Raw genomic sequence first — 115,343 nt, 5'->3', positions numbered from 1 at the left:
TCGGAGATCACAGGGGCGTCATTGGTTCCCATAATGGTTAAGGTTACTGTTGCAGGCGTACTGATAGAGCTTGCATTCACCCCATCGGTTCCATCAAAACCTTGTCCGTCGTTAGCCACATATTGGAATATAACCGTAGCAGTTTGCCCGACAGCAAGCACATTAAAGTCACCTGTAACCGTATAGGTTCCATCTGGGTTTACGATTACCGTCACAGGAGTGGTAATTATTTCGTTATTGACACTAACACTATCAGCAACGATTGTGTAGGTAAGAGGATTGCCATCAGCATCCGTTCCCGTTGCGAGGCTTCCATTAAATGTGTTTAGCCCATCCAGTGCTTCGAGTTGAGACGCCGTAACATCCGAAATAAGTGGGGAATCATTTGGATCAATGGGGGTACCGCCTGCATCAAATGCCAAGGCACCACCAGCGCCACCACCCAATGTACGATAATCTGCCGTTACGGTACTTTCGCTACCACCGGTCATATATTGTGCTGTTGCAAAACCTGACACGAGATTAGCACCGCCAGCCCCAGCTGCCGTATCACCTGCAGCCGTTGCTTCTAATTGGTTAATATCTTTACCGGCAAGTAAGGCGGCTTGAATATCGGCTACGCTTTGGTTGGAGTTTACCGCATCCATTGTATGCCCAGATACAACGGCATCTTGCCCGAATCCTTCTCCGGCGGCATAGACACTCTGGTCAAGGAGCACACCATCATTACCATTAAGGGCAATTTCACGACCATCGGCTAAAGCTAAAACGACATGAGAACCAGCACCTATAGTGCTTATAGTATCTTCAAAATTGATCGTATCGCCAACATGTAAAACTCTTTCTTCGCCCGATGCGCTTCGCGCAATAACAATCCCGCTTATTTCTTTGATTGTTCCGATAGAATGTGCCATCTGATCCCCCTTGATAAAGTTTAGATAAGGGATATTAACAAAGATGCAAAAGAATTACTATTGTACTTTGGTACAATAGGTAACACTTCTCTATCATGCAAAAATGAAGATGGATTTAAAGAGAGACACAAACACAAGTGTATTGATTGAATATATTTAACCCACGTTAGTGATGTATTGTAAGGATCAAACGCTATCCTTAAATAAGCAAGGCTAGAGCAAGACGGTCTTTAATACCCATCTTCTCATAAATAGAGCTAAGATGCGCTTTTACCGTGCGTTCAGTCGTTCCTTCTCTTAACGCTATTTCTTTATTGCTCAATCCTTCTTTGATTAAAAGCGCTACTTCTTTCTCTTTTAATGAGAGTTTATTCAAAAGTTCATGATTCGTATGTAACGCTTTTTTTTGAGAAGAAAGCGTTAAAATCATTGTCTGTATAAAATCAGGATACAACCAAACGTTACCATTTTGCACAACACTAATCGCCTCTTTGAGATAGACGGGTGACATATGCACATTGCCATATGCCTTAATGCCATATTTTAACAATGCAGAACCTTGCGCATACGTTGGTTTGGAACTAAGGACCACTGTTCTTAGGAGTGGGTATTTATCACGTATCAGTTCTAAAAAACCTTCAATGCCTTCTTCATTGTATTGCTTATCTTCAACCAATAAAATCACATTTACATGTAAAGAATCCAGCAAGGAGAGCAATGCTTTTTCATAATGACATACACATGTCTTTTCAGAGGGTAAAATCTTTTGCCACGCTTGAGTAATCTCAGGATTGGAAGAGTATAAAATAATCATTTTAGCGCTCCCTTAATGCATTTTGTTTTGCTTTTAAAATGGGCTTCAACAAATAATCAAGAACTGTTTTTTTGCCCGTTAAGATATCTACTGTTGTTGTCATTCCCACCATAAGCTCTAAAGGTTTTTCAGCGGTTCCTAAATGGTTTTTATCGGTTTTAATATGCACCAAATAGTAACTCTCCCCTTTTTCATTGGTAATGGTATCGGCACTAATGAAAACAAGCTTGCCTTTTAAGCCGCCATAAATGGAAAAATCATACGCTGTGAATTTCACCATTGCATCCAACCCTAACCGTAAAAAGGCAACATCGGAGGGTTTTATTTTCGCTTCGATAAGCAACGTATCTTCTGTTGGAACAATCTCTAGGATATCCATACCCGGTTTGACAACCCCTGAGACCGTATTGACAAGAAGCTGTTTAATCGTACCATCCACAGGGGCTCGAACCAATGTTCTTTGCACTCTATCTTCAAGGCTCGTTTGTACTTCTTGAAGTCGCGACATCTCCGCTACGGCTTCATTGAGGTCTTTTTTCGCTTTATTTTGAAAATCAAGCTCCGCGCCTGCTAATTTATTTTTAGCCTCCTGAATGGCAGATTGCACGCGAGGGATAGAGAGTTTAGCAGCATCTAAATCACCTTGAATAGAGCTACTTTGGCGCTTAAGTTGGAGTAGTTCCATCTCAGAAACCAACCCTTTCTGTGTCAAAGGTGCCATAATACCTAGCTCTTTTCTCACAAGGTCATAACTGTTTTGCAGTTGCGCAACTTTTGAGGTTAATTCTTTGAGTTCATTGCTTTTTTGATTTTGCTGTTCTTGCAACACCTGCAATGTCTTTTGAAGCTGCTCTTGGTTCGAATCATATAAGCTTTTTTCATACGCTATCTGACGTTTCATATCTTCATTAGTAGTTTCAATGCCATCAAAGGGTTGCCCACTTGCTTCTGCTGTGAGTCTGAGTGATTTTGCTTTAAGCTCAATATAGCGAAGCCTGCTTTCTCCATACGAGCTCGCAAATCCTTTGTCGTCAATTTTAAGGAGCACTTGTCCTTTTTTAACATGATCCCCCTCTTTGACCATAATTTCAGAAACAATGCCGCCTTCTAAGTTTTGAATGACTTGAAGTTGTTGTGAAGGAATGACTTTGCCCTCTCCGCGCGTCAGCTCATCAATTTCAGCAATACTTGCCCACGCGATTAACCAAAAAATAGCTATCACAATGACCCAAAGCATTCTACGTGAGGAGTTCGGAACTTTTTGTAAAACGGCCTCGCTGAGGCTGGACATAAATGCTAAATCATTTTCATTATAATTGTGTTTCATAGGGATCACACACCTTGTAATTTCGCAATAACGTCTGCTTTTTTGCCATCTAAAAGCACTCGCCCATTATCGATCACGATTAAGCGCTCAACCATATCTAAGAGTGTCATTTTATGCGTCACTAAAAGCGTTGTACGCCCTTGAATACTTGCTTCTAAAAGCTTTTTAATATGATTTTCCGAGGTATTGTCCAAAGAATTGGTTGGTTCATCTAAAAGCATAATAGGCGCATCGACTAAAAAGGCTCTCGAAATAGCGATACTTTGCCTTTGTCCACCTGAAACGCCATCGCCTCGTTCCAAAACGGGCATATCATAGCCTAAAGGATGGCCATTAACAAATTCATCCACGCCGCCCATTTTGGCCGCTTTCAAAATCGTTTCATCATCGACATACGGTGCTTTATAGACGATATTATCACGCACACTGCCTTGAAAAAGTACAACATCTTGAGGCACATATCCAACATTTTTACGTATATCTACAGGATCAATTTGGTTGATATCAATACCATCAATGAGCACAGAACCATCATCGGGAGCATAAAGCCCTAAGATCAGTTTTTCAAGAGTGGTTTTGCCCGAACCGTTCCGTCCTAAAATGCCCACATGTTCACCTGCTTTAATCACAAAAGAGACATTATCCAACGCTTTTTTATTGCTATCAGGATAGGAAAATGTGACATTTTTAAATTCTATTTTTCCCAAAAAGTGCTCGCGTCTAACAAATTTTTTACCATCTGGACGCTCACTGGGAAGTTTCATAATATCATCAATGGCCTTGTACGCGGTACGTGTCTGCTCGAAACTCGCAATCAGTGCAGCCACTTGCCCCATTGGCGCAATCGCACGCGAAGAGAGAATGACCGCGGCGATGAGTCCACCCATCGTCAGTTCCATCTCTTTGATCATATAGACACCCAAAACAACGACAACAATGGTATTGAGTTGAACGAGAAAAGAGGTAATGGTCGTAATAGAGTTGGATAAAATTTTTGATTTTAAGCTTCGTTGCGCAATTTCTCCACTTGCTTCTTCCCATTTCCACTGCGCATGCCCACCTGCGGAGAGCGTTTTGATCGTCTCCATCGCATTGAGGCTTTCAATCAAAATACCATTTTTCACCGCAGACGCCTGATACGTACTTTCAATACTTTCTTGCAACGATTTTTTAATACTCAATGTATAGATCAAAATAGCAATCATCAAGATTAAAGGAACGAAAACCAAATTCCCTGCAATGAAATGTATGGTAATTAAGAAAATAAACGCAAACGGCAAATCAATCAGTGCGGCTAAGGTTGAAGAAGTTAAGAAATTGCGAATAGAATCAAAATCACGCAAATTGCTCGCAAATGAGCCTACGGATTTAGGACGCACTGCCATTTTAAGATCCATCACTTTTTCAAAAATGATTGATGACATAATGACATCACTCTTTTTACCCGCAATTTCAAGAAAATAGGAGCGTAAAAACTTCAACACAATATCTAAGACATACACAACAAAGAGTCCTAATGCTAAAACCCATAACGTTTCAACGGCATTATTAGGAATGACTCTATCATAAACATTCATGGTAAAAAGAGGACTTGCCAAGACAAAAACATTGACCACCAAAGAGGCTAAAATGACATCAAGGTAAATCGATTTGGAACGTTTAAGTGTTCCCCAAAACCAACTTGCGCCATTGTTTTCAAGGATTTGGTTTCGATTGGTATCTGCCACAAACTCTTTTTTGAGTAAAAAGCAGTATCCGATGTACTCTTTTTCAAGCTCTTCGAGCGTCATGATATGCTCGCCCTCAGGAACGTCAGGATGAATCACTTTGACCTGATGTTTTCCCTCATCCACAAAACTCTCTAAAATACACGCGGAGTGATCTTTGAGCATAATAATACAAGGCAAAACTAAAGGAGAGAGATCATGCAAAGGTTTATGTGCAAGTTTGCTGATAAAGCCTGCTCGTTTTGCGGCACGTGAAAAAAGTGATTTGGACCCACCTTTGATGGAGAAGAGTTCAACCGAACCCAGTCCTTTTTCAATCGGCAATCCTGCTACAAGAGCTTCTGCGCTGTAAGGGACGTTATACAGTTTAGTAAAAAGTACCAAACATGACAATAAAGGGTCTTCGGTGTAATAATGAAGCGTTTCTGTCTGCATAGTTATCCTATCAACTTAGGTTCAGCGATGAAACTGCCTTGAATATATTTAACGCCCATTTGTGCCAATTTCTCTTTTTGCTCAGCACTCTCAACATTGGTTGCAATCACTTTAATATCCATACTATCGGTGATAATGCCAAGGGAGCGATTGGCTGAATCAATACCATTTTCACCCAAAAGGTCAATCATATATGACGCTTGCATTTTGATATACGCTGGATTAATCTGCTGAATCGTCTCTAAACTCTCACTATTAATCGCAAAATTATCAATGCCAAATCCATAGCCAAAACTGCGCACATACTTTGAAAATTTCACTAAAATTTCAATAGGCATATCCACAGAGCTTGGCATTTCAAAAAAGAGTTGTTCAATGCCCGTTTTTTTAAATCCTTCGACACTGTCTTCTAGCCATGCCCAATCGTTACTTTGCATAAAAATGTCCTTACCTAGGTTGATACAGACTGCTTTACATGTAAAAAGTTTTTGTGCTAAAACTTCGCGTGCGCGCTGAATGACATAATGGTCTAACTGTGCGCCTAGTTTCAGTTCCATAATCATTGGCATAAAATAACCTGCATTGTGTAGGTGGTTGTTATAATCTTGCAATCGCAAAAAAAGTTCGCTGTGAAAGACATCTGTTGGGGTTTGAATATTCACAACGTTTTGATAGGCTAATTTAAATCGTTTTTGATCCATCGCACTTTTAAGCTCTTGTGTCCAAGCTTCTTTACCCAAAACAAGTTGTTGATCGCCTGCTTGTTCAACAAAAGCATTAATGCTAAATGCCCCTTTTGCTTTTGAGGAAGTTAAGGCAAAATCGGCTTTAGAGAAAAGCTCTTTTGAATCGGATTGTGCAAAATATTTAGCGTAACCGATGTTAATAAAATGCTCTTTGGCATTCAGTTCAAACGTCTGGGTTAAATTTTTAATCATCTCATTGATTTCTTGGCAAAGCAGTTCAAACGCTTCTTGCGATGATGATGGAGCCAACACAGCAAAATCTGTTTCATTCAATTTAGCGCACACATACTCTTTTTGACTCTGTATCGCAGTTTTAATACACGTTGCCATCTCTTTAATAAACTGCTCACTCTTTTGGTACCCTAAAGTATGTTTGAGGCGTTCATAATCATTGAGTGAAATTAAAATCAACGCACCCTGTGCATTTTTAGCTTCGCTTGAGAGGTATTCTTGGAGTTTAATATTAAAATACCGACGGTTAAACATTTTAGTCACGGTATCTTGATAAAGGAGTTCATGGTATTTTTTGACAGCATCGGCCTCTTTTTCAAAAATTTCTTTGACTTTTTTGACCATGCTGTTCATCGCAAACACTACATTTTTAAGCTCTTTGGTGAACGGGATATCGTTTTGAAAGATAAAATCACTCTCCAAAATAGCTTCAGCTTGTTCTTTAACGCGTTTTAGTGGTTGCAAGATAAGTGACAAAATGAGTTGTAGTGCAAAGAAACCGATAATTGAAACACCCGTAAAAATGACCACGACATCTTTAAAAATAGTCCACAATTGACGATACGCATGACCGCTATTGAGTTGAACGGATAAAATACCAAAAGGCGTCCATCCAAGCATGATCTGAGACGTAGCCACAGGAGGAACCACTTTGATGTGTTTCACAAACCACGCAGGAACATCCGCAACAACAACATCTTGCGTTTTTTCTACTAAAATCTTTTTATTCATATCTTCAAGTGTAATTTTTTCATAATATCCGCTGTCAAAAACGGAGTTTATCATTGTTTCAGCCATAGAAGTATCTTCAGGTGATGCAATTGAACTAATCGATAAGCCCAATGAATTTGCTGTATGCAAAGCATCGGTATAGGCTTGTTCTCTGACGTATTCATTTGAACTTTGAAAATTAAACCACATGACACCTGCAAAAATCAGTGTTTGAAATATAGACAAAACAATAATAATCTGTTTAAAAAGCGTCATAATCCTTCTCTCCTAATCTTATCTACCAACTCAAACCATTTTTTGTTTTTTGCCATACCCGAAGGTACAACTTGCCCTAAGCCTTGTTGTTTTGCCAAATAAAGAGCATCACCGTTAAAACTATAAACAGGCGCCAAATCGTTTCTTTGAGTTGCTGGTAAGATTTTAAAATTAATATTATCAAGAACCAGCGGAACCGATGTCGGTGTCTCAAAATACGTTAAAACCATATGCGCTTGTTGATACTTCAGCGCTTTAACATACGTAAAAAAGAGCTTGCTAGTAGGAACTCCTAGCTGTTTTAGCGTAAAATACTTGGCAATAACAAAATCTTCGCAGTCACCTGCCCCTTTGCCGATAAACTCCATGCGTGTCGCCCAATAATCCTTTTGATGCCAAATCTCCTCATCGGAGGCAAAGCGCATTTGATTAAAAAAGGCATTCACTTTGTCGAGTTTTTCAGATTCGGTGGCAGCATGAAGCGAAACCATGAGCGTGTTAAGAGATTCAACCCTTCGCTTCGCTGCGCCACCGTATCTCTTTTCAACTTTAACAAGAACTTCTTGCGTGAAAAATTCTTGTCCCGCATAAAGAGCTAAAGCGATTAATGTTATGACAATAACTATTTTTTTGCGCATTCTTTTTAGCTCTATTCCTCGTTATATAAAATGACTAACTAAAATTCAACACTTTTGCTTGAGCATGTTTGAACATGATACGTTTGCGCGAAATCAGGCTCAAAATAATCTGTCAAGACACCCATATTATCTAATAAACGATATTTAGCATATAAAAGTGTCGCTTCAGCTGTTGCTAGAGCTTGTCTGGCTGAGTAGTACTCACCCTCGGCATCCAGCAAGTTAATCAAATCACGTTTTCCAATTGAAAACTCTTGTTGGTACGCATCCAAGGTTTTTTTACTGTAATCGGTATGTTCTTTTAGAAGTTCAATACGTTTTTGTGTTGATTCATAGCTTTCCCATGAAAATTTAACACTTTCAGTCAATTCGCGCTCAATGTTTCCAAGCGTTTCATTTTCTTTCAGTTTTAAAACACTGTATTTTTCTTTAGTTAAAAGGTCAGAACCCTTATTATATAGGTTGTAACGAAGTTTCAAGAGCGCTGAATATTTTTCCGTTCTACCATTAACGCCATCAAGGTCGTCGCCTCTTGTACCTGCAAGTTCAGCATCAATTTTAGGATAAAATGCTGCTTTGCTTCCTTCAAAGAGAGCATCGGCTAAGAGAACATTGGATTGTTGGACTCTGACAGAAGGATTACATACAAGACTTTTTTCCTTAATTTTGTCAAAGTTGGTGGGGATGGTTGATGCAAAAACAGGTTTGACTAAATCATCGGCATCCAATTTTTGGCCGTATAGTTTTTCAAACGTTGTTACCGCATCTTTATAGTCGTTTTCTTGCGCAATGAGATTGGATTGTGCAAGGGTATATCTGCTGCCTGCTTGTTGTGTCTCAGAAAGTCGTCCAAAACCCGAGTCTGAACGCTCTTTAATTTGTTTAAAAATAGCCTCATGTGTTTTGACATTTTCTTGTGACAACACAAGAAGCTCTTTTTGTTTTAGAAGCATTATGTAAGCATTAACATATTTTAAAATGGTTCTATCTGCCCGTTCAGCCACACCAAATGCAGCGGCATCAAGTCTGTTCTTTTGCTGTTTGATGGTGTTTTCAGTTAAAAAGCCGTTGAAGATATTTTCGGTTAAAACCAAAGATGTTTCATTCATTGAACCATCGACTCTGTCTTGGTTGGTTGATGGACTCTTAACATTTTGGTACCCGTAAGAGCTGACCAAATCAAGTGTTGGGAGATAACCATTTTCCGCAATGTCGTACTCTTTTAATACTCCATTATAAGTTTCTACACTTTCTTTAAATGTTGGATTTGAAGAAAGAATAGATTTAGCCCCTTCCTCTAATGTTAAAGAGAAAGCAACAACTGGAAGGCCGATGACCATTAAAGACAGAACTTTTGCGAGATTCATAATCTCCTCCTTCAAGATAAGCTTGATTAAAGTTGGTGAATACTTAATACCTTCATAATAGCACTTTACTTTTTGTTATTCAAGATAAAGTGAGGATTATAAGTATTATTCCAAAGGCATGTTACAAAACCATTACATGTAGCTTGTATAAAAACAAAAATTAGTTAATAGTTTTTAACTTTACAACAAGAAAGGATAAGTAAATGGCCGTTTCTCATGCCAAAAGACAACAGACTCAAAAATCTTTTATTAACAATGACATGCTATGATTTCATCTCAAAAAAACAGGGAGAAAAGCATGAAATGGTGGCTAATTGGGCTGATGAGTATCACTCTTTTTGCAGCAGACAAATATTATCAATACGGTGATTTAAATGAAAGGTATGATGGCGCTCTTGTTGAAGTCAAAACACAAGCACTCGCAAATGGTATCGGACAGTTTTATTATGATTCAGGAAAATTAAAAGGCGAAACCCCTTTTAAAAATGGTATCAGAGAAGGTATTGGCAAAACGTATTACGATTCAGGAAGGCTCAAAGGAGAGACACCTTTTCATAATGACAAAATTGAAGGCATGAAAAAAGAGTACTATGAATCAGGCACTCTACTCAGTGAAACTCCTTTTGTAAACGACAATGCCGAAGGTCTTGCAAAATTTTACTATACAACAGGAACCTTACAAGGCGAGAGCTTTTTTAAACACAATAGAGCAGACGGCATGACAAAGCTCTACACTAAATCAGGCAAGCTTATTCGAACCATTGAGTTTAAAGAAGGTATTGTCATAAAAGCCTTTGACTATAATGCCTTAGGTGAAGCAAAAGCGATTGATCCAAAACTCGTGAAAGTGGAAGCAGACGAGAATACCACAGCAGAATAATCCTTCGGGATTTTCTGCGTTAATGCGTTTAAATTTTATTCTCGAGCAATAGTGCGTTTATCATAGGATGGAGCATCGTTTCACCGCGAATGGCAAAAAGCCTAATCTCATCAAAATAATAATCCGCCTTACCGTAAAGTCGAATCTCATACGCCCCAAAACCATACCCAATCGGTGATGCAGTAGTTCTAGAGTACCACGCATTTTTAGCCAAAATATAACGCTCTGTATCTTCCGTATAGACCCAAACAGTGATGGAATCTTTCTCTTTTTGGCGGTTCAACCATAAACATAAACATCCAAGGTCATCGAAAAAATAGGTCGTGCCGTCTTCCATAATCGCTTGCGCGGAATTAAATAAAGAGCGAATAGGCGTGCCACACTCACTGCACGCGTACTTTTCAAGGTCTATTTCCAAAGGTTTCTTTTCAGGATTGTAATGACTAAGGACAATTAAGTCCTCTTTAACATCAATGCTCAAGAGCAAAATAACCAAAATTGAGCCTAAAAGGGCAAATGCGAAAACAGACTTCATCATAAAAAGACTCCATTTTGCCAATAGTATTTCAATACATAAAGGCTACAAATGACAACCGTTACACTAAGAAAGAATGAGGAATATTTGAACATGTTGTCATATTTTTTATGGGTGATGACTTCAATAAGAAAAGGACTAATGCCAAAAAAGATTCCTAAAAACAAAGAACCCCAAATGATGTACCCTATATAAAAATACTCTCGTTGGAGCATGCAATAAGGACATTTGTGATTAGGCAGTTCGTAAATGTATGTCCCAAAAAAATAGGTAATGGCATAGTAAGCGACAAACAAAAATAACACATTACATGTAAAACTAATGGAAGCATGTTTGAGATAATTTAGCATCAAAATGACGCCAAAAAGTGCGTAAAAAAGGACTAATAACATCGTTTGCGTATAGCCAAAAGGAAGGCTTGGCGCTTGAAACACTGTGGAACAACAAAAGACGGGAACGGTTAGAGGAATATTGGAAAAATACAAGACCTCTATGACGCCCTCTAAAAGAACACTCGCAAATAAAAGCGTGAAAAGATAGTATTTGTATTTTAAATAGGGAAACGTGATTGACTTTAAATCGAGTTTATTAATAATCAGCCAAATACCAAAGCCGAAAATAATCAGTATTTTAAGCAATAATAGAGGATTGCCATAATGATTAGACCCAACCACACCCGCTGAACACATCGCTCCTGGGACAATGCCTGAGAGCGCATTGAGTGATTGTACAAAGAAGATAAATAAAATTACTTTACACACAACGGCAAAATACAAAATGGTATTAATGAGATAATTTTTTTTCTCTAGGGTATATTGCAATGCAGTGGTTGCATTAAAATCCCAATAGCGTAAAATCTTGACAATATGCACTTGGCTGATTGCCATTAAAACGGCTAAAATCAACTCAATAAAAAGAAAAACTAAAATTTCATTCGATAAAAAGATAGACATTACTGTATCGCCCCATCTTGAATGTGTACATACCTATCGACACAAGCAAGATTATCAAATAACACATCATGGGTTGCGATAATTACGGTTTTATGAAGCGCTTTAAATTTTTGCAATATCTCAATAAATATCAAAGAATTCTCTTTATCCAAATTGGCGGTAGGCTCATCCGCTAAAATGATATTGGGCTCCATAACCATCGCTCGTGCAATAGCACAACGTTGTTTTTCACCACCGCTTAGATTGAGCACTTTTTGCTCTCTTTTATGCTCAATGTTAGCAATACTGAGTGCTTTTTCTATTTTTTGAGCCATTACAACTTCGTTTTCTTGCAGCAAAGCAAGAGGTGCTTTGATGTTTTGGTAAACACTTAACCCACTTAACAGATTAAACGATTGAAAGATAAATCCAATCTCTTGATGTCTGTAGTGTGATGCCATAATATCGGGCAATTTAGCAATGCTCTGCCCATCAACGATAATATCGCCATCACTGGGTTTACTAAGTGCGCCAAGGAGTGAAAGCAAAGTACTCTTACCACTGCCACTGACCCCTTTTAAAATGATAATTTCACCATCGTCTATCTCTAAATTAATATTTTTAAGCGCATAGAATTCATTGGGTTGGTTTTGATTATAGACCTTATTGAGGTTTTGAATGACTATTTTTTTCATTATTTAATGGCCTCACTCATATCGCTGATGGCTATTTTCCAAGACGGGATGATGACAAATGCTAAAAAGGGGATGACCCCAAAAATGAAAATCAAAAATAACACATTAACATCCACAACAGGTGTCAAAGAGATGGTATTGGTAAACATACTACCTAAAAATATCTCCCGCAATAAAGGCGCATTGAAGAAGAACACATAGACATACGCACACGCGATTCCGAGTAAATACGCACTCAGTGCTACGACAAAATTTTGAATGAACTTCAAAGCGATAATATCTTTAATACAAAAACCTATGCTTCGTAAAATGGCTATCTCTTTTTTCTTTTCACCATACACAAGGCTAATTTGGTTTTTGAGCAAAATGAAGAAAGAGACCATAGAAACCACATACATCACCATAAAAATACCGCCTTTATAGTAAAAAATATGCTGATACTCTGCTCGTATATCTTCTTTTGTCGTGGCTTTCATGCTCGGATACAGCTCAACGATTTTAAGAGCAATTTGCCCTACTTCATTGTTGTTAGGAACAGTAACATACATTTTGGAGTATTCATTATTTTTAAGCCCTAACACTCTTCGTGCCGTTAAATGATGCAGATATATGACATCGTTTGAAATGATAGTGGACGTTTTGGGGGCGACCTGTGTGATATGCATCTTAATGATGCCATTTTCTGTAATAAAATGAAATTGGTCTTCATAATACAGCTCGCTCATCGCCTTTTTCACACCTTGTCCTACCATCATTTCGTTTCGTTTCAGTGTGTCATTGGTTAAAACGTGAAAATAAAGACGTTGTTGCGCAAAATAGTAGTATCCATCAATCGCACCTTCTACTTTGCTCACACCCGCGATTCTGGAGATTTCATCCATTTGGTCTTCATCCACTAAAAACGCTTTGCCCGCTCTGGTATCTTCTACGACAATATCAGGCTGAGAAGCGATGCTTTGCAGGATGTCAAATTCCAAAGAGTGTGAGATAAACAAAACGGAACTTAAAATAAAAACGATAAACGAAAAAATCAAAAAACTAAAGAAGTGGTCTGCACGGTCTTTTAGCAGTAAAATAATGGCGTAATCAATAAAATTTTTAGTGAACATAAACAAACCTTTTATATTCAACCATGCGAAAAGCAAGTGATGGTTCGTTCACTTTGACTTCGGCGGAAAGTGAACGAATCTCTTGCACCTTTTGCGCTTGGTCGTAGTGGGCATGATGCAATGCCAAAACACTATAAATGAAGGCAAAAAAAGCAATGAGCGAATAGATGAGTCTCATAAGTTTTGCACAAGCGCTGTGTCGATTTCATCAAAGGCAACCACTTTTTGACCATTGTGGTCGCGTGCGAAGGTTAAGGCATCTTGTTCTGTCGAAAAAGGAATCAATTCATTCCCCATCGGACCATAAACGTTAGAGCCCATCACATAAAAAGCTTTTTGCGCTTCCAGCTTTTGGATTTTGTAATAATCGGTGACATAGACTTTGTCAAAATGATTTCGCTCGACAATAATGTACTTCATCAAATCTTTGACGCCATCAAAATAGAAATTTTTACCATTGATTTCAATCATGGCCGCCCACTGAGGATTTTTAGCGACAAACATACCGCAAACAGGGCATTTAGCGTCTTTTGGAACGTCTATTTTTGAAGCCATTTTTAACGGAGTGTTCGTTCTTCCTTTATCCCACAGATAGATGGCAACGGCTTGGTACTGGCCTTCGGTATCTAATTGGCAGGATTCTTTTAAAGATGCTTTCAAATCGGCAATGGTTTGAAAGGAGGCAACGTTGATTTTATCGCAAGCCTCTTCGTACATTTTTTGACCCATTTTATACATGCCCTTCTCTTTTTTAGCTTGTATCATGGCAACATCATTTTTAAAGTCTTCACCCGCCATCGCATACGCTTCTTCAAAAGAGACAACCTTACCTCCGTTTTGAACCGCAAAATCATTGGCATCTTCCTTGTTTGCAAAGGCATATTTACTTTTCATACTCATGGTTCCAGGTTGGTTACTGCCTACGACATAAAAGGCTGTTTTGGCATCAACGAATAAAAGCGTTTTGGTATCAACCACTTTGGCATCATCTGGCACAACACCTTTGGTGGATTCAAACAAACAATGCAACGAACAATACTGATGGTTCGCATGCGTATGATTGGTCTTGTAAAATTTTGCTAAATCCATCCCGCAGTTAGGACAATACGCTTTGGCATCTCCTTTTTGAATCAAAATCGCTTTCTCTTTTGGGACACTTTGAAACATCTCTGCATTTAAAATACTGAGCATACTCAGTGCTATCAAAATCAATCGTACTATCATGGTTTCTCCTTTTACATGTAAATCTATTTTTGTGTGATCGTATCAAGCAATTTAACGTTATCACAACTAATGCTCAAGCCCTTATCACAGCTTTTTTGAAAGAGGTCATGTGCTTTTTGATTATCCGCATTGACGCCTTTGCCTTCCGCATATAAAATGGCAAGATTGTTGCACCCTTTTGCGTATCCAACATCACAAGCGATTTCATAAAATGAGCTTGCTTTTTTATAGTCTTGTTTAACGCCTTTACCTTCAGCATATAAAAAGCCTAAATTGTCGCATCCCGTACCATCTTTTCCATCGCACGCTTTTTGATACAGTTCGCTGGCTTTTTTATAATCTTTTGCAACGCCTTTGCCTTCAACATATAAAAAACCAAGATTGCTACAACCGACTAAATCATCACTCTTACAGGCTTTTTGGTATAGCTCACTGGCTTTCTTATAATCTTGAACAAACCCTTTGCCATCAGCGTATAGCAACCCTAAATTATTGCATCCTGTGCCATCATCATCGTCACACGCTTTTTGATACAATGCTCCCGCTTTGGTATAATCTTGCGTTACCCCTTTCCCTTCGGCATACAAAAGTCCTAAGTTATAACAGGCCGATGAAAAATTGTTGTCGCACGCTTTTTGATAAAGCTGAATTGCTTTTTCATAGTTTTTTTCCACTCTACCCGTGCCTTCTGCGTATAAGACACCTAAGTTATAACAACCAGAGGCTTTGCCATCATTGCACGCTTTATCGTAAATTTCGACCAATTTTTTGTGATCACCTTTTTCTTGTGCATCGATGCCTTCTTTAATGAACCCCGCATGCGCTAAACCCACACACACCATGAGCATCAAAAGTTCTTTTTTCATATCTGTCCTTTATTCTGTTGTATCGCTTTGCAAGGTTGTTTTTGGAGTGTTGCGATTTTGTAGATAATCACGCCAAAAAAGATGATCGTGCATAATGAAAAGAGTAACACTGTCTCTTTGGTAATCACAAAAGCAACAATTAAAACCGATAGCAACGTGGGAACCTCATTGTACGCTCTAAAAAACTGACCATTGTGGAAACACTCATTCTTTTCAAGCTTCACTCTGTAATATTCCATACTAAAGCTATACAATGTTAAAAAGACCAAAACATAAAGCTTGGTATGCATCCAAGGCTGTGTGAGAAGATAGGAGTTGATAGACAATAAAAGCGCGCCACTGATAATCGTCGCCCAAAACGAAGGCAAACCAATGTATTTATAAAGCTTATATTCTTGCACTTTCACCACTTCCACAAATCCCGCATTATCCATATGTTCGACGTGGTAGACAAACAATCTGGGCAAATAAAACATCACTGCCATCCATGACATAAACGCCATCACATGGAATCCTAGGATGTAGCTATAATATTCCATTCATTATCCTTCTATCATTTTAAATAGGTTTAACATCTCTGCCGCGATACGCAAAAGCGCATAAGGCAACAATGAATGCAACCGCATAGTAAACAAAAACCGGCAAACTAGGATGCTCACCCGAAGCGGCGTAAGAGTGCATTCCCGTGAGGTAAAAATTCACGCCAAAATAGGTCATTAAGATGGATGAAAACCCTATCAGCGAGGCAACGCTAAAGGCATAAATCGTATTGAGTTTTGGAATAAATCTTACATGTAAAACCAATGCATACACGATGATAGAAACAAAAGACCATGTCTCTTTTGGGTCCCATCCCCAATACCTTCCCCACGATTCATTCGCCCAAATACCGCCAAAAAAGTTCCCCACAGTAAGCATCGCCAAACCGATAATCAGGCTCATCTCATTGATGGCGGTTAATTGTCTGATTTGCACATTGATACGTTCACGATTACTTCTATTTTTAACGAGCATCAAGGACAACGTGATGAAGCCTAAGAGAGCACCTAAGCCTAAAAATCCATAACTTGCGGTAATCACAGAGACATGAATCGTCAGCCAATACGATTTTAATACGGGCACAAGATTGGTAATTTGAGGATTGATGAAACTCAGATGAGCCACAAGCATCACAATACCCGCTAAAATAGAGGCAGCCGAAAGCGCTAAGGTTGATTTTCTAAACACCACAATGCCAGCAAGTCCTGCTGACCAACCAATGTAAATGAGCGACTCATACGAATCACTCCAAGGTGCGTGCCCTGAGATATACCACCTAAGCGCCAAACCAAACGTATGCGCACTAAAACAGACAACAAACGCATAGAAGATGATGCGTTGTATCAAAGGATTATTTTGGTTTAAAAAGATGAATAGCATCGCAACACAAAGCGCGATAAGACCTAAAATAAGATAACCTGAAATCAACTTTTGAAACACGCCAAGATGATTGTAAAGGACTTCAGCCTTAATGCGAGCTTCACTTGGCAAAATCTCTTTGCTATAACGGCGCTGATTTTCTTTGAGTTGTTCAAGAGCTGTGGTGGCATTGCTCCATTGATTATTGGCGATGCCTTCTTGCAATCCTACAAGGTATTGATTCACCAGTCGTTTCGTTTCATTCACGACAAACGGATTATTAAATGCTTCATTCGGATCAACCCATTTTTTATCGGGGTCTTCTGGAATGGGAATAAATTTAAAAAAGACACCTTTAAATGTTAGATAAGCGATATTGAGTTTCTCATCAAACTTAATAATGTCATTATCGAACGTATCGCGTTTTGACTGGGCTTTTTGGTTTGCGGCATTGACCTGTTTTGCCAATTTATAATATCCTGCTTCATCAAATATCTCCGCAAACGAGACATACTCTGTTTGTGCATTTACATGTAAAACTTTTTTAATCTCAGCGTTACCAAGCTTGATGATTTTCATTTGCTCCCAAAGAGAAGGGTTGGTAACCATACCCAAAATTATTTGTTCGGGAGTTAAGCCATACAAAGAGCTTTTTCCGGAGAGTTTATTGACGATATCAATAGCTTCGGTGCTAATGGGTTTCACTCGCCCCATATAATCTTGCACCAAAAGCGCACTAAAAGCGTGATTGGCATGTTCGGATGAATTGAGTTTAAACGTTTTTAAGTAACTTTCATTATCGGCTTTTAACAATGAGGTACTTAAAAAAAGTACTGGCAAAAGAAGCATCATGCTATTCTTTTGCAAAAATGATTTTAAGCGTAAAAAGCGACTTCCTTTGGTAAAGAAATTAAGCAAGAATCCAACGCATAGTAAAAAATAACCAAGATACGTAGGCCATTTACCAGGGTCTTTATTCACTTCCAAAATTGTTCCTTTTTCATCGGTGTCATAAGAGGATTGAAAAAATTTGTACCCTTTATAATTCAAAGGATGGTTCATAAAAATACGATACGGAAGTTTAGTAGCTGCAGTATTATCCAGTACTTCAATATCGCTCGCATACGAAGAGGGGCTCATAGAACCTGCGTATCGTTCCAATTGAAAATCAATGAGTTTCAGTGAAAAAGGCAGTTCAATAACTTTAGAACCCCATGAAAGCGCAACCATAAGATTATCAAACTGCACTTCGGTGGGAGCGTTTATCCACCCTGAACCGCCTTCTATCATCACACGCTTAGTTATATTATCGTACGTTACATTGGCATACACGGTACTGGCATTTCCTTTGGGACTTGCACGGTAACCTTGATATTCAACGACAAGGCTTTTACCTTTGAGAGTTTCTCGATATTTAAAATGGTTATTGCCAATTTGTCCCAATGAAAGCGGATATTCAAAGACTTGGCTGTCTGTTTTGATTTGAAAATAAGGTTTAACCCCTATCATCTCGTTTTCACTCATACCTTCCCTGATATGAATGACCCCTTCGTATCCAAAATAGCGTGTCATACCAGCACCAATCAAAATAACCACAAAAGCAAGATGCACGATAAAAGCACCTTTTTTATACCACATCTTGCTTTTATACATCACCCCTATCATAGAAAGAGTGAGAGCAACCATAACCACTTCATACCAAAAGGCATCATATATGAGCACTCGCGCGGTTTGCACATCATAGGTGCTCTCCACAAACGTAGCAACCCCAGCTGCCGCGCCCAAAATAAAAAGCATCACAATAATAAACGGATACGAAAAGAAACCTTTTGCCAAAAGAGATATCAACTTCACACTAAAGCCTTTTTAATAAGATTTGGCACTCTTACACACTAAATGTTTGTCCTGCATAGATAATAAACATCCTTAAACATAAAACGCCTACAATACTTGCTACACCAGAGAGATAAAACGCCATTTTTGATGATGCGATTTGTTTTCCCAAAAGAAAATTCAACACCAAAGGGATACCAAAACCAACTCCCATAACGCCCATCCAAAACAAGGACGAAAATGCACCACTTTGAAAAGCCACCACGGTTGATTTTTGGAATTCATTACCGACTAAAAGTGAAACGAACAACATAAAAATAAACAGTATTTCAGTTGCCATAATAGGCCATTCAATCGTATGCAATGTTTTCATATCTGAAGAGTGGGTATCTTCTTTGAAAAACAACGAAGCGACAACACTGGCACTCGCGGTTCCTGCTGAAAGTCCCGAAGCAACAAACAACGCAGGTAAAATGGCTGTATTTAAAATAGGAAAGCGAACCAATACTGAAATCAAAAATCCTGTATAGGCACAGACAACAACCGCAAATAAAACACACAAGACTTCAATCAACGGTCTGATTTTTTTCAAAATACCCATAATGGCAACAAAATAATCACGCAATTTTTGTTGAGGAAGATAGCGTAGAATTTCATTTTCAAACAGATAAAGACATAAAACCAATGTCAAAGGGATATAAATAGAAAGTGCTAAAACACCAATGGACATGACCGATGTGAAATTATAATGAATGAGAATTTTCCAAAAATATAAAGGCTTATCCAGATCCCCAACCAAGAACACCATTCCAAAAACAATTGTGATAAAAGCAACTAATGAAGCCGCTTTAAGTAAAGGCGTGTCTTCTTTTTGTTTTTTATAATAACGAATAAATAATGCTACGATAATAGCACCACCTGAAATACCCGCAAGCAATAAATAGACTGCAATCGGCCATCCCCACTCAACGCCATGAGAAAATCCAATGGTAAATGTAATTTCATTATTCATCATCATACTCCTAACTTAACAATCGGTATGTAACGTAGACTTGGCTTCGTTCCATACGTTGGTTTCATACGTACCGCATCTTTTACATGTAAAAGTTGATTGATGTACGAATTCTCATCATTCAAGTCGCCAAAAACAAGCGCTTTGTATTTACACGCTTCCACACAAGCGGGTTCGTGCCCTTTGGCTAAATTGGTATTAAGACAGAAATTGCAATTTTCTGCCGACTTTGTTTCATGGTTGATAAAACGCACATCATATGGACACGCGACGATACAATATTTACAGGCGATACAATCATCCGCATTCATCGTGACGATATTGGTAAGGCTATCGCGATGACAGGCTTGTGTAGGACAAACATTCACACAAGGTGCATCTTCGCACTGTTGGCATGACACACGTACATATCGCTTTTCCAATGGTGTATTTGGATCCGTTTTATTTTGAACAAACAATCGTGCCTGCCCTTGTGGCACAGAGTTTGTCTTACGGCATGCAATCTCACAATCGGTACAGCCTACACACTTATTTTGGTCAAAAATCATCCCATAGTGTGGTTTTTGCTTTGGTTGCTCTTTTGCCACTTCCAAACTATACCCGACGGTTGTCAGTGTAAAAGAGCTTAACCCCAAGTACTTTAGAAAATCTCTTCTTTTACTATCATTCTCCATAATCTCCTCCAATTTGATTCATTAACACGACCTAACCTAGACTACCTACAACTTCTTCTTTTCAACGTTCATCATCTCTTTTTTATCTTCTTCGCTAAGCGGTTTTGCGCTGTTAGCAAGTTCCCCTGGTTTCATTACTTTTTGCAATTCAATTTCAAAAACCACCGTTGAGCCCGCTGGAATTTCGTTCATATCCATATTTCCATAGGCAAGTTCACTTGGAATCACTAATTTAAATTTTGAGCCTTCATTCATCAGCATTAATCCCTCTTGTAAACCATCAATAATGTTTATCATCGAAAGATGTGCGGGTGATTTTCTAGCATACGTATCATCAAACACTTTGCCATCAATTAAATAGGCTTTGTAATTCATGACAACAATGCTCTCTTTCTTAGGTTTTTCACCTTTGCCTGCACTGATGATTTCATACTGTAAGCCCGACTTTGTTGTCACAACATTCTTATTTTTTGCATTATTTAACATATATTTTTTGCCCGCATCAAGATTTTGATTTAAAGATTTTTGAAATTTATCTTGAGAGACTTTATTTAAAACTTCTGCTCGATTATTTAAATTTGTGATGACCTCTTCATCACTGAGTTTTTTCTGTTTTTTTAATGCGTCGATAAACCCATCAATGACAGCATCAACATCCACTTTGGCGCCCATTTGTGTTTGTTCAAAGAGTTGATTAGAGATATAACTTCCTGTTGATGCACCTATACTGTATGACTCTTTTTGTACTTGTGTTTTTAGCTCACCAGCAAATCCTTGAGAGACCAAACAAATAAATACAAATAATCCTGCTGATATTTTTCCACTTCTCATCTTCATACCCTTTTCTTGATATAAACGGGCTATGAAACCATAGCCCGCTTTAAAGTCACACTCTAAAAAGTGCGACACCGTTATTTCACATTTTTACCAACAATACGTTGTGCTTCATTGATATACTCAACTGCCGCATCAATTCTTTGTTTGGTGTATTTAAATCCGTGCATACCCCATGAACCATCTTTTTCAAGAAGATCCACTGTCTCTTGTGCTTTTTCAATCAACTCATAGACTCTTGTTTTGTCTGATGGAGAGAGTTTTTTGACTTCAAGCATTGCGTAAAGACCTTGGATACCCACTTTAACCTGTGTATATTTCTCTTTGACAGGTGTTTGCCATCCCATAACCTCATCGTAAACTTGTTTTTGGTCTTTGAAGTGTAGGGTCTCTTTAAGTTCAGATTGAACAATACTATGACAGCCTTTGGTATCAATTTGATCTTTATCCGCCCAGCTTGTACGTCCACATGACCACATTAAGTCTACAAAGTTATGACCTTTATCGTCACGCTCAAAATGCCAATCTTTCGCATCTCTTGGGTCTTTTGAGGTTGAACCAGCTACCAAGGTTTTGCGTTTTGGATCCACAAGAATTTTCCAAATATGAGATCTTCTTTGTGTATCAAAACCTGCATGGTCTTGGAATTGTGTTGCGTAGAAGTTTTCACAGCTCATCATGTATGGCATGTGACAGCTTGCACAACTGTTTTTACTGTGAGTGTCTGCTTTAGAAGCGATGTATGCAGCCTCTTTATGGCAATCTCCACAGTTCTTTTTGAGTTTTGGTTTCGTATAGAGTGAACTTAAATAGCCTTGGTCAGGATTGTAATTGACGGTACCTTTAAGGTCTTTTTCACCTGTAACTGGCCCTGTAACATCATGAGGGTCATGACAGGTTGTACAACGCATACCTTTGTCATAGTGTGCTGTAAAGTAACTTTGCGCACCTTCAGTACCACAACCAGGTCCCATGGATTTGAATTTTGAACTCAAAGCAAGGTCAGGTTTACCAGGGATGTTTTTAGCAAGGTCTGGACTATAAGAGAAACGTTGGTGACAACGTTCACAGTTAGAGATAAGGAGTCCTGAACCACCTTCTAAGTGACCACCAGCGCCATGACACTCTTCACATGAAACACCTTTTGAAATGGTGTGTTTTTGAAGCTCTTTAGCATTACCAAGCGCTTTGTAAAATTCGTCTTTAGATTTAAAGTCAAATTTCCAAGGATGGCAGACTTCACAATACGATGTTGAAGCTTGAAAAGACATCGCTTTTTTGTAGGTTGCCGCATAGGAAGCAAGACCTCTTACATAACCGCCATTGGCACCGTAATCTTCCAATGTAACAGGGAATTCTGGTACATATTGTTTGATTTTTTTAGCTACTTCTGGTGTTAAGTTAAGTGCCCACGTGCGTTGGAATTGGTTTGCACCTGCTGTAATTTTGCCTGTTCCATTTTTAAGAAGACCACCTTCAACATGGTAGGTTCCACGAAGTAACCATGCATCAAAGAAACCCATTTTTGTTCTTAAATGCCCAATCGTACAATAAATGACGTCAGGAGTGATTCCTTGTGGTAAAATAGATGCTGTATCGCTTGAGAATACCGGTTCAGTCAATTTATTATTGACTTCTGGATGTTCACCTGGGAAGCGTACTGTTGTTGAGTGTCGTGACCTGCTCCAAGTCTCATATTGTGCAACATGGCACTCACCGCATTTTTCTGGTCCAATAAATTTGTTAGGATAGCTTAGAGTTGATCCTCTTGCGACCCTATACATCATTGAGCTTACACCGTCTCCACCACTGCGTTTTGTGGCTTTTGAAAAATCTTTACCGTGTCCTTCTTCAATCCATTCATGTCCACGATCTCCGACGACGAGTTTGCCAACGGTTTGCCCACCATATTTTGTAAAAATAGGATGGTTTTTAAAGAGCCAGTCATACATCTCCTGCTCTTCAACGACATAGTCTTGCAACGAGGTAACGCCCCTGCTCTCCTTCGTTCCCTTAGGATGAGCAATAATCTCTCGTGCTTCATTACTCATTTGCATACCGCCCATTCCCTCAGCACTAGCGCCGATAGAAAAAAGGCTTATACCCATGAATAAACCAAGTAACAACTTGTCCCAATTTTTCATGTATCCTCCTTTGAAAAATTGAAACTTAAATCAACTAATCTTTTTTTAACACGCTCAACGAGATGTATTAAAAAAACGATTAAGCCATTCAAGCCTCAAAAGCCATTCTAGCCTCAAAGAGAATGCTAACAAGAAAAAAGGGGGGAAAAGGGGGAAGTATTAAATATGTATTAAATGAAATAACTAAAATATAATTGTAAACATAACGCCATCGGGTATATTTTCAACATAAATTTTGCCATCGTTCTTTTCTACAATCATTTGGCTCATGTACAATCCTAGCCCACTACTGGACTCTTTGGTTGTAAAATACGGGTCAAACACTTTCTCAATAATGGCTTCTTCCATACAGCCGGCATTATTTTCAATCGTAATCACAGGAACATCATTTTGTAATAAGGCTGTAATCGTAATGTTTCTATTGGAAACATGATTGACGATAAAAGCTTCTTTCGCATTGTTGATAATATTGATGAGCACTTGGATAATTTCATTCGGAAATCCCACGCGGGTAAAGTCGTTAAGGATATTTACATGTAACGCTATCGTGTATTTTTCCAAAGAAGCACTGAGCAATTTTTTTGCTTGGTGAATTACTTCATGTGCCGTAAACTCTTTTTTGTGTTTATTGGGTATAAAAAAGTTTTTAAAGTCATCAATCGTGCTTGACATAAACTGAATTTGCTCATTCGCCTCTTGAATTTTACGGTTCAATTTTTCTTTGGTGAGCATATCCCGTTCATTGTGTAACTCTAAATTAATTAAGATAGTCGATACCTGCGCCAAAGGTTGCCGCCATTGGTGCGATATATTGCCAATCATCTCACCCATAGACGCCAAACGATTTTGACTCATCATCAGCATATCGTTCTTTTCTTTAAGGCGCATATCTTTTTTGTAAATTTTATAGATCAAAATAATGAAGACAATGAACACAACCAACATCGCAAGTCCGCCCACGACAAACTCTTCAACATGGTATTTAATAATGCTCATGACAGGAATTTTAAGGGTCAGCATTCCCATAATATCGCCGACATGGTTTTTAAAGTCACTCATGTTTTTGTATTTATCCATCATTTTCGGCGGTGCTTTGGAAGGCTCCGTATGGCACTCTAAACACGAAGGGTTATTTTGACTAATGGGAAGTCCTACAAAAAAATAGGCTTTATTGCGCTCAGAAATAATGGAAGCATACTCTTTGCGTTCACCATTACGAAATTGATCTAAAATACCTAATTCAAACTCATTTCCAAGATGCTCAGGATTTAAAGGACTGAGTGCCACCAGTTTATAATGGTAGTTAATATTTTTTTTTGCCAATTGAATCTTATAGACTTGCTCGGTGATAAAAGACGATGAAAGTAATTTTGAGTCAAAAAAATCGTTATCGAGTTTATTTTCTTCTTTGAGTTTTTTAATGAGAGGACGTTGAACACTGTCAATATAATCGCGCATTGCATTCATCGTATCTAGAATAAAAACAGCCTCTTGACGAGCATCTTTGAGGGCTAACTCACGGTAAAAATAGAAAAAAAGTACGGTTAAAATCGTATACAAAACGACAAAAAGTGAGATAATCACTCTAAGGCTATATTTCACAGATATACCCTACCCCATACAAATTTTTGATGCATTGGTTGTCTATTTTTTTCCGCAAGTCTTTAATGATTGATTTTAAAGCCTCTTTGCTAGGTTGCTCAAACTCCCACATGTAATCGAAAAGTTGCTCGTACGTTATGGTTTGATTGCATCGCTTTAAAAAATACTCTAAAAGCCTGCTTTCACTTTTAGACAGATGCACAATAGTATCGTGTGCCGAAATGGTTTTTCGACAAAAATCATAGGAGAATTCAGGGGTTAATTGATACGTCGGGTTATGGTCCACTAACTCCAGCGCAACATCTTCTAAGGCTTTGGTCAGTGTATTTTTGTCATATGGTTTTGTCAAATAACGGGTGATTTTAAGCTCAATGGCACGCCATAAGTACTCTTGTTCGGTATGCGCTGAGAGAATAATAATCGGAATTTTTTTATTGGTCTGACGAATTTTTTTGACCACTTCTAAGCCATCTAAATGCGGAATGGAAATATCAAGCATCAGAACATCGTACACATTGCATAAGGCTTCATCGAGTGCTTCTAATCCATCTTGGACACCAACGACTTTGCCAAAAAACAGCTCCAATGACTCAACAATATTCGATAAAATACCCTCTTCATCTTCAACACATAACACTTTTTTATCGGATAAAATATTTAAAAGATTGCATTCGCTCATTTGAGATTCTTTTCCATACATTATAAATTTTACTGATACTTCATTGGGGTTCTACTCAACCATAAAACCTCATCCATTGGCGGAAAATCCTAGCGCATAAAAGCTTATAAAAATATTTCTCTTAATTTTGTTAATTAATTTTACAAGTTTAAGTTCGTCTCTTATTTTGGAATCGTAATGGTAAAACAAGCGCCATTTTGTCTGTTTTCAACACTAAGTGTTCCTTTAAATCGGTTGGTAATGATATCTTGACAAATAAACAACCCAACCCCAGCACTTTCCTGTTTTGTGGTGATATTAAATTCAAAAATTCGCTCAACAGGCGTAATTTTTATACCGCCTGCATTATCTTGAATCGTAATAATGCACGTTTGGTCGTTCTCGTAAACGCCAATATCAATAGAAGGATGCGAATGGTTCATAGCATCAAATTGGTCTTTCGCATTGAGTAAGATATTGAGTAAAACTTGTATAAATTCATTGGGGTTACCCAGCAACAAAGATTGTGCTGTGCCATGAAAATTGAGTTGTATTGAAGAATTTTGAAACGAATACGCCAACATTTTTTGAATAGCCTCCAACTCTTCGCTCACATAAAATTGCCTTTTCGTCGCATACGATTTGAGTAAAAAGTTATAGAACGTATCTATCGTTTCGGAGAGATGCTTTAACACTTCAAAGCTGGTATCCAATGACGTGATAAGACTTTTTCTTTTGATTCTTCGCTCAAGTATAAGGCTGCCCTTCATATTGGTCAAAATAGCACCTAATGCATTTAAGGGTTGCTTCCATTGATGGGCAATATTACCAATTGTCCGCCCAATCGAGATGTAGCGTGATTGATAAATACGCTCTTTTTCTGTCTCTAAAATATGCGTTTTCATCAATTTATATTCTGATTTAATAAGCTTTATTTTTAAGATTAGCATACATGTAAAAATCAGCATTTGCCACAAACTACCCCATAAGAGAACATTTGTGCCCATACTTGGAACTTCAATGACGCCTAATTGCATCAACCAAAAAAGAAGTGTCCCGCAATAAAAACCTAAAACCCCAATGAGATACCATTTGACAAAATTCACCTTTTTAAACAGTGCAAAAAATCCTAAAAAAAGAGTGTACGCAAGTATCGTCATCCCTGTAAAGCATGCAATCATTTGCAATGGACTTTGAACGGCAAGAAAAAAAAATGTAAACATCGCGATAAAACATAAAATATAAGTAACCCTCGTCAAAAATGTGCATAAAAGATGTATATCTAAAAAATAAAGAGTGAACAGTAAAAAAGCAATATGCACCCCTTGCGTACTTAGAATTTTAATCACGCCATTGAGCCATAAAAACTCCTGCACAAGCCAAAATGTATAATGATGAATATACATAATAAACATCCATAAAGAGACTAAATAGAGCGTATAAAATAGATATTCTTTGGCTTTTAAAACAAGGTAAAGCATGAAATTGAAACACAATAAAATAAATAAACATCCTGTAAAAAATGCGATAAAAACGATGGAGGGAAGTTTGCGATAATCCAACTCCGATTCTGTTGCTATTTTCATGGCAAGCATCACGGGTCTATCGGAAGTAATTTTAAATAAATACAGCAAGGGCTCATCTGCTTTTATCAGCGCAAAGCGTACAAATAAATGCTTGACTTCTCTTTCGTTTATTCTGATAGAACTACCATTTTGCGAGCTGTGTATCAGACTATTCTTTTTAAAAACGAAACAATCCACATGGCTTAATTGATTATATTGAAATTCAATAAAGGATTGGACTTCCTCTTGATTTTTGATGGTTAATGCAACCCAGTATGTGGCATGACTTACGCCAAAACTTTTTACATGTAAAGGTAGCGTCTCGAATTTATTTTGATTTAACAAAGCGTAGGCTTCATTATAATCAAGGTGCTGTGTATCTTTGAAGACTTTAGGAACTCCGATCAGTTCCAATGCATCAAGTGATTTTGAAATATGGAGGGATTCGGTGCAGAACAATAAATTGTGAAAAAGAATTAGGAAAAAAACAAAATACCTCATTTGATTTTATCCTGAAATTAATAGTGACGGAATATCCCTACCTCCTTTGTGTTTTTTGATAAATGCATCATCAAGATTTATGCGGTATCCAACGCCTCGTATCGACACAATAATAGTATTGCCAAGTTTGCGACGTATCCTTAAGACAAGATTTTTGACAGCAGACCTGCATTGTAGTTCATAGTTCCATAGCTTCGCTTCAATCGCTTCGGTTGAAAGTGTTTTTTGATGATTTTCCAAAAGAAATTCAATGAGTTCCAGCTCTTTACTTCCCAAGGTTTGTAGTATCTCGTCACGATAAAACTCTTTGGTATCACGATTAAAGACTAAATGAGAATTAAAAATAATTAAGTTAGGTGTTGTTTGTGTTCTTTTAATCGCTTGCGATAATTTATTGACCAACAATGTAAACTCAATGGGTTTAATCAAATACCCATCTATCGCTAAATTTGCCGCGCTTAAAAGCATGTTTTTATCATCGAAACTTGTAAGAATAATAATAGGTATGGTGTAATCTATTTGGCGGATTTGGCGTGTTAGTTTGATGCCATCTTTTTTAGGCATTTTTATATCAGTTAAAATAATATCAGGATGTTCATCTTCATATATATTATAAGCTTCTTCTCCATCTTTAGCACAATATACTTTATCAAACAGCATTTTAAGCGTATTGGTAATTTGTACTCTCGTCATTGAATCATCTTCAACAAATAAAATGCGTTTACTTTTCAAAACCAAAAGGCTACTACTGTTCAAATTAGGTCCTTAAAGCAAAATTAAGAGGTAATTATAGGAGGAAGGAATTAAATTATACCATACGTAGGTCACGTTAAAGTCATATTATAAGCCTCTATTTGTGACTTAGAACATCTAATTTTACATGTAAAATTCTCATAACCCAAATTGCTCATCAAAATATCGTTAAATAGATGTTTTACTCTCTTCTTTTATTTCAAAACATTTTACAAACGATTTGAGTGATAGATCAACAACATATGGAGGGATAACATGACAATTGGGAAGCAACTTACTGTAATGCTAGCAATCGCAATAGGCGGAGCATTAACTATTTTTGGTATCAGTTTAACCAAACTTGATAAAGTCTATGAAGAAACAAATTATGTTACGATTAACTCCTTACCCAGTGTATTATCGCTCAATCACGCTATGCTTTATGGTTTGCGCTTACGTTTAATCATGTGGGAGCATATCACGCAAGAAGATAAAGCAACCAATGATAAATCGAAAGAAGGCATTTTAAAAACATTACAAGACCTTGAAAACGAACTAAAGCACTATGGAACAATGGTTTCGGATGAGGAAGATAAGGCATTACTCTTAAAAGATACCGAAGCTTTGGGGAAATTTAAGACTTTAGCCATAAATACGCTAAATCAATCAGAAAATGGACAGAAAAAAGAAGCATCCATCGCTTTTAATCAAGCACGCTCCACCATGAAAATCTTAACTTCTGCACTTGATACACACATGCAATATAATCTGCAAATTGCAGAAAAAATGGCAGCAAAAGCGGAGCAAGAGAAAAAATCAGCCAATACCCAAATTATTTTAGTCGTTCTTTTAGTCATTGGCGCAACACTCATACTGAGTTTTCTGATTCGCCGAAATATCATGCAAGGTGTCCATCTTATTCGTGATAGTATTACCCAATTTGTTAAAGATAAAGAGCTAAAATTTCGCATTGGCTATACAAAAAGAAATGAAATCCAAGAGATTGTCAATAGTTTTAATGATTTAGTCAATACTTTAGAGCAGACCATTATGGATGCAAAAAACTCTTCCAATGAAAATGCTTCTGTCTCACACGAGCTTAGTACAACCAGTATGCAAATTGGACGTAATGCCGAAGAGAGTTCAACCATTGTTGAAAACACTATCCAAGAAATTCAGTCGATAAAAACATTTGTCCAAACAACCGCACAGCTCTCAGAAAGTATGAAAGAAGACATTATCTCTGCCAATGGTAAATTAAACAGTGCAAAAGACGAGATTATGTCACTCCGCAATGAAATTGATCAAGCCAGTCAATCTGAAACAGCTTTAGCGAGAAAATTGGAACAAATGAGCCAAGATGCCGAACAAGTCAAACAAATTCTTACAGTGATTTCCGATATTGCCGATCAAACCAATCTTTTGGCACTCAATGCCGCCATTGAAGCTGCAAGAGCGGGTGATCATGGACGAGGATTTGCTGTTGTTGCTGATGAAGTTAGGAAATTGGCGGAGCGAACACAAACCTCTTTAACAGAGATTAATGCGACTATTAACATTATTGTTCAATCGGTAACAGATTCGTCCGATCAAATGAATAAAAATGCAAACAACATTCAACAGTTATCGCATGTATCAAGCGGCGTGGAAAAAACGATTTTAGAGACAACGAAAGTGATGCATAAAACCGTAGACACCGTTGCTGACAACACAAAAAACTCACAGAAGATTGTTCAAGATACCGACCAAATTGTTGAAATGGTGTCAAATATCAATACCTTGACAAGCCACAATGCAAGAAGCGTTGAAGAGATTGCTTCGGCTGCAGACCATCTGTCGAAACTTGCCGAAACACTCAATCAAAAACTCAATCAATTTAATTGAGGACAACACTTTCGACATGTAAAACAGTTTAAGCGATAACGCATATCTCCTAGAGATATGCGTTATTATCATATTAATGGCGCAAAGAAGGTTGGAATTATGTCAATTTTAGATCAATCACTTAAAGATACTATCGATTCCATTATCGCTACATGTAATTTATTGCCGGAAGTTTTTCGTGATGGTGTTATTTTATGCGATTCGTCAAAAGAGACCATTAATGTCAGTGAAAAAGTATGCCTTTTTACAGGATACTCTAAAGAAGAGTTTATCCAACGAAATCCTTTTTCACTGATCCGAAATCCTATGCCTATTTTTCAAAAAGACACGGTTCAATATACCACATCGATTCAAGATAAAATGGGGCAAATGCTTCCTATTATTATCTATCCAAAGATGATTCAAATCAATCATCACACATTATTTCTTTTTATCCTACAAAAGCAAATGGAATTACACCTTCCTTTGAAAAGTTATTTTTTAGCACAATTCCCTAATCGTTTTTTATTTTTACATGAAATGCTAAGAGAAGCCATTTTTTACAGTAATAAAACATCGACATATGGGGCACTTTTACTACTCGATATCGATAATTTTAAAATCGTAAACCACATTAAAGGTTACACTTTAGGAGATTTTGTTTTAACAAAAATTGCACAACGAATATCGTCTGTTGTGAATACGCTTTGTGTTGAACATCTTAATGGCGATGAATTTGCGATTGTCGCCAAAACTAAGTCAGCTGTTTATGATAAAGCAGAAAGCGAAATTAAAATCCTCTCACAAGCGATTTTAAGTGCTATAAAAAAGCCTATTGTTGTTGAAAACCAATCTTTTCTTTTAACAGCAAGTATTGGAGTCGTTCCTTTTTTCAAAGAAAAATATGAGCCTGAGAAGATCATCCAATATGCCGATAGCGCACTCTTTGAAGCCAAAAAACAAGGGCGTAGTGCAACGCATTTTTTTAACGCAACGATTCAGCAAAAACGAGAAGAGCAAGCCTTATTATTGGAACGTCTGCAATATGCAATTGCACACCAGCAAATGGTTCTTTTTTATCAAAAACAGTGGGCTTACCATACAGATACATCTGAGATTACGGTTACTGGAGTAGAAGCACTGATTCGATGGATTGACCCAATTCATGGGTTTATTACCCCAGATCAATTTATACCGCTTGCAGAAGAGAGCGGCTGTATCATTCCACTTGGAACATGGATACTTTATGAAACATGTAAACAACTGAAATTATGGGAAAGGGATTCTAGTAAATGTCATTGGCAACTCTCTATTAACATCAGTATTAAACAATTTGAAAAAGATGATTTTATTGCAATGGTTCAAGAGTGTATTGCAAAAACTACGTGTAACCCTCATAAACTTCGTTTTGAATTAACAGAAAGCCTTTTGATACACGATTTAAAAAGTTCATTGCAAAAAATCGAAGCACTCACACACCTAGGCATTTCTCTCTCTATTGATGATTTTGGTACAGGCTATTCCTCTTTATCGTATTTGAAAAAATTGCCTATTCAAGAATTAAAAATCGATAAAACCTTCATCCATGATTTAACAAGAGACAATGCCGATGCGATTTTAGTCCAAACCATGCTTAGCATTGGAAGACGTTTTGGGCTCGATGTCGTGGCAGAAGGTGTTGAAACAAAAGAGCAGTATGAAATGCTACGCGACATGGGATGTACCGCATTTCAAGGATATTTTTTCAGCAAACCCATGGAAGTATCAATGCTTTAAGTAAAATTGAAGTAGCATAATCTTACGACTGCTTTCGTAGGAGGGTTGAATGAAAAACGAACCACTTTTGGCATCCGAATTAAAGTCTCTTAACGCTTATTGGCGCGCAGCGAATTATCTTTCCGTTGGACAGATTTATCTTTTAGATAACCCTTTGCTGAAACTACCTTTGAGTATCAAACATGTCAAACCTCGTCTTCTTGGGCATTGGGGAACAACACCGGGGCTGAATTTCATCTATGCACATATGAACCGCGTTATCAATAAAGACGACCTTAACATGTTTTTTGTCGCAGGTCCAGGGCATGGAGGTCCTGCGGTAGTTGCAAACACCTACTTAGAAGGCACATACAGCGAAGTCTACCCCGATGTTTCTCAAGATGAAAAAGGGCTTCAAAAACTCTTCAAGCAATTCTCTTTTCCAGGCGGTATTCCAAGCCATGCCGCACCTCAAACACCCGGTTCCATTCATGAAGGAGGTGAGCTAGGGTATGCCCTTTCTCACGCATATGGAGCCGTTTTTGACAATCCTGATTTAATTGCATGTTGTGTTGTGGGCGATGGAGAAGCGGAAACGGGGCCACTAGCGACAGCATGGCACTCTAACAAATTTCTAGACCCAAAACATGATGGCGCAGTACTTCCCATCTTGCACCTTAATGGCTATAAAATCGCCAATCCCACAGTGCTTGCACGTATTTCCCACGAAGAGCTTAAAAATCTTTTTATCGGTTATGGGTACGAGCCTTATTTTGTCGAAGGCGATGAGCCTTTAAAGATGCACCAAAAAATGGCTCAAACGATGGATGTTATTATCGCTCGCATTAAAACCATTTGGGAAGAAGCGCGTGTGAAAGAAAGCTCCAAACGCCCTGCTTGGCCAATGCTTATTCTTAGAAGTCCAAAAGGATGGAGCGGTCCTAAAGAGGTCGATGGGCTCAAAACAGAAGACTTTTGGCGTTCGCACCAAGTCCCACTCTCAAAATTTGAGAACAATCCTGAACATATTGCATTGCTTGAAACATGGATGAAAAGCTATAAACCCGAAGAGCTTTTTGATGAAAATGGCAAACTTGTGCCTGAATTAGCCTCGCTTGCACCCAAGGGGAAAAAACGTATGGGCGCAAATCCACACACGAATGGCGGTGTTTTACTTAAAGATTTGCATTTGCCTGATTTTAAAAATTATAGCATTGAGGTCATCAATCGAGGTCAAGACACGGCAGAATCTACACGTATTTTAGGTGTTTTTCTTCGTGATGTCATGCGCCACAACATGCAGAATTTTCGTGTTTTTGGTCCGGATGAAACAGCGTCCAATCGCCTAAGTCCTCTTTTTGAGGTGACCAATCGCGCTTGGATGGCAGAACGTTACACTTTTGATGACCATTTAGCCCACGATGGACGCGTAATGGAAATTCTCTCAGAACATACCTGTCAAGGCTGGCTTGAGGGTTATTTACTCACAGGAAGGCATGGCTTTTTCTCATGTTATGAAGCATTTATCCACATTATCGACTCCATGTTTAACCAACACGCCAAATGGCTGAAAGTGACTAGTCGTGAGATACCATGGCGCAAACCCATCGCTTCGTTGAATTATCTTTTAACCTCGCACGTTTGGAGGCAAGACCATAACGGTTTTTCGCACCAAGACCCTGGGTTTATTGACGTTGTGGTAAACAAAAAAGCGTACATTATCAATGTCTATTTTCCGCCCGATGCCAACACGCTTTTATGGATTGGCGAACACTGCCTCAAAAGTCGTGATTCCATCAATGTCATCGTTGCGGGCAAACAACCTGAATTGCAATGGCTCAATAGAGATGAAGCCATAGCGCATTGTGAAAAAGGCATCGGTATTTGGAGCTGGGCAAGCAATGATGAAGGAAGTGAGCCTGATGTCGTCATGGCATGTTGTGGTGATGTACCGACACTAGAAACACTCGCGGCGGTAACGATTTTACGAGAGCTTGTGCCTGAGCTTAAAGTACGCGTTGTCAATGTCATTGATTTGATGTGTTTAGAACCCAAGGAAGAGCATCCACACGGGCTCTCTCATGATGCCTATAATGCACTCTTTCCCAAAGATACACCAACGATTTTTGCCTACCACGGCTATCCGTGGCTGATTCACCGTTTAGCATACAAAAGAGCACATCATGAACATTTACATGTAAGAGGATATAAAGAAGAAGGAACGACGACCACGCCGTTTGATATGGTCGTACTTAATGATATGGATAGGTTTCACTTAGTCATGGATGTAATGGATCGTGTACCCAAAATGCACGCGCGTGCAGAGGTTATTAAACAAAAGATGCACGCAAAGAGAATGGAGCATAAAAGATACATTGAACAATACGGGCAAGATATGCCAGAAATTATCAATTGGAAATGGACATAATGTTTGGCAACATGTATCAAAATTTCAACCGTAGTTTGGATAATTAGAATTACATGTAAAACATTTCGTTATATTTTAATATATATTACGATATACTACGCTTCTGATTATGAGTTTCAAGGTTCTACCCTACAAAAGAGATAGAACCTTGTATCGATATGAAACTATCTTCGGTAATGATCGAAATGATCATGATGTCGGCTCATATGCGGCCCATAATGATAAAACCCATGCACAAGTGCATCATACATCAATCCATAAACCAAAATTGTACCTGTTGCATCGACAATGTCATACACCGGTCCTCTATCAATCACTCGCTCTCGTACAATAACAGGACGTTCATAGGTCACAACACGATCTTCAATCATAATGCTGTTGGTTTGAGGAGAAGAATAAACATGCGTTGGCGTGTCAAGTGATTGTACTGCAGTTACTTTGTCAATTCGGTATAAAGTATGGTCAGGTGTGTCATCGTATAAAATAGTGCCATTGGGTAAAATATAACCTGCTCCAAAAAGTGATGATGCTATTAACGATAAAGCGATACCGCTCGTAATCTTCTTTGTGCTACGTGATAAAGAAAAATTGAATTTAAACATTGTACGTTCTCCTTTGCGTGTGATACTATCGATAGTGGTATTTTATCGCATTTATATGAACAAGGTAGTTCAAAAATATACAAAATAGTGGAGGAAAAGAGATGCCAAACATATTGTGTCTAAATCTTGTCAAAACTTGTCATTATGACAGTATCATGCAAAAGAAACCCCTATTAGTAATGTTGAACAAAAAACGGCAACGATTTCAGGCTGACCGCTTACATCAAAGATTTTAAAATAGTGTGTTTTATCACTGTCGTTAAACCATCGTTTACATTCTGAACATTTGTATTGACGAACATCTCTAAAGATTACCATTGCGTAACCTTTAGAGATATATAATTTTCATGACACACTTGTGTCAAAGTGTGCCATGAAATATGTTTTTTTTGAAGATGACCCGAAGTTTTTAGTGTTAAAAACACACCATTATTATGACCGTTAAAACATCTATTTTTAGGGTATTTTGAAAGATTTTTCGGAGGGTCGAAAAGTGGTGTCAAGAGAGGGACTCGAACCCTCGACCTCCGGCTTATGAGACCAGCGCTCTAACCAGCTGAGCTACCTTGACACGGGATAAAAGAGGTTGGCATTATATAGTCACAAAACTTATACTTAGGTTAATTATAGTCTATTTTAATAAAGATAGTCAAAAAATAAAAACATTGAGCATATAAGACTAAACTTTTCTCTCTTTTTTCTTGACTTTTGAGTTACTTTTGTGTAAAATTTTGTCACTCAAAACAAACGAGTGCTAAAAATTTTAGTCAAAAGGACATAACAATGACTTTCAAACCATTAGGGAAAAGAGTGCTTCTTGAAAGAGTTGAAGAAGCAACTACGACTGCAACAGGTATTATCATCCCTGACAATGCCAAAGAAAAACCTCTTAACGGTGTTGTTAGAGCGATAAGTCCAAAAGTAGCAGAAAAGGGTTATATTTCAGTTGGCGATAAAGTAGTATTTGCAAAATATGCAGGTACAGAGCTTACATTAGATGGTAAAACGTATCTTGTCATGAATGTTGATGACATCCTTGGTGTATTGTAATTATTAAATAAAAGGAATAAAAATGGCAAAAGAGATTCAATTTTCAGATAACGCACGTAATGCACTGTATGAAGGTGTTAAAAAACTCAATGATGCAGTAAAAGTAACAATGGGTCCTCGTGGTCGCAATGTTTTGATTCAAAAAAGTTTTGGTGCTCCTAGCATCACAAAAGATGGTGTTTCCGTAGCAAAAGAAGTCGAACTTAAAGATACAATTGAAAACATGGGTGCTCAACTTGTTAAAGAAGTCGCTTCAAAAACAGCGGACCAAGCAGGTGATGGTACAACAACAGCTACCGTTTTGGCACATGCAATTTTTAAAGAGGGCCTTAGAAATATCACAGCGGGCGCAAACCCTGTTGAAGTAAAACGTGGTATGGATAAAGCGGCAGAAGCGATTATTGCTGAGCTTAAAACTATGGCAAAAGCGGTTAAAGATAAAAAAGAGATTGCACAAGTTGCAACGATTTCTGCGAACTCAGACACGGTTATCGGTGAATTAATTGCTGAAGCGATGGAAAAAGTCGGTAAAGACGGCGTTATTACCGTTGAAGAAGCAAAAGGTATCCAAGACGAGCTTGATGTTGTTGAAGGTATGCAGTTTGACAGAGGTTATCTTTCACCTTATTTTGTAACCAATCCAGAAAAAATGCAAACTGTTTTAGAACATCCTTTCATTTTATTGTTTGATAAAAAAATCTCCAATCTTAAAGACCTACTTCCTGTGTTAGAGCAAGTTCAAAAAACAGGTAAACCTCTTTTAATCATCGCTGAAGATATTGATGGTGAAGCGCTTGCAACCCTTGTTGTCAATAAATTAAGAGGCGTTCTTAATATTGCAGCGGTAAAAGCACCAGGTTTTGGAGATAGAAGAAAAGCAATGCTTGAAGATATCGCTATTTTAAGTGGTGGTGAAGTGGTAAGTGAAGAGCTTGGTCGCACACTTGAGAGTGCAACACTTGCAGACCTTGGACAAGCAGCGCGCATCGTTATCGATAAAGACAATACAACGATTGTTAATGGCAATGGCGATAAAGCTAAAATTGACGCACGCGTTGCTCAAATTAAAGCGCAAGTAGCTGAGACAAGCAGTGATTACGATAAAGAAAAACTTCAAGAAAGACTTGCAAAACTCAGTGGTGGTGTTGCCGTTATTAAAGTGGGTGCAGCCACAGAAACTGAAATGAAAGAGAAAAAAGACAGAGTCGATGATGCTCTTTCAGCAACAAAAGCGGCAGTCGAAGAAGGTATCGTTGTCGGTGGCGGTTCAGCGCTACTTCTTGCAAATGCAAAAATTAAATTAAATGTCAGTGGAGATGAAGCAATTGGTGCTGAAATCGTTACACGTGCACTCAAAGCTCCACTCAAACAAATCGCAGAAAATGCAGGATTTGATGCGGGTGTTGTTGCAAACAATGTTTTAACAAGCAATAAAGCAAATTACGGCTTTAACGCGGCAACGGGTGAATACGTCGATATGTTTGAAGCAGGTATCGTTGATCCTGTCAAAGTAGCACGTATTGCACTTCAAAATGCCGTTTCAGTTGCAAGTTTACTCTTAACAACAGAAGCGACGATTACCAATGCAAAAGAAGAAAAAGCACCTGCAATGCCAGATATGAGCGGCATGGGTGGTATGGGAGGCATGGGTGGAATGATGTAATCATTCCGCTTATGTTTTTACATGTAAAGCCATTTGATGGCTTTACATTCTGCCTATGATGAAACACTGTATTTTTATCTTCACCCTTTTTACACACTCACTTCTTTTTGCTGATTCGCTGATTGATGCGCTACTTGATGGTAATTTAACCCATAAGATTAATGCAACGTATAATGATGATAATGACAAAGAGACGCCTTTTTCAAGTGCTCGTACGCAAAAAATCCTCTTTAATTACCAAACAGCGCCCATCAACGGCATTAAAATTGAAGTGGCGACACAATCTTTTGCAACTGAAACACACCAAAGTAGCACGGATAATACCATCTATTATACAGAAGCTCGTTATCATGGGAAAGCTGAAGATTTTGATTATAAGCTCAGTGCCAACTATTATGCGGACACATATCATAACCTCTATGAAAAATCAATCGATACCACCAACGCTATTGGATTAAAAGCGCAGATGGATTACGATAATTTTTCAACGTATGTTGCTTATTCAAAAGTCATGGAAGGTGCGCACAGTGTCTCTAGTAGTTTTGATGGAAAAGATAAACTCTTACCGACCTCATCGGTTTTAAGTTCTAATAACTATACCCCAAATACCCAAGCGTATGCTATTGATATGAATTATGCGCTTCGCAAAGACGTAACACTGGGTTCTCGCTACGTCCTTGCGAACGATGCACAAACAAATGTCTCTTATACAGGTGTTTATACCAATTTTAAAGTCGATGAAATCTCAAAAGGGCTTAATTTAGGAATTGCATACGATAAAACAGGGCTTGATAAACAAAACAATCAACTCAATTTCACCATTAAAACAAATTTTTAGTGTCCACGTCCCAATAATTCTGAGGCTTCCATAACGACCATAAACGCTTCATTGTCAATAGATTGAATCAACTCTTTCAATCTCGGTACTTTACTGTTTTCAACCACTAAAAAAATCATACGTTTATTTTCGCGTTCAAAAATGCCATCTCCGTGTACGATGGTTCCATTTTTACCTAAATGAAGCACAATTTGCTCACACAACTCTTCGATTTTAGTTGAAACAATATGCACCACCTTTTTAGAGGGTCCTCTGGTTAAGAACATATCGATACTTTTAGCGGTGATATAAATACTCACCAAACTCCACATCGCTAAATCAATATTTTTAGAGATAACTGCAATGGAAAGAATAATCAGCATATCAATCACAAACATCACCGTTGAAGCCTTGATACTGGTTTTTGAAGCAACAATTTTTGCGATAATCGTTGAGCCACCAGCCGATGCATGCCCGCTTAAAATCAGCCCTAAACCAATACCAATAGCGATACCGCCAAAGATGGATGCAAGGATAACATCATGGCTGAGTGCTTTTACATGTAAAAACTCTCCCATCATATCGATACACACCGAAGTAAATCCAATGGCGATGATACTTCGCACCGTAAAATGCTTACCAAAATATTTGGTTCCAAGGAGTAGAAGTGGCGCATTAATAGCGACCATCAAAACACCCACTGGCCATTTAAAAATATAATGCCCCAAAATAGCCATACCACTGGTCCCACCTGTTACCAACGCATTGGGGAGAAAAAGTGCCACGACACCGTAGGCTAAAAACAACGACCCTAAAACAATAAAACTATAATTACGAAATTCGTGAGAAATACTCAAAATAATCCTTACATGTAAAATCCACCTGCCCACCTTTTATAAGGGCAGCATGCCTAAAATCCTAGCTCTTCATCTACGACAATAATCGTCGTACGTCCTTCAACATCTCCGTTGATGTAGGCAAATTTGTTCCCAATGTTATCCATCGTGTGGCGTGGTATTTTTCCCATACTGATGGCTGTATTGTTCATGCGTTCAACATTTTTAGGTGCGGCAACCTCTTGAATACGCTTAAAGCCCTCTTCGATATTTTCAACAATCTTGTTTTTACCAGTGACAACTAACACCTTTTTAGGTCCAAAAATTTGTGCTGCGACTCGGTTACCACTTCCATCGGCATTGACTAATTCACCATTCTTCGTCAAAGCATTCGTTCCACAGATATAAAGATCACTCAGCATTCCAAGACGTCTTCGATGCACGTTTTCTTCCATGCTAATCCCTTTTTCATACTGGTTAAAAAGGGTAATATCTTTTAAAGAAGTCACATAATCAAGCAGCCCGACTTGTGACACCGTCGTAGAGCCACCTAGTCCTATACTCATGCCCGGTTTTATAAAACTCATAGCGACACTTAACGCCTCTTCTTTATTGGAAACTAAAATCACTTCCATACCGTGTTTTTTAAACGCTTGCTTTAAAGAGTCCATTCATTTCCCTTTGACACATTTTTGTCAAATTATATCAAAGTGCCTTTGAATCTGGTAGAAAAGTTGCATTTTCGTATTTTATAAAGATTAATTTTCGTTTTTTAGCTTATTTTGGTCATGAACACTTTACAATGGGTTTATACACACTACATTAAGGAGAATTTCATGAGAAAATTGTTTCGAAATGCTATTGCAACCAGTGCGGCGGCACTTTGTCTTGCATTACCCGTAAATGCGACTGAGTTTATCAATATTCTTACCGGCGGAACAAGTGGTATTTATTATCCACTCGGAGTCTCTTTGTCACAAATCTACTCCAAAGCGTTACCAGATTCTAAAGCAACGGTACAAGCAACCAAAGCGAGTATCGAAAACCTCAACCTTCTTCAAGCAGGTAGAGGCGAAGTAGGAATATCATTGGGTGACTCATTTTCAGATGCGTACAAGGGTGACGCAGATGCGGGATTTAAAGCACCTCTCAAAAAATTACGTACCATTACAGCACTCTATCCAAATTACATTCACTTTGTAGCGGCGGCTGATTCTGGTATTAAATCCTTTGCCGATATTAAAGGCAAACGTATTTCAGTGGGTGCTCCAAAATCTGGAACAGCACTCAATTCTAAAAAAATCCTTGAAGCCGCAGGCATCAAATACGAAGACTTTGCTAAAGTAGAATACCTCTCTTACGCAGAATCTGTAGAACTTATGAAAAATAGACAACTCGATGTGACCCTTCTTTCATCAGGTGCAGGCGTTGCGGCACTTCGTGACCTTGCAACATCTCAAAAAGTTGTTTTCTTAACGATTCCAACAGATATTATCAAAAAAATCAATGACCCTGCGTACCAAGAAGGTGTGATTCCTGCCAATACGTATGAAGGCCAAACAGAAGATGTTCATACGATTGCTGTTCAAAATTTCCTAGTTACACGAGAAGGTGTCCCAACGGAAACAGTCTATAAAATGACAAAAGCGATGTTTGAAAATCTTGACCAAATGGTCGCCGCTCATGCAGCTGCAAAAGCCATCAAACTTGAAAATGCTATTAAAAGTTTACCAGCACCACTTCACCCAGGTGCAGAAAAATATTACAAAGAAGTTGGCTTACTCAAGTAACTAACTTTATTTAATATACATCCCTGCCAAGAAAGTATTGTAGCAGGGATGTGACTCTATTTACCAAAGGAAAGAATATGGCACCTACCGCCATGGATGAAACCCACGAAGATGCAGAATTTGAAGAACACGGACATCAGCGCAACTTACTTGGTTGGGCTTCTCGTCTTGCAATGTTTGGAGCACTCTCATTTTCCGCTTATCAGCTTTATGTTGCTGCCTTCCAGCCATTCTCAAGTCTTGTAACACGTTCCATACATGTTAGTTTTTTACTATTCCTTATTTTTATGCTCTACCCTGCGACAAAAAAAGGACATACCCAAAAAACGATCCCTTGGTACGACCTACTGCTTTCATTTTCAGGTTTTGCGCTCGGATTTTATCATTATGTTTTCGAAGGTGATTTGATTGAACGCTCAGGTGACCCGACTATCGCAGACTTAGTCGTTGCTACGGTGGTCACGATTCTTGTGTTTGAAGCGGCACGCCGTGTTGTAGGTTGGGCGCTGACACTTGTTTGCTTTACCTTCCTCGCTTATGGTTTTTTTGGACAATACCTACCTAGCGCCATTGCGCACCGTGGTTATGGGTACGACCAAATTATCGACCAGTTGTATCTGGGAAGTGATGGTATTTTGGGTACGCCTATTTTAGTCTCGGCCACGTATATCTTCTTGTTTATTCTGTTTGGAACTTTTTTAGAGCATGCGGGTATGATTCGTCTTTTCAATGCACTCGCACTAGGTCTTGTAGGTCGTGCACAAGGCGGTCCTGCTAAAGTGGCGGTTATCTCTTCTGGACTCATGGGAACAATATCGGGCTCAGGAGTTGCCAATGTTTTAACCGTAGGACAATTCACCATCCCCTTGATGAAAAAATTTGGATACAGCTCCATTTTTGCGGGCGCTGTTGAAGCAACATCGTCTATGGGTGGGCAAATTATGCCTCCTGTTATGGGTGCTGTTGCATTTATTATGGCCGAAACACTCAATGTTCCTTATGCCGACATCGTCAAAGCCGCTGTCATTCCTGCTGTTTTGTACTATGCCACGGCTTTTTGGATGGTTCACTTAGAAGCAGGTCGTCTTAAACTTCTGGGCGTGCCTAAAGAAGAGTGTCCGAATGTCTGGTTATCGTTAAAAGAGAACTGGTACTTAGCTCTGCCTCTTGTTGCGCTTGTTTACATGTTGTTTCATGGATTTACCCCGATGTTCGCGGGTATGATGGGACTAACGCTTACATCGATGCTGATTTTAGGCACGGCGCTTGCGGCGCGTATATCAATGACTGCGCTTCGCTATACATTCTGGTTTAGTTTAGGTCTTGGTGCCGCCTCGTTTATGGAATGGGGAATAAAACCTGTTGTGGGTATCATCGCGCTTTTAGTCATCGCCAATGCTTTAGTTAAAGGAGGCATGGAAACGCTTCATACGATGAAAATGGCAATGGTCAATGGTGCGAAACAAGCATTGGGCGTTGGTATCGCTTGTGCGATTGTCGGTGTTATTGTAGGTATTTTAACACTCACAGGTGCAGCGTCTAGTTTTGCTGGATTTATCCTTGAAATTGGAAAAACGAGCCTCTTCTTATCGCTTTTTTTAACCATGATAGCGTGTTTACTCCTTGGTATGGGTATTCCCACAATTCCAAATTACATCATCACCAGCTCCATTGCTGCCCCTGCTCTTTTAAAACTAGGCGTGCCACTCATTGTAAGCCATATGTTTGTCTTTTATTTTGGCATCATGGCAGACTTAACGCCTCCAGTAGCTTTGGCAGCATTTGCGGCGGCTTCGATTGCGAAAGCGCCTGCTATGAAAATTGGTTTTAAAGCGGTTCAAGTCGCTATTGCTGGTTTTATTATCCCTTATATGGCAGTTTATGACCCTGCATTAATGCTACAAGGGGATCCTACCTTTTTAAGCGTTTCTTATGTGCTTTTCAAAGCTTTTTTAGCTATCTTTTTATGGGGTGGAGCCTCCATTGGTTATATTTGGGCACCACTGAATCTCAATCAGCGCATTTTAGCCGTGATTGCAGCATCGTGTTTGGTTGCCGCTTTACCGATTAGTGATGATATTGGTTTTGCGCTCTCGGCATGTTTTGTTGCATGGATTGTGATTCAAAAAATGCGCTCAAAAGCATGATAGCTCTTTGCATTAGTGCCGGCGCACTCACTGCAACACTGAATATCCAAGCCTTTACATTGGCTTGGATGCATTCAGTGGAAAAAATTCGCTGGGAAGAAGACTGGCGCATTGAGAATAAAATGTTACACATCACTGAAGCGCGTGTTGTTGGCACAGGTGCAGGGATGGAACCACCCTTAGGGTCTGTTTTTAAAGATGGCTCTTGGCACTATGCCCCTTCAATTAAGCCACTGCCAAGCGTCTCACTGATGCACTCTCCGTACACCAAAGGGTATGAACTCTGCTTTGATGGAAAATGCCATCTTTTAGCTGAATTTCTTCCTCATTTACCGCCGACAACAGCTATTAAACTTGAAGCCTGCGAACGCTAAGTTCTGTTAAACCTGAAAAACGCTATAATCGCAACAATTTAGACTAAATAAAGAAGGAATTAACCCCTATGGGAAGAGCGTTTGAATACCGAAAAGCAGCAAAAATGAAACGATGGGGAAATATGTCGCGCGTATTTCCAAGACTGGGTCGTACGATTATGATGGCCGCCAAAGAAGGTGGTGGTGACCCTGAAAGTAATGCAAAACTTCGAACTGCAATTTTGAATGCAAAAGCCGAAAATATGCCTAAAGACAACATCGATGCGGCGATTAAACGAGCGCTTGGCAAAGATGCACAGACCCTTTCAGAAGTCACATTTGAAGGTAAAGGACCACACGGTTCACTCTTTTTTGTAGAATGTGCCACAGACAATAATACCCGTACCGTTGCGAACATCAAAAGTGCTTTTAAAAAAGCAGGCGGCGAGATGCTCAATAACGGTTCTTTAGAATTTATGTTTTCACGCAAAGCCGTTTTTGAGTTTGCAAAAACTCCAAATATGGACATTGAAGAGTTAGAACTTGAACTTATTGATGCGGGCTTAGAAGAGATTGAGGAAGAAGAAGGCGTGGTTTTAGTGTATGCAGACTATACCAACTTTGGAACACTTTCTGCCGCATTTGATAAACTTGGCATCGTTCTTACAAAAGCCAACTTGGAGCGCATCGCCAATACACCTGTTTCATTTACAGAAGAACAAATGGTAGACGTCGATAAAATCATCGAAAAAATTGAAGATGACGACGACGTTCAAGCCGTTTATACAAACGTAGGCTAAATTCTTTAGGGCTTTTACATGTAAAAGCCCTCCTCTATTTTCAACTCTCCTTTTACATGTAAAACGTTTAATAATTCTCTTCATTGAGATGATTATTAAAAAACTCCCTGATGTCCACATTTAAAATTTCTGCAATTTTGCACAAATGTTCAATGTTAAACTTTTTATTTTGAATCCCGTGTTCAGCCTTCGCATAAAATGCTGCGGATGCATGCCCTATTCCCAAAGCCATTTCAAGCTGGCTTTTGCCTTTTTTTTCTCGCAAGACTTTAACATTATGCCGTATTAGCGCGTGTAATTTTTCTATTTCATATCTCATCATACAATCGAAATCTTTCAAATTTAGTTGGAAAAGCCAACTTGTTCGGCAGTGTACTTTATCCATAATCTAACATCAAAGTCCTATAGGACATTGTTATCAAAACGTTATTAACTTATAATTCTAATATTTTATTAATTTAAAAAAAATTTATTCTTTTAAATTAGTTATTGAATGTATTATAAGATGAATTTACTCCAAGTTCATTGATGAATATCAAAATTTTTTGAACCAAAAGGGCCTTTATGTTCAGGACAATTCGTAGCAAACTTCTCTTCTTACTCCTTCTTTTTTTAGTGGCAACAAGCAGTCTAACTTTTCTTCTTCTTTCTAATACATCTAGGGCAGAAACGATTGCAACAAAGATACAATTGGTGGGCGAAATGCGCTCTTTAAGTGCGATGATAGGTACTTATGCTCGAGGCTATCAACTGACATATGATACAAAAAATTATGAAGGGTATGCTCAGACATATCAAAATTTTGTGCATCACATCGATACCCTGAAAAAGATAATTGATTCGGCTGAACATATAACGCTTCTTAATGCAATTCTTGCAGAAATAAACAATTACCATAAAAGTAATGAACAGCGATTTTATATCATCAAAGAGCATACGTTTCATACCCATGCACCAGAATTTTTAAACACAAAAGAGGGAGTAGCATTAAAAGCACTTAGCGATGAAGGAGCCCAACACTATTTTAAACTTCAAGAGATGATTGGGCAACTTACCCATGCTATTGAAACAACGGAATTAGAAAAATTAGCCCATGCCAAGAGGATTGGAATGATTGTTTCTGGCCTTTTAACACTGGTTGTGGTTTTTTTATTTATCCTTATCATTACTAAAATTAGACATTCTATCCAAAGTGCATCCAATGGCTGCACGTATATTATGCAAAATAAAGACCTTCATTATAAAATTTCAACCGAGGGCAAGGATGAAATTGCCCATATGATGAACATCTTTAACACATTATTATCAGGGCTTTCAAAAGCGATTGACCATGCTAAAGAAAGTGCCCATGAAAATGCAGCCGTTGCAGAAGAGCTTTCAAGTACCTCTTTACAGATTGGAAGCTCAACTGAAAATTCAGCCAAAGAGATTGAAAATACCACGCAAGCAACTGAAGCCGTTGCCTCTATCTTAGAGATGAGCGCACACAGTTCTTCTGAATCAGGTGAGGTGATTGCCAATGTTTCCAATGAACTTCAAAATGCATCGCATGAAGTTCTCGCAGTTTCTGAAGAGTTAAAACATGTTGTTGTCAATCAAAATGACCTTTCGGCCAAATTAGAAAACCTTGACCAAGATGTTACACAGGTTAAACAAATTCTTTCCGTCATTGCTGACATCGCCGAACAGACAAATCTTTTAGCACTCAATGCCGCGATTGAGGCAGCACGGGCAGGCGAACATGGGCGTGGATTTGCCGTGGTGGCAGATGAAGTGCGAAAACTGGCAGAGAGGACGCAAAAAAGTCTTGTTGAGAGTAATGCAACCGTTGCAGTTATCGTTCAATCGGTCAATAATGTATCCGAAATCATGCGTAACAGTGCTCACAATATTGGACAATTAGGTGAACGTGCCGAACAAACGCAAACACTGATGCTTACAACAGTCAATAATATGCATCATGCTAAAGAGTTTGCTTTAAAAACAGCACAAGATGCACACAATGGTAAAGAAAAAGCCATGGACATTATTAAGCGCATCCGCAACATCAGTATGATTTCAAGTTCCAATGCAAGAAGCGTAGAAGAGATAGCCTCTGCGGCGGAGCATTTAGCTAAATTATCAGAAGGGTTAAATCTATCGCTTGCAGAATTCAAAACGGCCTAGACCTCTGTGTTAAAACATTCTAGAGAGCTTTACATGTAAAACCTCTCTAGGTCGTTTTCATATAATCTAGATTGCCTTGCCCTGATAATCGCTTTTCAATACTCTCATAATAACTTATAGCCAAGGATGGTATACGCAATATCTCTTCAAGCATTTTTTGATGGCACTCTGGTTCTCGAAACGCTGTATTAGCTTGTAAAATAGAGATTTCTGTACCATGCTCTCGTATAACATGAATCGTATCGCCTTTTTGTATTTCGCCTTCTTGCAACACCTTATAGTACCATCCCGTAAGTCCACTGGTAAAAATTTCATTGGTAAAAGCCTTATGGTTCCACCTTCGCGAGATTTTCCAACACGGTTTTCGTGGTTGAGACACTTGCAAAATCGCCGAGCCTATTTGATGAATTTCACCCAACATGACAGTGCTTTCATGCAATCCACCAATCGTTAGATTTTCTGCTAATGCTCCATAGGGAAGCTGCTCGATATTTAAAAATGAAGCCCAATGTACATAGTTTTCATAGCTGTTCGCAAAGATGGCTTTATCAATTCCACCATGGTGCATTTTATCGGCTACTTCATCGCCAACCAAGCCATCAAAACGTGCCAACAAAGGCGAAAGGCTCACTTCTTTAAACGATGCGCTCTGCCACTCTTTTTCTAAAAAATCTTTTGATTGTGCGTCGCCATAGGTTTTAACACGTCCAATTTGTATTGAGATTACGCTTGCCATCCTACTCTCCTTCATTCTCTTTTCACATTTTAATACAACGGATGCTATTTTTCTTTGATATACATCAAAAGATTTTACATGTAAAAACTTTAGCCTACTTCAATTTAAACGATAACGGCTTGGAAAGTGTTGAACGAACGGAGCTACACTCTAATGCCTGTACCAGTTTTTGCGCATCTTCTTTAGAGAGTGAATTTTCAAACGAGACACTGTATTCAAACGTTGGCTGTTCGGGGTTCTCTCGATTTAAAGAGACTTGCACTTTCACCTCTTTCAGAGGGATGCAAAGTTTTTCGGCATGCATTCTCAGTGACATATTCATACAGCACGCCAACGCTGCCTCTAGTAGTTCATGTGGTCTGAAACCTTGCTCGCAACCACCTTTTTCTTTGGTTGTATCTGCATAAGCGCTGTACATTTCATTTGTAAATAAAGTCAGATACTTTTCATGCTGACTTTCGCTGACAATCATTGGTTTTTCCTTTTCATCGTTGTTTTTACATGTAAAAAAGTTTACTTGCTCAATTGCACTTCAAGGCGCATCATAGTCACATGCACCCTACCCTCGAAATCAAGTGGGCAAAGCGCACTATACGCTTCTATACACGCTTCAACAAACGCCTCTTTTTGGTCGCTTGGCACGGGGTTGATAAATGGAAACCATGTGGTTTCAAACCAACCGCGAAATGCTTTGAGACTTTCATGCACCATATCCTTAGGCACCAAATGTGCTTGGTGTGTGCTAAAACCTATGCCGTTTAACAATGCCTCGTACGCGTGATCCGAATGAAAGGTATACGGCGACTCAAATCCTTCAAAATAGTTTGCATACTTAGGAAGGATTTGATGGAAGGCTTCAAACACTTTTTCGCCATTGCCCTCTCCTCCCATCTGCAAAATCGCTCTGCCTTTTGGCTTTAGCGCTTGGTATATGCCTTGCAAAATGGCGTGATGGTCTTTCGCCCAGTGCAACGCCGCATTGGAGAACACCACATCAAAACGCTCGTTAAAAGCTAGAGCCTGTGCGTCCATTTGCATAAATGTAGGCTTTGAAAATGTTTCTTTGGCATAAGCAATCATCTCATGACTAAAGTCAATGCCAACGACTTCACCGCAGGTGAGACGACTCAACGCATCGGTAATTTTTCCATCGCCACACCCGATGTCCAAAATAGACTCATTCCCCACAAGTCCAATCTTTTCGATTAACTCTTTTGCCCAAACTGCCTGCCCTTTTGAATTTGCGGCATAGGCACCTGCTTTCCAGTGTTCGCTCATCATTTTTCCTTTTACATGTAAAACTTAAAGCTTACAAATTTGTCTAAATACTTTAAAAATCTCCTCCGCATTCACCTCGATGCCTTTTTCATCACAAAGCCTTTGCACTTCCGTGGCAATTTCCACTTGCATCGATTTTGTGGTTTCAACGCCGTAAAACTCCTTCAGCACATACGCCACACCCCCTTTGCCCGATTGGGAGTTAATGCGCACAACATCACGGTAATCCCGCTTGATATCCTTGGGGTCGATCACAAGGTACGGGACGTGCCAATAGCCATCTAACACCACCTTCTGATACTCCATACCTTTCTTTATTGCATCCTGATGCGTGCCCGAAAAAGCCGTGTAAATCATGGAACCTACATAAGGGTGACGGGGAGGAATGCTGCTGTGCGTCAAAGTAATGATCTCCTGCAAAATCGTGTCAATATTGTAAATATCTAACATCGGGTCAATCCCTTGCGAGTAAAGGTTGAACGCCAACGTAACCAAATCAACATTGCCTGCTCGCTCGCCATTGCCCAAAAGCGTTCCCTCAACCCTTTGTGCCCCTGCTAAAATCGCCATTTCGGCACTTGCTACCGCGCATCCTCTGTCATTGTGCGGATGAACGCTTAAGATAACGGAGTCACGTTCCAACATCTGTTTGCTCATCCACTCGATTCTATCGGCATAGATATTGGGCGTACACGCCTCTAAAGTGTTGGGCAAATTAATAACCATCGGTGCGTCTTTGGTCGGCATCCATTCGCTGATAACCGCATTCACCACATCGCGTGCAAACTCCAACTCTGTTTGTGAAAAACTCTCAGGTGAATACTGAAACAACACATCGCCCTCAAATTTTGCCGCCTCTTCTTTGATGATGCGTGTTCCCTCAGTGGCTAATGCGATAATCTCCGCTTTTGTTTTATTGAATACAATTTTGCGTTGATTGTCCGCTGTGGGATTGTAAAGATGCATCGTTACTTTTTTTGCGCCTTTCATTGCTTTAAACGTACGTTTGATATGTTTTTCAATCGAAGGCATCAAAACGGCAACGCGAACATCTTCAGGGATTAAATCGCGTTCAATTAACATTCGACAAAAGTCAAAGTCCATTTGAGACGCACTCGGATACGCAATCTCAATCTCTTTAAATCCCATCTCCACCAATTTTTGAAAATACGCCAATTTTTTAGTGCTGTTCATCGGCTCTACTAAAGCTTGATTGCCATCACGCAAATCGGTACTTACCCAGATAGGCGCACCTGTGATAACGTTACTTGCCCACTCTCTGTGCGCTAAATGTACCAACGGGTACGGTTTGTATTTTTTAAATGTTTGTGTGTTTTGCATAGTATTATCCTAATTATTATTTTAATCATGAGCTTAAATGTGCTCTTATTTGCCTGTAATGAGGCAGAAAAATCTTGTGTTAAGACAAGAAAAACAACAATGAAAATGATAAAAATTGAGCTAAATAGGTAGAGGTATCCTCAGGGCTAAAAAGCCAATTTAAAAATCAACAGTGAAAAAAAAGGGGTTAAGGATGAAGTATTAACGGAGCTTCAGGAGGAGGACGACGACGAGTGATGCGTTAGAAAATTGCGCAATGCTCTGAGGTTGATGTATGGTGTGATGGGTGATAAAAGTTTCCATCGGTTCTCCTTTAAAAATTTGTAACATGAAGTATAGCACAGAAGTAAAAAATTGCAAAATTAAGGAGATATCTTTTAGCTATTTTATGTTAGCTATTTCCATGCTACACACTTTATATATAATCACGAGAATGAAGTATTATAGATAAGGCATTTTTGTTTAGAAGAAAATAAGCCCAGTCATGCTCTTTTTTATAAAAGTTGTATAGATTTAGCGGGCGCACATACTTTAATCAATAGCACTCTGTACTTATACACTCTCATACTATTTCTTTCATCTACGGATATGTCATTACCCACATTTTTTAGGAGCACTCTATATGCTACAAACTATCAAAGCAAAACTACTCTTGCTACTTGCAATTGTCTTACTCGGAACAAGCGCGCTTAGTTATCTATTGGTATCCAATACCATTGGTGCCAAAGAAGCTGGTCTCAAAATAAATATCATCGGCGATATGCAAACCTATAATGCTGAGTTACTCATGCATGCCCGAGGTTATCAGCTCTTCTTCAATCCGGAAAATTTACACAGTTACAACGCTACTTACGATGAATTCATCAAACAAATTGATGTATTACACTCTCTTTTAAAAAATCCTGCCAATAAAAAAATGCTTGAAGAGATTAAACAAGAACTCGCTATTTTTCATGCTATCAATGGCAAACGCTCAGATATTATTGCTCAAAATAAGATGCTAATTACAACAGAAGCTTTTGAGCAAAGTGCGCAGGGAAAAGAGTTCAAACAACTAACGCTTGAAGCAAAAGATGAGTATTCAAAATTGGCTCAACAAATTGAAGTTTTGACACAAACTATTAAAGAATATGAATTTAACCTATTAGATAATGCCAAACTTCAAGGGATAATTAGCGCTATTTTTATCGTTTTATTTATTCTTTTTTTATTCGCGTATATCATCAAAAAAATTCGTAACTCCATTGAACACGCCTCTCAGAGTTGTTCTTATATCATGCAAAATAAAGATTTGAATCATAAAATTAAAACCATCGGAAAAGATGAAATTGCCGAGATGATGGATATTTTTAACGCTTTACTCACTGACCTTTCCCGCGCAATTAATAGCGCAAAACAGAGCGCTAACGAAAATGCCGCGGTTGCAGAAGAGCTTTCGAGCACATCACTGCATATAGGACGAAGCACAGAAAATTCAGCACTCGAAATCGAAGAAACAACCCAAGAAACTGAATCGGTCATTGCTATCTTAGAGATCAGTGCCGCTAGTTCTAACCAATCAGAACATATCATTGCTAATGTTTCTGACGAGCTGACAAATGCCGCTGAAGAAGTGCTTGCCGTTTCTGATGAACTCAAAAATGTGGTTGTCAATCAAAATGACCTCTCTTCCAGACTTGCTCATCTGGATCAAGATGTTGAGCAGGTTAAGCAAGTACTTTCAGTGATTGCAGAGATTGCAGAACAAACCAATCTTCTAGCGCTCAATGCCGCCATTGAAGCGGCACGTGCAGGTGAACATGGTCGTGGATTTGCGGTTGTCGCGGATGAAGTAAGAAAGCTTGCAGAGCGTACTCAAAAAAGTCTTGTTGAAAGTAATGCTACCGTTGCCGTCATCGTCCAAGCTGTCAATTCCGCATCGGACATGATGTATAAAAGTGCGACAGAAATTCAATCTCTTGGAGATCGTTCTGAAACGACACAAACACTGATGCGAACAACCGTCACCAATATGAATAACGCTAAAACAGTTGCTGTTAAAACAGCCAATGATGCCAAAATGGGTCGTGAAAAAGCCATTCAAGTTATTGAGCGTATTCGACATATTAGTGCTATCTCAAATACAAATGCAAGAAGTGTTGAAGAAATTGCTTCCGCGGCAGAACACCTTGCAAAGCTTTCTGAAAATCTCAATATAGCATTATCTCAATTTAAGACAGCCTAGCAATCATCCGCTTGTCACCAAGAGAGTTTTACATGTAAAACTCTCTTACAAAAGGTTATTTGTCGCTAAGAGCTAACTGCACGCCAAGTCCTGCAAATACAGTTGAAAAACCTTTTTTGAGCCTTGATTGAATGCGAGGCGATTCGATAACTCTTCTACGAAACAGATGTGCTAAAAATCCATAAAGCACAAAGACAACAAAGGTCATTGCCATAAAAACAGCACTTAAAAATACCATTTGCATCAGAGGTTCAGGACGGTCTAATTGAACAAATTGGGGTAAAAAAGCGAGGAAAAAAATGGTTAATTTTGGGTTGAGGATATTGAGTAAAAAAGCTTTAGTTGCTAAAGAAAACGCTTTCGTTTTGACACTCTTTTCATCCACGTCAAAGGTCCTTTTATCTTTCCATGTCATCACCGCAAGGTAAAAAAGATAAAGCGCTCCCGCATATTTTAACAGTGTAAATGCAACCGCGCTTGTATGCATAATAGCCGCCAAACCAAACACCGTTGCTAGAAGATGCGGCACGATGCCTAAAGTACATCCGAGTGCTGCGTAAACACTGGCCTTGCGTCCTTGAGCCAATGCCGTCGAAACCGTAAACAGAACACCCGTACCAGGAATGAGCACCACAATGAAAGATGTCATCAAAAATTCAATACTGAACATACGCAGACTCCTCAAAAGAGATAAGCGGTATTATAGAATATTGAGGCTAAAAGCGTGGCAAATCTTTGATAAACCAAGAAGCGTTTTACATGTAAAACGCTTCAAAGGCCTTAATTACGCTTTGAAAAGCTGATAGATGGAACTAAAGTCTTCATCGCCATATCCGCTCATTTTCATTTTAGAAAAGAGCTCTTTGGTGACACTTGCGGTATAAAGTGGGCGGTTTAGACTGTACGCCAAATCTTGCAAACAGTGCAAATCTTTGGTAATTGCCGCGGTGCTAAAATGCGGGCTAAAGTCTTCATCGATGAGTTTTTGTGTTTTCGCCGCCAACACGAGTGACTTTCCACCACCTGCACCCAAAATGTCCAAAAGCTCCTTTTTATCGATGCCACACGCTTCACCCAGTGCCGTACACTCGGCAATCGTTGCCATAAATGAGCCCAGACATAGGTTATTAATCAGCTTCATCTTCGCCGCAAATCCTGGCTCTTTGAGGTGAAAAATGCTCGAAGCAAATTTTGCGATAAGCGGTTTACATGCGGCAAACACACTCTCATGACCCGCACATACCGCAGTCAGTTCACCTTTGCTTGCAGGAACCACACTGCCTAAAACAGGCGATTCGAGGTAATGTCCGCCTTTGGCTTCCACCATGGCATGAAACTCGACCACATCGTTGAAATGATTAGTCGTAAGGTCGATGATGGTTTTGCCTTGAAGATGAGCGCTTAAGAGCCCGTTTTCCATCGTTAATACATCGCGTACGCCTGCGGAGTCAAACAGACACATCAGCACCGTGTCACATTTTTCGATGAGCGCTTTAGGGGAACTCTCACACACAAAACCTTTTGCCTCCGCTTTTGCCTTTGTTCGGTTCCAAACAAAAACCTCTTCATCCATATTTCCCAAACGCTTTGCGATAGCTGAGCCTAAATTTCCTAGTCCTATAAAACCGATTGACATAGTAATTCCTTGTAGTAATTTTTAGAATTATAGTCTAAATTAGACATTTTATCAAGATAAATTTGTAAAAGTTGTGTTATGATTTCGCCATGAAAAAAGAACTCAAACCTTATATCGCCCTATGCGATGCCATCACGAAACTGTTTTATCCTAACGTCGAAGTGGTAATGCATGATTTGGAAGCTAAAAAGCTTGTTCATATCGTCAATGCTTTCTCCAAACGTCGCGTGGGGGATGCCATGATTAGTGAGCTCAAAGACTTAGATGGCATCAAAGAAAACTGGGTAGGGCCTTACGATAAAACGAGCAGCGAAGGCAAACGCCTCAAAGCCGTCAGCATCATCGTGCGAGATGTGGAGGAAAAACCCATCGGGATGATTTGCATTAATTACAACACCGAACCCATCGAAACGCTCTTTGAATCACTCAAAGGCTTTTTACATGTAAACGACGCCACACCCAAACCCTCGGTACTTTTTTCCCAAAGTTGGAGGGAACATACCGATGAAACCATAGAAAAGTATTTAAGCAGTAAAAACATCGCCCTTTCAGGACTTTCCAGTGACGATAAAAAAGAGTTGGTGGTTTTCTTAGAGAGTGAAGGCATCTTCGCCATTCGCAATGTTGTGGGGTATATCTGCTCGGTTTTAAATGTCTCTAAGGCTACGATTTATAACTGGTTGAAGGCAGTAAGAAATTAGCACAATTTGATACTATTTTTTTCCAACAAAATGTAAGAAAATAGCATCATTCTTCTTTCAAAAGGCACGATTCCAACCATCGACAATATTCACGATACCCGTTCGCATCATAATTTAAAGACAACGGATTCATAAACCCATGCAAGTACGAACTTTTAATGCATGTTATAGCCTCTTTATGGATTAGTTTTGCTATCACTTCATCGACATCAAAATGTTTTTCACATTTTGGGAAAATAAGCGTGCAAGGAATCAATGGTTTCACCTCTAAAAAGTGACGAATTTGCGACGCGTAAAAACCATAAAAAGCTTTTATGTTTTTATCTTTGTGGCCATCTAACGCTTTCCATATTGCTGACGCTCCCATACTAAATCCTATTAAAATGACCGCTTTATTTGAGAGTGTAGCAAGTGCTTTGACACACAACTTGGCATAATGTTCAAACCCACAGCGTTGCACAAATACCTCATAAGCTTTATTTTCATCGTGAAAATCCATACATTTAGCCTCGTAAGGGTCGAGAATATGCACATCTTTGCATAAAAAAGATAGACGCTGTTTTAAGTCTTCTATGGCTTTTGTGTAGCCGAAAATATCGGTGGCTAAGAGAATGTGTGGCATATTATTTCTTTGTCATATTTATATCTGCAATAATTTTCCCACCAATAGGAAATGTAATAATCTGACTACCTTCATTATTTAAAAAAGCAATTTTCTCGTTATTATAAGCTATGAATACACCTTTTGCTACTTCTTGATTATCTTTATTCAAAATTTGAATGCATGTATTTGCTTGACTATGTTCAGGCACATAACAACCGTGTTCACGATATTCATTTATCTTTTTAGCTGCCATTTTTTCGCCTACTGACTGTGGTCCCATATACAGATATAATGCAAACATTAGAATTAGAGTTAGAACATATATAAATAATGTAAAAAGATAGACTCCAGCAAATGTCGTAGTCAATAATTGTGTAAAAAATTGTATTTTTGTAGATGAAAAGATTTTTTCTAAAAATGGAAATTTTACCAATATAGATTTTTCATTTTTAGGGCGTAATGCAAAGAAAACCATTATTCCTATTATCAGTGTTGCACTTATTATTAGAGACAATAGATTGCGCTGTAAAATCTCAATAAGAGCTGAAAATCCGTGTAAAGCAGCGATATATGAATAAAAATAAATGTCTTGAATTGATATAGGAAAGAAATCACTATTTAACCCAAGGTATCGCATATATGTATCATAAAATGCTTTTCCAATTACATATGCAATAATTGTTAAGCCTAATCCAACAATTGTTAAAATTGTTTGCAAAGAAGGCTTATTTTGGTTTGATTTTACATTTAAAACTTTATCGTTCTTTACTTCATTATCTTCCATATATTTACCCCAATTTCCAAATCTTAAACCGCCTATTTTTAATCGTCGTGGCACACAGTCCGTTAAACGCTTTATCGGCGTATTCGCGAGCTATGGCGACGTAAGAGAATTTCTCCAAGATGTCGATTTTACCGATAAATTTGCCCTCTAGTCCTAAGTCTTTGGTGAGTGTGCCCAAGATGTCGCCTGCTCGCATTTTTTGTTTTTTGCCTGCGTCGATGCAAAGGGTGATGTATTGGGCTTTTTGGGGTTTTGATTGGGTGGGATTGAGCGCGTCGATGCTTTTACATGTAAAGGCAAAATTGGCTTCTTTAAGCTCTTTCAAAAAGCTCTCTTCGCGTGGTGTGACAAAGCTCACCGCCATTCCCTCTTTTCCCATACGCCCGGTTCGTCCGATGCGATGGGTGTAGATTTCCATCGTTTGTGGTAGTTCGTAGTTGATGACCATCTCGACATCTTTGATGTCAAGCCCGCGCGACGCTAAGTCGGTTGCTACAAGAATTTGCGCACTACCGTTGGCAAAAAGAAGCAGGTGTTCGTCGCGGTCTATTTGCTCTAAATCGCCATGCAAACTAAGGGCGTCAAATCCTTCATCGAGTAGATAGCCTTGAAGCTCGGCGACTCCGATTTTCGTTTTGCAAAAGATGATGACCGACTTAGCATCACTCTGCAACAAAACCCCTTTGAGTGCTGCTTCTTTTTCGCTGGCTTCGACGGTGTAACAGACTTGCGTAATGTTGGGTGACGTATGTGCTTCTTCTTCGATGCTTACATGTAAAGCATCCTTTTGCACTTCATGGCACATGCGCTCAATTTCTTTAGGAAACGTCGCGGAGAAGAGCAAGGTTTGGCGTTTGCTTGGCATTTTGGCGATAATTTTTTCGATGTCTTCGTAAAAACCCATGTCGAGCATACGGTCTGCTTCATCAAGCACGAGCGTTTTAATGTGTTCAAAATTGATAGTCTTCTCTTGCAAATGTTGCAAAATGCGCCCTGGTGTGCCTACGACAATGTGCGCGCCATGTTCAAGGTTAATGCACTGAGGCACAAAACGCGTTCCGCCACACAATGTGACGATTTTGATGTTGTGCGCAAAACGGGCGAGTCTTCTTAGTTCACTGCTAACTTGTTCCGCCAATTCACGTGTGGGGCAAAGAATGACTGATTGGATGCGCATGGAGTTTACATGTAATCTCAAAAGAAGCGGCAAACCAAACGCAGCGGTCTTGCCACTGCCCGTTTTGGCTTTGGCGACAAGGTCTTTTCCTTCAAGCGCCAAAGGAATGCACTCTCTTTGGATAGGGGTCATGGAAACATAGCCCAAATCGTTTAAATTTTGGAGCATTTTTGGGTCTTGAATGTACGCGTTAAACATAGATACCTTTTCTAAAAATTTGCTTTTTGATCCCACAATTCTGTGGTAAATTGAACTGAACGGTTACGTCCGCTCTCTTTGGCTTTATACAAGGCAACATCGGCAAATTTAATCGCCTGCCAGAACCCGTCGGTATCGTTTGGAAAGTCACTCACACCGATACAAATGGTTTTTTTCAAAATGCCGTCATTGGTTTTAAAATTGAACTCTTCGACACTGAGGCGAATTTTTTCTGCGACTTGCAAACCATACCCAATTTCAGTGTCAATCAAAAGGATTAAAAACTCTTCTCCACCAAAGCGAATAACGATATCCGACTCTCTGACACTTTTTTTAAGGATATGCGACGTGTCTTTGAGGATGTTATCGCCCACATCGTGTCCGTATTTGTCATTGACTTGTTTAAAATAGTCCATATCGCACATCAATAAACTAATCTGTTTTTTACGGCGAAGCGTACTTGCGATAATCTGATTGGAATGGTCTTGTAAAAAGCGACGATTATAAAGTCCCGTAAGTCCATCGACCAAGGAGGATTCGCGAAGCGTATTCATCAGTCGTTTGGTTTCGATGACAGAAAGGGAGTGTTTGATATAACTCTCTGCTTTAAACAGCTTTTCATTGACGCTCTCACCTTCGTCACTGTTAAACACAAATTGTACCACAGCTCCGGCATGTCCTGAGACAATGAGTGGAATACACACGTGTTTTTTACCCTCTTCATGGATAAACTCTTTACACACGCCTTCATATTCAAACGAAGAGACTTTGTGTCCTGTCTTTTGGGCACGACACAGCGTACAACTGTGCAATATCTCTTCATTGCAACTTAAAAATTCTTTCTCATCTAGGATATGAGGATACACCACGTTCATGGTTTGTTTGGCAGGATTGACATCGAAAATGCGGTAATTGCAAATACCCGCTTCTTTTTCAAAAACCTCTCCAAGACGGGTATAGACCACTTCAAGGGAGCTGTCTTCTTCAATGACTTTTTTAAAGACCGTCACGCCATAAACAGTATCGACGAGTTTGTTGAACTCTTTTGAGAGTGTGCCTATCTCATCGCGTGACCTGATTTTAAGCTTCTTACTTAAATCCACTTCGCCCGTACCAATAGAATGAATTTGATGAATCATCGACTCAATTGGTTTGGAAAAAGCATCTTTTAACCAACGCGTAAAAAAGATAAGAAGAATGATAGCGACGATAATCACGCTCGCAATCGTGTTAATAGAAAAGCGAATAGTATTGGTCACTTGCTGTGTGTAGTCTTCATAGGTATTATCAATACGCTGACTCAGCGATAAGGACATTTTTTGCGTCAAAGCGACATGTTCTTCCAATGCTTCTTTTACCTGCGTAAATTCCAAAGAAGCGTCGCTTCTCTTTTTTTGAAGACTGCTGACAAGCTCTTCCATTGTATTGACTTCTTGTAAAATACTTTGAAGCGCGCTTAAGCTACTGCTATCATCTTTTGAGAGCGATTGGATAATCATTTCAAATATATTGCCGCTCATATGTTTTTTTTGTGTTCCCATAAGCGAAAGAGAAAGCGTGTTTTGCATCTGTGAGATAGGTGTTTTAAGGCTTACAAGGGTTGTTTCATCTTTACTAGAAGCGAGAGTTCGCTCTAGCGAAGAGAGCTCTGGAGCAAGAGAATAGACCACTTTCATATACGGTAATGTACTTTGGGTGATTTGTAAATATCGATAATGAATAAAACTCAGTGAAACTACGGCGACACTGCCAATCAGAACAAACCAAAAGAATGTTCCCAGTTCAAACAAAAGAAATTTTTGACGAATCGGAAGATTTACAAACGTAATAAACTGTACAAATCGTTGCCAAAAACCTGTCATTTTTTCCATATAGTGTGTCCTTTCTTTAAAAAGTTCTAAAGATTAAAAGATAAAATCGTATCATAATTTTTTAATTTAGTCTCAATAAAGTCGTTCCTTTGGTATAATCTTTTTTTATAAAATTTTTCGAAAAGAGTTTCATGCAACGTTACCCAAATTTTAAAACATCTTCGTTATCACGTCTTTTTGGTATTTTCGCGTCCAAAGAGTTTCCAAGTGTGATACAACGCATTATCAATAAAGCCTATGTTACCCTCATGAAAGTCGATCTCCAAGAATTTGAAGAAGCCTCTTTTTACAAAAGCCTCAATAAACTTTTTACACGCCGTTTTAAAACAAGACGCCTTTTTAACATCAACGAAAAAACATTTATTTCACCGTGTGACAGTCTCATCAGCGCGTATGGAGCCATAGAACACTCCACAGCACTTCAAATCAAAGGGTTTCATTATAACGTCAGCCATTTATTGGGTGATTATATTTCCAAAGAGCAAAAAGCAAAACTTGAGGGGGGAAGTTTTATCAATTTTTATCTCTCGCCCAAAGATTATCATCGTTACCATGCTCCTATTGATATGCGCATCACCAAAGCGGTTCATATCCCAGGAAAACTCTACCCTGTCAATTTTACATGGCTCAGTAAAATCAACAATTTATTTATCGAAAATGAAAGAGTTGTGTTAGAATGTTATACACAAGAGAACCAACTGTTTTATATGGTTTTTGTAGGTGCTTTGAATGTAGGAAAGATAGCATTCAGCTTTGATGCTTCTATTCAAACCAATGCATGTACCAATCTCCAACGCTATTATTGTTATGACAACCTCAAAATCTCCAAAGGGGAAGAACTCGGTCATTTTGAAATGGGTTCAACGATTGTGATGTTGTTTGAAAAAGAGTTAATTCATTTTGATCTGGGTCATGTCCGTACGGTAAAATTTGGACAACCTATAGGAGGGACTTCGCGTGGAACGCCAACAGATAGAACAACTCAAGAAGATGAGCAAGGAATTCACACTTCTTTACATTGAAGATGACGCCCAAGCGAGAACTGCCGCTACTAGTCTCTTTTCCGAATTTTTTGATACCCTGTATGTAGGAGAAAATGGCGAAGAGGGATTAGCCCTCTATCACGCACATCAATCCCAGATAGACATTATCATCACAGACATTACGATGCCTCGTATGAATGGGGTTGAGATGATTCAAGCCATTCGACAAAGCAATACGGAGATTGCTATCGTTGTTCTATCGGCACACAATGAGACACACTATTTTATGCAAACCATTGAAGCGGGAGTCGATGGCTATTTACTCAAACCTCTCAATACCACACAACTTATCTCAACACTCTCACGCGTGTTGGAAAAAATTCATTTACGTAAAGAAAATACTAAAAACGCTCTCTTACTCAAACAATATGAGAATATCACGAACATCAGTTCTATCATCTCAAAAACCAATCCCAATGGGATTATCACCTATGTCAATGATAAATTTTGTCAAATTTCTGGCTACAATAAAGATGAACTCTTAGGGCATTCTCACAACATCATTCGCCATCCCGACATGCCAAAAAATGCCTTTAGAGACCTCTGGAAAACCATCAAAGAAGAGAAAAAAACATGGCAAGGTATTGTGAAGAACCGTGCCAAAAATGGCGATTCGTATTATGTTAAGACGACGGTTCAACCCATCTTGAATCCCGATGGAGAGATTGAAGAATTTATCTCTTTACGCCATGATATTACGGCCATAATGAGCGATAAAAAGCAGCTCTTTGATTATTTAGCGAACAATACGCTTTCGGTACTGATTTTAGTGCAAATCGAAGACTACACGATTTTGGAGAAGTTTTACGATAAAACCAGTGTGGAAAAAATCGAAAATATTTTTGGAAAGACTCTGCTGTATTTGATGCCAAATCGTTGGGGATTTCAACGCGTGTATCACCTTGAAAATGGTCTGTACGCCTTTGCGATTGATAGAAGAAGTTGTAAAGCCAGTAAAGAGGAGATACAAGAAACACTTGAGCTTTTTTTAGCCAATGTCAAAGAACATGTTGTCAAAATCGACCACATTGAGTATGATATTTCCGTCATTTGTAGCTTTACGTATGGTATTTTCAAAGTCTTTGAAGATGCCAAAATTGGGATTGAACAAGCAATTGCGACCAAGCAACCTATCATCTACGCCGATGGGCTTTCAGGGATTGAATACGATAACGCCCTTAAAAACATCGAAACGATTCACACCATTAAAACAGCTATCGACACAGGCAATATCATCTCGTATTTTCAACCTATCGTCAATAACCAAACACAAGAAGTTGAAAAATACGAATCTCTAGTGCGACTCATCAATACGGAAGGTCAGCTGCTGACTCCTTATTTTTTCCTCGAAGTGGCAAAAAAAGGTCGATATTACTCTAAAATTACTAAAATTGTTTTAGATAACTCGTTTGCGGCATTATCAAAAATAAGCGATGTTTCTATCTCGGTAAATCTCTCTTTACACGATATTGAGCGTGAGGAGATTGTTCAGCACATCAACCATCTGCTAAGACAATACCCAACAGAAACGAATCGCATCATTTTTGAGCTTTTAGAGAGTGAAGATATTCGTGATTTTTATAAAATAAAACAGTTCATTCAGCAGATTAAAGCACAAGGCGTTAAAATTGCCATCGATGACTTTGGTACGGGATACTCAAACTTTGAGCGAATGCTCTCGTATGAGCCCGATATTTTAAAAATTGATGGTAGCTTAATTAAAACCATCACCACCAATGAAGTCAGCCGACACATCGTTGAAACAATCGTCATGTTTGCACAAAAACAAAAATTAACCACGGTTGCTGAATTTGTCGAAAATGAGGAAATTTATGCATTGGTACGCGCTTTGGGCGTGGACTACTCGCAAGGATACTACTTCGGAAGACCCGAAATGTTTTAAAGAACTCTTTTACATGTAATGACATGTAAAAGAGTTTCAAACTTCTTAAAATGCGTAACGTGCACTAAATCTAAATTCATCTTTATCTTTAGCACCTGCAAGATCACGATTTTCTTTATCGTACATGACTAAGAAACTAAGCCCTTTAAGCGCTCCATCAAAGGCATAATTACCCGTAAGTGATACATAAGATGCTTTACCATAGGAAAGGTCATCATCATCAGTGACGGTATAAGCCACATTCACAGACGTGCGAGGATTAAACGTATATCCAAGTCCTAAAGCGTATGCCTCTGTGTTTGCAGGGTAACTGCTAGAGAGAATAATCGTTCCAGTATAAGCCAAGTCTGCGCCCCAACCGATACCAGGTGTGACTGTAGCGTCTTTACTGACACTGCTGTACGCAACATAACCATTCACTGCGCCGTATCCTAGACTTGCTTTAAGTCCATAGAGGTCTGAGCTTTTACTGCCTGTAATGTCTTTGTCGTTGTAGTAATATTGCGCGGCTAATCCATAAGTAAAGGCATTTACAACAACGCTGTACGCTGCTTCAGCATACGCCATTGCCCCTTTGGTATTAATATCTTCCGCGTAAGCGGCTGTCAATGTTAAATTTGTGATAGATTTATTTACGGCAACAAGTGTATAAGCGCCATCTTCTAAAAGAGGTGAGGCTCCATAACCATTGCTATACGTTGTAAACTCTCCAATATGTCCTGCTCCATCTGTTTGTGCTTGAAACTTTTGAACATAGGCTGCGGTTAAGGTTGTATTAGGAAGGTCTGTATTGACGATGCTTGCACCTTCAAATGACTCTTTCACCATACGATTGCCTAAAGAGGCGATAAGAGGTGTATTTAAAAACATGCGTCCGACTTGAACGGTTGTTTTGCCCGCATTGTAAGAGAGATAAGCTTCTGAAAGTTGCGCACCTGAACCATACTCATCCCAACCAAACTGTTGTTTTGCGTTCGCACTTGCAAAAGGTGCGTGGTTGGTTTGCCCTGTCAAATTTAAACCAAAACCATTCAGTGTTGCTGTTTTATAGTTGAGCATTACGCCCACGTTAAAAATAGAATCACTTGGTATGGCAGGATTTCGGTCACGATCCCAATAAAACGCTTTTAACTCACCGCTGATTTTACCTTCTTTGAACGCATCCGCAAGTGTGTCTGCACCAAAAGAACAAGTAACAAGCCCTGTCATACAAAGAGCTGCCAAGCTTAATTTTGCCAATTTCATAGTATTCCTTTAAGGGTAGTAAATTGTTTTTACATGTAAAAACAATGACGTTAATTTATGCCAAAAAAGATGTGTGAGCGTTATGCTTTAAGCACATCCAGACAGACGCATAAACCCATCTGCCTAATTCTTTAATCTGCCCGTTGTTTTAATAATTAATTTGAAGCTTCAAGAAAAATTTTAAATAAAAAAAAGAGCAAAATAATCGCAGCGGCAAAGAGTTTTAGTGACGAAAAAACAGAGGGTCTTATATGTGTAGAAAAGAAGCAAATGTCACTTCTTTTTTAAAGGAGAAAGAGGTTAAGCGTCGTTTTGTGTACGAAAAGTATGTAACGTACTTTGCAGTTGATGACTTTTGTGTGCTTGTTCACTGGCAATGCTTTGAAACTGTAAAGAGGTCTCCTTGGTCTCGTTGGCAACGCCCACCATTGTTTGGGCGACATCCACCAAAGCTTCGATGTGATGCAGTGATTGACTGTTTTTGTGCATGGTTTCTTCTGCGTTTTCCATAGCTAAAGAGAGCTTTTTATCGGACGTGCGGGCTTCATCGATCAGTGTTTGAGAATGAGACGAAATGGCCACAGCATTTTGCGAACTTTTTTGAATCTGCTCACTCACTTCCACAATCCCCGAACCAATGGCATGCACAACCACGCTGATCTCTTCAAGGCTTTTTTGAGTTTTCTCTGCTAATTTTCGCACTTCATCTGCGACAACGGCAAACCCACGCCCATGTTCTCCTGCACGTGCAGCTTCGATGGCAGCATTAAGGGAGAGAAGATTGGTTTGAGAGGCTATCTCTTCAATCGTATTTAAAACCTGTTTGATCTGTTCAGCATGCGTGTTGAGCTGTGATGTTTTTAAAGCCAACTCTTTTTCATGCTCGCTGTCACTTTGAATGCGCTTCACGGAAGCTTCAAGCTCTACAAAAAGTGTACCCAAGGCATCTCTTGCTTCATGTAAGTTTTGAGAACTGGTTTGAGAAAGGCTATACGACTCACTGGTTTCAGTGCGAATCGCCATAATGGAGTGATGGACTTGCGCAATTGAATCAATTTGCGATGCAAGTTTCTCGACAAGCGTCGTAGCGACCTGCATCATCTCTTCTGCCGATGCTAAGTTGGACGACGAGCTGTGTTTGACATCATTAAGCGTTGTTTGAATTTTGACTAAAAATTCATTGATCAAAGAAGAGACCACACCCAGTTCATCGTAGTGCTTAATCTCAATGCGTTTGGTCAAATCACAATCCCCTTTGGCGACATTGTAAACCATCAATCGTAATGTCTCAATGACACCAAAAATCTCTTTTTTGAAAAAAAGCAAAAAGCTCACCAAGATAAGCCCATCCGCTAAAACCATAAAAAACACAATACGCATTTTTGCCGTGGCGATGCTCTCTTTTGCCTGTTGCGTCGAGATAATGAGTTCACTCACTCCCAGTACCGAACCTTCTTTGGCATTGGTATGGCAGCTTAAACAGGAGACTTCGGCTTTAAGAGGAAGGGCAATGCGAATGTATTCTTGATTTTTTTCAGTAAATTCTTCAAACAACTCATTTTGCTGATTGAAGAGTGAGGCTAATGTAGGGGGAATGGGTGCATCGTGATCACTCGCAAAAAGCTCTTTGACCGATGGACCTTTGTAAACTTTTAAGGCAGAAACGCCAGAAATGGAAGCGGCATTTTCAATCGTAGCGGCAATCACTTCAGGATCACCTGAATTCATACTGCTTTTGAGTGTTTGAAAAATAGAAGCGGAGAGCATTGTGGAAGAGTTTTTAAATTGGCTCTTCGTCAATTTCTCAAAATCGTGCGATATTAAAAAAAAGAGCATCCCAAGCGTGCCCAATGTTGCGAAGAAAAGTGTAAAAATTGTTTTGGCTTTAATCGTTTTGAACATCACCCACCTTTGAGAAAAGAAAAGAGGCGGCTTACGCCACCTCTTTCCAAATTTGAACTTTCCACAAATACGCTATTAGGGTAAAAATAGCCATAAATCCTATAAGTTTTAAGCCAAGGCTTTCACGCTCAGCTTTTTTGCGATCTCCTACTTTCTCAAGATAAGCAATTACTTGGTCTTGCGAAGCTTCAGTGAGTCCCACGCGAGGCATTGCAATGCCCTCAACCATTTTCAGCGGTTCGTTAATAAACGTGGTTAAATACTCAGCTTTTTTAGAGCGAATCATCATTGACAAATCAGGCGCTTCCGCACCCAAATATGCTTTAATATTTACATTAGGCGTTTGAGACTTAAAGGCGTCATATTTCACACTATGGCATCTTCCACATGCTTCTTGAAAGACTGCTTTATCACTGATTTTTTGCGAAGCAATACTTTCAAAATAAGCAATCATATCGGCTATTTCTTGTTCGCTCAAAAAGTTAAAACTTGGCATTGCGTACGGCTTCGCATCGGTAAACTTGTGGCTTAGTTGCGCTGTTTTTACAGGGTCTTTGATAAAAGCAGCGAGGTAATTTTTATTATAAATCAGTCCTGCATGACTCAAATCGGGAGGAACGATACCATAACTCGCTACGGCATCGGCATCAGAAAGCGGCGCAGGCATTCCTTGCGATGAGAAGCCATGGCATGCGATACAATTTGCCTCCACCAGTTCTTTGCCTTTTTGAAAATCACCTTTTACAGGTAAAGCATCTACATCTTTAAAATTAAAATCAGCAGGCGCTACATGTGGATGCATTTGGGAATGCGCATAGGGTTCAACACCAAAATAGGTCACAGCGGTAAAGAAAAGAACAACCGCTAAAATTTTAAGCTCTCTCATTGCTCACCTCCTTTGGCTTCTTTTTTAGTAATAAAAGGAAGAGCAACAAAAAGACCTAAGAAGACCACAGCCGCCACAAATCCAACCCAAGCATTGACCCCAGTCGGTGGTAATTTTCCGTAAACCGTTAAAACAATCATGTCGCACACTAAAAGCCAAAACCAGTATTTAAACACAGGTCGTTTGTGCGCAGGTGCGGTATTCATCGGATTGCGGTCTAAGAAAGGAAGTAAGAAGAAAACCATATTCGCAATGACAAAAGCCACTAAACCAATATCCATTGCGGCAATCCCTGCGATATCGAAGAAAAACCCTCGAAGCACTTCATAGTTCCACAAAAAATACCACTCAGGATAGATATGCGGTGGTGTTTTCATTGAATTGGCAGGCTCAAAATTAATCGGATCCATCGCAAAATCAAAGTGATAACAGACAAGGGCGAAGAAAATCGTCATAAAAAAGCCAACCACAAAAAAATCTTTGGAAAGAAACACTGGCCAAAAGGGTACAACTTTAGACTCTTTTTTTCTGCCTTCTAAATATTTTTCCGCCTCTTTATCAAAGTCAAAGAGTTCGGACTCTTGGTTATTCACATGCGGAAAACGCAAAGAGTAAAAATGCACTGCAATGACGGCTAAAATGACTAATGGCAATAACACAACATGCAACATAAAAAAGCGTGTTAAGGTTGCATCTGCAACGACATAATCACCCCGAATCCAAATGACAACAGCATCACCGATGACAGGAATGCCGCTAAAAAGGTTGGTAATAACTTGCGCCGCCCAGTAACTCATTTGTCCCCACGGTAGCATGTATCCACTAAACGCTTCGGCTGAAAAGGCAATAAAAAGAAGCATACCTGTTAGCCATATCATCTCTCTGCCTCTTTTGTAAGAGCCGTAATAGATGCCCGTAAAAAGGTGGATATAGATGATAAGAAATGTCGCAGAAGCCGCAACACCGTGCATATGTCGCCATAACCAACCGTACTCGACCTCTTGCATAATCGTATAATTAACGCTATCAAACGCCAGATTCACATCAGGCTTATAGTACATTAACAACAATAGTCCCGTTACAAGAAGCACACCAAATAAGACGACCAAAACAACACCCATTGCCCAAAGGAAATTGATGTTCTTAGGAATCCAATATTCACTCATCATCACGCGCACAAAGGCACGCACGGCTAAACGCTGGTCAAGCCAGTCCACAAAGCCTTCGCTTTTCCTGATTTCTGCCATACCCTACTCCTACGCTTTTTTCATCATTTTTTTGTACTCTTCACCCTCTTCGCCTAACACAAGTGTCTCACCTACAATTTTAAAAGGGGGAATATCTAAAGGGCGTGGTGGTGGACCAAAAGTGTTGATGCCACTAGCATCAAAGACGCCACCATGACACGCACAAAGAAAGCTCTTCTTTTTAGCATCATACGAAGGGATGCATCCAAGATGGGTACACAAACCAATAACAAGCGTAAAAACCTTCTCGCCGATGACCACATCACGTTTTGCATTTTTAGGGGTATCTGCACTTTTGCGTAGCACAAAAATAGGCTTTCCACGCCAAGCAAAATTGCGCGCTTCACCCTCTTCTAGTGTCGAAACATCCACCGTAACAAAACCCGCTGATTGGACACTTGGGAGAGGGTCCCAACTCTTTTTCATCGCACCCAGCGCACAAACACCGCCCACAGCCGTTACGCCTGCGAGCGCCATCCCCATAAAATCACGTCTATTTTGACAGGTAGCCATTCCGCATGCCCACTATTTTTTAGTGATAAAAGAGGCAATCTCTTCCATTTGCGCATCATTCAGCGTAGCAACTTGTGCTTTCATCATTGCTTTCATTGCTTTACCGTAACTGCCATCTTTATACCCTTTAAGCGCTTTGAGAAAATCTGTTTTACTCATATCTTTAATGATTAAGCTTTTTCCTAAAGCTGCTTTTTCACCTTCAGCACCGTGACAGGATACACACTTGGTATAAAGAGGGGTTGCATTTGCAGTAACGCCACAGAAGATTGCGGCAACGAGGATTGATGTAGTAACTTTTTTCATTGAATACTCCTTAATGGTAATAAGGAAAATAGTAGTGAAAAAAAAGAGCAAAAAAATGTGATAAGGTCTATTTCAAGGGAAAAATGAAGTGTTTTTTTATTTAAAATGTTTAATTTTAATGGTAAAGAGTGCACCGTGTTCCGTGTTGCTAACGGTGACGATACCATTCATGTTATTTTCAATAATCATTTTAGTCATATAAAGCCCTATGCCCGTTCCCTGCTTTGCATGTTTTGTCGTGAAATAGGGTTCAAAAATGCGCTCTATATGTTCTGGTGCAATACCTCCACCGTTGTCTTCGATTTTGATGAGAGTATATTTATCGCCATTTTTGACACTCATGTGAATGAACGGATTTTCTATCTGTCTGTCAGTCAGAACATCTTTGGCATTAGAAAGGATATTAAGGAGTGCTTGAGCAAACTCATTGGGGTAACCAAGGACTTTAATCTCCTCTTCGGCAACCAATGAAAACTCAATGGAGTGATAACGAAGCGAAGCTTGTATGATGGAGCTCGCTCGTTCACACGCATCGTTGATTTCAAATATCTCTTTATCTTTGGAAGGTTTAAAAAAGTTTTGAAAATCGCTAATCGTATTGGACATGTATGCCGTGATACGGTTACACTCATCAATCTTTTCCGTTAAAAACTCTTCCGTAAAATCATCAAAATGCTGTCTTACTTGGATAATCATCAAAATGGCATTGATTTCGCCCAAAGGTTGTCTCCACTGATGAGCGATATTGCCGATCATATTGCCCATCGCCGCAAGTTTACTTTGTTGGATTAACAATTGTTCTTGACGTGTACGTTCATCAATCTCTTGTTGAATGCGAAGCTCCAAGTTATCAAGCATTTCATTCATCACGGCTTTGAGTAAATTAAGCTGAGCCGAGTTCCCAGAAGCAACGAGCCTACGATTGAGATTGCCAAGTTTTAAATCGGCTACGACATTGGTTGCATCTTCAATTAATTGGCTATCTTGTTCTAAATTATGCTGAATAATCTCAATATTTTTGTTGATTTGGCGTGCCATATCGCCTAGTTCATCTTTATTCATCAATGCAATATGTATTTTAGTCGCCTCTTCAGACGATGGAGACTTCAGATAATCAAAAAATTGTCTGAGCCCATGCCTCACTTGTAAAATAGAATCAACAATATTTTTTGCGATAAAAAATCCACATAAAAACGTTAGTAAAACAATCATCACCAACCAAATTGCAATAAAATATTTGGAATTAACCGCTTGGTGACTTGCTTTTGCATAGGTTTCAGAAGAGTGAGCAAGTTCATTTTTTTGCAACACTTCCAAAGAATCCATGAGAGTATAAAATTGGTCACGCTCCACGGTGTTGGCATTAATAAAAGCACCTTCTTCAAAATCATCTTTCAAAAAAGCTTGATTGGCTAAAACCAGCGCTACATAATTTTTCCACTGCGAATAAATTTGAGTAGGAAGTTTGCTAAAAGGTTCGTCCATTTGCGTATGCATCTCATTGATTTTGTTCAAGATATCTTTACGTAAATCCTCATTAGGCGCCATAATCAAAGAGAGTGATTGTTCTCTGAGCTTAAATAATGGCAAGATATAAGATTGCTGAATGGTTTGAACTCTCTTTGATCCTTCAAAGACATTATTGACGTTTAGAACTCCTTTTTCCGTAATATCAAACGCTAAAAAAGAGAGCGTTACAATCGCGCAGATGCCTAAAGAAGCCATTAGAAAAAATTTATACCGCATGGAAAGATACTTAATCATAATTAAACCTTAAAGGAAGCATCGGTGCTTCGCGCTCTTTGGGATAGGCCTTATTACCTCTAATGGACCAATGATATTTAGTGAGTTTTGCTCGCCAAAGTGGCATAATCAAAACCGACGAGGGTTCATAATGTACCTCTTTATTCACGGCTAAAACGATGTTAGGAGAAGGTACAAATAGCATATACGCTTGTTCATATGCTCGCTTGACAATTTTAGCCACAATATCGTCAAATGCTTTACTTTGAAATTCTGTATCAAAAAATTGCTCAATGTACTCTTGCATCACATCGTCTTTATCAATCGCCGACCATTTATCAGAGATACGATACGCAAAAAACGCTGTCCAAGGATTGTTACTGCTCCAATCATCATTGCCCCATGTTAAGATATCCCACTTTTTGGGAGAGGCTCTATTGGTTAAGAGCTGAGTGTAAATCTCTTTTTCATTTGGCGTAATTGTATAATGTAATTTCACGCCGTATTTCTTCAGTTGATGTTCAATACCGTGCCATAAGAACATAAAACGGTCCATCGTGATAACATCCAGTTCCAAACCATTTAAAATAGCTTTGAGCTCTTTCTCTTGCGCCTCCGAATGGTGCAGTGTTTCACCCCATGTTTGCAGACCTTGTGTCGCTAATTTGACAGAATAATAATTCACGGAGACTTCAGTAGGAGCGAGCTTGCCCTCTTTTTTATACACAAAATTTAAAAGATTACTTTGATTGATTGCTTTATTCAGCGCTATACGAATTTTTTTATCTTGAAGTTTACTGTTTGGTTTGAGGAGATTAAAATAAATGGAGATGTTATGTGTTGAAGGTTTGGTGTACAATCGTGCGTATTTTGAAAGAACTGTTTCAACTTTTTTATTAAACGGAATAGGTGTGATGTCAAGGCTTTCATTTTCCAATGCCATATGAACCGCCTCTTTAGAGGTAAGTTCCGTAAAAATAGTGACATTCTCAATATAAGGCAACCCGGCTTCGTAGTAATGAGGGTTGGCTTTAAGCTCTAAAATAGGCGTTTGAAATCGCCCTGTCGCAAATCCTTTTTCCAAGATATAAGGACCCAATCCAAAAGGTCCCGGTGCTTGCATACTATTACATGTAGAATCTTCGCCCGTGCTCCAACCGTAGCGTTTGAGATACGAAGATGTGTACAACGTAATGGAAGTTAAGTCACTAAAAAGCAAGCCATAGGGTTTGTAAAGATGAATGCGAATTTTATCATCGGAAACCTTGGTCACGCTTCGAAGGCGTTTGTGAATATCAGAATAGACCACAGGCTCTTTGAGGAAGTACTTAAAATTTTCGACGACAGAATCGGCATTAAAAGGCGTACCGTCTTGAAACAATACACCTTTGCGCAAAGAGAATTCATAGGTAAGCTCGTCTATTTTAGTATACGATGTCGCCATCATATATTCCCATCCCTGACGATTACCGCTGGAGCGAAGCAAGGTACCATTGACCAATTTAGAAACATATAAATACGGCATGGTGGGTAAAAATACTCTGATGTGTGACCCCTCAACTCGCTCATTAATCAGGATAGAAGCAGTATCATCACTTCGATAATAAAAAGGATTTTTCCACTCTTGTGCTAAGGCATTGTTCATCAAAAAACATAAAAGCAGTAAAAGCACGTTAGCACATTTCAAATCGGTACCCAACCCCTGACAAATTCGTAATAAAATCTTTCGGTAACTTCTTGCGTAAATTGCGTACTAAAGAGCGCACGGCACTATCGGTCATCACATCATCTTGCCAAACATGCGCTTGTAACTCTTCATACGTTACGATACGTTGTTTATTGTGTAAAAGTAGTTCTAAAAAGCCTGCCTCTTTTTTATTCAGATGAATCGTCTCCCCTTGAAAGGTCAATTGTTTCTGGTCGCTATCATACAAGTAGCCACAAGGAAGTTCATAAACAATCGTATGCGTTAGGGAGATGCGTTTCATGCAGCGTTCAAGGGCATCCATAATCCCTTTAAAATTGACGGGTTTTACAATGTACTGTTCTAAATGTAAATCAATCACATTCAAAAGATACTCTTTATCGGTATGTGCTGAAATAATCACTAAAGGCGTCATTTCATCTTCTTTGCGTATGGCTTTTACTAATTCTACGCCATTCATAATGGGCATTAAAATATCGGTAATGACGATGTCAGGACAGCACTCTTTATAAAGTTCAAGCGCAGTTTTTCCATTCTCTGCTTCAATCACTTCTTTGGCATAATAACGAAGTGATGCAGCAATATTTTTTCGTATGCCCTCTTCATCTTCGGCGTAAAGAATCCTAAGCGTCTTCAATCGTTCCAAAAAAAGTTTATCCACGTTTGAGACTCCTTGAACATAGTGTTATTTAGATTTCTTCGCGGTAAAGCTGATTTTTGTGTTTGCAAGACTTGCAACCTGTATACCGCCTCAACTTCCTTTATACATCAAATTCACACGAACCAAAAGTTCGTACGTTCCTTCCACTAACGGCTTGATACTCGTTTTGGGGTACCAGCCTTGAACTTCAGGTTCTTTGGGGGCATGAATCGTATCAACAAAAACACTGACCATATACCCAGAAGGTAAGTCGGGCTTTTCCAATTTTATTATAACGAAGTTTTCTTGTCCAACAACATAAGAACTGGGTTCTTGAATGTCCACATGTTGGTGGGATAGCGTACCAAACACTGGATCGCCAAAACTACAAACGGTTGGAGCAGCCATGCTGCCCCAAGCGCAACTCCATAAAGCCCATACCATCAAAAATGCTATTTTGAGCTTTAAAGAAGCCATGATTTATCCTTTAGGTTGTCTGTAAATCTCTTTTGGCATAGAAGGATGGATAAAACGAGTACTTGGATGTGTTTCCGCATTGATCGCATAGTCAATCCCTATTGGAGACGCATTAGCATACTCTTTGTATTTTGGATCGTGCAAGTCAATAATCGTAATGGCATGAACTGGGCATGATTGAACACATGCTGTTGTTTTACCATCAGCTTGTCTCTCCCAACACATACTGCACTTCTCGGCTTGTCCCATTTTGGTATTGAATTTAGACGCACCAAACGGACACGCTTTGACACACCCACCACAGCCGATACAAATCGTTTGGTCGTGTTTACAAATACCCGTTTCAGGGTCTTTCGTATGCGCTCCAACAGGGCAAATTGCCACACAGGCTGGGTTTTCGCAGTGGTTACATGCCAATGAAAAATAGAAACGCTCCATCGGCATTTTCACTTTGGGTGCTTTTTGGTACGACGTTAAGGTTGGCAAGATATTGTTGTTATCCATCAAATAATCTTCCCCACCTACTTCTCTTACTTTGCGCCATAAAATTCCATCGTCTTGATGATACTGATTTTTACAGGCCATTGCACACGTATTACATCCTAGACAGATACTGCCATCGACTAAAAAAGCTTTTTGCATCACAATCTCCTGTTATAGTTTTCTAAAATTGACAAAGGTATCATGAAGAGCAACACCTGGCGCTCCCGTTTTAAACGCACCCATGTCTGAACTGGTGTCATCAACGAGTTCATTGACGTTGTAAATATTGTTGTTGTACCATTGCTCATACATCAAAACCGTACCTGCTTGAACGTTATCGGTAAGTTTGGCTTTCACACGTAAGAGTCCTTGTTTGTTAAAGACAGCTACCGTATCGCCCTCTTTGACCATTTTGGCTTCAGCATCATCAGGATTGATGTATACGTATGGTTCTGGGTGAACATCTTCCATCCACTCTAAGTTTTGGAACTGTGAGTGTAAGCTCCATCTGCTGTGAGGCGATGTCATACGGAATTTATCGTACGGTTTGCGTACTTCAACATACGTTGGCAAGGCATTACCAAAAAGCTCCAACGCTTTGTCTGAGTAAAACTCAAACTTGCCGCTTGGTGTTTTAAACTTGCCATCAGCGTATGGAATCACCGCTTTAGCTTTGACTGGTCCATTTTTAAGCTCTTCCCATGATTTAATGCCAAATTGCTCATAGATGCCAGGGTTAAACTCTTTGATCATCATCGCTTTGGTATCAACACTTTGAGGGAAGGTACATGAGCCAGCTTCTAGTTTATTCATATGTTTGGAAAGCAGTGCTGCGATTTCAACATCGGATTTTACTTCAAAAAGAGGTTTGATCGCTTGTTCATTCACGCTTAACCAGTAGTGCCAGTAAGAGACATTGACATCGTACTCTTCAAACTGTGTCGCAACAGGAAGGACAATATCCGCCCATTTTGCCGTTTCATTAAAGAACTGATCTGCAACAACAACAAGATCAAGTTGTTGGAACGCACGAATAAGTTGATTGCGGTCAAAATCTTGAGAGAAGACATTTTTACATGCAACCCACAGGAGTCTTACTTTTGGCTCTTTTGCCTCAAGAAGGCTACGTGCTGTTTTGTTGATATTGAGAGAACGATCCGTATAGGACGCTTTTTCACCACTCTCTTTTGCAAATTCACCTTTGATAGTGCTAATACCTGTGAAACCTACACTGCCTTCTGGTTTTGGCATGGAAAGTGCTGCATAATTAAAGCCCCATGTACTAAGGTGTCCATAACGAGCACCACCTGCGTATTTGCCGATGTTGCCAGAAACAGCTACTAAGGCGTCAATCGCACGAATCATCGAACCACCATTGGTGTGACGTTGCATACCATAACCCATCCAAATGGTCGCAGGTTTTGCTTTTGCAAATGATAAAGCCAACTCTTTAATCATTGCAAGAGGGATACCTGTCGTTTTGGAAACATTGTCTAAATTGATCTCTTTATCCAAGTACGCTTTGTACTCTTTGTAACCTTTTGAGTTTGCATCGAGCCATTTTTGATCATGGAGGTTAGCATCAATGATAATTTTTGCCATTCCAAGCGCTAAAAGACCGTCTGTTCCTGTTTTGATCTGAATGTACTGACTGGATTTTGAAGCGGCTTCGGTAAAGACAGGGTCAATGACTACAACTTTTGCCCCTTTGCTCTTTGCTTCATAGATGTATTTCATTGAGTGAACAGAGTTACTCGCAGGATTAACACCCCAGAGAATAATAAATTTACTGTCTTTCATCTCTTCAGGGTCATTACACCACATGTCACCCATGTCAAGGTTTTGCGCATCAATACCCGCTGGCCAGCATGGTGTTCCAGCAAGTCTGGTGGTATAACCAATAGAGCTAAACATGCCTTCAATACCGTAATGGGTGATACCAAAGTTACCAGAATATTTGGTGAGTGCAGCACCAAGTAACGTTCCATCTTCTTTTTTCATCTCTAAAAGTTTTTTTGCAATCGTTTCCATTGCATAATCCCAAGAGACGCGTTTCCAGTTGCCTGAACCTTTTCCGCCCACTTGCATCATTGGGTATTTCAAACGACGCGCTGAATAAACACGCTTGACGTAGGAATTTCCTTTGACACAACAACCACCTCGGGTGTATGTGGACTCCTGAGCACCTTCGATAAACTGCATAACCCCATCTTTGACGTAGGTTTTAATACTACACGTGTCGTAACAGTTTCTTGGACACGCATTGCGAAACGTTTGGTAATTTTTTTGCCCAAGGTAGGGGATTTTAGTATTAAGGTCTTCATTGGCTTGGAGAATACCTCCAGGAAGTGACGATAATACACCACTGGCTGCTAAGCCTTTTAGAAAACTTCTTCGGCTGATGCCGTTGTTGAGAATGCTCTCAACTTTTTCTTTGGAATAACTCATTCAAGAACTCCTTGTTGTCGTGGTTTCTCTTATCAGTAACGATTTGAGCTGTTGTAAAATAAAGGTAATAGCAGGTGCATCTTTCTCACTCTGCGCTAAACCACGCTCCAAAAAGCGCGGTATCCAAAGGGCTAAGTGTTCGTGTAAAAAATAGTGACGAAGCTCACTCAAATAGGTTATCTCTTTAGCCTCTTCTAGAAAAAGTAGTTGGTAGTAAGCGTCCAGTTCAACGCCCAAATGATCCTCTGGTATGACGTTTTTAAGCGAATAAGTAAATCCCATCGTTTCATACAAATCTCTTACATGTAAGGTACTTTTAGACATAAAAACATCAGGATTATCAAGGTAAACGGAAGCAAATGGATCGGCAATGGTTTCCATAGGACCTACAAAATAGCGATTAAACTGTACTTCTAAATCTTCTTCTGAAATGGTAATGGAAGAACCCAGTGCATCAAACGCGCATTTAAGTTCTTTGGAGTTTTGGGCATTAAAGATATCACGAAGATGTTTAATGTCATCGAGCCTGGAAGTCGTTTGCGGTTGAAAGGTTTGCATCTTAAACTCTTTTTTTAATTTATTTTTTTAACCAACTAAGGAAATGGTAAAGCAAAAAAAGAGCAAAAAAATCGCAAAAATGATTTTATATGTTAATTTTTGACATTTTTGTCAAAGAAGGGAAAAATAAGTAAAATGAAGAAAAATTATATTTACATGTAAAAAAACTTTCTTCTCTTTCTTGAGGCTTTACATGTAAAACCTTTCTTTAATTTTCTTCCAATACAAACTCTTTATAATGGTGTTCATAAAATAAATAAAAGGAATATGTTTGATAACAAAAATAGATATGAACTCCCCTGAATTTTTAGCAGAACTTGAAAAAACAGAAGCGTTTACGGATAGAGTCTGTGAACAATTTGGCTTTGTATACACACCGCTTGATGAAGTCAAAGAGTCCATCCAACAAGGCTTAACCCGCAATAAAATGATTTACGGCAAGCGCTACTGTCCCTGTTTTATGGTGATGGGGAATACCCCAGAAGAACAAGCACAAGCAGAGAATCGTTTGTGCCCTTGCAAACCAGCTTTGAACGTTGAAATTCCACAAAACGGTAAATGTCACTGTACTATCTTTTGCACCCCTGAACACGCGCGTGAACTCGCACAAGAAGAGAGCGTGGAAGAGCTCGCCCATACACATGCAAGAGGGCTGAGTAAAGAAGAGTGTGAAACATTGATGAAAAAGAAAGAAATTGATGCCAATGAGCTTGAAGCACTTCTTGAGGCACGTGCAAACGGCTCTGTGAAATTCAACTTAGTCGATACACGCGAATGGATGGAATGGGTGGGGCATCGCATTAAAGGAACAGACTATTTAGTTCCAACCACCAGTTTTCATAATGCCCTCTCACAATTAAATGGACAAGAAAACACACCGATTATCGTCTACTGTTACAGTGGCAGTCGAAGTGCGTATTGTCAGCGCATTTTATTGCATATGGGCTATAAAACTGTCATCAACCTAGACTACGGCATTATGTCGTATGGTGGGGAATGTGAAAGCGGAGAGTAAAGCGTAGTACTCTTTTACATGTAAAAGATTTACATGTAAAAGAGTCAGTCATTTATACGTTAAATCTAAAGTGCATGACATCGCCGTCTTGGACGACGTAGTCTTTGCCTTCTAGTCGCATTTTACCAGCTTCTTTAGCGCCTGCTTCACCTTTGCAAGCGATATAATCCTCATACCCAATGACCTCAGCGCGAATAAAACCTTTTTCAAAGTCGTTATGAATGACAGCTGCTGCTTTTGGGGCTTTCCAACCTTTTTCAATCGTCCAAGCACGCACCTCTTTAACACCTGCGGTAAAGTACGAAGCCAATCCTAATTTTTCAAATGCCAAACGAATAATTTGTTTCAATCCTGATTCTTCAACGCCCAATTCTTTCAAAAATTCTTCGGCCTCGTCTTCTTCTAGTGCGACCATCTCTTCTTCAACTTTGGCACACAAGACAACCACATCAGCGCCTACGCTTTGTGCATGGGTTTTGACAGTTTTAACAAAATCATTCTCTTCTAACAAGCCTGCTTCATCAACGTTAGCGCCATAGATGACTGTTTTATTGGAGAGAAAACGTAACTCTTTATTGAGCGCTTCAAAATTCGCATCGTTTTGCTCAGGGAAAGTGCTTACAGGTTTTAGTTCATCTAGATGTGCTCTTAATTTTTCGGCAACTTCTAAAATACCTTGTGCAGATTTGTCTGCTTTAGCTTGACGTCGAAGACGGTCAAGTTTTTTATCGAGTTGTTGGACATCGGCTAAGATAAGCTCGGTTTCGATGATTTCAATATCGCGCAAGGGATTGACGCTGTCTTCTACGTGTGTGATGTTTTCATCTTCAAAACAACGTACCATGTGTAAAATGACTTCAACTTCACGAATGTTTGATAAAAACTGATTACCAAGACCCTCGCCTGCACTTGCACCTTTAACTAATCCCGCGATGTCCACAAAGTCCACCGTTGAGTGCTGAATGCGTTCAGGTTTGACGATTTTTGCAAGCTCTTCAAGACGTGGATCAGGAACGGGGACAATGGCTTTATTGGGCTCAATCGTACAAAACGGATAGTTTGCTGATTCTGCATTTTGCGCTTTGGTGAGCGCATTAAAAGTGGTTGATTTTCCAACATTGGGGAGTCCTACAATACCGACACCTAAACCCATAGACTATACCTTTAAAATTAATTTTTATAGGCGATTTTATCCTATATCGTCTTAAAACCGCCTACCTCTTCTTTGGATAGCCTTGTATGCCGTTATTTGTCTTTTAAATTTTCTTCAAAATGAGAAATGTTTAAAACAATAAATTTATAAGAGACATAAATGAGCACAGGCCATGTGCAAAGCCATAAAATTTCTGTTGTGTAATGTGTTGCTTCCATGTTATCTCCTAATAATGATGCGCATCAGCTTCCACTTCGGCTGATGTTACTTTTTCTTTATTCATCGCTCTCCATACCAGAAAAATGTACCCTAAAACAAAGGGAACACCCAATGAAACATAGCTCATTGATTTAAGAGTATAGAGCGATGAAGAGCTATTTTCAATCGTCAGTGAACTTTGAATATGACTTAAGGAAGGATAAATCGTTGTCGCATTAAAGCCTAATAAACAGAGCAAACTTACCGCAACCAAAACCGTACCGATACCACTGAACCAAATACCTTTCGTGCTTCGCTTAAATAAACTAATCGCAATGGCATACAAAACAGCCAACGCACCCATGCCAAACGCTACGATGAGGAGAGGATTGGCGATAAAGTTTTTCAAAAATTTGAACGTTTCAACGTAAACATACTCACCTTTATACGAAAACCCACTCATCATTAAAAGCATAACGAGCATGGCAACAAAAAAGCCTACAAAGAATATAGCGTCTTTGAAAAGTTGGACTCTGGTATTTTTAACAATGGCTTCATCATCAATGGCGTTGAGAAAATAGAGTTCGGCTTGAACACGGGCTAAGAAAAACAACATAAATCCAAACGCAACATTAAACGGGTTTAGTACCCCTTCTAATCCATAACTGGACATCGTCCACGCGGAGAGATTCATATCGTTTCTCACAAAATTCCCCCCGGTAAATAGCGTGCCTAGGGCTATACCTATGAGGATGATTCCTACACTACCATTGACCCATAAAAATGCTTCATACGTACGCGTGCCTAAAAAATTGTCCGGTTTCTTGCGGTACTCATACGATACGGCTTGAATGATAAAACAAAACAGTATCGCCATCCACACATAATACGCCCCACCAAAACTGACCGCGTAAAACAGAGGAAAAGCCGCAAAGAGTGCGCCTCCAAACATGACAAGCGAGGTAAAGGAAAGTTCCCATTTTCGACCTAAAACAGCGACTAAAACATTGCGTTGTTTTTCATCTTTAGCGATGGCATACAAAAGCGTTTGTCCGCCTTGCACAAACGTGATAAACACAAACAACGCCCCGATAAGCGAAACCAAAAACCACCAATAGTGTTGAAGACCCAAAAGTGATATATTTTCAAACATGACTCTCTCCTTCTGGTCCTATGGTTATCTGCTTGAGCATAATTTTTATCTCAGCAATCAACAATCCTGTAAAAATAATCACAAATAATCCTAAAGTAATCATCACCGAAACCGAGTCAATATGCGAACTTGCCACACCTACAGGAAGCATGCCTTGAATCGCCCACGGTTGTCTGCCGACTTCCGCCACGATCCAGCCCGCCTCTCCTGCAATATACCCTAAAGGAATCGACCAAAGAGCGGCACGTAACAGTAGTTTTTGATGGTCGATTTTGCCGATCATCGAAAAATAGAGCACAAAGAAAAAGAGTGCTAAAAACCAACTTCCAAGTCCCACCATAATGTGAAAACTGTAAAACGTCAGTCCAACAGGCGGTATGATTTGAGACGGTTTATTCAAATAGCTGTACCCTAAAAATGCTTGATGCTCACGAAATGTTTTTAAAGCATTTTCCATCGTTGGGGCATCCGATACTTTTTGAGCCTCTTTATACGTTCGTAGTGCCCCCAAAGCGATTTTGCCTTTGTCTATTTTACTTTGGGCTGGTTCAATGCCAAGTGCTGGATTGCCTAAAACCAAATCATCAATACCCGGAACAAACGCATCGATACTTCGAAACCCTAAAAAGGAGAGCGCATAGGGAATTTCAATCGACCACACAAATTCATCTTTGCCATCACCTATCTCTTTTTCCGTGTTAAGCTGACCAATCGCCACGATACCCGCACGACGTTTTCCATCGTATAAGCCTTCCATAGCCGCCAATTTTGTGGGTTGGGTGAGTGCTACTTGATGCGCTGATTCATCGCCTGTTGCCACTAAAAAGATAGAGACAAGCAGACCAAAGGAAGCGCCTACAATCATACTGCGCTTTGCAAATAAAACCTCTTTTTTCTTAAGCAAATACCAACTACTAATGCCCACAACAAACAAAGAACCCATCACATAACCGCTGCTAATGGTATGTAAGAACTTTGAAACCGCATTGGGATTTAAAAGTACATCCCAAAAATTGTTCATCTCAAAACGCGCACTGTTTAGATTAAATTCCATGCCCACAGGGTGTTGCATCCACCCATTGGCTACTAAGATCCAAAGTGCCGATAAATTAGAGCCAATCGCCACAAGCCATGTCGATAAGAGGTGCATTTTAGCAGAGACTTTATCCCAGCCAAAAAACATCACGGCAAAAAAGGTGGATTCCATAAAAAATGCCATAATGCCCTCTATTGCTAGAGGTGCGCCAAAGATATCGCCGACGATCCACGAATAATTTGACCAATTGGTGCCAAATTCAAACTCTAAAATGATGCCAGTAGCTAGACCTATCGCAAAATTAATGGCAAAAAGTGTCATCCAAAACTTAGTGATTTTTTTCCATTGTGCATCGCCTGTTTTAACATAAATGCTTTCCATAATCGCAATGATAAAAGAGAGACCTAACGTGAGAGGAACAAACAGCCAGTGGTACAGCGCCGTCAATGCAAATTGAGCACGTGACAGCTCAACGATAAGAGAATTGTCCATAAGATTACCTTTGTTTTTCGATCAAATTTTCCATAACAAAATCAGCCTTTTGTTGGTCATTTGAAAATTTAGTATTCAATATATGAGGGAAGAAAAAGAGTTTAAGAAGTACAAAAAAAAGAAAAAGCTTTATGCCTATAATAAGCCAAAGCTTTTTTCCTACACGCATACGTTTAAAGCCATCACTGTAAAAAAGAAGTATTTTTTTTAAATAAATCACAAGACTAAAACCTTTTTTATATTATAATCATTCTTAGTTAATAATTTTTAAATAATACTTTTATTTTTACATGTAATGATTTAATGATGGGCACATGTATGATTTGGATTGATTTTTGGCGTTTTTCCTGCGATAAAATCATTCAGTGCTTCTTCAACGGTTGCATTTTTATCATCAAAATAGACAGCTATATTAACACCTAAAAATTTTTTCAAAGGTTCACCGCCAATTCCTGAAACAACCAATGTATCGGCCCCAAGAGCTTGTATATTTGCAACAGCATTCGCACAACCCCCTGTAACATGTCCAGGGTTTTTATGAACGCTTACTTTAGCAACCGCTCCCTCTTCAACCTCAACAACAGTATAAAAACTTGCTTTACCAAAATGAGCACCACGCTTTGCGCTCAATCCATCTTCTTTCATTGTTGGAAATACGATTGTCATTGTGTATCCTTATTTTTTTTACTATTATGCATGTGTTTCAGAACAAGAACATGTATGATGACTTTCACCCTCATGGGAATGTTCGTGTTCGCCTAAAAGCGCCATATAATTTACTACCGTTACTTTGTCCAATGTGTGCGCATGGAATTTTTCCAAGACATCTTTGAGTGTTATTCGTTCATTACCTGCAAAATAAACGTCAATGTGATTTTCCAAACATGCATGAAACGGTTTTTCACCTATATGACTTAAGATAATAGTTTTGACCCCTAAATCATGAAGCCATTTGGCAACTTTTATTCCATTATCGTGCATACTCTCTTGAAGCGTGCATGTACCCGCTTGATCGACAAGCGCAAAATACTTTGCTTTCCCAAAAAGAGGAGCAAGAATACCTTCTTCTTTATTCGTTTTAACCGGTATTGCAATCATTCATTAATCCTTTTACTGAACATATGACCAAAATAATACTCTTTTTATTGAACATATGTCAAGTATTTTTAAATGAATTTTGATATTTTGTGAGTCAAAATCGTGTGAGTTAGTTTATTCTATGCCATTTTTAGAGTGCTTATGTGTATCCATTTCTATACACATTGCACTCTATTCCACGCTTTAGGCTATCAATGCCTTAGTCCACAGTTGCATAATTGTATGAATTTCTTCTTTGGGAGCTTCCATAAATTCAATCACAAAGCGATCTTCAAATTCACAAATACCAATACTTCTGGGACGAACAGCGATAATTTTTGTATTAGGTATTGCTTGCCCAAAACAAAAAATAATATTTTGAACATCTATAAGTCCTTCCATTATTTCTCCTCCAAGAGCCTTTGTATGAGTATAATGGTCAAAAATAGCTATAAAATGCGCCACAGGGTCTGCATTGATTTTTTCTTTAAAATAATCAACGATTTGCGACATACGTTTATACTGAAGCTCTTCTTTCATTAATGTCAGTGAATGCACTGGATATTGATCTAAAAATAGTGTTTTTTTCACAAAATTTTCCTTTGAAATAAAATTAAACGAGAGATAATGTGCTTATTCTTGTACGCAGACTTCGCCTTTAAGCATATGCATAATCGTCTGATAAAGCACAATCGCGATAACAACGGTTGTCACGCTAACCATCATATAAGAGAGTATTAAAAGCATCGTATCTTTGGTTTCATGGTACATCAACATCGCACTAATTCCCATCGCTGCTAGCGGGAAAACGAAGGCCCACCATGAAATAAAAAATTTTATTTTGACAAAGTTTTTATACATAAATGCGATTAAGAGCGTAAAGAAAAGAGCGATGTTAAACAAAAGCGTTGCAAAAACATCTATTACACCATACATTTTAAAGTAAGCGATAAAACCAACCGCAGGCGGAGCAATAAGAATAAACATCGTTGGCATGAATTTCACTGCTAATTGATGGTGAAAAATAATACGATTGAGTAAAATAGCAAACAGAATAATCCAAAAGAAAATACCACAACTAAAAAAATACATCAATATGCCTTGGCTCGCAAATCCAACACCCCCAACAGGGACAAGGACGTTCCCTACTACGGGAATAAACCATGCAGGATTGGAATGATCTAACTCTTGATTGTGATTAATCCAAAAAGAGATTGTGTACATGGTTAAATAAAAGTGTAACCCTGCTCCTGCGTACCAAAAAATTGCCGCGAGATTAACATTCATCTCTTTGTAAATAATGGCTAACATCAACATAGAGATAGAAATTGCCGCAAAAAAATTCAGCCTTACGGGATGCGAAAATTCTTTTTTAACCATAGGTGCGTACTTGATATATTTACTAAGATATATCAAGGAAATAACGACAAATAAGGCCGTTGAAATAGCCGCTAATCCATTGCCTATCATTCGGTTCATTCCTAACCAAAGAGATGCTTTTTGATACATAATCGTTAAGCCACTCATTCCCATCACGGTTGCATACATCATGATAGGGAAAAATTTTACTCTATTATGTTCACACACAATAACCTCGTCCATCTACACTCCTAATTATAAGTTATACTAAATATAATTATAAGAATATACTTTTATTAATTAGAAAAGTATAAATTAACAAGGATAGCTTTTTGTATTAATAAAACTACTGCTGTGAACTAAAAAAATGGATTATAAAAGGAAGGAAGAGGATTGAAGTGTGTCAAACAACAATCCAAAAAAAAGATTATAAAAGTGCGTCGTTTAAAAGAGCGTTGATGATATCATCGCCCATACGTTTTTCTTCTAGAGCTAGTTTTTCTATCTTTTCGACAAGATGGCTTTGCAAGTATGTCACAACGCGCACACACTTTTCTTCTGTTTTTTTGCGCTCATCATACAACGCTTGCATCATCGCTTTTGTTTCTTGGTCAATGGGAGTGCGAAGCGATTTGTATTCTACTAATTCACCCTGTTTATAGACACCCGAAACTTCAGCATAGACCCAGTAATATCCGCCGTCTTTACGCATATTTTTAACATAGCCTTTCCACATCGCACCTTTATGAAGGGTTTCCCAAAGCTCTTTAAAGACCGAGCGAGGCATATCGGGATGGCGTACAATACTATGAGATTTTCCAACCAGTTCATCCATCTCATACCCAGAAATTTTTGAAAATGTTTCATTGGCATAAGTGATTTTACCACTTAAATCCGTGCGTGAAACGATAAGTTCATCAGCAGGAACAACCGTTTCCATGAACATCTGATACGTTGTTTGCATGTTTATCCTTAATGAATTTTTTTCTTCAAATCACCACGATAGACGATATCTTTCAGGTCAATCTTCTCATCATTCAAAACAGGCGGAACGCTAGGAGCGTTATCAAGTTTTGCACGCTCTGCTTCAAGTTCATCTTCACTGTATGCCATCATCATATCGGCGCATATTACATGAGCAATTGCTTCGATTTTCTTCATCTTTGCCATCTCTTCATCAATATTTTTACCTTCAATGGTGACAATGATTTTGCCTTTTTCTGTATCGTGAAAGTGATAGTCACAAAAATCGGACGCTTCGCATACCGCGATAATTTCATCAACATAGATAGGTTTTGTTTGAATTACGATACTTGAAATATTCATGGGAGTCTCCAAATCATTATAAATTTATCATCACTACTGCTCACGAGCAGTTTATCATTGGCAAAAACAATGCTATTTAAAGTACTTTTTTGACCGCGCAATGTATAAAGAAGCTCTTTTTTAGAGAGGTCAAAAATGACGATATCGTTTTGTTCGTTAAACGCAAAAGCACCCAAACGCTCATCAGGACTCAGCGCACCTGCGTAAATTAAAAAAGAACCATCGAAACGGTCATACAGACCCGTTGAAACATCGTACACAATGCCACGTCTATCTTGTCCCGCACACAAAACACTGCTGTGGTGAAAATCGACTTTATAGACGTTATCCACATTGCCGCCTTTGAGCACTTTTGTGATTTTTCCCGTGGCGACATCCACGATAGAAATTTCACCCGATTCACACGAACTAGCAACCAAGCTTTTGGACGCATTGAGTGCAAAATCACTAAAATGTGAAGCATTGAGTTGTGTTCTATATAAGGCTTTAGCGTTTTTAATATCCCATAAAATCAGTTCATTGCTTAAAAGTACCAGTAAAACGCGATTGGAATCAATAAATTTTGCCTTAGTAATAAACCAGTTTTTGGAGGCATCAATGATTATTTTGGGGGTGTTGTTTTCAATTCTATAAAGTGTTCTTGCGCCACTGCTCGCTTGGACGACAGCTAAATACGTTTGAGAAGGAAGAACATCCACGGAAAACACTTTAGGAGCTACTTCATCTCCCGTAAAATCTTTAATAAGAGGAAACGATAACGAGCTTAGTTTTGTAGCATCACTGAGTTTATACACTTCGAGTGTCCCAGCGCTGGTTCCAGCAACAATGCTATCTTTGCCAAGAGCGATACTTTGAACGCTTCCACTGGCTTCTATGATAGAGCGAGGCGAAATATCTGCGCTAAAAAGAAGTGTACTCCACACCAACAGCATCATCCATAGCATAAACGCTCCTTAACATTTATTCGTAGAGCATCGCTTGGGCATATCCCAACACAGCTGCCACATCCCGTACACAGTGTTGGCTCAATACTAGGACGGAAAAGTCCTAAAAAATGAATTGCCCTACTTTGACACGCATCCAAACAGCTGTTACATAAACTCTGATGCCATGCCATGCATGCCATTATATCTATTTCTACGCCGATGTCTAAATCACTTTTACATGTAATATCTAAGATACCGTTGGGACACGCATTTGCGCACGCATCACAAAAAGTACATCCTCTTTTTGTGAAGTCTAAGCAAGGCGTATGCGCAGCATCAAGGGTGATAATATTTTCTTCGCATGCCCCAACGCAAGGCGTATCTTTGCATTGGGAACATACTAAAGAAAAATCATAGTCTTTATGATGATAAGGCGGACGCACACACAACGTTTTTGTAATTTTTTTCGCGTCTTTCTTACCCAATAAATTCTGTATCACCGCTCGTCTGCTGCTAGGAGACATCGTTACTTCACACCTTCATTGAGCGTATCTAAAAGATTTGAACGTGATTGACCGTTTTTACTCACAAAGTCTGGTTTAAACTCATTTTTAACCAATGGCTCGTTATTGGACTGTGGTGCATGGCATTGCGTACAGTTATAACGTGCTTCACTCATGCTTGTCAAAACTTTTTGCGTTCGCATATCGAAGAAGTGAGATTTTGGCATTGGAGTCGCTTTGACCGCCTCTGCAACTTCTGGTAAGTGACATCCTGTACATGAATTAGCGTCTTTCGTGATAGGAAGCATTCCCTCAACATCGTGCGGAATCATTGGCGGTGCATTTTCAAAAGCACGTTGAATGACCGGTGCTTCGCCCGCAGCAACGGTAGAGTATGCTGTTTTATCCCCTACCGTATTCTTCTCTGTATAGATGTCCGTTTTTCTTAGCCCTAGCTCTTCTTCAGTATATGATTGCGATACGGCACAGCCAGTCGCAACGATAATTCCAAACAAAGAGAGTGTTATCAACATTTTTTTAGTCATCATTATTTTCTCCTACATTTGTGTTAATGTAATTTCTCACACCAAAGGAGAGTGCATCACCCTCGCACACCTCAACACATCGCCCACAATTGGTACATTCTCCCGAAACGATAGCACCACTTCTTTTAGAGATGATGCCAAGGACTTGTTTTTCAGGACAAACCACTTTACACTCCATACACAAGGTGCATTTCGTGTGGTCATGTTTGACACGAACAAGACTCAATCGCCCAATTAATGAGTAAAATCCTCCCAAAGGACAGATGTGTCCACACCAACCGTTTTTAACCGCAAAAAGGTCAAACAAGAAAATAGATAAGATGGCAGCTCCGCCCATGCCCATACCGAAAATGATGCCTCGATGAAGCATACCGATAGGACTGATCATTTCAAAAGCCGCAACACCTGAGAAAAAAGAGAGTATCAAAGACAATGCTAATACCCAATATCTCACGGTACGACCTAGCCAAATCTTACGCTCAACTTTCTCTAAATAAAGCACTTTTCTTGCCCAATTTGCTGTGTCAGTGACAATATTAATCGGACAGACCCATGAACAAAAGGCACGTCCGCCCACAACCATATAAAAAAAGAGCACGATTAGCCCGCCAATAAGCACATCAAAAGCTACAAGAGCGCCTGCTGAAAACATTTGAAGAATAGCAAAAGGGTCCGCTAAAGGGATAGTCCCTGCTATGATCGAAGCACTTAAATTGCCATTAAGGAGCTTGACCCCATAAATATTTGAAACAATAAAAAGTGCCATAATGCTTATCTGAACAATGCGTCTTGCTATTAAAAAACGATGTTGAATGAGCCATGTTTTCATTTGAACAGCCCCTCATTGGAATTGAGATAATCAACCGCTTTTTTCTCGCTACGCTTGGTATGTGTTGTCACATCCTCGCTCACGCCTTCCAGCCGTTTCTCATCTTCTTTATCCCACCCTTTAATATAATGTGCCCCAATGGCTCCTTGTGCAAGTTCTAAAGGAAGAATGTGTATCGCTGGTTTTTCAGTGACACACGCTCTTTCACACAACCCGCATCCGGTACAGACTTCATGGTTTACCATCGGAATTAAAAAGGCATGTTTTCCCGTTCGTGGGTTTCTTCGATACTCCAGCTTAATCGCACTGTCCATGATAGGACAAGCACGATAGCATGCATCGCATTGAATACCCCAAAAAGCGATACAAGAAGCCATATCAACTACAGCAAGTCCCATTTTGGCTTTTGTAATATCAAGCTCTTTAGCACCCTCTTTTATGATAGAAACATGCTCTTTACTTAAAGCACCGGTTGGACAAACAGGGACACAAGGAATGTCCGTACACATGTAGCACGGAACCTCTCTTGGAATAAAATACGGTGTCCCAATAGGCTTTGTATCGCCTGGTTTTGCCAATTTTAATGTACCGTATGGACAAGCTTCTACGCATTGACCGCATTTAATGCAAGAACGCATGAAATCTTTTTCGAGTAATGCGCCAGGAGGCCTTAAAATCAGCGGTGCTGACTTTGCCTCTGCGATATACCCGCTCCAAACCATACCACCTAGTGCCGAAAGACCGATACTTTGTGCCATGAGTGAAAGAAATTTTCGTCTTTCACTGATCGTGATTTTTTCTTGGTCTTGATTGCTCACGACAATCCTTTACCTTAACTTATTTTTATAATACCACCTAGGCAAAACCCTAGAGGCAAAAACACTTTACGCTTTGTAAAGTTTTACCGCACACTTTTTATAGTCTGTCTGTTTAGAGATCGGACATGTCGCATCAAGGCACACTTTGTTGATGAAAACTTTCTCATCAAACCAAGGGACAAATACAAGTCCACGAGGTGTTCTATTACGACCTCTGGTTTCGACGTGTGCTTTACAAGAACCTCTACGACTCTCTATCCAGATAAGATCACCTTGTTTGAAACCTTTTGCTTTAGCATCTTCTGGGTGCATATAGCAAAGCGCCTCAGGAACGGCACGGTAAAGCTCAGGTACACGCATCGTCATTGTACCACTGTGCCAGTGCTCTAACACACGACCTGTACATAACCATGTATCGTACTCTTTGTCAGGCATTTCACATGGATCCATATACGGTCTAAAGAAAATTTTCGCTTTGTTTTTAAGTGGATATGTCTCCGTGGAGGTTGGCTTGGTTAAGTCACCGCGTTTAAGCGCTTTTGCCGCCAATCCGTAGAACGCAAACTCGCCATTGTTCTCTTTTGCCGCATACGGATCGTACTTCGCGTTAAAACGCCATTGAGTCTCTTTACCATCAACAACAGGCCATTTAAGTCCACGTACTTTATGGTAGGTATCAAAATCAGCCAAGTCATGTCCATGACCCAAACCAAATTTTCTATACTCTTCCCACAATGCTTTTTGAATAAAGAAGCCATAGCCTTTCCATTCTTTGCCATCACTTCCTGCTACGCCACGGCTATCGCCAAGAGCATCGGTGTTGTCAAAGCCTTTTCCAATAGGGTCATCCAATTTAAATGATTTGAAATAATCATTGGCAAAAAGAACATCATAAAGAGTGTCGGTTGGTTTATAGCCCATTGCTTTTGCCGCTTCGATAACATTGGGAAGTTTTCCGCCCTTAACTGGCTGTTCTCCCCAAACATCTGCGATAGTAAAACGTTTTGATAATTCAATCCATTGCCATGTATCACTCATCGCATCGCCTACTGGTAAGACTTGTTGTCGCCAATGTTGCGTACGACGTTCCGCATTACCATAAGAACCCCACTTCTCATAAATCATCGCAGAGGGGAGAATAAGATCCGATACTTTGGCCGAAATTCCAGGATAAGCATCAGAACAAACAATAAAGTTATCCGCTTTACGCGCTGCTTTGATCCAATGCTCAGCATTGGCTGAATCTTGGTAAGGATTACAGACATTCACCCATGCAAATTTAATTTTTCCACTCTCAATTTGACGATGAATATTCATAATATGCTGGTAACCCATAGGGTTAATAGTACCCGCAGGAAGTTTCCATATTTTTTCACTTACTTCTCTATGTTTTGGGATGGATACATCCATATCCGCAGGCAATCTGTGTGTAAATGTTCCCACTTCTCTTGCGGTTCCACAAGCACTTGGTTGTCCTGTGAGTGAAAATGCGCCAGAACCCGGTTTTGCTTGTTTGCCAAGAAGGAAATGAACCATATAAGATTGCTCATTAACCCATGTTCCTCTTTGGTGTTGGTTAAATCCCATCGTCCAGAAACTAACGACTTTTCTATTTTTTTCAATATAAAGATTTGCTAAAAGTTGTAATTTCGCTTTAAAGTCTTCAATACTCTCATCAGGGTTACCTTTAGAAATATTAGCAACATAATCAAGCGTATAAGGATCTAATGCTTTTTTGAAGTCTTCAAAACTGATTTCCCAATGTGCACCTGCGGCACTTGCTTTATCCATTACCATGGTATCGCCAGCTTTAACACCTAAGTGAGCAAGACCTGGAGCTTCTTTTGCGCTAATGACTTTAGCGTCTTCTTTACGAATGGTTTCTAACTCTTTATCAGAATATCCAAGTTTTTTAGCTTCTGCTTCACTTCGCATACCGTAACCGATATTGGCAAAGCCTGTTGCAAAAACAATATTTTTCTTAACAAAATCCCAATCAATCGCTTCGGGATGATTGTATACGATTTCGCGTGCAATATAATTCCACAATGCTAAATCCGTACTTGGGGAAAATATAATTTCAACATCGGCAAGGTCAGAACAACGATGTGTATAAGTTGAGATATTAATAACTTTGACATTATCAGGATTTGTAAGCTTACGATCACTCACACGAGACCAAAGGATTGGATGCATCTCAGCCATATTGGCGCCCCATGTCACAATCGTATCCGTGAGTTCAATATCATCATAACAACCTGCTGGCTCATCGATACCAAAGGTTTGCATAAATCCAGCTACGGCTGAAGCCATACAATGTCGTGCATTCGGGTCGATACCATTGGCACGAAAACCGGCTTTCATAAGTTTTGCCGCAGCGTACCCTTCTTGAATGGTGTATTGACCTGAGCCAAAAATACCAATCGCTTCAGGACCGCCTGCTTTCATGGCAGCTTTCATGTGTTTTTCCATCTCATCGAAAGCACGTTTCCATGAAACGGGTTTGAATTGACCTTTTTTGTCAAATTCACCTTTGTCATTCATACGAAGCAACGGTTCTTTTAAACGATCCGCTCCGTACATGATTTTAGCATTAAAATACCCTTTGATACAGTTAAGCCCACGATTCACTGGAGCTGCTGGATCACCTTTGACTGCGACAATTTTTCCGTCCTTCGTTGCTACCATAATACCACAACCGGTACCACAGAAACGGCACACAGCTTTGTCCCAACGCCAACCAGCCTCAGCTTGTGCACTAGCAGCTTTTACTTCGCTAGGTACGCTAATACCTACAGCAGCAGCAGCGCTCGCAGCGGCAGTTGTTTTTAGAAAGTCTCTTCTTGAAAGCGACATCTTGATACCTCCTGATTTGAGTTTCAAGGTCATTCTATCACTAAGTAAAAAGACAAAGCCATGACTTAAGTCAATACTTTAGTTTTGGAAATTTAATTTTATGGGGTTTTGGTTTTACATGTAAAAAAGAGAGATAACGTTATTTGCTAGTATTCTATGAGTTTGTGGCAGATAAAAAGTAGCCTCACTTTTTCTACTTTTCATTATAAATTTTTAAAGATTAAACAACACAATGACCATTTAACACTTTTTTCTGCCAATTAAACGACAAAATGTTCAAATAACGCCAAATATATTTTTAAATAGTCATTGATATTTGAAAAATTTAAGTGCTTCTGACTATAAAACAATAAAAAAATCGCATTTTAAAACATTTTCATTAAATAAACGAACATTTTTTGTGTTCGTTTATTTGAGAATATCAGACTGATTGATATATAATGTTCGTTGAATAAATAGTTAGCTTATAAAGGAATGCTATGGAAATTTTGATAACAATATTACAGATATTAGCACTGATAGGTATTTCTTTTTTAGCAATTTTTAAAAAAAACTATTTCCCAAAATATTTAGAAGAAAAAGCAAAAAATACTGCAACTAAAGAAGACATATCTCAAATTACTGAAAAAATTGAAAGTATTAAAAAAAATCATATTATTGATATTGAAAAAATCAAAACTGAACTTGACGTTAAAAGTGCATTACGTCAATCATTTCAAGCCAAAAGCTTGGAATCATTAACAGCTATTGATGAATTGCTAGTGGAAATCAATCTTTATAGTTGGAAACAACTTGCAGAACGTTCTCCAAATGAACATTATGTTTGGAGTAATGTAGATACTATAGATGAAAAACGTCATTTCCATTATTATCGTGTTGCAATTGATAAAATTAAAATGGTTCATGGATTGTATTTAACTGAAAATGCAAAAAATGCATTATCAGAATTAGCGCAAACCATAGGCATGCTTTCAAGTATGGAATTACATTTGACAGGTAATGAAGATGATCCGGTAGACCAATCTGCAGTATCAGGTTATGAATCTGCAATAAAATCAGTAGATAAATGCAGAACTCAATTGATGTCTGAGCTTGGCATTAAAAGCTAACAAATCAGTGGAGCCAATAAATTACCCTGCGGGCAATTCATCGGCTCATTTCAAACGTTAGTTTCTTTTGTACATAAATTCAAAATAAAGGTATAAATCAGTGAAAATATTTTTTTTACTTTTTTTTACTGTTATTTCATTAATTGCTGATGACCCTTGTGATCCTCATATGAAAACAGAAAAGATATTTCATAAAGAGTTGCCTTATAATGTAGTTCTTGATAAATACTATTCTGATGATAATTGTGGATATCAAAAGACAGAATTGAAAATTCTTCAAAATGGGCAGCTGATAGATAGTCTTAATGCTTTTTATGGCATTGATATACTGCGTATAGAGGATATCAATAATGACGGAAAAACAGAAATTGTCTATACTGGGCATTCTGGTGGGCAAGGTACTGATGAGCATAGAATTGCAGTGATTGAACCAATTATGAAAAAATCTTTTGCTTTTGACGGCTTCCCACTTAACTTAAGAAGTTTTAATGATGATGGTACAAGTGATTTTATTATTTGGAAGAGTGTTTTTTTCTGTGTATCAAGTGAGTTTTGTTCCAATGCAACATTTCTGGGCATAAACGAAGCTTTGCAGTTCAAAAATGCTTCATTGGTATTAGATAAAGAAGCCACAAAGGTTTTGAAAAAAGAGTCTGCTCAAGCTTGTGACACCAATGTTTTAGTAAAGACAACTGATACAAATAATAAATCAATTAAATTTACAAATAATGGATGTGCGAAGAATACTTTAGAAACTATTGCATATGATTTCTATTTTCAAGATTCCACCGCTTTAAAAATGGATTTGAAACATTTCATTTTTGAGTCTAATGAAGCAAGAAAAGAGTTAAAACGCAAATTGATAAATGAATTGAAGGATTTTGAGATAGTACCTGATAGTGATTTTGGCATATCAGCTAAAAAGTTAATAGAACAGCTGTAAACTAACAAATCAAAGGAGACCAATCAAAAACCCGCAGCGGTTTTTTGATTGCTCATTTTAAACGTTAGCATATAGTAAGGATAAGCAATGGCATTTGTAAAAGTTAAGCTTGATGAAATCGATATAGACGTAGAAAATCTTAAAAAAAGAATAGACCATAAAATACAAAATTCTTCTCCAAAACAAACTCTTCTTTCAGAAGCGACAATACATGATGGGGGAACGTGTGCTTTTGATGAAAATTCAAATACTCTCTTTTTCAGCATTACTCCAATGTCATTACTCTATAGAGATGGATATGATTGCTGTGTCATGATTGATTCTAAGCAAATAATCTTTATAGAATGTGATTTTTGGGTTTATAAAGATCATAGTATGACTAAATGTAATACGATAAACTCTGAAACAGATGAAATGATGAAAAAACTAAGAGAAGCAAAAAGATGTTTACATGGGAATGACCAACAAAAGTACATTACCTTAAACAATATCGAAATTTAGGTTGCTAACAAGTCACAGGAGACCAATCAAAAACCCGCACGCGGCTTTTTGATTGCTCATTTTAAAAGTTATACATAAAAAGGAATTTCTTGGATATTTTACAAGCACTTATTGCACTTATTGGAGTATTAGTTGGTTCGTTTTTTACAATCATTGGAATATGGATTACAAATAGAGCTAATTTAAAAAGACTTGAAATTCAATTAAAACATGAAAAAGAAACAAACAAAGAAAATTTAATGAGAGATCGGTTAGAAGAGTTATATATACTTTCTGATAAATATTTTAATACGCTTGTCTCTCATCAATTACCATTGAAGATGGTTATGAAAGGTGAAATATCATTTAATGATGCTTTAGATTTACATATTGAATGGGGCAAAGAAAAAAAATCAGATTATCAACGTCTTAACATGATTATTGAAATGTACTTTCATGAACTTCAAGAACCATATAATGAAGTTCTACAAATTAGAGATGAACTGAATGAAATTTCAGAAGGCTACAAAGAGCAATACAAAACTGGTGACTATGACGGAAGAAGATGGTTACAGTTATTTCAACCAAAACTTGAGCAATTAACACAAAAAACTGAAAACTTTAGCGAAAAACTGACGGAGCATATAAAGATTGTATAACAAATCAGTGGAGCCAATAAATTACCCTGCGGGCAATTCATCGGCTCATTTTAAACGTTATGTTTTAAAAGTAGAAAATTAAATGGCAAAATGGGTTCAATATACAAAAGAGCAGAAGATAGCTTCTGACAAATATAGTAGTATAAAATCAAGAGTTAAGAAAAAACCTGGGTATGAATTGGAGGATTTTTGGACAAGAGAAGACTTTATTGATTGGCATACTAGTATCGAAAAAAGATGTTGCTATTGCAATAGTACACAATTGGAAATTGAAAATTTTTATAACAAAACACTCTCAAAACGCAATGGCACACGAGGAAAAACTCTCGAAATAGAAAGAATAAAGGATACAGAATATACTCGTGAAAATTGTCTTTTATCTTGCTATTGGTGCAACAATGCAAAATCTGATGTGTTTACATTCGATGAATTTAAAAGCATCGGTAAAGTTATTGGAAGAATCATAAAAACATAACAAATCAGTGGAGCTAATAAATTACCCTGCGGGCAATTTATTAGCTCATTTTAAACGTTATCTGAAAAGTAAACTATCTTAAATCATGAGAGGAAACAAGGTTAAATGAACATTGAAATAATAAAAGCAACAGAAAATGACTCTTTAGATTTAGCCATTTTAACAGGAGAATTACTTCAAGAGATTATGGATAAAATCAATATTAAAGTGTTTAATTTCAATCAAGATGAAACACAAAAAAGAGCAGAAGATTTAATCTCAAAAAACCTTTATTTTGTTTTTATTGCAAAAGATAAAAATAAATCTATAGGCTTTATCTCAATGTATGAGAGCTATGCATTATATGCGGAAGGTGCATATGGAACAATACCTGAATTATATGTTAGACCAGAGTATCGTTCTCTAAATATTGGTAAGTTATTGTTGAAAAAAGCAAAAGAGTTTGCATCCTCAAAAAATTGGAAAAGATTAGAAGTTACAACCCCACCATTACCACAATTTGATAGAACATTATCATTTTATGAAAACAATAGTTTTGAAATATCTGGTGGAAGAAAACTTAAAACTGATATTGAAGTTGGTTAAGCAGATAACAAAACACTGGAGCCAATAAATTACCCTACGGGCAATTTATTAGCTCATTTCAACCGTTGTGAGCTAAAGGGAGCTAAAGGGGTCAGGGCTAAACTTTTAACTTTTTACCCATCAAGAGTTAATTTTATGGGCCAAATTTTATCTAAAAATCTTTACATGTAAAGATAAAAATCACTTTTTCTCTTTGATATAATATACATTGTTTTAAACCTATGGAGAACATTATGCTACGAAAACTTTTTTGGGATGACCCTTACGCGAGTGAAATTCAAGCAAAAATTGAAGCGGTTGAGGGGGATTGTATTTACTTAGACCAAACTATTTTTTACGCTTTTTCAGGCGGTCAAGAGAGCGATTTTGGAACCATTGGCGGCGTTGAAGTCTTAGAAGCGATGAAAGAAGGTAACGATATACGCTACACACTCGCAAGCGGGCATGCACTTCACGTGGGTCAAGAAGTAGCGATTAAGATTGACTGGCAAAGACGTTATAGCCTGATGCAAAACCATTTTGCCGCAGAATTGATACTAGAATTGCTTTATCAAGAATTAGGTTCTGTGGAAAAAATCGGCGCGCACATCGCCCAAGATAAAGCCCGTATTGATTTTTTTTGGCATGAAAACATAAGCACTCTCTTTCCCCTGCTTCTTCAAAAAGCAACGGAATTGATCGATAAAAACCTACCCATCAAAAGTGATTACAGCGACCTTACAAACCAAAGGCGCTACTGGGAAATCGACGGTTTTGCACAGGTTCCTTGTGGTGGCACCCACCTAAAACGCACAGGTGAAGTGGGGCAGCTCTCTTTAAAGCGAAAAAACATCGGCAAAGGCAAAGAGCGCATTGAAATTTATGTGAACCAATAGCTCATTTTTTTACATGTAAAAAGAACGGGTGCATTTTTAAGAGACGGCATGGATGTCTTAAGCAGAGCATTCAGGCTTTGCCCATACGCAAAATATGGGCAAAAGGCCTGAAAAAGTGCTGATTAAAATTTTATATTGAGTGTCAAGTAAGCACCAAACGGCATGCCTGACAAATAGGTCGGTTGCGTGGTATCGGCGGCTAGCGCGTTATCCGGGGTTATGATAGATGCAATATAGTGTTTATCGAATAGATTCACAAAACTTAACTGCACATTACCCTCCTTAACACCCTGAATCTTTGGCAATTTATAATCGACATTAAAATCCACTGTCGTAAACGAAGGAATCTCTTGCGTATGCTCCACATTGCCGTATCGACTGCCGGTATAACGAACAATCGGCGTGAATTTCCAATTTCCTATTTTATACGTCATAGACCCTTTAAGCCCTCGCATCGGAGCATCGGGGACTTGATTGTTTTTTGTCGCTGCTGTTGCTGTGGCACTGGTCAAAAAGTCCTCGGTATAATAGTAGCGGTTGTAAAAAGCACTGGCAAGAAAATCGACAGACTCAGTGATCGCACCGCTAATGGCAAACTCAGCACCGTAACTTTCAGCATCAAGGTTGTTGGTAGGGTATTTTATGCCATATTGTGTGTCATAAACAGTCGCTTGTTTGCCGGAGACTTTGGTATAAAAAAGATTGGGCGCTAGTACGATGCTTCCCAGTTTATATTTCAAACCGATGTCGTAATTATCGGAAATCTCTAACTGTTGTTTATCCCATAATTGTTGGAGTGTAACACCTTTGCTCACATACGTGGCTCGATTGGAAAGGTACGTTGGGAAGAGATTGACATCGTAGCCGTAACTTCGACCATAATCAAAATAGATTTCCGTATTAGGCGTTAATTTATACCCTAAATAGGCACTGGGTAACCATTCAGTAAAAGTTTTAGAAGCGACACTTGACCATGGGTCTAGCGCAACTTGACTGAGTGCGGTATCGTAATCGGAACTGATGGAAGCATTATTGGCTCCAAAACTATGGCTGTTAATGCCTGCGAGTTTAAAGTCAAGGTATCGTATGCCAAAGGCGTAACTAAAATCTTGAATATCACCGCTAAATTGGATGAAAGGTGAGCTAAATTTGTGCGTTGCCTCTTCGGCTAACATATTCCAACCATTGTACGTTAATTGCCCCGTATTGCTGATTGTGTACATTCTGCGGCTCGTTGGAGGTCCTGGTAAATCTTGCTCCCCGTACCAATAGCCGATTTTCATTGCCATTTCTTCAATAATGGGTATCTCATACGCTAATACTGCGCCATACCTGTCATGGTCAATGAGCCACTGGGTCACAGGCGATGTGGTTGGACTAGCAGGCATATTGGTAAACCAATACTCTCCCTTGTCCTTTGAATAGTACGGTTTAAAGCTCAAAACGGAGTCATTCGCGAATCGGTATTCAAAATTAGCCGTGACAACATCATCGGTAAACGATTGCTTATTCCAGTCATAATAATTAGCATTTTTCGTTGTCGGATACGCCGTATTCCAATCTTTGTTGTAATAAGTGTCAAGGTCTTTGGCTTCGCTGTACGAAAGTCCATAATAATTGTGATGGTCGTCTTCACTGTGTGCGTAGAAGAGTTCGCTTTTAAAATTATCGTTCGGTTTGTAGGTCACGCCCAACATCACATTGGTGCGATCCAAATCACCTTCGCCTTTCCATTTATCGCCACTGGTTTTAGAAACCGAACCAAACGCAGCGATATCACCCATCTGCCCCGTATCAAAACGTAAAAACGTTCTGAGGGCATGGTCTGAACCCACCGTTTGCGCCACCGTTGTTTCCATCTCTTTTTTAGGTCGTTCAACAATCATATCTACTTTTCCAATCAGATTGGAAAAACCGAGACTTTTATCTGCGGGCATATAGCCTTTATAAAGATCAATCCATGAGATGTTTTCCAAATCAAACATGGTTTTTCCACCGCCCGGGTTGCCGCTGATGGGGAGTGATTCTAACATATAAACACCACCCGGTCCTGACTGATTTTTGCCCCTGATACGCAAAGGGTCATGAAACGATGTCTCATTGGAACCAAAAACCTCTGCAGGTTGATAATCGACTGAAGGCGACATGCCGACGACTTTAAGAGCCGACATACCGATAGGTCCGCTATAAAGATCAATGGCGTCTTTATTGTATCCTTGCGAATTGATATTTTCTTTACCACCCGTTTCAAACGCTGTGGCACTCCCTGTTTTCCCCGTTGCAACGACCTCTTCTAACTGATAAGCATCCTGCCCGTACACATTGCATAATGCAATAAAACTAAACGCAAATGCGCTTTTTCCTTTTACATCCATTCTTTCCCCTCTTTAGAAATGTAGTATTTTTTTATATATAACGATATGTTTTATTGATTAACTTTTGGGAATTCAAGCATCATTCAGTCTTGTCGATGCATTCATTGTATAAATTTTTATATAATGAATGCATTATAATGATTATAACTTAAAGTTTAAATAATCAATGAGACATTCATGCACTTTAAAAAATAAAAACTGAAATATAATGTCAAATTTACCAATACTTCAAGTCACTGTTTTTCACTCAATCAATCTATTTTTTATAGAAATTTTAATTGACATGTGAACGAATTTATTCAATATTTTTAGATATACCATAAACGTTTTGGATGAAAAAAAACACTGAAAAAAAACTTAATTTAAACAAAACAAATAACGTAAATGTAACTCAAATATGAAAGATTGATTTTTAAATTCTTAAGTTAGGATGCAGCGTAGAATATAAATAATCGTTATAGAGGATTGGTGTAATGTGATGTTTCTTCAATAAAGGAGATTTCAACTATGTCGATGTTTTCACCCAAAAAAACGAGTCTGCTTTCATTTTTTTTAGGTCAGTTTTTTATTCTCATACTGTTTTGTTCTGCTTTAGGTGCCAATGAAACATTGGGCGAAGAAGAACATTTAGGCGGCTATGTACCTTTAGATATTCCGTTTTTAGATGAAACGGGCAAACAGGTGACACTGGGGCAACTGATGGATGGAAAACCCGCCATACTGACGTTAAATTACTACGTATGTCCCGCTTTATGTACCCTGCAACTCCAAGACCTTGCCAAAAATCTAGAAAAAGTTAAACTCACTGAAAATAAAGACTATAAGGTCATTACCTTAAGTTTTGATCCTATCGAAACGCCCAAAGACGCCGCGCATAAAAAATCCGAGCTAACCGCTGCGATGACACAACGTTTCGACACCAGTGCATGGTCATTTCTCACAGGAACAGAAGCGAATATTAATCAGATAACGCAAAGCGTAGGCTTTCATTACGAAAAACAGGTTGGGCATCATGGTATGTTGGAGTACATCCATCCTGCTGTGCTAATTGCGCTCTCTCCTGAAGGAAAAATCACGCGTTATCTTAATGGTATCAAGCAACTTCCTTTTGATATTCAGATGGCGATGATGGAAGCATCGCAAGGAACGGTAAGACCCACTATCGCCAAAACACTGCTGTTTTGTTTTGCGTTTGATGCCAAGAGCAAGACGTATGTCTGGGCAACGGAAAAAATAGTCGCTTCGGTTCTATCGCTTATCTTGGTCGGCTTTTTTCTTTATTTAGTTTTAACGGGAAGGAAAAAGAACTCATCGGAGGGAAACGATGCCTAGTTTTTATCATGAGACACACACCATTTTTGGGAAGCATGACAGCAAATTATTGCAGTGGATATTCACCATAGATCATAAACGCATCTCTATTTTGTACTTGGGTGTATTGTTCACCCTATTTTTTTGTGCGGTAGGGGCGGCGCTAACCATGCGGGCAGAACTCTTTTTCCCCGGGCAACAGTTGATTCAACCCCAAACATATAACCAGCTTTTTACCTTCCACGGTGTGACGATGATCTTTTTGTTTATCGTTCCAGGCATTGCCGCGGGACTGGGAAATTTTATATTACCCTTGATGCTAGGAGCCAGAGACCTTTCGTTTCCGCGGTTAAATCTCTTGTCGTGGTGGCTCTACATCTTAGGCGTTGTTGTAGCCTTCTCCTCTTTGGTCACGGGCAATGGCTTTGCCGATACAGGGTGGACATTTTACGCTCCTTATAGTATCCGAACCGATTCTCATGTGCTCTCGACACTGATTGCCGCATTCATTTTGGGGCTCTCTTCCATTTTGACGGGACTTAACTTTATTGTCACGATCCACCGATTACGAGCCCCTGGTATGGATTTTTTCAAGATGCCCCTGTTTGTCTGGGGTTTGTATGCCACTTCGTGGATACAAGTGCTTGCAACACCTGTTATCGGCATTACGCTCGTGCTGGTTATTTTGGAGCGCACATTGGGCGTTGGCATTTTTGACCCGTCCAAGGGTGGTGATCCTATTTTGTTTGAGCATCTTTTTTGGATCTATTCGCACCCAGCGGTTTATCTGATGATTCTGCCAGGGTTTGGCATCATTTCAGAAGTGCTGCCCGTGTTTACAAGACGTACCATTTTTGGCTACCGCTCGATTGCCATCTCATCTGCTTCGATTGCAGGCATCGGTTATTTGGTGTGGGGACACCATATGTTTACCTCAGGCATCAGCGATTTAGCACGTGTTATCTTCTCTTTTTTGACCTTTTTGGTAGCTATTCCCACAGGTGTAAAGATATTTGACTGGATCGCCACGCTGTATAAAGGATCAATTGTTCTTACAACACCTATGCTGTGGATTCTTGGAAGTATCATCAACTTTACCGTTGGCGGTCTGACAGGGCTCACACTGGGCGCTTTGGGTGCGGACATCCATCTTCATGACACCTACTTCGTTGTGGCGCATTTTCACTATACCATTTTGGGTGGTGTGGTGTTTATGTTCATTGGTGGCATGCATTACTGGTACCCCAAAATCACGGGAAAAATGTATGATGAAGTGAAAGGGCGCATTGCGTTTGGGTTGATGTTTGTTGGCTTTAACCTGCTGTGGTTTCCGATGTTTATCGCAGGCTTTCTTGGCAACCCTAGGCGCTATTTTGATTATTTACCGACGTTTACCATCTACCATCAACTCTCTGGTATCGGAGCATTATTAGTGGCTTCGGGGCTTTTGTTGGTTCTTTACACGTTTTACAAAGGGCTCAAAGAGGGCAAAGAAGCGGGGCCAAATCCTTGGAGAGGAACGACATTGGAGTGGCATATTCCCTCACCTCCTCCTTTAGAGAACTTTTCTAAAATTCCTTACGTGGATTTTGACCCGTACGAATACGAGAACGGTGAACCACTGGTTCAGTTCGACGAAAATTTTAGAAGGATACGCTAATGGAACAGGAAATGGCTTATGACAGGCAGGGCAAATCCTATCCCGTAGCAGATTTCAAGGATGATTACACGGGAGACAAGCTTGGTTTCTGGGTTTTTTTGCTCACGGAAGGCATGATGTTTGGCGTGCTTTTTTTACTCTATGGCATCTACTTCTACCGACATACAGACATGTTTGCTGCCTCCTCCGCAGATTTAAACCTTTGGTTGGGTGGAACCAATACGATATTACTCTTGCTTAGCACCTACACGATGGGGGTTGCTACGCTGAACATGCGTCAGGGAAACGTTAAACGCTCTGCTACGTTGGTGGGTTTGACAATGCTCATCGCCATCGTCTTTTTAGGCATCAAAGCGTCTGAATGGGGTGTCGATATTCGCCACGGAATCTATCCAGGATCGGCAGTGCTTGATGCTAAAGACAAAGGGGAGATACTTTTTTTCGGGCTCTATTTTGTCATGACAGGACTTCACGGGCTACATGTCATCATCGGCATAGCACTGATGAGCTGGGTATTGCTACTGATGCGCGCAGGCAGTATCAAGCCTGAGCATACCATCGTGATGAAAAATGTCACGCTGTACTGGGACTTTGTCCATCTCGTGTGGATCGTTCTATTTCCACTGCTTTATATGATAGGAGTTTAAGATGAGGTACACGCTTGCTCTTTATACGAAAGTATTGATAGGCCTTCTGTTACTGACACTGGTCACGTTCTTGCAACCTGTGGTACATCATCTAAGCCCAGGGAGTACCGCAGGAGTGCAGCTAGGCATCAGTGTTATAAAGATAGGACTTGTCAGTGCCTTTTACATGCATCTACGCAGTGAAAACACCTATTTAAAAGGCTATATCGTGATGGCGTTGATCATCCTGCTTATCTTTTTTGTGATCGTCGGTATCGACGTGGCCTATTCGTAAAGGAGTCCTGATGCTAGAAGGATTTAATAAACATGCTTCTACCTTCGCCGATGATGTCGATCAGGCGTTTTGGATTTCAACAGGCATTTCGGTGGCTATGTTTGTGCTCGTTGTGGGACTTATGGTCTTTTTCATTTTCCGTTACCATCACAGCAAAGTTAAGCAAAATGAGATCAAAAACATCACCCATTATCTGCCTTTAGAGATTGCGTGGACGGTTATTCCTACAATCTTGCTGTTCATCATTTTCTATTACGGCTATAGCTCGTTTAGGGAATTACGAACAATGCCTGAAAATGCTTTTACGGTCGATGTACTGGGGAAACGGTGGTCGTGGACCTTTACTTACCCTAATGGCAAGCGAACGACAGAACTTTATGTTCCCATAGGCGAAAACATTCGACTGCGCTTAGAAGCACCAAGCGGCGACGTTTTGCACAGTTTTTTCGTTCCAGCGTTTCGTGTTAAAGAAGATGTCGTACCAGGCAAGGTTACGCATTTGTGGTTTAACGCAACCGCAGTAGGCAATTACGACATCGAATGTGCAGAATATTGTGGTGTCGGACATTCGATGATGCTGACAAAATTGGAAGTTATGGACAAACCAGCTTTTGATGCATGGTACGCCAGTGGAAAACTTAGCCCTCATGACACGGAAGAACCCAAAGGAAAAGGCGAAGAACTCTATAAGACACTTGGATGTGTTTCCTGCCATAGTTTAGATGGCACCAATGGCGTAGGTCCTTCGTTTAAAGGCTTGCATGGGGCTAAAATCAAAGTACTGACAGAAGGAAAACTCCGCGAAGTGATTGCCGATGATGAGTATCTTCGCACCTCCATTCGCACGCCTGATAAAGATGTCGTTCAAGGATTTCAAAGCGGAATTATGCCAAATCTTTCAGACCAAATCGACAAAGACCAGATGGAATCTCTCATAGAGTTTATCAAACAGCAAAACGATACCACACCTACTGCGGCGCATGAAGAGCTCAAGCCTGCCGCCGAAGAACCTGTCAAAACAGAACCACAAGCGGTTGCTCCAAGTAAGCCAGATGGTGCGACCTTATTTAAAACCAAAAGCTGTGTCGCCTGCCATAGCCTTGATGGAACGAAAAAGATAGGTCCAAGTTTTAAAGGTATCTACGGAAGTGTCCGAAAAGTCCTCACCGATGGAAAAGAGCGAGAAGTGAAGGCGGATGAAGCGTATTTGCACAGATCGATTCACGACCCCAATGCCGATGTGGTGGAAGGATTTCCTCCTAATATCATGCCACCGTTTGGGAAGATGCTCACGCAAGATGAGATAGATGCGCTTGTCAATTATATTAAAGAGCTACAATGATTCGCCTATTTTTAGAGGTCACCAAATTTCGCCTCTCAGCAGCCGTAACACTCTCAGCAGTCCTTACGTTTATACTGGTGAGGGGTGAGAATGTCATGCAGATGGCATGGTCTATCCTTGCGGTCTTGCTCCTTGCGTTAGGCGTTTCCGCACTCAATCAATACCAAGAAAGAGAGAGTGATGCGAAAATGGCACGCACTAAACGACGCCCCATTCCTTCGGGTCGCATCACGCCTTTGCAGGTTTTGGCGCTTTCGATGGCGCTGATACTCATAGCAATGTTTTTAATCCACAATGAACTGGGAAATTCAGGGCTGATTCTTTTTCTTTTCGTGCCGTTGTGGTATAACGGTCTTTATACCTATCTTAAGCCCTATTCCGCTTTTACCGTCGTTCCAGGAGGACTTTTAGGCGTTATTCCCCCTGCAATTGGGTGGTTGGCAGCGGGGCGCAGTCTGGCAGAGCCTGAATTTCTCGCCCTTGGAATGCTTTTCTTTGTCTGGCAAGTGCCCCATTTTTGGCTGTTGATGGCAAAGCATGATGAAGACTACCGAAGAGGAGGCTTTCCGACGGCTATTGAAGTCTTTGGAGAGGAAGGATTTCGCCCTGTGCTTTTTGTGTGGTGGACGTTTACGATTCTTTGCGGTATTTTTGCGATGTTGATTTTTGGTGTCCACAACCAAGCGGTCATCGCACTCTTAATAGCCTTGGATTTAGTGGCATTCTTTTTTGGAACAAGCATTCTAGCGCATCCACTTACACCAAGTCTGGCAGGTGCGCTTTTTCATAAAATCAATTTCTTTTTGTTAGCAACCGTTATACTCCTTAGCATTGATGGAGGATAAATGGTTATTGCGTAGGCTGACGTAAAAGGGAGTTTTGAATTATAAATTTATACTTGAAAGATGCCAATCCAGTGGAAAAAGAACCACCAGATTGGCAAAAATAAAAGCATGTACAAATTAGAATTTGTAATTTGCTCTAAATCGCATCTCGTTTGAATTTTTAGTAGAAGCGGCTTCTACTTTACCATCTTCATACTCTAAAGAGAGTGTCAAACCTTTAATAGTTGGAAGATCATATGCAATTTGTCCTTCAAAAAAAGTCGATTTTGTATCAACAGCTACACCATTTAAAACAACTGTTGTAACCTTATCTTGATCGATTTTGACATATTGACCTAAGACTTTAAGCCCTGCAACACCCACAGTTGAGAAGTCATAGCCAACCTCAACTTTGTATGCATCCGTACCTGCACCTGAAGTTGCTTCAGCACCTTTGATCAGCGGAGCAGTATAAGTTGTAGGACCATTTCCTGCACCAAGAAGAACTGACTGGTCACTTGATACCGTACTATAGGCAAAAGATGCGTTAAATCCTGCTAGCTCTTTAAACCCAACACGCCCTTGGTACATATCACCTTCGGCATGGAAGCTATCAAATGTATCATTTGATGTTCTAGACCCTCGGTACGTTGCACCAAGGAGTAATTTCATATTGCTTAAAGGCAATACATAGCTACCTTCTGCATAATAAACCGTTGCATCACCACCATTAGTTCCTTCAACATCGTTCACAAATAAATATTGTCCTGTTAATGTTAAGTTTGTGATAGAGGTGTTAATCACAGCTGCTGTATAAGCGCCATCAAATCCAAAAACATTTGAAGCACCTGTAGGTGAACCTAATGATCCTCTAGAAGTACCAGCCCCATAAAATACTGCTTCTTTTTTAAAGCTAGGCATTCCGGAATCTTCACCTGCTATAGTTCTGTCATAATCAGATGTTCTACTTTGGAATTTGTCAGAATAACCCGCAACCAATGTCGTATTTGGGAGGTCAGTGTTGATAAGAACAGCTGCTTGAAACGCTTCTTTAATCATACGTGAACCTGAACTTGCGACCAATGGACTTGAGATAAATTGGCGACCAATTTTAGCCGTTGTTTTACCAATAGTGTAGGTGACATACGCTTCTGAAAGCACGGCACCTGAACCGTACATATCTGTACCGTAAAGATTTTTTGCATTGTCATCAGCAAACGGTGCATAGTTTGATTGCATCGTTAAACCTAGGCTTAAACCATACAAAGAATCTGTAACATACCCTAACATCACGCCTGTAGAAAAAATATCTGCATTCCCTTTTGCCAATGTATTTGTATTTTGATCACCCGTATCTCTGTCAAAATACCACGCCCGTAATTCACCCGTTACTTTTCCGTTCTTAAAAGCATCAGCAAGTGTATCTGCTGCGAATGAGCTAGACGCAAGTCCAGCAACAACTATAGCCACCAAGCTAAGTTTGGCTAATTTCATATTCCCTCCTTAAAAGATATGAGACTTCTATCATGACCTAACGTAATGGATAATACGGGTGATGCAAGAAATCTGCCAAAATCTTATATTAAATATATAGCATGAAAATAGCATGAAAGTTTAAGAAAATATTAAAATAAAAAACGATGTTGATAGATAGGCGATTTCTCTTAAATTTTGATGTTTACATGTAAAATATTTTGTACAAAAATGTTTCAAAATTGCTTGTTTTTATGTAAAACCTGCTCTCTCTTTTAGTTTGCAAATGAGTGGTACTATTAGGCAGATTTCTGATAAAATAGTGCTCATCTAAGATAGACAAGGACGTGACTCATGGAAACAAAAAGTTTAAGCAGTCGATTTTTCGCTTATGTGTTCAACGTGAAAGAGTGGTTCATTTTTCTCAAAAGATTTTTGGCTCTTTTTGTCATAGCCGCGCTCTCACTGGTGCTTTGGTTCTTTCCCCTTAGCCTTTTTGTGGCACCCTTTTACAGCATCACCACCGATACCGTACCAACCATCAAAGAGTACCCAAGCCTAGAAGGTGAGTCTTCAACGATGGCGCTAAGAGATGGGCTTCAAAGCCTACTTGACCAAGGACTTGTGACCAATTTTCTAGGAGTTAGAACGTGGATCGATAACAAATATTACCAACAAGTCGGCGAAATTGAGATGTTTCGCATCGGCATCAATATCCTTGAAAACAACCTTGCGCGCAACAGAGGAACAGGAGGAGCAAACAAATACATCGTTCAAGCACGTTCAGACATTTACTCGGATTTTAGCATTCCCATCTTCACAAGCTATACCACAAGAGTCAAACAGTCCATCTCAAACATTGATTTGTATTTGCAACAATTAAAAGAAGACCAAAAGAAAGAGATGCTCAATAAAAGAGCTGTTTTTATCGTCAATTCGGATAACTTAGCAACAGCACTCGATCAACTCAAGCAACAACTGCAAACCAACCTCATGACGACAACGACTTTTACAACGGACGATGATAAATTCTACCGCATCAAAGGCAATTTGCTCGCTATGTATTACATACTCAAAGGGATTGATTACGATTTCAAAGACAAAATGCTCGACAAAACGTCTTATAATGAAAACTTTGTACCTATCATGGAGCTTTTAAAAGAGGCGATTGCCCAAAATCACCTTGTGATTCTAGAGTCAATGGGACATCTCTCAAAACTAGAAAAAGATGCCAACCTCATCGCTCAAAAATTATCTGAACTTAGAGATAAACTCAGAAACGGCTAATTTAGATAAGACCCCGATGTGGTATCAACCATAGGGGTCTTTCTACTTCAAAACCATTTTTACATGTAAAACTAAAAAACACTCTATTTCAAACACTTAGTACGCCACTAGAGAATGTGCGCCCGTGCATAAATGATGACAATAAGTATTGCCAAAGAGACAATCCATCCGATGATATACAGCGTCATAGAATGTTTGGCTTGCTTCTTTTCCCACCATGTACGAGGGCGAATACCTTTGATAAAAAAAACGATTTTGATGGCTAAATTAACACAAACGATATTCACGCACAAAAGCAGTCCCGCACCAATGGCAAAGCTCAAATTTCCTTGACCCATCATAATACCAAACGTCGCCGCAGGTGGAAGCAAAGCAACTGCAACCATGACGCCCACTAGAACGCTCGAAAGTCCCGTGGTGAGAGAAAGTGCTGCCGCCGCACCCGATGCTAAGGCTAAAATAATCGAATCAAATCCCACTTTCGTCCGTGCAGTCAGTTCAAAACTCATAATATCATGAGGCCAAAAATACCCAATTACCACTGAAATGCTAATCGCCAAGAGAAGTCCAACAAACGTACTAAGGGCTGATTTTCGCATTAACGAAGCATCGCCAAGTGCTGTACCTAACCCAAAGGCAAGGTTTGGTCCAAGCAAGGGTGCTATCACCATCGCTCCGATGACAATCGCCACGCTGTTTTCAATCAGCCCTACCGCACCCACACACGTGGAGAGTAAAACCAACGCGATAAAATCAGCATCCAATCTAGCATTTCTTTCCACACCCACATAAAGACTCTCACGTGCTTCGACAGCTTTTGCCTCTTCTTTGCGCTCCATTTCCGTTGGTTTAGGGAGGCTAATCTCCACAGGCAACACAACGATTTTGGCTAAAGGCTCACTATTGAGGAGTGCTTGCAAAGCATCGAGAACCTCTTGTAGTTTATCATCTCCTACTAGAAGGCGCATCGTTTGGAGTCCATCTTTATTTTTGACACCGAGTCTAAAATCTGTAATTTCAAATTTTTGAGTAATTTCAACGATATTCGTTGCATCCGTACTCTTCGCCACGATTTCAAGGTATTTCATTGTGAACCCTTTATCTCTTGTCTTTACATGTAAAACTAAAAAAGCAAAATTTAGCGATCTTTTTTGAGTAAAAACTCTCGCCCCACTTTTACCATCGGTACACCGCCATAGGCGATGATGTCAGCCGTAGCGCATGTTTCGCTCCATTTGTCGGGCAAAAATGAACCCGTTCCGATAATATCAATAGGCGCTTTAGCATAAGCCATAGAACGACACTTTTGTGGTGTAAAGCCTGAAGACGCGATAATCTGCACTTTTGAAAAGCCTGCATTATCCAAAGTTTCGCGCATGCTCCACACTGCCGCCGCTGATACACCCGTACCAATCAGGTCATGCAATTCCGCTTCGGTGCGATAATCTCGTACGGCGTCTGGCGCATGGCGACCCAAGACCGCATAGCTTTCTTGTGTATCTAACCCTTCTAAGAAACGCCCACCGTGTGTGTCGAGACGTACGGAGATTCTCCCCTCGCGTGCTAACGTAGCATACGCCTGACATACTTCTAGCGTATCGGTAATTTCACGACCAAAATAATCGGCCAAAATGGGGATGTTCTCTTCAGGAAAGCATTCATGAAACATTTCAGCCGCCCTCAATGTTGAACCAGCATACCCAATCAATGCATGCGGTACCGTCCCAAGCCCTTTTTCACGCCCAAAAAAATGTGCCGTTGCATCGGTGGCATTGCCGATAAATCCCACCGCACCTAATGTTTGCTTGGCGGCGTATGAGCCAATGGAAGCGCCATACGCCATCATCTCCGCCATTTCCGTTCCTGCACAGTGGCGTGCGTCCATCGCTAAAAAAGCGACCTTAGGAAGGGTTTGACACATTTCATAGGCGTTATAAGCCGCGACACATGCCGAGCCTAACTTTTGTAAAATGAGTGTTTCTAACTCCGCTAAAAAAGCAAATGAACCGCTAATATACATTAAAGGTTCACCCGCGCCAACCCACGCACCCTCTTCGTGCGTTGTTTCGATGCAAATACTCATACCCCGATGTTTCGCTTGCATTTGCGTCCATTCGATGGCTAAGCGTGTGGCGGAAAGTACGGGACGGCGTAAGAAAAAAGCATATGTGACTTCCGTATCGCCAAAACGTTCGATGATAGTGTGGGTGCGAGAAAAATATTTATCGGTCCATGCCGATACGTCAGCGACGTCAGGCCAGTTACTGCTTTGCATACAGCTCCTTGTGTTTTCATTCTGCTTTTATAGTCTTCTTTTGCTATACAATTGCTTAGGGAAGATTCTACATTTATTCTTTTCACTCTTTTTTTACATGTAATCTAAAAAAAATAACTAATTTTGATAATTTATGTGAAAAGCTATTTTCATGCTACGAATGTATTGTAATATTTTTTCACAAAACCAAAAAGTAAGGATGAGTTATGGCAGTAACAATTACTGATATCTGTATCGCGTGTGGAGCCTGTATCGATGAGTGTCCTGTGGAGGCTATCGTAGATGATAGCGATAACCCAACAGGTGCTGACACCTATTATGTCTATGCTGACAAATGTGTTGAGTGTGTAGGTCATCATGACTCACCCGCATGTATGGAAGCTTGCCCAACCGAAGGCTGTATCGTTCGTGGTGCATAGTAAACACAGAAAAAACGTTTACATGTAAATAAAAAAGGGGAAATGCTACCTCCCCTTTTCTCTCTTTTGACTGCTTTTATTTTCTGCCTCTATTGAAAAATATTTATCAGCGCATGCACTCACGTCATCACCTCATTTTGCTATACTACGGCTTAGAAAACGCAAATATGCTTTTAAAAGGGTAAAAGATGACACACCAAAGCTCATGGATCAAATGGTGGCGGATGACAAGACCCCATACCTTAACCGCTTCGTTTGTTCCCGTCATCTTAGGCACCGCCTTAGCGTTAGAATACACCTACATGGTGCGCTGGAACCTCTTTTGGGCGATGCTGATTGCTTCCATGCTCATTCAAATCGCTACCAATCTTTTCAATGAATATTTTGACTATAAACGTGGACTCGATACCGCTGATTCCGTTGGCATTGGCGGGAGCATCGTACGCGATGGCTTTGAGCCTAAAACCATTTCCAATTTAGCCAAACTTTTATGTCTCATTTCCCTTGGCATCGGGCTTTACATCTGCATGCACAGCAGTTGGTGGGTTGGACTTGCAGGTGTGGGGTGCATGGCGGTGGGGTATTTGTATTCAGGTGGTCCTAAACCTATCGCGTACACGCCGTTTGGTGAGATTGCCTCGGGGCTTTTTATGGGGTTGTTTATTCTTTGGATTGCCTTTTTCATTCAAGCAGACACGCTTACCATGCGCGCGGTGCTCATCTCTCTGCCCATCGGCTTTTTAGTGGGTGCGATCAATATGGCAAACAACATTCGAGACTTAGACAACGACCAAGAAAAAGGACGACGCACCTTGCCCATCGTTTTAGGGTACGAGCAAGCGGTTAAAGTCTTTAGCTACGTCATCGCCGCCGCGTATCTGTGGATGGTCGGTTTAGTTTTAGCACACGTCATCTCGTTTTGGGCACTGCTGGTTTTTTTAAGCCTACCCAAAGCCTTGCGAGCCATCCTCGGCTTTAAAATCAAAAAATCTGCCCTTGAACTAATGCCCGCCATGCAAGCCACCGCACAACTCTCAACCCTCTTTGGACTGCTTTTATTTGTGGGGATTATTTTGGAGCATGTGGTTTAGGGATGGATTAAAGTAGTCTGTCAGCTTTATTTGATATTTTGCTACAATAATTTGTTTAAAATCATTAAAAAATTTTTACATATAAAGAAAGTTAAAAGTTAAACCTTCTCAATTTTATATGCAACGGAAAAGGATATTATAGTCATGGAAGTATTATTACTTAAAGACTATGTTGGTATTGTAATGATACTTTCTGCAATATATATTTTTATAAAATACAAAAAGCTAAAAGAAGGTGCCATTCTCATCATTTTTGGAACAATTTTAATTGGATTATCAAACTTAAAAAATATCAATGTCGCAATTGGTGGAATAAAAGGAATTAGTGCAAACTTTACTATATTGAGAGAAGAAGTAGAAAAAATAAATAGAAATACAGAAAATTTAAATTTAAAATTGCTAAAAGAACAGGTTTCTAGAATAGAAAATTATAGTACTGAATTTGATGAAAAAAAAGCTAGAGAAGAAATAGAGAACCAGTTAAATAATTCACAAACAACTAAAGCTTATCAATGGGAAACAAAATGTGAAAAGCTAGTTAAATATAGCGAAAGCTACCCATTAATTGTTAAAAAATATAAAGAAACCCAAGCACCGATCATAATAGAAACTTGTATTAAAGCAAAGGAGCTAGAACCAAACAATTTAAAATATTCATTTTTATTAGCTATTGCTTACCATAGAAATCAAGAATATTCAATGACAATTCAAATAATTAAAGAGCTGGCTAACAATAATTACCCATTAGCACAAAGAAAACTTGGAATAATGTATTTATTTGGGAATTTAGTCCAAAAAGACATTAAAAAAGCAAAATACTGGTTGATTAAATCTGCTGAAAATGGGGATAAAGCAGCACAAGAAATACTTAATAAAAACTTGATTGGAGAATAAGAAAATATAGGGGTCAGGGCTTTACTTTTAACTTTTTGATCTCTGCCTTGCGTTACATGTAAAACTAAAAATACTCTTTCACTCTTTGTAACTTCTCTTTGTTTACGCTCCATCTAATCCTCTCCATACTATAATAACACCTTCATTTCCACAAGGATAACCATGCGATATTTGATTTTGATGACACTGATTTGGGCGTTTTCGTTTAGTTTTATTGGTGAGTTTTTAGCGGGTCGGGTTGATAGTTATTTTGCGGTGTTGGTGCGTGTGAGCTTGGCTTCGCTGATTTTTTTGCCGATAACAAAGTTTCGAGGGATTGCCTTGGAATTGAAGCTTAAGATCATGCTGATTGGCAGTGTGCAAATTGGGTTTATGTATCTTTTTTTCTACCAATCGTTTTTATTTCTCAGCGTGCCTGAGGTCATTTTATTTACTATTTTTACGCCCATTTATGTGACGTTGTTTTACGATGCGTTGAAGGCTCAGTTTAAGCCTTTGTACCTTGTGAGTGCGGGAGTGGCGGTTTTAGGGGCGTATATCATTCGTTACCATGATGTTAATGCGAACTTTATTACGGGGTTTTTGATGGTGCAAGGGGCGAACATCTGTTTTGCCATCGGGCAAAGTGCGTATAAAAAAGTCATAGAATCCCACCCCAATGTCGCTCAGCGTGATGTCTTTGGCTATTTTCACTTTGGAGCGCTCATCGTGAGTATTGTGGCATTTGCGCTCTTGGCAAACCCTGCAAAACTCTCTCCTACATTCACGCAATGGAGCGTTTTAGTATGGCTCGGTGTTGTGGCTTCGGGGCTTGGGTATTTTCTGTGGAACAAAGGCGCGTGCGAGGTCGATGCGGGAGTGCTTGCCATTATGAACAATGCGCTTGTTCCTGCTGGGTTGGTGATGAACCTTCTCATTTGGGGAACGCCGACCAATTATGGGCTACTTGCTCTTGGAAGTGCGGTTATTGCTTTTTCATTGTGGTTGCATTATCGCTTTATGAAACGCTATCAGGTGCGTTAATTGACACTTTACATGTAAAAGAGTTATTCTTGAATTTCGTAGTTTTGGAGTCGTTTTTTAACGCGATGTTTGAGCAGTAACGAGAGAATAACCAGTGCGACCAAAAGGGCGATGGAGAGCCAAAACTCCCTACTTCCAAAAGCGAGCGATTGCGCACCGATGTTGGCATACACCAAAACACCAGGAAGCATTCCCAAAAGCGTTGCGAAGAAAAAATCACGATACCGAATCGTTGAAAATCCCGCAGAGTAACTGATGATATTAAAAGGCACTAAGGGAACCAACCGCAACAGTAAAATCATGACAAATCCATGCTTTTTAACGCTTTTTTGAAAATTAATCAGCTTTTCGTGAGAGAGTTTTTCATGCATTTTTTTACCATACAGTCGAGCAAGGTAAAACGAAAGTGTTCCACCGCAGAGTGCCCCTATGATGATGTAAACACTTCCCCATGCAAAGCCAAAAATAAGCCCGCCTGAGAGTGCTAAAATGCCATCGGGAAAGAAAATAAGCGGTGCTAAGGTAAAAAGTATAATGAAAATAAGCGGCGCATAGATGCCAAAACCCTGCACAAACTCCTTGATAGCAACCACTTGCTCGTAAGAAATGATGCCGCTTTTATAGAAAAAGAACATCAAAAATCCAAAAGCTAAAAATAGCATTACTTTTTTAATGATTTATCCTTTTCACATCTTTGATGGCATCAATAATGGCACGTGAACGGTAGCGGTTGTACCATTTTTTCAATGTGCCCTGCTCTTTTTGTTGGTTTGGCATAGCAGGATTGAAAATAAAATCCAAAAGATGCAACCCTTTTTTGCCCCCTTTGCTCATCGACTCAGCGCAACTTTGGCAATAACTCACGATGCTTTCGCATTCGGTTTGGTTGGCACGCGTGCGCATTTGCTCATGCGCTAAAGCAGAATTAGTAAGTTCCAACATGCCACCACTGCCACAGCACAATGTTTTTTCACGGTTGGCTTTAAACTCCTCAAAAGGCAATCCAATCGTATGCATCAATGCTCGCACATCTGCATGCAGTTTGTTTTCGTAGCGTGTCGGACAAGGGTCATGCAGTGCGACTTTAGGAGTGTTGGTATAACATCCGACGACCTCTTGGGGCACGCCAATCTCATTCAAAACAGAATAAAGTGAAATGATATTGATATGCGGAGCATGATTTTTGATGCTCATGTAGCAATTTTCACATGCCGTCACCACGGTAGTTGCGCCCATCGCTTCTAGCTCTTTTTCCAATTGTGAATGATACCGCTTAAATTGTTTCTCATCGCCCATCATACGAGTTGGCGTTCCACAGCATTGCTGAATGATGCCAATGCCTGAAAGCTTGGAGCGCAAATAATCAAAAATCGTATAAACCAATTTGGGCGAATACGAAGCAAGAGCGCACCCTGGCATAAACGCCACATGGGTATGCTCTCCTTGTGTAAACTTTTTTGTAGTAGAAAAAAGTTTTGAAAAACTACTCTTTTGATGGAATACAACCGCACCGTATCCGTATTTTTTCAAAACCTTTTTGTCGCTTGCATACTCTTTTTTTGCGTGTTCAAAGACTTCACCAAAATCAATATCTTTCGGACATGCCTGTGCGCATAAACCACACGTTGCACACGAAAAAGAGATCGTAGAGGTTGGTTTTTCCGTGGTGAAATGATGCAAAAGTGTTTTAGGTGAAATCGTAAAGCTGTAGAGCATCGGACAGCCTTTCATACAGCT

The 115,343-nt window shown here is 39.3% G+C and carries 109 protein-coding genes, 1 tRNA gene and 1 pseudogene (2 of these 111 cut by a window edge); 35 read left to right on the top strand and 76 right to left on the bottom strand.

What is annotated here, in order from left to right; genetic code table 11:
• From AC5SLP_RS04020 to AC5SLP_RS03990, 7 genes are all read right to left on the bottom strand, one after another.
• Positions 1-914, bottom strand: partial view of a retention module-containing protein gene (locus AC5SLP_RS04020; RefSeq protein ID WP_495253839.1) — the 5' portion only. Its footprint begins 8,815 nt before the window's first position; 914 of the gene's 9,729 nt are visible here — the first part of the coding sequence; its start codon is at positions 912-914; its stop codon lies off the left edge, out of view.
• Positions 915-1,113: 199 nt separating this feature from the next.
• Entirely contained in the window at positions 1,114-1,728 is a 615-nt protein-coding gene (locus AC5SLP_RS04015; protein ID WP_495253838.1) for a response regulator transcription factor, read from the bottom strand.
• Position 1,729: 1 nt separating this feature from the next.
• Positions 1,730-3,055 (bottom strand): HlyD family type I secretion periplasmic adaptor subunit, encoded by a 1,326-nt coding sequence (locus AC5SLP_RS04010; protein WP_495253837.1) that lies wholly within the window; start codon positions 3,053-3,055, stop codon positions 1,730-1,732.
• A gap of 5 nt (positions 3,056-3,060) precedes the next feature.
• Entirely contained in the window at positions 3,061-5,217 is a 2,157-nt protein-coding gene (locus AC5SLP_RS04005) for a type I secretion system permease/ATPase (RefSeq protein ID WP_495253836.1), read from the bottom strand.
• Positions 5,218-5,219: 2 nt separating this feature from the next.
• Complete coding sequence (locus AC5SLP_RS04000) at positions 5,220-7,181, bottom strand: bifunctional diguanylate cyclase/phosphodiesterase (protein ID WP_495253835.1); 1,962 nt, start codon at positions 7,179-7,181, stop codon at positions 5,220-5,222.
• Complete coding sequence (locus AC5SLP_RS03995; protein WP_495253834.1) at positions 7,178-7,819, bottom strand: transglutaminase-like cysteine peptidase; 642 nt, start codon at positions 7,817-7,819, stop codon at positions 7,178-7,180. Before AC5SLP_RS03995 ends, AC5SLP_RS04000 begins: the two co-directional genes overlap by 4 nt.
• Before the next feature lie 38 nt (positions 7,820-7,857).
• Positions 7,858-9,186, bottom strand: coding sequence for a TolC family outer membrane protein (locus AC5SLP_RS03990; RefSeq protein ID WP_495253833.1), 1,329 nt, complete (start codon positions 9,184-9,186; stop codon positions 7,858-7,860).
• 298 nt (positions 9,187-9,484) lie between these two features.
• On the opposite strand from AC5SLP_RS03990, the gene AC5SLP_RS03985 reads away from it, so the two are divergent.
• Positions 9,485-10,066 (top strand): toxin-antitoxin system YwqK family antitoxin, encoded by a 582-nt coding sequence (locus AC5SLP_RS03985; protein ID WP_495253832.1) that lies wholly within the window; start codon positions 9,485-9,487, stop codon positions 10,064-10,066.
• A 28-nt stretch (positions 10,067-10,094) separates the two neighbouring features.
• On the opposite strand, the gene AC5SLP_RS03980 is transcribed toward AC5SLP_RS03985, so the two are convergent.
• From AC5SLP_RS03980 to AC5SLP_RS03900, 17 genes are all read right to left on the bottom strand, one after another.
• Positions 10,095-10,604 (bottom strand): hypothetical protein, encoded by a 510-nt coding sequence (locus AC5SLP_RS03980; RefSeq protein ID WP_495253831.1) that lies wholly within the window; start codon positions 10,602-10,604, stop codon positions 10,095-10,097.
• Entirely contained in the window at positions 10,601-11,554 is a 954-nt protein-coding gene (locus AC5SLP_RS03975; RefSeq protein WP_495253830.1) for a hypothetical protein, read from the bottom strand. Before AC5SLP_RS03975 ends, AC5SLP_RS03980 begins: the two co-directional genes overlap by 4 nt.
• Positions 11,554-12,228, bottom strand: a complete 675-nt coding sequence (locus tag AC5SLP_RS03970; RefSeq protein WP_495253829.1) for an ABC transporter ATP-binding protein — start codon at positions 12,226-12,228, stop codon at positions 11,554-11,556. Before AC5SLP_RS03970 ends, AC5SLP_RS03975 begins: the two co-directional genes overlap by 1 nt.
• The gene (locus AC5SLP_RS03965; protein WP_495253828.1) at positions 12,228-13,337 is read right to left on the bottom strand and encodes an ABC transporter permease; all 1,110 of its coding nucleotides are present in this window, start codon (positions 13,335-13,337) and stop codon (positions 12,228-12,230) included. The genes AC5SLP_RS03970 and AC5SLP_RS03965 overlap by 1 nt, the downstream gene beginning before the upstream one ends.
• Positions 13,327-13,515 carry a hypothetical protein gene (locus AC5SLP_RS03960; protein ID WP_495253827.1) on the bottom strand — a complete coding sequence of 63 codons (189 nt, stop codon included), beginning with the start codon at positions 13,513-13,515 and terminating at the stop codon, positions 13,327-13,329. The genes AC5SLP_RS03965 and AC5SLP_RS03960 overlap by 11 nt, the downstream gene beginning before the upstream one ends.
• Positions 13,512-14,561 (bottom strand): nitrous oxide reductase accessory protein NosL, encoded by a 1,050-nt coding sequence (locus AC5SLP_RS03955; protein WP_495253826.1) that lies wholly within the window; start codon positions 14,559-14,561, stop codon positions 13,512-13,514. Before AC5SLP_RS03955 ends, AC5SLP_RS03960 begins: the two co-directional genes overlap by 4 nt.
• A 23-nt stretch (positions 14,562-14,584) precedes the next feature.
• The gene (locus tag AC5SLP_RS03950; RefSeq protein WP_495253825.1) at positions 14,585-15,427 is read right to left on the bottom strand and encodes a tetratricopeptide repeat protein; all 843 of its coding nucleotides are present in this window, start codon (positions 15,425-15,427) and stop codon (positions 14,585-14,587) included.
• Positions 15,424-15,966, bottom strand: coding sequence for a CopD family protein (locus AC5SLP_RS03945; protein WP_495253824.1), 543 nt, complete (start codon positions 15,964-15,966; stop codon positions 15,424-15,426). The genes AC5SLP_RS03950 and AC5SLP_RS03945 overlap by 4 nt, the downstream gene beginning before the upstream one ends.
• A gap of 19 nt (positions 15,967-15,985) precedes the next feature.
• Positions 15,986-18,679 (bottom strand): cytochrome c biogenesis protein, encoded by a 2,694-nt coding sequence (locus tag AC5SLP_RS03940; RefSeq protein ID WP_495253823.1) that lies wholly within the window; start codon positions 18,677-18,679, stop codon positions 15,986-15,988.
• Between the two features lie 31 nt (positions 18,680-18,710).
• A complete protein-coding gene (gene nrfD / locus AC5SLP_RS03935; RefSeq protein ID WP_495253876.1) occupies positions 18,711-19,670 on the bottom strand; it encodes an NrfD/PsrC family molybdoenzyme membrane anchor subunit in 960 nt (319 codons plus the stop codon).
• Positions 19,671-19,672: 2 nt separating this feature from the next.
• Positions 19,673-20,344: a 4Fe-4S dicluster domain-containing protein gene (locus tag AC5SLP_RS03930; RefSeq protein WP_495253822.1), complete on the bottom strand. Its 672-nt coding sequence runs from the start codon at positions 20,342-20,344 to the stop codon at positions 19,673-19,675.
• A 45-nt stretch (positions 20,345-20,389) separates the two neighbouring features.
• Positions 20,390-21,175, bottom strand: a complete 786-nt coding sequence (locus AC5SLP_RS03925) for an FKBP-type peptidyl-prolyl cis-trans isomerase (RefSeq protein WP_495253821.1) — start codon at positions 21,173-21,175, stop codon at positions 20,390-20,392.
• An 80-nt stretch (positions 21,176-21,255) separates the two neighbouring features.
• On the bottom strand, positions 21,256-23,322 hold the full coding sequence (locus tag AC5SLP_RS03920; protein WP_495253820.1) for a cytochrome C: 2,067 nt from the start codon (positions 23,320-23,322) through the stop codon (positions 21,256-21,258).
• Between the two features lie 183 nt (positions 23,323-23,505).
• Positions 23,506-24,924, bottom strand: a complete 1,419-nt coding sequence (locus AC5SLP_RS03915; RefSeq protein ID WP_495253819.1) for a c-type heme family protein — start codon at positions 24,922-24,924, stop codon at positions 23,506-23,508.
• A complete protein-coding gene (locus tag AC5SLP_RS03910) occupies positions 24,914-25,603 on the bottom strand; it encodes a response regulator transcription factor (protein ID WP_495253818.1) in 690 nt (229 codons plus the stop codon). Before AC5SLP_RS03910 ends, AC5SLP_RS03915 begins: the two co-directional genes overlap by 11 nt.
• Before the next feature lie 161 nt (positions 25,604-25,764).
• A complete protein-coding gene (locus tag AC5SLP_RS03905) occupies positions 25,765-27,648 on the bottom strand; it encodes a sensor histidine kinase (RefSeq protein WP_495253817.1) in 1,884 nt (627 codons plus the stop codon).
• A gap of 6 nt (positions 27,649-27,654) precedes the next feature.
• A complete protein-coding gene (locus tag AC5SLP_RS03900; RefSeq protein ID WP_495253816.1) occupies positions 27,655-28,404 on the bottom strand; it encodes a response regulator transcription factor in 750 nt (249 codons plus the stop codon).
• Positions 28,405-28,656: 252 nt separating this feature from the next.
• Here AC5SLP_RS03900 and AC5SLP_RS03895 point away from each other — a divergent pair, with 252 nt between their 5' ends.
• The 3 genes from AC5SLP_RS03895 (at position 28,657) to AC5SLP_RS03885 (ending at position 34,426) form a co-directional block, all read left to right on the top strand.
• Positions 28,657-30,264, top strand: a complete 1,608-nt coding sequence (locus AC5SLP_RS03895) for a methyl-accepting chemotaxis protein (RefSeq protein WP_495253815.1) — start codon at positions 28,657-28,659, stop codon at positions 30,262-30,264.
• Between the two features lie 99 nt (positions 30,265-30,363).
• Entirely contained in the window at positions 30,364-32,019 is a 1,656-nt protein-coding gene (locus tag AC5SLP_RS03890; RefSeq protein WP_495253814.1) for a putative bifunctional diguanylate cyclase/phosphodiesterase, read from the top strand.
• 49 nt (positions 32,020-32,068) lie between these two features.
• Positions 32,069-34,426, top strand: a complete 2,358-nt coding sequence (locus tag AC5SLP_RS03885; RefSeq protein ID WP_495253813.1) for a phosphoketolase family protein — start codon at positions 32,069-32,071, stop codon at positions 34,424-34,426.
• Positions 34,427-34,590: 164 nt separating this feature from the next.
• Here AC5SLP_RS03885 and AC5SLP_RS03880 read toward each other — a convergent pair whose 3' ends face one another.
• The 3 genes from AC5SLP_RS03880 to AC5SLP_RS03870 all read right to left on the bottom strand — a co-directional run bounded on the left by AC5SLP_RS03880 (position 34,591) and on the right by AC5SLP_RS03870 (position 35,599).
• Complete coding sequence (locus AC5SLP_RS03880; protein WP_495253812.1) at positions 34,591-35,028, bottom strand: hypothetical protein; 438 nt, start codon at positions 35,026-35,028, stop codon at positions 34,591-34,593.
• Positions 35,029-35,181: 153 nt separating this feature from the next.
• Positions 35,182-35,346 carry a hypothetical protein gene (locus AC5SLP_RS03875; RefSeq protein WP_495253811.1) on the bottom strand — a complete coding sequence of 55 codons (165 nt, stop codon included), beginning with the start codon at positions 35,344-35,346 and terminating at the stop codon, positions 35,182-35,184.
• Positions 35,347-35,522: 176 nt separating this feature from the next.
• Positions 35,523-35,599: transfer RNA gene (locus tag AC5SLP_RS03870), tRNA-Met, on the bottom strand.
• A gap of 212 nt (positions 35,600-35,811) precedes the next feature.
• On the opposite strand from AC5SLP_RS03870, the gene groES reads away from it, so the two are divergent.
• From groES to AC5SLP_RS03855, 3 genes are read left to right on the top strand one after another with little or no spacing between them, the layout of a single operon-like run.
• Entirely contained in the window at positions 35,812-36,078 is a 267-nt protein-coding gene (groES, locus tag AC5SLP_RS03865) for a co-chaperone GroES (protein WP_495253810.1), read from the top strand.
• A gap of 22 nt (positions 36,079-36,100) precedes the next feature.
• A complete protein-coding gene (groL, locus tag AC5SLP_RS03860; RefSeq protein ID WP_495253809.1) occupies positions 36,101-37,741 on the top strand; it encodes a chaperonin GroEL in 1,641 nt (546 codons plus the stop codon).
• A gap of 55 nt (positions 37,742-37,796) precedes the next feature.
• Positions 37,797-38,579: a hypothetical protein gene (locus AC5SLP_RS03855; protein WP_495253808.1), complete on the top strand. Its 783-nt coding sequence runs from the start codon at positions 37,797-37,799 to the stop codon at positions 38,577-38,579.
• Here AC5SLP_RS03855 and AC5SLP_RS03850 read toward each other — a convergent pair.
• On the bottom strand, positions 38,576-39,415 hold the full coding sequence (locus AC5SLP_RS03850) for a YitT family protein (RefSeq protein WP_495253807.1): 840 nt from the start codon (positions 39,413-39,415) through the stop codon (positions 38,576-38,578). The genes AC5SLP_RS03855 and AC5SLP_RS03850 overlap by 4 nt on opposite strands.
• Before the next feature lie 53 nt (positions 39,416-39,468).
• A complete protein-coding gene (locus tag AC5SLP_RS03845) occupies positions 39,469-40,065 on the bottom strand; it encodes a lactate utilization protein (protein WP_495253806.1) in 597 nt (198 codons plus the stop codon).
• Positions 40,066-40,230: 165 nt separating this feature from the next.
• On the opposite strand from AC5SLP_RS03845, the gene AC5SLP_RS03840 reads away from it, so the two are divergent.
• The 4 genes from AC5SLP_RS03840 (at position 40,231) to AC5SLP_RS03825 (ending at position 44,484) form a co-directional block, all read left to right on the top strand.
• Positions 40,231-41,184, top strand: coding sequence for a TAXI family TRAP transporter solute-binding subunit (locus AC5SLP_RS03840; RefSeq protein WP_495253805.1), 954 nt, complete (start codon positions 40,231-40,233; stop codon positions 41,182-41,184).
• A 77-nt stretch (positions 41,185-41,261) separates the two neighbouring features.
• Positions 41,262-43,331 (top strand): TRAP transporter permease, encoded by a 2,070-nt coding sequence (locus AC5SLP_RS03835; RefSeq protein WP_495253804.1) that lies wholly within the window; start codon positions 41,262-41,264, stop codon positions 43,329-43,331.
• Positions 43,328-43,705, top strand: a complete 378-nt coding sequence (locus AC5SLP_RS03830) for a DUF1850 domain-containing protein (RefSeq protein WP_495253803.1) — start codon at positions 43,328-43,330, stop codon at positions 43,703-43,705. The genes AC5SLP_RS03835 and AC5SLP_RS03830 overlap by 4 nt, the downstream gene beginning before the upstream one ends.
• A 68-nt stretch (positions 43,706-43,773) precedes the next feature.
• The gene (locus tag AC5SLP_RS03825; protein WP_495253802.1) at positions 43,774-44,484 is read left to right on the top strand and encodes a YebC/PmpR family DNA-binding transcriptional regulator; all 711 of its coding nucleotides are present in this window, start codon (positions 43,774-43,776) and stop codon (positions 44,482-44,484) included.
• Positions 44,485-44,551: 67 nt separating this feature from the next.
• Here the strand turns inward: AC5SLP_RS03825 and AC5SLP_RS03820 are convergent, their stop codons facing one another.
• Positions 44,552-44,806, bottom strand: coding sequence for a helix-turn-helix domain-containing protein (locus AC5SLP_RS03820; RefSeq protein ID WP_495253801.1), 255 nt, complete (start codon positions 44,804-44,806; stop codon positions 44,552-44,554).
• 242 nt (positions 44,807-45,048) lie between these two features.
• Between AC5SLP_RS03820 and AC5SLP_RS03815 the strand changes: the two genes are divergently transcribed.
• Positions 45,049-46,650 carry a methyl-accepting chemotaxis protein gene (locus AC5SLP_RS03815; RefSeq protein ID WP_495253800.1) on the top strand — a complete coding sequence of 534 codons (1,602 nt, stop codon included), beginning with the start codon at positions 45,049-45,051 and terminating at the stop codon, positions 46,648-46,650.
• Between the two features lie 46 nt (positions 46,651-46,696).
• Here the strand turns inward: AC5SLP_RS03815 and AC5SLP_RS03810 are convergent, their stop codons facing one another.
• From AC5SLP_RS03810 to AC5SLP_RS03795, 4 genes are all read right to left on the bottom strand, one after another.
• Positions 46,697-47,386 carry an MOSC domain-containing protein gene (locus AC5SLP_RS03810; protein ID WP_495253799.1) on the bottom strand — a complete coding sequence of 230 codons (690 nt, stop codon included), beginning with the start codon at positions 47,384-47,386 and terminating at the stop codon, positions 46,697-46,699.
• A 94-nt stretch (positions 47,387-47,480) separates the two neighbouring features.
• Entirely contained in the window at positions 47,481-47,858 is a 378-nt protein-coding gene (locus tag AC5SLP_RS03805) for an OsmC family protein (RefSeq protein WP_495253798.1), read from the bottom strand.
• Between the two features lie 41 nt (positions 47,859-47,899).
• Positions 47,900-48,664 carry a class I SAM-dependent methyltransferase gene (locus tag AC5SLP_RS03800; protein ID WP_495253797.1) on the bottom strand — a complete coding sequence of 255 codons (765 nt, stop codon included), beginning with the start codon at positions 48,662-48,664 and terminating at the stop codon, positions 47,900-47,902.
• A 24-nt stretch (positions 48,665-48,688) separates the two neighbouring features.
• Entirely contained in the window at positions 48,689-50,005 is a 1,317-nt protein-coding gene (locus AC5SLP_RS03795) for a 2-isopropylmalate synthase (RefSeq protein WP_495253796.1), read from the bottom strand.
• Positions 50,006-50,627: 622 nt separating this feature from the next.
• Here AC5SLP_RS03795 and AC5SLP_RS03790 point away from each other — a divergent pair.
• Positions 50,628-52,229, top strand: a complete 1,602-nt coding sequence (locus tag AC5SLP_RS03790; protein WP_495253795.1) for a methyl-accepting chemotaxis protein — start codon at positions 50,628-50,630, stop codon at positions 52,227-52,229.
• A gap of 55 nt (positions 52,230-52,284) precedes the next feature.
• On the opposite strand, the gene AC5SLP_RS03785 is transcribed toward AC5SLP_RS03790, so the two are convergent.
• Positions 52,285-52,899: a LysE family translocator gene (locus AC5SLP_RS03785; RefSeq protein WP_495253794.1), complete on the bottom strand. Its 615-nt coding sequence runs from the start codon at positions 52,897-52,899 to the stop codon at positions 52,285-52,287.
• A gap of 114 nt (positions 52,900-53,013) precedes the next feature.
• Positions 53,014-53,865 (bottom strand): NAD(P)-dependent oxidoreductase, encoded by an 852-nt coding sequence (locus AC5SLP_RS03780; RefSeq protein WP_495253793.1) that lies wholly within the window; start codon positions 53,863-53,865, stop codon positions 53,014-53,016.
• A gap of 89 nt (positions 53,866-53,954) precedes the next feature.
• Between AC5SLP_RS03780 and AC5SLP_RS03775 the strand changes: the two genes are divergently transcribed.
• Positions 53,955-54,566 carry a helix-turn-helix transcriptional regulator gene (locus AC5SLP_RS03775; RefSeq protein ID WP_495253792.1) on the top strand — a complete coding sequence of 204 codons (612 nt, stop codon included), beginning with the start codon at positions 53,955-53,957 and terminating at the stop codon, positions 54,564-54,566.
• Between the two features lie 46 nt (positions 54,567-54,612).
• Here AC5SLP_RS03775 and AC5SLP_RS03770 read toward each other — a convergent pair whose 3' ends face one another.
• The 4 genes from AC5SLP_RS03770 to AC5SLP_RS03755 are packed head-to-tail and all read right to left on the bottom strand — an operon-like array spanning position 54,613 to position 59,200.
• Entirely contained in the window at positions 54,613-55,188 is a 576-nt protein-coding gene (locus AC5SLP_RS03770; RefSeq protein WP_495253791.1) for a hypothetical protein, read from the bottom strand.
• A gap of 1 nt (position 55,189) precedes the next feature.
• Positions 55,190-55,954, bottom strand: coding sequence for a hypothetical protein (locus AC5SLP_RS03765; protein ID WP_495253790.1), 765 nt, complete (start codon positions 55,952-55,954; stop codon positions 55,190-55,192).
• Between the two features lie 4 nt (positions 55,955-55,958).
• Positions 55,959-57,329, bottom strand: a complete 1,371-nt coding sequence (gene dbpA, locus AC5SLP_RS03760; RefSeq protein WP_495253789.1) for an ATP-dependent RNA helicase DbpA — start codon at positions 57,327-57,329, stop codon at positions 55,959-55,961.
• Positions 57,330-57,340: 11 nt separating this feature from the next.
• Positions 57,341-59,200 (bottom strand): sensor domain-containing diguanylate cyclase, encoded by a 1,860-nt coding sequence (locus tag AC5SLP_RS03755; RefSeq protein ID WP_495253788.1) that lies wholly within the window; start codon positions 59,198-59,200, stop codon positions 57,341-57,343.
• Positions 59,201-59,331: 131 nt separating this feature from the next.
• Between AC5SLP_RS03755 and AC5SLP_RS03750 the strand changes: the two genes are divergently transcribed.
• The gene (locus tag AC5SLP_RS03750) at positions 59,332-60,222 is read left to right on the top strand and encodes a phosphatidylserine decarboxylase (RefSeq protein WP_495253787.1); all 891 of its coding nucleotides are present in this window, start codon (positions 59,332-59,334) and stop codon (positions 60,220-60,222) included.
• Positions 60,158-62,146, top strand: a complete 1,989-nt coding sequence (locus AC5SLP_RS03745; protein ID WP_495253786.1) for an EAL domain-containing protein — start codon at positions 60,158-60,160, stop codon at positions 62,144-62,146. The genes AC5SLP_RS03750 and AC5SLP_RS03745 overlap by 65 nt, the downstream gene beginning before the upstream one ends.
• Positions 62,147-62,191: 45 nt before the next feature.
• On the opposite strand, the gene AC5SLP_RS03740 is transcribed toward AC5SLP_RS03745, so the two are convergent.
• The 13 genes from AC5SLP_RS03740 to AC5SLP_RS03680 form a co-directional block, all read right to left on the bottom strand.
• Positions 62,192-63,391 (bottom strand): OprD family outer membrane porin, encoded by a 1,200-nt coding sequence (locus AC5SLP_RS03740; RefSeq protein WP_495253785.1) that lies wholly within the window; start codon positions 63,389-63,391, stop codon positions 62,192-62,194.
• A 300-nt stretch (positions 63,392-63,691) separates the two neighbouring features.
• Positions 63,692-65,293: a methyl-accepting chemotaxis protein gene (locus AC5SLP_RS03735; protein ID WP_495253784.1), complete on the bottom strand. Its 1,602-nt coding sequence runs from the start codon at positions 65,291-65,293 to the stop codon at positions 63,692-63,694.
• Positions 65,294-65,324: 31 nt separating this feature from the next.
• On the bottom strand, positions 65,325-66,179 hold the full coding sequence (locus tag AC5SLP_RS03730; protein ID WP_495253783.1) for a c-type cytochrome: 855 nt from the start codon (positions 66,177-66,179) through the stop codon (positions 65,325-65,327).
• Positions 66,176-67,426 (bottom strand): cytochrome b, encoded by a 1,251-nt coding sequence (locus AC5SLP_RS03725; RefSeq protein ID WP_495253782.1) that lies wholly within the window; start codon positions 67,424-67,426, stop codon positions 66,176-66,178. The genes AC5SLP_RS03730 and AC5SLP_RS03725 overlap by 4 nt, the downstream gene beginning before the upstream one ends.
• A gap of 9 nt (positions 67,427-67,435) precedes the next feature.
• The gene (locus AC5SLP_RS03720; protein ID WP_495253781.1) at positions 67,436-67,939 is read right to left on the bottom strand and encodes a Rieske 2Fe-2S domain-containing protein; all 504 of its coding nucleotides are present in this window, start codon (positions 67,937-67,939) and stop codon (positions 67,436-67,438) included.
• A gap of 12 nt (positions 67,940-67,951) precedes the next feature.
• On the bottom strand, positions 67,952-68,245 hold the full coding sequence (locus tag AC5SLP_RS03715; protein WP_495253780.1) for a c-type cytochrome: 294 nt from the start codon (positions 68,243-68,245) through the stop codon (positions 67,952-67,954).
• A 96-nt stretch (positions 68,246-68,341) separates the two neighbouring features.
• Entirely contained in the window at positions 68,342-70,009 is a 1,668-nt protein-coding gene (locus tag AC5SLP_RS03710; RefSeq protein WP_495253779.1) for a sensor histidine kinase, read from the bottom strand.
• Entirely contained in the window at positions 70,002-71,675 is a 1,674-nt protein-coding gene (locus AC5SLP_RS03705; protein WP_495253778.1) for an ABC transporter substrate-binding protein, read from the bottom strand. The genes AC5SLP_RS03710 and AC5SLP_RS03705 overlap by 8 nt, the downstream gene beginning before the upstream one ends.
• Positions 71,662-72,354, bottom strand: a complete 693-nt coding sequence (locus AC5SLP_RS03700) for a response regulator transcription factor (protein WP_495253777.1) — start codon at positions 72,352-72,354, stop codon at positions 71,662-71,664. The genes AC5SLP_RS03705 and AC5SLP_RS03700 overlap by 14 nt, the downstream gene beginning before the upstream one ends.
• 90 nt (positions 72,355-72,444) lie before the next feature.
• Positions 72,445-72,810, bottom strand: a complete 366-nt coding sequence (locus tag AC5SLP_RS03695; RefSeq protein WP_495253776.1) for a hypothetical protein — start codon at positions 72,808-72,810, stop codon at positions 72,445-72,447.
• A 3-nt stretch (positions 72,811-72,813) separates the two neighbouring features.
• Positions 72,814-73,452 (bottom strand): 4Fe-4S dicluster domain-containing protein, encoded by a 639-nt coding sequence (locus tag AC5SLP_RS03690; RefSeq protein ID WP_495253775.1) that lies wholly within the window; start codon positions 73,450-73,452, stop codon positions 72,814-72,816.
• A gap of 12 nt (positions 73,453-73,464) precedes the next feature.
• Positions 73,465-75,741, bottom strand: coding sequence for a molybdopterin-dependent oxidoreductase (locus AC5SLP_RS03685; protein WP_495253774.1), 2,277 nt, complete (start codon positions 75,739-75,741; stop codon positions 73,465-73,467).
• Entirely contained in the window at positions 75,742-76,299 is a 558-nt protein-coding gene (locus AC5SLP_RS03680; protein WP_495253773.1) for a TorD/DmsD family molecular chaperone, read from the bottom strand.
• A 271-nt stretch (positions 76,300-76,570) separates the two neighbouring features.
• Here AC5SLP_RS03680 and AC5SLP_RS03675 point away from each other — a divergent pair, with 271 nt between their 5' ends.
• Positions 76,571-77,314: a ferredoxin-thioredoxin reductase catalytic domain-containing protein gene (locus AC5SLP_RS03675; protein ID WP_495253772.1), complete on the top strand. Its 744-nt coding sequence runs from the start codon at positions 76,571-76,573 to the stop codon at positions 77,312-77,314.
• Between the two features lie 52 nt (positions 77,315-77,366).
• Here the strand turns inward: AC5SLP_RS03675 and ychF are convergent, their stop codons facing one another.
• The 17 genes from ychF to napA form a co-directional block, all read right to left on the bottom strand.
• Positions 77,367-78,467 (bottom strand): redox-regulated ATPase YchF, encoded by a 1,101-nt coding sequence (gene ychF / locus AC5SLP_RS03670; RefSeq protein ID WP_495253771.1) that lies wholly within the window; start codon positions 78,465-78,467, stop codon positions 77,367-77,369.
• A 92-nt stretch (positions 78,468-78,559) separates the two neighbouring features.
• The gene (locus AC5SLP_RS03665) at positions 78,560-78,685 is read right to left on the bottom strand and encodes a hypothetical protein (protein ID WP_495253770.1); all 126 of its coding nucleotides are present in this window, start codon (positions 78,683-78,685) and stop codon (positions 78,560-78,562) included.
• An 8-nt stretch (positions 78,686-78,693) separates the two neighbouring features.
• The gene (locus tag AC5SLP_RS03660; protein WP_495253769.1) at positions 78,694-79,818 is read right to left on the bottom strand and encodes a cytochrome d ubiquinol oxidase subunit II; all 1,125 of its coding nucleotides are present in this window, start codon (positions 79,816-79,818) and stop codon (positions 78,694-78,696) included.
• Entirely contained in the window at positions 79,811-81,346 is a 1,536-nt protein-coding gene (locus AC5SLP_RS03655; protein ID WP_495253768.1) for a cytochrome ubiquinol oxidase subunit I, read from the bottom strand. Before AC5SLP_RS03655 ends, AC5SLP_RS03660 begins: the two co-directional genes overlap by 8 nt.
• Positions 81,347-81,350: 4 nt before the next feature.
• The gene (locus AC5SLP_RS03650) at positions 81,351-81,566 is read right to left on the bottom strand and encodes a DUF4492 domain-containing protein (protein WP_495253767.1); all 216 of its coding nucleotides are present in this window, start codon (positions 81,564-81,566) and stop codon (positions 81,351-81,353) included.
• 80 nt (positions 81,567-81,646) lie between these two features.
• Entirely contained in the window at positions 81,647-82,012 is a 366-nt protein-coding gene (locus AC5SLP_RS03645) for a NifB/NifX family molybdenum-iron cluster-binding protein (RefSeq protein ID WP_495253766.1), read from the bottom strand.
• Positions 82,013-82,036: 24 nt separating this feature from the next.
• A complete protein-coding gene (locus tag AC5SLP_RS03640; RefSeq protein WP_495253765.1) occupies positions 82,037-82,444 on the bottom strand; it encodes a NifB/NifX family molybdenum-iron cluster-binding protein in 408 nt (135 codons plus the stop codon).
• Positions 82,445-82,627: 183 nt separating this feature from the next.
• Entirely contained in the window at positions 82,628-83,014 is a 387-nt protein-coding gene (locus tag AC5SLP_RS03635) for a DUF6858 family protein (RefSeq protein ID WP_495253764.1), read from the bottom strand.
• A 42-nt stretch (positions 83,015-83,056) separates the two neighbouring features.
• Positions 83,057-84,025, bottom strand: a complete 969-nt coding sequence (locus tag AC5SLP_RS03630; protein WP_495253763.1) for an SLAC1 anion channel family protein — start codon at positions 84,023-84,025, stop codon at positions 83,057-83,059.
• 184 nt (positions 84,026-84,209) lie between these two features.
• A complete protein-coding gene (locus tag AC5SLP_RS03625) occupies positions 84,210-84,746 on the bottom strand; it encodes a PAS domain-containing protein (protein ID WP_495253762.1) in 537 nt (178 codons plus the stop codon).
• Between the two features lie 8 nt (positions 84,747-84,754).
• Complete coding sequence (locus tag AC5SLP_RS03620) at positions 84,755-85,108, bottom strand: chaperone NapD (RefSeq protein ID WP_495253761.1); 354 nt, start codon at positions 85,106-85,108, stop codon at positions 84,755-84,757.
• Positions 85,105-86,052 carry a WD40 repeat domain-containing protein gene (locus AC5SLP_RS03615; RefSeq protein WP_495253760.1) on the bottom strand — a complete coding sequence of 316 codons (948 nt, stop codon included), beginning with the start codon at positions 86,050-86,052 and terminating at the stop codon, positions 85,105-85,107. Before AC5SLP_RS03615 ends, AC5SLP_RS03620 begins: the two co-directional genes overlap by 4 nt.
• On the bottom strand, positions 86,040-86,558 hold the full coding sequence (locus AC5SLP_RS03610; protein WP_495253759.1) for a ferredoxin-type protein NapF: 519 nt from the start codon (positions 86,556-86,558) through the stop codon (positions 86,040-86,042). Before AC5SLP_RS03610 ends, AC5SLP_RS03615 begins: the two co-directional genes overlap by 13 nt.
• Before the next feature lie 2 nt (positions 86,559-86,560).
• Positions 86,561-87,085 (bottom strand): nitrate reductase cytochrome c-type subunit, encoded by a 525-nt coding sequence (locus AC5SLP_RS03605; RefSeq protein WP_495253758.1) that lies wholly within the window; start codon positions 87,083-87,085, stop codon positions 86,561-86,563.
• Complete coding sequence (napH, locus tag AC5SLP_RS03600; protein WP_495253757.1) at positions 87,075-87,911, bottom strand: quinol dehydrogenase ferredoxin subunit NapH; 837 nt, start codon at positions 87,909-87,911, stop codon at positions 87,075-87,077. The genes AC5SLP_RS03605 and napH overlap by 11 nt, the downstream gene beginning before the upstream one ends.
• Positions 87,908-88,729 carry a ferredoxin-type protein NapG gene (gene napG, locus AC5SLP_RS03595; protein ID WP_495253756.1) on the bottom strand — a complete coding sequence of 274 codons (822 nt, stop codon included), beginning with the start codon at positions 88,727-88,729 and terminating at the stop codon, positions 87,908-87,910. Before napG ends, napH begins: the two co-directional genes overlap by 4 nt.
• Before the next feature lie 66 nt (positions 88,730-88,795).
• Positions 88,796-91,585 (bottom strand): nitrate reductase catalytic subunit NapA, encoded by a 2,790-nt coding sequence (napA, locus tag AC5SLP_RS03590; protein WP_495253755.1) that lies wholly within the window; start codon positions 91,583-91,585, stop codon positions 88,796-88,798.
• Between the two features lie 479 nt (positions 91,586-92,064).
• On the opposite strand from napA, the gene AC5SLP_RS03585 reads away from it, so the two are divergent.
• From AC5SLP_RS03585 to AC5SLP_RS03555, 7 genes are all read left to right on the top strand, one after another.
• Entirely contained in the window at positions 92,065-92,694 is a 630-nt protein-coding gene (locus AC5SLP_RS03585) for a hypothetical protein (RefSeq protein WP_495253754.1), read from the top strand.
• A gap of 100 nt (positions 92,695-92,794) precedes the next feature.
• Positions 92,795-93,637, top strand: coding sequence for a hypothetical protein (locus AC5SLP_RS03580; RefSeq protein WP_495253753.1), 843 nt, complete (start codon positions 92,795-92,797; stop codon positions 93,635-93,637).
• Positions 93,638-93,724: 87 nt separating this feature from the next.
• Complete coding sequence (locus AC5SLP_RS03575) at positions 93,725-94,138, top strand: hypothetical protein (protein ID WP_495253752.1); 414 nt, start codon at positions 93,725-93,727, stop codon at positions 94,136-94,138.
• A gap of 89 nt (positions 94,139-94,227) precedes the next feature.
• Positions 94,228-94,776 carry a hypothetical protein gene (locus AC5SLP_RS03570; protein ID WP_495253751.1) on the top strand — a complete coding sequence of 183 codons (549 nt, stop codon included), beginning with the start codon at positions 94,228-94,230 and terminating at the stop codon, positions 94,774-94,776.
• A gap of 82 nt (positions 94,777-94,858) precedes the next feature.
• A complete protein-coding gene (locus AC5SLP_RS03565) occupies positions 94,859-95,251 on the top strand; it encodes a hypothetical protein (protein ID WP_495253750.1) in 393 nt (130 codons plus the stop codon).
• A 105-nt stretch (positions 95,252-95,356) separates the two neighbouring features.
• Positions 95,357-95,836, top strand: coding sequence for a GNAT family N-acetyltransferase (locus AC5SLP_RS03560; protein ID WP_495253749.1), 480 nt, complete (start codon positions 95,357-95,359; stop codon positions 95,834-95,836).
• 233 nt (positions 95,837-96,069) lie between these two features.
• Entirely contained in the window at positions 96,070-96,711 is a 642-nt protein-coding gene (locus tag AC5SLP_RS03555) for an alanine--tRNA ligase-related protein (RefSeq protein ID WP_495253748.1), read from the top strand.
• Between the two features lie 122 nt (positions 96,712-96,833).
• Here the strand turns inward: AC5SLP_RS03555 and AC5SLP_RS03550 are convergent, their stop codons facing one another.
• Positions 96,834-99,086 carry a TonB-dependent receptor gene (locus AC5SLP_RS03550; protein WP_495253747.1) on the bottom strand — a complete coding sequence of 751 codons (2,253 nt, stop codon included), beginning with the start codon at positions 99,084-99,086 and terminating at the stop codon, positions 96,834-96,836.
• 507 nt (positions 99,087-99,593) lie between these two features.
• On the opposite strand from AC5SLP_RS03550, the gene AC5SLP_RS03545 reads away from it, so the two are divergent.
• The 6 genes from AC5SLP_RS03545 to AC5SLP_RS03520 all read left to right on the top strand — a co-directional run bounded on the left by AC5SLP_RS03545 (position 99,594) and on the right by AC5SLP_RS03520 (position 105,165).
• Positions 99,594-100,418: an SCO family protein gene (locus AC5SLP_RS03545; protein ID WP_495253746.1), complete on the top strand. Its 825-nt coding sequence runs from the start codon at positions 99,594-99,596 to the stop codon at positions 100,416-100,418.
• Positions 100,411-102,057 (top strand): cytochrome c oxidase subunit I, encoded by a 1,647-nt coding sequence (locus AC5SLP_RS03540; RefSeq protein ID WP_495253745.1) that lies wholly within the window; start codon positions 100,411-100,413, stop codon positions 102,055-102,057. The genes AC5SLP_RS03545 and AC5SLP_RS03540 overlap by 8 nt, the downstream gene beginning before the upstream one ends.
• Positions 102,058-102,173: 116 nt before the next feature.
• Complete coding sequence (locus tag AC5SLP_RS03535; protein ID WP_495253744.1) at positions 102,174-102,704, top strand: cytochrome c oxidase subunit 3; 531 nt, start codon at positions 102,174-102,176, stop codon at positions 102,702-102,704.
• Position 102,705: 1 nt separating this feature from the next.
• Entirely contained in the window at positions 102,706-102,978 is a 273-nt protein-coding gene (locus AC5SLP_RS03530) for a cytochrome C oxidase subunit IV family protein (protein ID WP_495253743.1), read from the top strand.
• 10 nt (positions 102,979-102,988) lie between these two features.
• Complete coding sequence (gene coxB, locus AC5SLP_RS03525) at positions 102,989-104,320, top strand: cytochrome c oxidase subunit II (protein WP_495253742.1); 1,332 nt, start codon at positions 102,989-102,991, stop codon at positions 104,318-104,320.
• The gene (locus AC5SLP_RS03520) at positions 104,317-105,165 is read left to right on the top strand and encodes a protoheme IX farnesyltransferase (protein WP_495253741.1); all 849 of its coding nucleotides are present in this window, start codon (positions 104,317-104,319) and stop codon (positions 105,163-105,165) included. The genes coxB and AC5SLP_RS03520 overlap by 4 nt, the downstream gene beginning before the upstream one ends.
• A 117-nt stretch (positions 105,166-105,282) precedes the next feature.
• On the opposite strand, the gene AC5SLP_RS03515 is transcribed toward AC5SLP_RS03520, so the two are convergent.
• Positions 105,283-106,638 (bottom strand): OprD family outer membrane porin, encoded by a 1,356-nt coding sequence (locus AC5SLP_RS03515; protein ID WP_495253740.1) that lies wholly within the window; start codon positions 106,636-106,638, stop codon positions 105,283-105,285.
• A gap of 333 nt (positions 106,639-106,971) precedes the next feature.
• Here AC5SLP_RS03515 and AC5SLP_RS03510 point away from each other — a divergent pair, with 333 nt between their 5' ends.
• A complete protein-coding gene (locus AC5SLP_RS03510) occupies positions 106,972-107,904 on the top strand; it encodes a hypothetical protein (RefSeq protein WP_495253739.1) in 933 nt (310 codons plus the stop codon).
• A 107-nt stretch (positions 107,905-108,011) separates the two neighbouring features.
• Here the strand turns inward: AC5SLP_RS03510 and AC5SLP_RS03505 are convergent, their stop codons facing one another.
• Both AC5SLP_RS03505 and AC5SLP_RS03500 read right to left on the bottom strand, forming a co-directional pair.
• Positions 108,012-108,992 carry a TIGR00341 family protein gene (locus tag AC5SLP_RS03505; protein ID WP_495253738.1) on the bottom strand — a complete coding sequence of 327 codons (981 nt, stop codon included), beginning with the start codon at positions 108,990-108,992 and terminating at the stop codon, positions 108,012-108,014.
• 50 nt (positions 108,993-109,042) lie between these two features.
• A complete protein-coding gene (locus AC5SLP_RS03500) occupies positions 109,043-110,179 on the bottom strand; it encodes a nicotinate phosphoribosyltransferase (RefSeq protein ID WP_495253737.1) in 1,137 nt (378 codons plus the stop codon).
• Positions 110,180-110,385: 206 nt separating this feature from the next.
• Between AC5SLP_RS03500 and AC5SLP_RS03495 the strand changes: the two are divergent.
• The 4 genes and pseudogenes from AC5SLP_RS03495 to AC5SLP_RS03480 form a co-directional block, all read left to right on the top strand.
• A pseudogene (locus AC5SLP_RS03495) lies at positions 110,386-110,586 on the top strand (4Fe-4S dicluster domain-containing protein); the annotation flags it as partial.
• 200 nt (positions 110,587-110,786) lie between these two features.
• Positions 110,787-111,689, top strand: a complete 903-nt coding sequence (locus tag AC5SLP_RS03490) for a 1,4-dihydroxy-2-naphthoate polyprenyltransferase (RefSeq protein ID WP_495253736.1) — start codon at positions 110,787-110,789, stop codon at positions 111,687-111,689.
• Between the two features lie 144 nt (positions 111,690-111,833).
• Positions 111,834-112,583 carry a tetratricopeptide repeat protein gene (locus AC5SLP_RS03485; protein WP_495253735.1) on the top strand — a complete coding sequence of 250 codons (750 nt, stop codon included), beginning with the start codon at positions 111,834-111,836 and terminating at the stop codon, positions 112,581-112,583.
• 162 nt (positions 112,584-112,745) lie between these two features.
• Positions 112,746-113,606 carry a DMT family transporter gene (locus AC5SLP_RS03480; protein ID WP_495253734.1) on the top strand — a complete coding sequence of 287 codons (861 nt, stop codon included), beginning with the start codon at positions 112,746-112,748 and terminating at the stop codon, positions 113,604-113,606.
• A 23-nt stretch (positions 113,607-113,629) separates the two neighbouring features.
• Here the strand turns inward: AC5SLP_RS03480 and AC5SLP_RS03475 are convergent, their stop codons facing one another.
• Complete coding sequence (locus AC5SLP_RS03475) at positions 113,630-114,241, bottom strand: TVP38/TMEM64 family protein (RefSeq protein ID WP_495253733.1); 612 nt, start codon at positions 114,239-114,241, stop codon at positions 113,630-113,632.
• 34 nt (positions 114,242-114,275) lie between these two features.
• Positions 114,276-115,343, bottom strand: the 3' portion of a protein-coding gene (locus tag AC5SLP_RS03470) for a (Fe-S)-binding protein (RefSeq protein ID WP_495253732.1). The gene runs 48 nt beyond the window's last position; 1,068 of the gene's 1,116 nt are visible here — the last part of the coding sequence; its start codon lies beyond the right edge, outside the window — the gene reads right to left on this strand; it ends in the stop codon at positions 114,276-114,278.

This window comes from Sulfurospirillum sp. E15m, from assembly GCF_059415145.1.
This window is presented reverse-complemented; position numbering and strand designations above follow the sequence as displayed.

Bases quoted from the DNA above. Each gene is read 5' to 3' on its own strand.
- AC5SLP_RS04015 (WP_495253838.1), bottom strand. From the start codon at position 1,728: ATGATTATTTTATACTCTTCCAATCCTGAGATTACTCAAGCGTGGCAA.
- AC5SLP_RS04010 (WP_495253837.1), bottom strand. From the start codon at position 3,055: ATGAAACACAATTATAATGAAAATGATTTAGCATTTATGTCCAGCCTC.
- AC5SLP_RS04005 (WP_495253836.1), bottom strand. From the start codon at position 5,217: ATGCAGACAGAAACGCTTCATTATTACACCGAAGACCCTTTATTGTCA.
- AC5SLP_RS04000 (WP_495253835.1), bottom strand. From the start codon at position 7,181: ATGACGCTTTTTAAACAGATTATTATTGTTTTGTCTATATTTCAAACA.
- AC5SLP_RS03995 (WP_495253834.1), bottom strand. From the start codon at position 7,819: ATGCGCAAAAAAATAGTTATTGTCATAACATTAATCGCTTTAGCTCTT.
- AC5SLP_RS03990 (WP_495253833.1), bottom strand. From the start codon at position 9,186: ATGAATCTCGCAAAAGTTCTGTCTTTAATGGTCATCGGCCTTCCAGTT.
- AC5SLP_RS03985 (WP_495253832.1), top strand. From the start codon at position 9,485: ATGAAATGGTGGCTAATTGGGCTGATGAGTATCACTCTTTTTGCAGCA.
- AC5SLP_RS03980 (WP_495253831.1), bottom strand. From the start codon at position 10,604: ATGATGAAGTCTGTTTTCGCATTTGCCCTTTTAGGCTCAATTTTGGTT.
- AC5SLP_RS03975 (WP_495253830.1), bottom strand. From the start codon at position 11,554: ATGTCTATCTTTTTATCGAATGAAATTTTAGTTTTTCTTTTTATTGAG.
- AC5SLP_RS03970 (WP_495253829.1), bottom strand. From the start codon at position 12,228: ATGAAAAAAATAGTCATTCAAAACCTCAATAAGGTCTATAATCAAAAC.
- AC5SLP_RS03965 (WP_495253828.1), bottom strand. From the start codon at position 13,337: ATGTTCACTAAAAATTTTATTGATTACGCCATTATTTTACTGCTAAAA.
- AC5SLP_RS03960 (WP_495253827.1), bottom strand. From the start codon at position 13,515: ATGAGACTCATCTATTCGCTCATTGCTTTTTTTGCCTTCATTTATAGT.
- AC5SLP_RS03955 (WP_495253826.1), bottom strand. From the start codon at position 14,561: ATGATAGTACGATTGATTTTGATAGCACTGAGTATGCTCAGTATTTTA.
- AC5SLP_RS03950 (WP_495253825.1), bottom strand. From the start codon at position 15,427: ATGAAAAAAGAACTTTTGATGCTCATGGTGTGTGTGGGTTTAGCGCAT.
- AC5SLP_RS03945 (WP_495253824.1), bottom strand. From the start codon at position 15,966: ATGGAATATTATAGCTACATCCTAGGATTCCATGTGATGGCGTTTATG.
- nrfD (WP_495253876.1), bottom strand. From the start codon at position 19,670: ATGAATAATGAAATTACATTTACCATTGGATTTTCTCATGGCGTTGAG.
- AC5SLP_RS03930 (WP_495253822.1), bottom strand. From the start codon at position 20,344: ATGGAGAATGATAGTAAAAGAAGAGATTTTCTAAAGTACTTGGGGTTA.
- AC5SLP_RS03925 (WP_495253821.1), bottom strand. From the start codon at position 21,175: ATGAGAAGTGGAAAAATATCAGCAGGATTATTTGTATTTATTTGTTTG.
- AC5SLP_RS03920 (WP_495253820.1), bottom strand. From the start codon at position 23,322: ATGAAAAATTGGGACAAGTTGTTACTTGGTTTATTCATGGGTATAAGC.
- AC5SLP_RS03910 (WP_495253818.1), bottom strand. From the start codon at position 25,603: ATGAGCGAATGCAATCTTTTAAATATTTTATCCGATAAAAAAGTGTTA.
- AC5SLP_RS03905 (WP_495253817.1), bottom strand. From the start codon at position 27,648: ATGAGGTATTTTGTTTTTTTCCTAATTCTTTTTCACAATTTATTGTTC.
- AC5SLP_RS03895 (WP_495253815.1), top strand. From the start codon at position 28,657: ATGACAATTGGGAAGCAACTTACTGTAATGCTAGCAATCGCAATAGGC.
- AC5SLP_RS03890 (WP_495253814.1), top strand. From the start codon at position 30,364: ATGTCAATTTTAGATCAATCACTTAAAGATACTATCGATTCCATTATC.
- AC5SLP_RS03885 (WP_495253813.1), top strand. From the start codon at position 32,069: ATGAAAAACGAACCACTTTTGGCATCCGAATTAAAGTCTCTTAACGCT.
- AC5SLP_RS03880 (WP_495253812.1), bottom strand. From the start codon at position 35,028: ATGTTTAAATTCAATTTTTCTTTATCACGTAGCACAAAGAAGATTACG.
- AC5SLP_RS03875 (WP_495253811.1), bottom strand. From the start codon at position 35,346: ATGGTAATCTTTAGAGATGTTCGTCAATACAAATGTTCAGAATGTAAA.
- groES (WP_495253810.1), top strand. From the start codon at position 35,812: ATGACTTTCAAACCATTAGGGAAAAGAGTGCTTCTTGAAAGAGTTGAA.
- groL (WP_495253809.1), top strand. From the start codon at position 36,101: ATGGCAAAAGAGATTCAATTTTCAGATAACGCACGTAATGCACTGTAT.
- AC5SLP_RS03855 (WP_495253808.1), top strand. From the start codon at position 37,797: ATGATGAAACACTGTATTTTTATCTTCACCCTTTTTACACACTCACTT.
- AC5SLP_RS03845 (WP_495253806.1), bottom strand. From the start codon at position 40,065: ATGGACTCTTTAAAGCAAGCGTTTAAAAAACACGGTATGGAAGTGATT.
- AC5SLP_RS03840 (WP_495253805.1), top strand. From the start codon at position 40,231: ATGAGAAAATTGTTTCGAAATGCTATTGCAACCAGTGCGGCGGCACTT.
- AC5SLP_RS03835 (WP_495253804.1), top strand. From the start codon at position 41,262: ATGGCACCTACCGCCATGGATGAAACCCACGAAGATGCAGAATTTGAA.
- AC5SLP_RS03830 (WP_495253803.1), top strand. From the start codon at position 43,328: ATGATAGCTCTTTGCATTAGTGCCGGCGCACTCACTGCAACACTGAAT.
- AC5SLP_RS03825 (WP_495253802.1), top strand. From the start codon at position 43,774: ATGGGAAGAGCGTTTGAATACCGAAAAGCAGCAAAAATGAAACGATGG.
- AC5SLP_RS03820 (WP_495253801.1), bottom strand. From the start codon at position 44,806: ATGATGAGATATGAAATAGAAAAATTACACGCGCTAATACGGCATAAT.
- AC5SLP_RS03815 (WP_495253800.1), top strand. From the start codon at position 45,049: ATGTTCAGGACAATTCGTAGCAAACTTCTCTTCTTACTCCTTCTTTTT.
- AC5SLP_RS03810 (WP_495253799.1), bottom strand. From the start codon at position 47,386: ATGGCAAGCGTAATCTCAATACAAATTGGACGTGTTAAAACCTATGGC.
- AC5SLP_RS03805 (WP_495253798.1), bottom strand. From the start codon at position 47,858: ATGATTGTCAGCGAAAGTCAGCATGAAAAGTATCTGACTTTATTTACA.
- AC5SLP_RS03800 (WP_495253797.1), bottom strand. From the start codon at position 48,664: ATGAGCGAACACTGGAAAGCAGGTGCCTATGCCGCAAATTCAAAAGGG.
- AC5SLP_RS03795 (WP_495253796.1), bottom strand. From the start codon at position 50,005: ATGCAAAACACACAAACATTTAAAAAATACAAACCGTACCCGTTGGTA.
- AC5SLP_RS03790 (WP_495253795.1), top strand. From the start codon at position 50,628: ATGCTACAAACTATCAAAGCAAAACTACTCTTGCTACTTGCAATTGTC.
- AC5SLP_RS03785 (WP_495253794.1), bottom strand. From the start codon at position 52,899: ATGTTCAGTATTGAATTTTTGATGACATCTTTCATTGTGGTGCTCATT.
- AC5SLP_RS03780 (WP_495253793.1), bottom strand. From the start codon at position 53,865: ATGTCAATCGGTTTTATAGGACTAGGAAATTTAGGCTCAGCTATCGCA.
- AC5SLP_RS03775 (WP_495253792.1), top strand. From the start codon at position 53,955: ATGAAAAAAGAACTCAAACCTTATATCGCCCTATGCGATGCCATCACG.
- AC5SLP_RS03770 (WP_495253791.1), bottom strand. From the start codon at position 55,188: ATGCCACACATTCTCTTAGCCACCGATATTTTCGGCTACACAAAAGCC.
- AC5SLP_RS03765 (WP_495253790.1), bottom strand. From the start codon at position 55,954: ATGGAAGATAATGAAGTAAAGAACGATAAAGTTTTAAATGTAAAATCA.
- dbpA (WP_495253789.1), bottom strand. From the start codon at position 57,329: ATGTTTAACGCGTACATTCAAGACCCAAAAATGCTCCAAAATTTAAAC.
- AC5SLP_RS03755 (WP_495253788.1), bottom strand. From the start codon at position 59,200: ATGGAAAAAATGACAGGTTTTTGGCAACGATTTGTACAGTTTATTACG.
- AC5SLP_RS03750 (WP_495253787.1), top strand. From the start codon at position 59,332: ATGCAACGTTACCCAAATTTTAAAACATCTTCGTTATCACGTCTTTTT.
- AC5SLP_RS03740 (WP_495253785.1), bottom strand. From the start codon at position 63,391: ATGAAATTGGCAAAATTAAGCTTGGCAGCTCTTTGTATGACAGGGCTT.
- AC5SLP_RS03735 (WP_495253784.1), bottom strand. From the start codon at position 65,293: ATGTTCAAAACGATTAAAGCCAAAACAATTTTTACACTTTTCTTCGCA.
- AC5SLP_RS03730 (WP_495253783.1), bottom strand. From the start codon at position 66,179: ATGAGAGAGCTTAAAATTTTAGCGGTTGTTCTTTTCTTTACCGCTGTG.
- AC5SLP_RS03725 (WP_495253782.1), bottom strand. From the start codon at position 67,426: ATGGCAGAAATCAGGAAAAGCGAAGGCTTTGTGGACTGGCTTGACCAG.
- AC5SLP_RS03720 (WP_495253781.1), bottom strand. From the start codon at position 67,939: ATGGCTACCTGTCAAAATAGACGTGATTTTATGGGGATGGCGCTCGCA.
- AC5SLP_RS03715 (WP_495253780.1), bottom strand. From the start codon at position 68,245: ATGAAAAAAGTTACTACATCAATCCTCGTTGCCGCAATCTTCTGTGGC.
- AC5SLP_RS03710 (WP_495253779.1), bottom strand. From the start codon at position 70,009: ATGATTAAGTATCTTTCCATGCGGTATAAATTTTTTCTAATGGCTTCT.
- AC5SLP_RS03695 (WP_495253776.1), bottom strand. From the start codon at position 72,810: ATGGCTTCTTTAAAGCTCAAAATAGCATTTTTGATGGTATGGGCTTTA.
- AC5SLP_RS03690 (WP_495253775.1), bottom strand. From the start codon at position 73,452: ATGCAAAAAGCTTTTTTAGTCGATGGCAGTATCTGTCTAGGATGTAAT.
- AC5SLP_RS03685 (WP_495253774.1), bottom strand. From the start codon at position 75,741: ATGAGTTATTCCAAAGAAAAAGTTGAGAGCATTCTCAACAACGGCATC.
- AC5SLP_RS03680 (WP_495253773.1), bottom strand. From the start codon at position 76,299: ATGCAAACCTTTCAACCGCAAACGACTTCCAGGCTCGATGACATTAAA.
- ychF (WP_495253771.1), bottom strand. From the start codon at position 78,467: ATGGGTTTAGGTGTCGGTATTGTAGGACTCCCCAATGTTGGAAAATCA.
- AC5SLP_RS03665 (WP_495253770.1), bottom strand. From the start codon at position 78,685: ATGGAAGCAACACATTACACAACAGAAATTTTATGGCTTTGCACATGG.
- AC5SLP_RS03660 (WP_495253769.1), bottom strand. From the start codon at position 79,818: ATGTTTGAAAATATATCACTTTTGGGTCTTCAACACTATTGGTGGTTT.
- AC5SLP_RS03655 (WP_495253768.1), bottom strand. From the start codon at position 81,346: ATGGACAATTCTCTTATCGTTGAGCTGTCACGTGCTCAATTTGCATTG.
- AC5SLP_RS03645 (WP_495253766.1), bottom strand. From the start codon at position 82,012: ATGACAATCGTATTTCCAACAATGAAAGAAGATGGATTGAGCGCAAAG.
- AC5SLP_RS03640 (WP_495253765.1), bottom strand. From the start codon at position 82,444: ATGATTGCAATACCGGTTAAAACGAATAAAGAAGAAGGTATTCTTGCT.
- AC5SLP_RS03630 (WP_495253763.1), bottom strand. From the start codon at position 84,025: ATGGACGAGGTTATTGTGTGTGAACATAATAGAGTAAAATTTTTCCCT.
- AC5SLP_RS03625 (WP_495253762.1), bottom strand. From the start codon at position 84,746: ATGCAAACAACGTATCAGATGTTCATGGAAACGGTTGTTCCTGCTGAT.
- AC5SLP_RS03620 (WP_495253761.1), bottom strand. From the start codon at position 85,108: ATGAATATTTCAAGTATCGTAATTCAAACAAAACCTATCTATGTTGAT.
- AC5SLP_RS03615 (WP_495253760.1), bottom strand. From the start codon at position 86,052: ATGCTATGGATGATGCTGTTGGTGTGGAGTACACTTCTTTTTAGCGCA.
- AC5SLP_RS03610 (WP_495253759.1), bottom strand. From the start codon at position 86,558: ATGTCTCCTAGCAGCAGACGAGCGGTGATACAGAATTTATTGGGTAAG.
- AC5SLP_RS03605 (WP_495253758.1), bottom strand. From the start codon at position 87,085: ATGATGACTAAAAAAATGTTGATAACACTCTCTTTGTTTGGAATTATC.
- napH (WP_495253757.1), bottom strand. From the start codon at position 87,911: ATGAAAACATGGCTCATTCAACATCGTTTTTTAATAGCAAGACGCATT.
- napA (WP_495253755.1), bottom strand. From the start codon at position 91,585: ATGTCGCTTTCAAGAAGAGACTTTCTAAAAACAACTGCCGCTGCGAGC.
- AC5SLP_RS03585 (WP_495253754.1), top strand. From the start codon at position 92,065: ATGGAAATTTTGATAACAATATTACAGATATTAGCACTGATAGGTATT.
- AC5SLP_RS03575 (WP_495253752.1), top strand. From the start codon at position 93,725: ATGGCATTTGTAAAAGTTAAGCTTGATGAAATCGATATAGACGTAGAA.
- AC5SLP_RS03565 (WP_495253750.1), top strand. From the start codon at position 94,859: ATGGCAAAATGGGTTCAATATACAAAAGAGCAGAAGATAGCTTCTGAC.
- AC5SLP_RS03560 (WP_495253749.1), top strand. From the start codon at position 95,357: ATGAACATTGAAATAATAAAAGCAACAGAAAATGACTCTTTAGATTTA.
- AC5SLP_RS03555 (WP_495253748.1), top strand. From the start codon at position 96,070: ATGCTACGAAAACTTTTTTGGGATGACCCTTACGCGAGTGAAATTCAA.
- AC5SLP_RS03550 (WP_495253747.1), bottom strand. From the start codon at position 99,086: ATGGATGTAAAAGGAAAAAGCGCATTTGCGTTTAGTTTTATTGCATTA.
- AC5SLP_RS03545 (WP_495253746.1), top strand. From the start codon at position 99,594: ATGTCGATGTTTTCACCCAAAAAAACGAGTCTGCTTTCATTTTTTTTA.
- AC5SLP_RS03540 (WP_495253745.1), top strand. From the start codon at position 100,411: ATGCCTAGTTTTTATCATGAGACACACACCATTTTTGGGAAGCATGAC.
- AC5SLP_RS03535 (WP_495253744.1), top strand. From the start codon at position 102,174: ATGTTTGGCGTGCTTTTTTTACTCTATGGCATCTACTTCTACCGACAT.
- AC5SLP_RS03530 (WP_495253743.1), top strand. From the start codon at position 102,706: ATGAGGTACACGCTTGCTCTTTATACGAAAGTATTGATAGGCCTTCTG.
- coxB (WP_495253742.1), top strand. From the start codon at position 102,989: ATGCTAGAAGGATTTAATAAACATGCTTCTACCTTCGCCGATGATGTC.
- AC5SLP_RS03520 (WP_495253741.1), top strand. From the start codon at position 104,317: ATGATTCGCCTATTTTTAGAGGTCACCAAATTTCGCCTCTCAGCAGCC.
- AC5SLP_RS03515 (WP_495253740.1), bottom strand. From the start codon at position 106,638: ATGAAATTAGCCAAACTTAGCTTGGTGGCTATAGTTGTTGCTGGACTT.
- AC5SLP_RS03510 (WP_495253739.1), top strand. From the start codon at position 106,972: ATGGAAACAAAAAGTTTAAGCAGTCGATTTTTCGCTTATGTGTTCAAC.
- AC5SLP_RS03505 (WP_495253738.1), bottom strand. From the start codon at position 108,992: ATGAAATACCTTGAAATCGTGGCGAAGAGTACGGATGCAACGAATATC.
- AC5SLP_RS03500 (WP_495253737.1), bottom strand. From the start codon at position 110,179: ATGCAAAGCAGTAACTGGCCTGACGTCGCTGACGTATCGGCATGGACC.
- AC5SLP_RS03490 (WP_495253736.1), top strand. From the start codon at position 110,787: ATGACACACCAAAGCTCATGGATCAAATGGTGGCGGATGACAAGACCC.
- AC5SLP_RS03485 (WP_495253735.1), top strand. From the start codon at position 111,834: ATGGAAGTATTATTACTTAAAGACTATGTTGGTATTGTAATGATACTT.
- AC5SLP_RS03480 (WP_495253734.1), top strand. From the start codon at position 112,746: ATGCGATATTTGATTTTGATGACACTGATTTGGGCGTTTTCGTTTAGT.
- AC5SLP_RS03475 (WP_495253733.1), bottom strand. From the start codon at position 114,241: ATGTTCTTTTTCTATAAAAGCGGCATCATTTCTTACGAGCAAGTGGTT.